Source organism: Geodermatophilus sp. SYSU D00708, from assembly GCF_054050115.1.
Window position 1 is genome coordinate 56,291 of sequence record NZ_JBJGYS010000011.1, and the last position, 83,224, is coordinate 139,514.

The following is an 83,224-nucleotide window of genomic DNA, read 5'->3' on the forward strand; positions in this document are numbered from 1 at the left end:
ACGCCGACAAGCTCAAGAAGTAGAAGGACCACCCTTCCCCCCACGCCTCGAACCTCGGCGTGGAGGGAAGGGTGGCCGTTCCAGCACGACACGTCGGCCGGGCCCCGGAGGGGGCCCGGCCGACGCGCGTTCCGCCCCCCGTCACCCGGAGTTCGGCTCATCACGTGACGAAAGACCTGGCGGGGAGCCGTTCAAGCGCGGGATGCTGCATGCCGATCATCCAGGACGGGACGTCCGGAACGGCCGGGCGGCGTACGGGAGAAGACCGTGGACGCGACGACGGGGACCAGGTGGGACGGCGCCGACTGGAGTTGGCCGCCGTCGGCCGGCCTCCCGTACGCCGGCCACCAGCAGTACGCCACGGAGCGCTGGGCTCCGGCGTCGACCGTGCGCCACCCGTGGGTGCGGGTCGGCCGCTGGACGCTGCTGTACCGCCGGGCCGCCTGAACCCGACTCCCACGCGCCGGACCCGTGACAGGGCCCCGCGCGGGATCGCCCGCCGGTGCCGCGACACGCGGCCGTTAGAGTGACCCTGACCCGTCGCCGTGTCCTCCCCGGGCCGGCGACACCCGCACCGCCCGTCGGTGGACCCCGAGGAGTGTCGTGGCGACCCTGCAGGTCGAGTTGGTGGCCGTCGAGCGGCTGATCTGGTCCGGCGAGGCCAACATGGTCATCGCGCGTACCACGGAGGGTGAGCTCGGCGTCCTGCCCGGACACGCGCCGCTGCTGGGCCAGCTCGCCGAGGGCGGCGTCGTGACGATCCGCACCTCCCAGGGCGAGGACCTCGTCGTCGCCGCCCACGGTGGCTTCCTGTCGGTCACCGACCGCGGTGTGTCGATCCTGGCCGAGACCGCGGAGATCTCCTCCGAGATCGACGTCGAGCGGGCCCGGGAGGCGCTGCGCCGCGCCCAGGACGCCGGTGACGACGCTGAGGCAGTGGCCGCCGCCCGCCGTGCCCAGTCCCGGCTGCGGGCCGCCGGACAGGACGCCTGAGCCCCACCCGGACCGTTCCCCGATGCGCCGGCAGCCAGGATGACCACCGCACTCGTCGTCCTGGCCGTCGCGCTCGTCGTCGGGCTCGTCGTCGCCTTCCTGCTGCGGCGGCGCTTCCTGCTCTCCGGCCTCGGCGCGGTCACCATGTGGCTGCGTCCGGCCGGCTCCACCCGCTGGTCGGTCGGGGTGGCCTGGTACGGCGGCGACGCGCTGCTCTGGTACCGCGCGCTGTCGCTCTCGCCGCGCCCGCAGCAGCGGCTGTGTCGCGCGGAGTTCCAGGTCGAGGGACGGCGCCGGGCCACGCCCGAGGACGTCGCGCTGCCCCCGGACGTCGTCGTCCTGTCCTGCGCCACCGCCGCCGGGCCCCGCGAGCTGGCCATGGACCCGGCGACGGTGACCGGCTTCCTGTCCTGGGTGGAGTCCGCGCCGCCGGTGCGGTAGCCGCGCTCAGCCCTCGGTCGGCTCCTGCTGGGCCGCGGTCCGCTGGGCGTGCGCGCCGCTGTGCGCGCCGGGCTCCCAGAGCACGTCACCACCGGGGTTGGCCACCCGGGCGAGGATGAACAGCAGGTCCGACAGCCGGTTCAGGTAGCGCGCGGTCTCCGCGTTCGTCCGGTCGCCGTCGGCGGCCAGCAGGGCCCACACGCTGCGCTCGGCCCGTCGGACGACGACCCGCGCCTGGTGCAGCAGCGCGGCCAGCGGGGTGCCGCCGGGGAGGATGAAGCTGGCCAGCTTGGCCAGCGCCGCGTTGTGGGTGTCGCACGCCGCCTCGAGCCGCTCGGTGTAGGCGGCGGTGACCCGCAGCGGCGGGAACTGCGGGTCCGGGGTGATCGGCGTGGAGAGGTCGGCGCCGACGTCGAACAGGTCGTTCTGCACGCTGCGCAGCAGGCCGGCCATCTCCGGCTCGGGAGAGCCGAGCGCCAGCGCGAGGCCGAGCACGCTGTTGGCCTCGTCCACGTCGGCGTAGGCGGCCAGCCGGGGGTCGGTCTTGGCCACCCGGCTCATGTCGCCGAGGTGGGTCTGCCCGGCGTCACCGGTCTTCGTGTAGATGCGGGTCAGCCGGACGCTCATACCCCGAGCCTAGGAGGTCGCGGAGCGGCCGCGTGGCGTCGCCGTAGGGTGGTGCGGTGGAGTGCTTCGAGGTCACCGGCGGCACGGCCCTGACCGGACGGGTGCGGGTCACCGGCGCCAAGAACAGCGCCCTGAAGCTGATGGCCGCCGCGCTGCTGGCGGCGGGCCGGACCACCATCGAGGAGGTCCCCGACATCCTCGACGTCGCGATCATGAGCGAGGTGCTGCGCCGCCTCGGCTGCGACGTGAGCTACGAGCGCCACGAGCACGGCGGGGGCGGCCGGGTGGTGGTCGACGTCCCGGACGCGCCGGGCACGGAGACCGACTACGACCTGGTGCGCAAGATGCGCGCCTCGATCAGCGTGCTGGGCCCGCTGGTGGCGAGGTGCGGCTCGGCGCGGGTGGCGCTGCCCGGCGGTGACGCGATCGGGTCGCGCGGCCTGGACATGCACATCTCCGGGCTCGAGCGGCTGGGCGCGACGATCGAGAGCGAGCACGGCTTCCTCGTCGCCACGGCCCCGCGGCTGACCGGCACCTCCATCTGGCTGGACTTCCCGTCGGTGGGAGCGACCGAGAACCTGGTCATGGCCGCGGTGCTCGCCGAGGGCACGACGGTCATCGACAACGCCGCCCGCGAGCCCGAGATCGCCGACCTGTGCGCGATGCTCACCGCGATGGGCGCCACCATCGACGGAGCCGGCACCTCGACGATCACCGTCGAGGGGGTCACCGACCTCAAGCCGGTCACCTACACGACCGTGCCCGACCGGATCGTCGCGGGCACGTGGGCGATCGGCGCGGTGATGACCCGCGGAGACGTCGTCGTCGAGCGGGCGGTGGCCGAGCACCTCACCGTGGCCCTGGACAAGCTCACCGACGCCGGCGCCCAGATCGAGGTGCTGCCCGAGGGCCTGCGCGTGGCCATGGCCGAGCGGCCGCGCGGGGTCGACGTCGTCACGCTGCCCTACCCGGGCTTCCCGACCGACCTGCAGCCGATGGCGGTCGCGCTGGCGGCGGTCTCCACCGGGACCGCGCTGATCACCGAGAACGTGTTCGAGGGCCGCTTCATGTTCGTCAACGAGCTGGTGCGCCTGGGCGCGTCGGTGCGCATCGACGGACACCACGCCGTCGTCCGGGGGCGGGAGCGGCTGTCCAGCGCCCCGGTGCTGGCCACCGACATCCGCGCCGGGGCCGGGCTGGTGCTCGCCGGGCTGGTCTCCGACGGCGTCACCGAGGTGCAGGACGTGCACCACGTCGACCGCGGCTACCCCGACTTCGTGCAGCACCTGCGCGGCCTGGGGGCGGGGATCGAGCGGGTCACCCGCCCCGACTGAGAAGGGACCCTCGTGCCCTCGGGCTCAAGGACCGGGGAACGAGGTGGCCAGCGCTCGCGCCCGGTCGGCGTCCTCGGGGAAGACGAGCACCTCGACGCGGTGCGGTGCGGGGGAGCGGATCGTGGAGCGGATGCCCGCGTCGGACAGCACCGCCCGCAACGCGAGGGCCGACTCGCGGCGGGACAGCGTGGCGACCCGCGTCAGCAGCCCGTCGTCGGCCGGCGGACGGCGGCGCTCGTCGGGCCCGAAGGCCCAGCGCAGGAACAGCGCGAGCAGCGCCAGGACGGCGAAGGCGATGGTCGGCCCGACCAGGTAGTGCAGGTTGCTCCCCGCCCCGATCGGCATGGCCACCCCCTCCGCGTGCCCTGTGAGTGTGCCACCGGGAAGTCCGGCCGCGGGCCTGCTACTGACGAGTAGCGGCCCTTACACTCCGCTGGCATGCCCTTCCCTTCAGCGCCGGAGGACCGGGACCGCCCCTGGGTCATGCGGACCTACGCGGGGCACTCCTCGCCGGCCGAGTCGAACGCCCTGTACCGGCGGAACCTGGCCAAGGGGCAGACCGGGCTGTCGGTCGCGTTCGACCTGCCGACGCAGACCGGCTACGACCCCGACGACGAGCTGTCGGCCGGGGAGGTCGGCAAGGTCGGCGTCCCGATCACGCACCTCGGCGACATGCGGGCGCTCTTCGACGGCATCCCGCTCGACGGGATGAACACCTCGATGACGATCAACGCCACGGCGATGTGGCTGCTGGCGCTCTACCAGGCCGTCGCGGAGGAGCAGGGGATCGACGTCTCGGCGCTGGCCGGCACGACGCAGAACGACATCATCAAGGAGTACCTGTCGCGGGGGACCTACGTCTTCCCGCCCGGGCCCTCGATGCGGCTGGTCACCGACGTCGTCGCCTACACCGTGACGGCGATGCCGACGTGGAACCCGACCAACATCTGCAGCTACCACCTGCAGGAGGCCGGCGCGACGCCGGTGCAGGAGATCGCCTACGCGCTGTCCACCGCGATCGCCGTCCTGGACTCGGTGCGCGACTCCGGCCAGGTGCCGCAGGAGCGTTTCGGCGAGGTGGTCGCACGGATCTCCTTCTTCGTGAACGCGGGCGTCCGCTTCGTCGAGGAGATGTGCAAGATGCGGGCGTTCACCGAGCTCTGGGACGAGCTGACCCGGGAGCGCTACGGCGTCCAGGACCCGCGGCACCGCCGCTTCCGGTACGGCGTGCAGGTCAACTCGCTGGGCCTGACCGAGGCGCAACCGGAGAACAATGTGCCGCGGATCGTGCTGGAGATGCTCGCGGTCACCCTGTCGCGGGACGCGCGCGCCCGGGCGGTGCAGCTGCCGGCGTGGAACGAGGCGCTCGGCCTGCCCCGTCCGTGGGACCAGCAGTGGTCGCTGCGGCTGCAGCAGGTGCTCGCCCACGAGACCGACCTGCTCGAGTACGACGACCTGTTCACCGGGTCGGTGGTGGTCGAGGCGAAGGTCGCCGAGCTGGTGGCGGGCGCCCGGGCGGAGATGGCCCGGGTGGCGGAGATGGGCGGGGCGGTGGCCGCGGTCGAGTCCGGCTACATGAAGGGGCAGCTGGTCGCGTCGCTGGCCGAGCGGCGGCGGCGGATCGAGAGCGGCGAGGACGTCGTCGTCGGCGTCAACCGGTTCGAGTCCACCGAGCCCAACCCGCTGCTGGCCGACCTCGACGCCGCGATCCAGGTGGTCGACCCGGCGGTGGAGGCGGCGGCCTGCGCGTCGGTGCAGCGGTGGCGCGCCGAGCGGGACCCGGAGCCGGTGCGCCGGGCGCTGGAGCGGCTGCGCGCGGCGGCCGGGACCGACGAGAACCTCGTGCCCGCGACCCTCGAGTGCGCCCGCGTCGGCGTGACGACGGGGGAGTGGGCGGGGGTGCTGCGCGAGGTGTTCGGCGAGTACCGGGCGCCCACCGGTGTCGCGGCGGCCCCCGGCGGGGCGGCGGACGCGACGCTGACCGGCGTCCGGGAGCGGGTCCGCGCCACCGGGGAGGAGCTCGGCGGCCGGCTGCGGTTCCTCGTCGGCAAGCCGGGCCTGGACGGACACTCCAACGGCGCCGAGCAGATCGCCGTCCGCGCCCGGGACGCCGGCTTCGAGGTCGTCTACCAGGGCATCCGGCTGACCCCCGCGCAGATCGTCGCGGCCGCCGTCGAGGAGGACGTCGACGTCGTCGGCCTGTCGGTGCTGTCGGGCTCCCACCTGCAGGTCGTGCCCGCGGTGCTGCGCGGCCTGCGCGAGGCCGGGCTCGACGACGTCCCGGTGGTGGTCGGCGGGATCATCCCGGACAGCGACGCCCGCCGGCTGCGCGAGCAGGGCGTCGCCCGGGTCTTCACGCCCAAGGACGTCGGCCTCACCGAGATCATGGGTGAGGTCGTCGACGTCGTCCGCGAGGCGCACGGCCTCGACCAGCCGGCCCCCGCGAACGCCTGAGCGGAGTGCCACAGCGCGGCAGACGCGTCCCTCCCACTCCGCTCAGCGGGACGGCGGGCCGAAGCGGACGTCGTCCACGCCGGGGGAGAAGAGCACGCTGACCGGGGCACCGGCCATCCCGGGCAGCCCTGCGGCGGCCAGCGGGTCGCCGGTGACCCCCGTGAGCTCGGCCGACCGCAGCGGCCACGGCCGGTGCCTGACCGGCAGGTACACCGTGCGGCCCGCCATCCGGGTGTGCAGGCCCCAGCGGGCGGTCAGGGAGGCCGCCAGCGGGTCGGGCTCGACCGGGGCGCCGATGCGCAGGCCGATCCGCAGCCGCCGGCCGACGGCGACCGCGTACCGGTCGCCGTCCCGCCGCACGCGGGTCCGTGACCAGACGTAGGGCAGCCGGGGCACGGCCCGGGCCCCCAGCACGGCGAGCAGCCGCGCGGCGTCCATGCGCAGGAAGATCACGCCGCGGCGGCCGTGCTCGTCGACCGAGTAGAGCCGCACGTTGACCTCGTCGAACGAGCCGGCCCACGGCAGCGCCGGGCCGGCCGCGACCGCGGTCCGTGAGATCCGCAGCGCGACCACGCCGACGTGGGTCGTCCCGTCCAGGACGTCGGGTCGGGTGCCCGGCGGCAGCAGCGGCGCGGCCACGGCGGGGTCGAGCGGCCAGTGCAGGAACGCCACGTCCCGCCAGACCTGCCGCAGCAGCACCGGCCGGACGTCGTCCGGCGGCGGAGCCTGCTGCGGGGGCACGTCGCCTCAGCCCAGGCGGACGACGTCGCCCTCGGTCGCGCTGCGCCGGGCGGCGTCGAGCACGGCGGCGGTGGCGACGGCGTCCTGCGGGTCGACCGGCACCGGCCCCCGACCGCGGACGGCGGCGGCGAAGGTCGGGTAGAAGGTGTCCCAGCGCCCGCGGTGGGTCGGCACCTGCTCGCCGTCGTCCCCCCGGCGCAGCCGCCCCCACCGCTCCTCCGGCTCGGCGCCCCAGCGCTCCCTGAGGGTCGCCGGGGTCTCCCCGGCCAGGAGCAGCGCCTCCTGCCCGTCCATCGGGCCGCCGACGGTGTAGGCCCCCTCGGTGCCGGCGACCCGGAACCGGTCGCCGGGCGCGCCCTGGCTCCAGCTGCCCCACAGGTGGGAGCGGGCGCCGCCGGCGTGGGTCAGGGCGACGAAGACGTCGTCGTCCAGGCCGGTGTCGCGCAGCCGCCACTCGGCGTAGACGGAGGTGACCGGCCCGAGCAGCACCAGTGCCTGGTCGACCAGGTGGGCGCCGAAGTCCAGCAGCGTGCCGCCGCCGGCCGCGGGCGGGCCGGGCTCGGGGTCGAACCGCTCGAACCGCGACTCGAAGCGGGTCACCGTGCCCAGCCGCCCCTCGGCGACCAGCTCCCGGACGGTGAGGAAGTCGGAGTCCCAGCGGCGGTTCTGGTACGGCGCGAGCGGGAGCCGTCTCGCCGCGGCGAGGTCGACCGCGCGCCGGGCGGCCGCGGCGTCCAGCGCGAACGGCTTGTCGCACACCACGGCGAGGTCCAGCCCCAGCGCCTGCTCGGTCAGCGGGGTGTGCGTGTCGGCCGGTGTCGAGATCGCGACCGCCTCCGCGCCGGCCCCGGCCAGCTCCTCCAGCGAGGCGAACGTCCGCAGGCCGGGGTGCTCGGCGGCCACCTGGGCCCGCCGCTCGGGGGACGTCGTCACCACGCCGAGGAAGTCGCACTCCGCGGCGGCGGCCAGCAGGGGCGCGTGGAAGTACCGGCCGCCGAAGCCGTACCCCACCAGTCCGAACCGCACGGGATCCATGCGGTGATCATGCCCTCCGCCCGTCCCCGCCGAAGTTCCGAGACCGCCCGTACCGCTGCGGGCACACTTGGTCACCGACACCCGCTACGGTGCCGCGCGTGCAGAGCCCTCGCCCCGCCGTCGCCGACCCCGACCGGCTCGCCGCGCTGGCCAGTTACCGGCTCGGCGGGCACGCCGGCGACGCGGACCTCGACGCCGTCGTGGCCTACATGGCCCGCGCCCTGGACGCGCCCATCGCGGTGATCAACCTGGTCGGTCCCGACCTGCAGTGCTTCCCCGCCGAGATCGGCGTCGGCGCACCGTTCTCGCACGTCCCCGACGAGCTGTCGTTCTGCGCCTACGTGGTGGCGGCGCGCGAACCGCTGGAGGTGTCCGACGCGCTCGCCCACCCGGTCTTCGCCGACAACCCCGCGGTGGCCGCCGGCGCGATCCGCTCCTACCTCGGGGTCCCCCTCATCGACGAGGACGGCTTCGTCCTCGGCTCGCTGGGCGTCTTCGACGACGACGTCCGCACCTTCCGCGGCGACGACCTGGACACCCTCGAGATCCAGGTCCGCCTCGTGCGCAGCGTCCTATCGCTGCGGCGCCAGGTCGCGGCGCACCGCTGGGACGCCCGCCTGCTCGCCGCGCAGGGCCGGGTGCTCGAGGCCGTGGCCACCGGGGCACCGCTGGAGGACGTCCTCGACCTGCTCTCCGCCGCCGTCCGCGAGCTCTCGCCGGACGCCGACGCCGACCAGCAGCGGGCCCTGACCGAGACCGTCGACCGGCTGACCACGGTGGCGACCGACGCCGACGGCTGGCGCCGGGCGCTGACCCGCGTGGCGCGGCAGGACCCGCTGACCGGCCTGGCCAACCGCGCCCACCTCCTCGACGTCGGTCGGGCGGCGCTCACCTGTGGCGGAGCGGTCCTGTTCGTCGACGTCGACCGCTTCAAGGAGGTCAACGACCGGGGCGGTCACGCCGTGGGCGACCAGCTCCTGGTGCGGCTCGCCGACCGCCTGCGGGCGCACCTGGAGGACGTGCCGGACGCGGTCGTGGGCCGCCTGGGCGGGGACGAGTTCGCCGCCGTCCTGCCCGGCCTGGACCGCGCGACGGCCGAGACGGTGGGCAGGCGGCTGGTCGCCGCGCTCGTGGACGAGGTCGTCGTCGGACGGCGCAGCGTGCGGGTCTCGGCGAGCATCGGGCTGGCCATGGCCGAGCCGGGCACGCCGTTCGAGGTCGTCCTGCAGCAGGCCGACCTGGCGATGTACGGCGCCAAGGAGGGCGGCCGCGGGCGGCTCTCGAGCCGGGTCCTGGACGCCGAGGTCGGCTAGCGTCGGGCCATGACTGCAGAGGGTGCGCCCCGGGTCGTGCGCGACGGGGACGTCGTCACCATCACGATGTGCCGGCCGGCCCGGCGCAACGCCCTCTCCCGGGAGCACCTCGGCCAGCTGCTCGCCGCCGTGACCGAGGTGGGGGAGAGCGACGCGGCCGGCATCGTGCTCGCCGCCGAGGGGCCGGTGTTCAGCGCCGGCCACGACTTCGCCGACGTCGTGGGCCGGCCGGTGACCGAGGTGCGCAGCCTGCTGCAGCTGTGCACCGAGCTGATGCAGACCATCCAGGCGGTGCCGCAGGTGGTGCTCGCGCGGGTGCACGCGCTGGCCACCGCGGCCGGCTGCCAGCTGGTCGCCTCCTGCGACCTCGCCGTCGCCGCGGAGTCGGCCGGCTTCGCCGCCCCGGGCGGCAAGGGCGGCTGGTTCTGCCACACGCCGATGGTGGCGATCGCCCGCAACGTGGGCCGCAAGCGGGCGATGGAGCTGGCGCTCACCGGGGACGTCATCGACGCCGCCACCGCGCTGGACTGGGGCCTGGTCAACCGGGTGGTCCCGGACGCCGACCTCGACGCGGCCGTGGCCGACCTGATGGCGCGCGCCACCCGCGGCTCACGGGCGAGCAAGGCCTGGGGCAAGCAGACGATGTACGCCCAGCTCGACCGCCCCGAGCGGGACGCCTACGCGACCGCCGTCGAGGTCATGGCCTCGGCCAGCCAGCTGCCCGGCGCCGTCGAGGGGATGAGCTCCTTCCTGGAGAAGCGCCGGCCGGTCTGGCCCGACTGAGCCCCCGCCGGCCCCGACCCGCCGGACGATCATGAAGCGTGGGAGGTGAATCGCCGCCGCGGTCCGGCGCGTCGTCTCCCGAGGTCCATGATCGCGGGGTGGGGCGGATGGCGGAGGGCGGGTGAGAGTGCCCACACCGGGGATGGTCGCGACGGCGGGACGCCTTGACCTCTGCGTGCGCAACGTGTGGGGCCTGACCCGGCGGCGCGCGCTCGACTTCGGGCGGGTGACGGCCGACGGCTGAGTGCGCACGCCGCGCCCCGTCGTCCCACCCCGAACTCCCCGGAAGGCCCCTCCCGTGCTCGCTCGTCTCCGCCGCGTCCCCTTCGCGGCGCAGGTCCTCCTCGGCCTCGTGCTCGGCATCGCCCTCGGCCTCGTCGCCCGCGACCTCGGCCCCGTCGCCGACGGCACCCCGAACTGGCTGACCAGCACCCTCCAGACCATCGGCGACACCTTCGTGACGCTGCTCAAGGTCCTCGTCCCGCCGCTGATCGTCACCGCGGTGATCGTCAGCATCGCCAACCTCAAGCAGGTCTCCAACGCCGCCCGGCTGGCCGGGCAGACCCTGCTGTGGTTCGCCGTCACGGCGCTGATCGCCGTCTCCATCGGCATCGGCCTGGGCCTGCTCACCGAGCCCGGCCGCAACAGCTCCGTCGACGCCGCCGCCCAGACCGACCCCGGCACGACCGGCTCGTGGTGGGACTTCCTCAACGGCCTCGTGCCCGGCAACATCCTCGGCCTGCAGGCCGCCCCGCACGACGACGGGACGGTCGGGCTGTCGTTCAACGTGCTGCAGCTGATCGTGCTGGCCGTGGCGATCGGCGTAGCCGCGCTCAAGGTCGGCGAGCCCGCCGAGCCGTTCCTCGCGCTGACCCGCTCGGCCCTCGCGATCGTGCAGAAGGTGCTGTGGTGGGTCATCCTGCTCGCCCCGATCGGCACCGTCGGCCTGATCGGCAAGGCCGTGGCCACCTACGGCTGGGAGTCCCTCGGCTCGCTGGGCGTCTTCGCCGGCTCGGTCTACATCGGCCTGGCGCTCGTGCTGTTCGTCGTCTACCCGGTGCTGCTGCGGCTGCACGGCCTCTCGCCGCTGCGCTTCTTCGCCGGTGCCTGGCCGGCGATCCAGCTGGCCTTCGTCTCGCGCTCCTCGATCGGCACGCTGCCGGTGACCGAGCGGGTGGCCGAGCAGAACCTCGGGGTGCCGCGGTCCTACGCCTCCTTCGCCGTCCCGCTGGGCGCGACGACGAAGATGGACGGCTGCGCGGCGATCTACCCGGCGCTGGCCGCGATCTTCGTGGCCCAGTTCTTCGGCGTGGACCTGTCCATCACCGACTACCTGCTGATCGCCCTGGTGTCGGTCGTCGGCTCGGCCGCCACCGCCGGGGTCACCGGCGCGGTGGTCATGCTGACCCTGACCCTGTCCACGCTGGGCCTGCCGCTGGCCGGCGTCGGCCTGCTGCTGGCGATCGACCCGATCCTGGACATGGGCCGCACCGCGGTGAACGTCGCCGGCCAGGCCCTGGTCCCGACGATCGTCGCCCAGCGCGAGGGCATCCTCGACGTCGAGCGGTACCGGTCGACGTCGACGGTGGACCCGCTGGCCCGCGTCGACGAGCGGGCGGGTGTGGACGCCGACCTGCGCGAGCCCGCCACCGTCTGACGTCGGTTCCCGCGGAAACCGACGCGGTGGTCCCCGCGGCACCGTCGCGGGGGTCTCCCGGAGACCGACGCTTGCGGCCCGGTCCTCTCCCCGCGAGAGGGCCGGGCCGTCGGCGTCCCTACTGCTGGTGCAGGTCGGCGCAGCCGGTCTCGTGCGGCAGCAGCGGGCGGAGGGTGAGCGCCCACCGGCCGCCGTCCTCCGCCGTCCACGGCGTCAGGGCGTTGGCCCCGGCGGCGGCCTCGAGGACGGCGGTGGCCTGGGCTCCGCGGGCGACCACGCAGGAGAGCCCCAGCCGCTCCTCCAGCGGCTCGCCGGGCAGCGCCGGCCCGGGCCAGGCGACCTCCGGCTGCACCAGCTCCGGCTCCGGGCCGGGCGTCCACTCCCGGACCACGGCGGCCATCGCGTCCGGCCGGTAGGACTCCGGCCCCGCGGCACCCAACGGGCCCGCCGGCGAGGTGAGCACGTCGACCAGCCCCATCAGCTCGCCGCGCGTGGTGCGCTGCTCGGGGGTGAGGCCGCCGTCGTCGGGCAGCTCGAACAGCGCCTGCACCTCCCGCACGTAGGTGCCCTCCTCGGTGACGAGGGTGAACCGGGTCGCGGGGGCGTCGGCGACCGGCGGGCTGCCCAGGTCGCCGGTCCCGGTCACCCCGGCGGCGACGGCCCGGTCGACGACGGTCTGCACGTCGTCGGGGTCCAGCTGCCACACGAGCAGGTTCGGCAGGGCGGGGGAGGGATAGATGGCGATCTGCGGCCCCTGGGCGACGACCCGGCCGTCGGAGTAGACGGTGACCAGCGGCAGGCGGCCGGCCAGCATCTCCGGCGTCACGAAACCGCCGACGTACTCCACCTGCAGGACCAGCCGGCCCGGGCCCTCGGCCGGCGACGTCGGCGCCGCGCCCACGCCGCCGCCGGCGCGCTGGGCGCACGCGGACAGCAGCAGGACCAGCACCAGGGCGGCGGCAGGACGCAGGGCTCTCGTCACGGCGTCAGGATGCCCCCGGCGCGCGTCGCTGCCCGCCGTCCCGGGGCCGTCGTTAGCGGTTCGGTACCGTCGGACCCCGTGCGCCTGGTCATCGCCCGCTGCTCGGTCGACTACATCGGGCGGCTGACCGCCCACCTGCCGATGGCACCCCGCCTCCTGCTGGTCAAGGCGGACGGCTCGGTCTCCGTGCACGCCGACGACCGCGCCTACAAGCCGCTCAACTGGATGACCCCACCTTGCTCGTTCAAGGAGGACCTGACCGACGGGTCGGGCTCCTGGACGATCACCAACAAGGCCGGCGAGCAGCTGATCATCACCATCGAGTCCGTCGAGCACGACTCGTCGCACGAGCTCGGCGTCGACCCGGGGCTGCAGAAGGACGGCGTGGAGGCCGAGCTGCAGCGGCTGCTGGCCCTGCACGTGGAGACCTTCGGGGCGGGCTGGTCGCTGGTCCGCCGCGAGTACCCGACCGCCATCGGCCCGGTGGACCTCCTCTGCCGCGACGCCGCGGGAGGCACCGTCGCGGTGGAGGTCAAGCGGCGCGGGGAGATCGACGGCGTGGAACAGCTGACCCGCTACCTGGAGCTGCTCAACCGCGACCCGCTGCTGGCGCCGGTCCGCGGGGTGTTCGCCGCGCAGGAGATCAAGCCGCAGGCCCGGGTGCTGGCCGGCGACCGCGGCATCGACTGCGTGACGGTCGACTACGCCGTCCTCAAGGGCACCGACGACCCCTCCGAGCGCCTGTTCTAGCGGTTACCCATCGGTAGGCCGCCGTCCCGGAGGCCGTGCCCGAGTGGGAGACTCGCCCCGATTCCGGACGACGGTGCCCCGGGGCACCGGCTCTCGAGGGAGATGGCAGCGTGGCCAGGGAACTGAACGAGATCGGTGTCGTCGGGCTGGGCACGATGGGCGCCGGCATCGCGGAGGTGCTGGCCCGGGCCGGCCTGTCGGTGACCGCGGTGGACGTCGACGACGCGGCGGTCGCCCGCGGGCGCGAGCACCTGGCGCACTCCACCGGGCGCGCGGTGCAGCGCGGCAAGCTCGACGAGGCCGAGCGCGACGCGATCCTCGAGCGGATCCGCTTCACCACGTCGCTGGAGGACCTCGCTCAGGCCGAGCTCGTCGTCGAGGCCGTCCCCGAGCGGATGGAGCTCAAGCGCGAGATCTTCGCCGCGCTGGACGAGATCTGCCCGCCGGACACCATCCTCGCGACCAACACCTCGAGCCTGTCGGTCACCGAGATCTCGGTGGCCACCGGCCGGCCGAGCAAGGTCATCGGCATGCACTTCTTCAACCCGGCGCCGGTCATGAAGCTGGTCGAGGTGGTGCGCACCGTCGTCACCGAGCCGTCGGTGGTCGAGGACGTCGAGGCGCTGGCCACCCGGCTGGGCAAGGTCGACGTCACCATCGGCGACAAGGCCGGGTTCATCGCCAACGCGCTGTTGTTCGGCTACCTCAACCACGCGGTCTCGATGTACGAGAACCACTACGCCAGCCGCGAGGACATCGACGCGGCCATGCGGCTGGGCTGCGGCCTGCCGATGGGCCCGCTGGCGCTGATGGACCTCATCGGCATCGACACCGCCTACGAGATCCTCGACACGATGTACAAGCAGTCGCGCAACCGGCTGCACGCGCCGACCCCGGTCATCAAGCAGATGATGACCGCGGGGCTGCTGGGCAGGAAGACCGGCCGCGGCTTCTACACCTACGCCGACCGCGACTCCGCCCAGGTCGTCCCCGACGCCCTGACCCCGGCCGAGGGCGGGGCCGCCGAGGGCGCCCGATCGGTGCACCGGGTCGGTGTCGTGGGCTCGGGCACGATGGCGACCGGCATCGTCGAGGTCGTGGCCAAGGCCGGCTACGAGGTCGTCTTCGTCGCCCGCACCCTGGACAAGGCCGAGGGAGTGCAGGCCGCGCTGGGCCGGTCGCTGGACAAGCAGGTGGTCCGCGGCCGGCTGGAGGAGACCGCCCGCGACGAGGCGCTGGGACGGGTCACCGCGAGCACCTCGCTCGACGACCTCGCCGACGTCGACCTGGTCATCGAGGCCGTCGTGGAGCACCTCGGCGTCAAGCAGGCGCTGTTCGCCAACCTCGGCGAGATCTGCAAGCCCGGCGCCGTGCTGGCCACGACGACGTCGAGCCTGCCGGTGATCGAGTGTGCGCAGGCGAGCGGCCGCCCGGCCGACGTCGTGGGCCTGCACTTCTTCAACCCTGCCCCGGTCATGAAGCTGGTGGAGGTGGTCTCGACCATCGCGACCGCGCCGGACGTCGCGGCGACCGCCCACGCCGTCGCGCGCGCGCTCGGCAAGCACCCGGTGTCCTGCACCGACCGCGCCGGGTTCATCGTCAACGCGCTGCTGTTCCCGTACCTCAACGACGCGGTGAAGATGCTCGAGGCGCACTACGCGACGGCCGACGACATCGACGCGGCGATGAAGGTCGGCTGCGGCTACCCGATGGGCCCCTTCGAGCTGCTCGACGTGGTCGGTCTCGACGTCGCCCTCGCCATCGAGCGGGAGCTCTACGTCGAGTTCCGCGAGCCCGGCTTCGCGCCGGCGCCGCTGCTCGAGCACCTGGTCACCGCCGGGTACCTGGGCCGCAAGACCGGCCGCGGGTTCCGCGACCACGTCGCCCGCTGAGTCGGTGGCCCGCAGGAGCGGACGCGGCGGGTCGCGGTCTCCCGGCCGCGACCCCGTCCGCCGTTCCGACCCCGTCGAGGAGGCGGCGGACGGCGACTGGGTGGTGCGCTCGCTGACCGGCTCGGCGACCGGCAAGACCTACCGCTGCCCCGGCTGCGACCAGGAGATCCGTCCCGGCACGCCGCACCTGGTGACCTGGCCGGCCTACGCCCGCGACTCCGACCTCGACCCCTGGGACACCGAGTCGGCGGCCGACCGCCGCCGGCACTGGCACACCGCCTGCTGGCGGGCGCGCGGCCGCCGTCGGTAGGAGGAGGCCCCACCCTTCGCACGCTCTGGACGGGGCCTCACGTCGCCCGAGCGAAGACGACGACGTTGTCGGTGTAGCTCCGGCGGGAGCGGTCGAAGTCGCCGCCGCAGGTGACCAGCCGCAGCTCCGCCCGCGGCGTGGGCGCGTACACCGCCTCGGTCGGGAAGTCGGCCTTGGGGGAGCGGCTCACCCCGGTGACGGTGAAGCGCACCGCCGTCCCGTCGGCGCGGTCGACCGCCACCTCGTCGCCGGGGCGCAGGTCGGGCAGCCGCCAGAAGACCGCAGGCCCGGTGCGCGAGTCCACGTGCCCGGCCAGCACCGCCGGGCCGACGTCCCCGGGGGCCGGCCCGCCGGGGAACCAGCCGGCCCGGTCGAACGCGGCCGGGGGCACCAGGGCGCCGTCGGCGTCCACCCCGAGACGCACGAGGGCGGTGTCCACCCCGATCGCCGGGATGCGCAGGCGGACCGGCTCGGCCGCGGGGTCGGCGACCGCCGCGGCGACGACCGGGGTGGGCGGAGCGGGGTCCGGCCCGGCGGGGGAGAGCAGCGCGACCGCGCCGGCGACGAGCGCGGTGGCGGCCAGCAGCCGGCGGACGGCGGACAGCACGCTCACCGGCGCTGCGCCCGCGGCCACAGCAGCACGCCCGCCACGACGAGCGCGCCGGCGGCCAGCACGGCCAGGCCCGGCGAGGTGCCCGCCGTCCCGCCCGCGCCGGTCTCCACGCCACCGGTGGGGACGACGGCGGCGCCGGCGGCGTCGAGGACCGTCCGCACCTCCAGCCCGCCCTCCGGCCGGTCGAGGACCAGCACCGTGTACACCGAGCCCGCCGCCAGGTCGGCCGGGACGGCGGCCGGCGCACCGCCGGCGGCCACCTGCAGGGTCGTGGGACCGCCGGGCACGGGGACCGGAGCCCCCGCGGCGGCGAACGCCAGGCCCGTCGCCAGGGCGGTGCCGTCGGCGGTGGTGACGTCGAGCGAGGGCACGCTCTGCGCGGCGTCCACCACGCGGACGCGGGCGGAACCGGTCGGCGGGGCCGACAGGTCGTCGTCGAGGACGGTCAGCCGCAGGTCGGCGAAGCCGCCCACCGCGGCCACCGTGCGGGCGCCTCCGGCGGGCACCTCCACCGTGGTGGACAGCAGCGGCGGGGCGGCCGGGTCGCCGCCGGCGGTGCGGACGCTGACCGCGTAGGTCCCCGCGGCCAGCTCCCGGTGGTCGGAGAGGTCGCCGTAGCCGACGTCGGTCACGGCGGTCCCGGCGCCCGGCCGCCCCCGCGGGTCGACGGCGAGGTCGACCGCGGGCGTGTCCGGCGACAGGTGCGCCACCCGCAGCAGGCCGGTGTCCTCCGCCGCCGCGGGAGCGGCACTCGGCGCGAGGCCGGCAGCGAGCACGGCGAGGAGCACGACCACCAGCAGGCGGGCGGTCGCACTCCTCCGGCCGGTCCTCGACGGCGCGGGCCGCCGGGGACCCGGCCCCGCGCCGCTCAGCGCCGGCTGGGGGTGACCGGCTGGCTGCCGGTGTCGGCGCCGTCGGGCTTGACGGCGGGCTGCACCAGCGTCGGCGGGTCGGTCCGCGGCGTGTCCGCGGCGGCGCTGGCGGACGCGGCGGTGCTGCCGGACGGCACCGGCTGGATCAGCTGGGTCTGCTGCGGCGACGGGGAGCCGGACTGCCCGGAGGCCGGCTGCTGGGCCGGGCCCTGCTGACCGGGCGCCGGGGGCTGCGCGGCCGGGGGACGGGTCGGCTGGCGGGCCGCGGCCGCCTCCCCGCTGCCGGCGTGCGGGGGCTCGCCCGGGCGCACCGCCGGCTGCGGGGCGGTGGTGGGCCGGACGGCGGGCTGCTGCCCGGTCAGCGGGCCGACCGCGGGCTGCTGCGCGGTCGGCGGGCCCACCGGCTCGGGAGCGGTGCTGCGCGGTGCCTGCGGCTGGGCCGGACCCGCCGGGGCCTGCGCCTGGGACGGTGCCTGGGGCGCGCCGGTCTGCGGTCCGCCGGCCTGGGGCGCGGGCTGGCGGGGACCGGGCTGCGGTCGGTCCTGCGCGGGGACCGGCGGCCGCTGGCCGGTGGGGGCCTCGGGCCTGCGGTCGCCGAGGTCGGGCAGCTTCTCCAGCACCCGGCGGGCCTCGACCAGCCGGCCGGTGAGCTCGTCGCGCACCGCGCGGATCGCCGCCGCGGTGGCCTCCGCCTCGCCGACCACCTGGGCGGCGTGCTTCTCGGCCGCGGCGATGCGCTGGCGGGCGGCCTCGGCGGAGGTGCGGTCGCGCTCCTCGTCGATCCGCGCCGCCTCCTGCCGGCGGGCCCGCTGGGCGATCTCGAAGTCCTCCTCGACCTTGGTCCGCCGCGCCTGCGACTCGGCGTCGAGCCGGGCCACCTTCTCCTGGGCCTTGCTGACCAGCTCGTCGGCGCGGATCTGGGCCTTGGTGGCGATCTGCTCGGCGTTGTGGCGGGCCTCGGCGATCATCCGCTCCACCTCGGCCTGGCCGGCGGCGTGCCGCTCGTGCATGGCCCGCTCCTCGGCGGCGGTCTGCTCCCGCACCGCCTGGGCGTCCTGCTCGGCGGCCCGCCGGATGTCGGCGGCCTCCTCCTCGGCCAGCCGCAGCATGTGCGAGATGCGCTCGCTCATGTTCTCGAACGTGGGCGGGCCCGCCGAGGCCGCCTTGCGCCGCAGCGCGTCGATCTCCCCGTGCAGGGCCTGCAGCTGACCGGCGAGGTCGGCGGACCGGTTCATCGCGGCGTCGCGGTCGGCGAGCGCCACGCGGATGTCGGCCTCGAGCCGCTCGATCGTCTCGGCCACCTGGTGCCGGTCGTAGCCCCGCAGCACCACGTCGAACGAGTGCTGGGCCTCACGCATGGGCAGCAGGTCGCGGCGGGGATCGTCCATGCGTTCATCCTCGCAGAGTCGGGGGACCGGGGTCGGTCGGGCAGCGCTTCCCTGAAGCGTGCCAGTCCCGCCTGGGAACGCGCTACGTCCCCGGGGCGGGGCCCTGCGGGAGGTCCTCCCTCACACGCCGCGGAAGCGGTTGATCGCGGTCAGGTGCCGCTCCCGCTTGGCGGCGTCCCGCACGCCGAGGCCCTCCTCGGGGGCGAGGGTGAGGACGCCGACCTTGCCCTGGTGCAGGTTGCGGTGGACGTCGCAGGCGGCCTGGCCGACCTCCTCCATCGGGTAGACCTTCGACAGCGTCGGGTGGATCAGCCCCCGGTCGATGAGCCGGTTGGCCTCCCAGGCCTCGCGGTAGTTGGCGAAGTGCGAGCCGATGACCCGCTTGAGGTTCATCCACAGGTAGCGGTTGTCGTACTGGTGCAGGTAGCCGCTGGTGGAGGCGCAGGTGACGACGGTGCCGCCCTTCTTGGCGACGTAGACCGACGCGCCGAAGGTCTCCCGGCCCGGGTGCTCGAAGACGATGTCGGGGTCGTCGCCCCCGGTCAGCTCGCGGATCCGCTTGCCGAGCCGCTGCCACTCCTTCGGGTCCTGGGTGTCCTCGTCCTTCCAGAACCGGTAACCCTCGGCGCAGCGGTCGATGACCAGCTCGGCGCCCATCGAGTGCACGATCGCGGCCTTCTCCGGGCTGGAGACGACGCAGACCGGGATCGCGCCGCCGTTGAGCGCCATCTGGGTGGCGTAGGAGCCCAGGCCGCCCGAGGCGCCCCAGATGAGGACGACGTCGCCCTGCTTCATGCCCGCGCCGTGGGGGGAGACCAGCTGCCGGTAGGCGGTGGAGTTGACCAGGCCGGGGGCCGCGGCCTCCTCCCAGGTGAGGTGGGCCGGTTTGGGCATCAGCTGGTTGCTCTTGACCAGGGCGAGCTCGGCCAGGCCGCCGAAGTTGGTCTCGAAGCCCCAGATCCGCTGCTGCGGGTCGAGCATCGTGTCGTCGTGGCCGGCCGGGTCTTCCAGCTCCACCGACAGGCAGTGGGCGACCACCTCGTCGCCGGGGGACCACTTGTGCACGCCCGGCCCGACCCGCAGGACGACGCCGGCCAGGTCCGAGCCGACCACGTGGTAGGGCAGGTCGTGCCGCTTGGCCAGGTCGTGCAACCGGCCGTAGCGCTCGAGGAACCCGAAGGTGGAGACCGGCTCGAAGATCGACGTCCAGACGGTGTTGTAGTTCACCGACGAGGCCATCACCGCCACGAGGGCCTCGCCCGGGCCCAGCTCCGGGGTCGGCACCTCCTCGACGTGCAGGGACTTGCGGGGGTCCTTCTCCCGGGCGGGCAGGCCCGCGAACAGGTCCTGCTCGTCCTTGCGGACCAGCACCGCCCGGTAGGACTCGGGCACCGGCAGCCCGGCCAGGGCCTCGGGGTGGTCGGCGAGGATGGCGTCCCTGATCTCGATCACGTGCGTCTCCCGGGGCTTCGTCGGCTCGGAAACGGTGCGATGGCGCGAGACGTTACTGCTCAGTAGCCACGGCGGCAGCCCGCTGGCCGGACGGGTTCAGTGACCGCCCGCGGCGGGCTGGACGAGCTCGACGAGGACCCCGCCGGCGTCCTTGGGGTGCACGAAGTTGACCCGGCTGTCGGCGGTCCCGCGCTTGGGGGTGTCGTAGAGCAGGCGCAGGCCGCGCTCGCGCAGCGTCGCGCTGACGGCCTCGACGTCGTCCACCCGGAAGGCCAGCTGCTGCAGGCCGGGGCCGGACCGGCCGATGAACTTGGCGATCGTCGACTCCGGGGTGAGCGGCGCCAGGAGCTGGATGCGGGTGTCGCCGCCCCCGACGGCCAGCATCGCCTCGCGCACGCCCTGCTCCTCGTTGACCTCCTCGTGCACCGACTGCACACCGAAGGCCTGGGCGTAGAAGGCGATCGCCTCGTCGAGGTCCGGGACGGCGATCCCCACGTGGTCGATGGTGGTGAACAGCCCGGCGGGCAGGCCGGTGCGGTCGGCGGCGGTCATTGACGGATCCTCCCGGACAGACGTCTGAGACGACAGTTCCATGTGACGGGAGTCACATGCTCTCGCGACACGGTCTCCGGCGGTGCGCGCGGGCCTATCCTGGGCGGCAGCCCGAGGCCGCGGCACCCCGCGGCCAGCTCGAACCCCGGCCGCCCGCGGAGGCGGCCCGGCACTGGAGGCCTCCATGACCCGATCGGTCATCGTCAGCGGCGCGCGGACCCCGATGGGCCGGCTGCTGGGCTCACTCAAGGACTTCTCCGGGGCCGACCTCGGCGGGATCGCGATCAAGGCCGCCCTGGAGCGGGCCGGGATCTCCGGCGACCAGGTCGACTACGTGATCATGGGTCAGGTGCTGCAGGCCGGGGCGGGGCAGAACCCGGCCCGTCCCGCGGCGGTGGCCGGTGGCATCCCGATGTCGGTGCCGTCGTTCACGCTGAACAAGGTGTGCCTGTCCGGCATCGACGCGATCGCCCTGGCCGACCAGCTGATCCGGGCCGGCGAGTTCGACGTCGTCGTGGCCGGCGGCATGGAGTCGATGACCCAGGCGCCGCACCTGCTGGCCAACTCCCGCACCGGGGTCAAGTACGGCGACACCAAGCTGATCGACTCGATGGCCCACGACGGCCTCTCCGACACCTTCGACCAGGTCGCCATGGGCGAGCTGACCGAGCAGGCCAACGCCCGCTACGGGCTGACCCGCGAGGAGCAGGACGCGTTCGCCGCGGCCAGCCACCAGAAGGCCGCCGCCGCGCAGAAGAACGGCCTGTTCGACGACGAGATCACCCCGGTGCTGATCCCGCAGCGCAAGGGTGACCCGATCGAGTTCCGCGAGGACGAGGGCATCCGCCCCGACACCACCGCCGACAGCCTGGGCAGGCTCAAGCCGGCCTTCGCCAAGGACGGTACGATCACCGCCGGGTCGGCCTCGCAGATCTCCGACGGCGCCTGCGCGGTCGTGGTCATGTCCGCGGAGAAGGCCGCCGAGCTGGGCCTGACCCCGCTGGCGGAGATCGGCGCGCACGGCGTCGTCGCCGGCCCCGACGCCACGCTGCAGAGCCAGCCGTCGGCGGCGATCGCCAAGGCCTGCGCCCGCGAGGGCATCGACCCGGCCGATCTGGACCTGATCGAGATCAACGAGGCCTTCGCCGCCGTCGGCATCGCCTCGACCCGGGAGCTGGGCGTCGACCCCGAGAAGGTCAACGTCAACGGCGGCGCGATCGCTCTGGGCCACCCGATCGGCATGAGCGGTGCCCGGATCACCCTGCACCTGGCCCTCGAGCTCGGCCGCCGCGGCGGCGGCGTGGGCGCGGCCGCCCTGTGCGGCGGCGGCGGCCAGGGCGACGCGCTCATCCTGCGCGTGCCCGCCCGGGCGTGACGGACGCGCCCGAGACGACCCCCGTCCCACCGCCCGGCCCCGCCTCCCCCCAGGGGAGGCGGGGCCGGCGTGCTGTCGACGTGCCGGAGCTGGTGGCCGGGGCGCGGGACGGCGACGCCCGGTCGGTGGCACGGCTGATCTCGCTGGTCGAGGACGGCGGCCCGCTGGTGCGCGAGGTCGCCGCGGCCCTGGCGCCGTACGGCGGCTCGGCCCAGGTGATCGGCCTGACCGGGCCGCCCGGGGTCGGCAAGTCGACGACGACGGCCGCGCTGGTCGCGGCCCACCGGCGGGCGGGCAGGCGGGTCGGGGTCCTCGCGGTCGACCCGTCGTCCCCCTTCTCCGGGGGCGCCCTGCTCGGCGACCGGGTCCGCATGCAGTCGCACGCGCAGGACGCCGGCGTCTACATCCGGTCCATGGCCACCCGTGGGCACCTGGGCGGGCTGGCGTGGGCCACCCCGCAGGCGCTGCGGGTGCTCGACGCCGCCGGGTGCGACGTCGTGCTCGTCGAGACCGTGGGGGTCGGGCAGTCGGAGCTCGACGTCGCCGCGCTGGCCGACACCACCCTGGTGCTCCTCGCCCCGGGCGCGGGGGACGCGGTCCAGGCGGCCAAGGCCGGGGTCCTCGAGGTCGCCGACGTGTTCGTCGTCAACAAGGCCGACCGGGACGGCGCCGACCAGACGGTGCGGGACCTGCGGGCCGTGCTGGCCCTGAGCCGGCACGACGCCGCCGGTGCGTGGCGGCCGCCGATCTGCCGGACCGTGGCCGTGCGGGAGTCCGACAACGGCGTCGACGCGCTGCTGGCCGCCGTCGAGGAGCACCGGACGTGGCTGGCGACCTCGGGCGAGGGCCACCGGCGTCGCGTCGGGCGGGCGGCGCGGGAGATCGAGGCGGTCGCGCTGACCGGCCTGCGAGAGCGGATGGCGGCGGTGCGCGGGTCGGCAGCCCTCGGCGTCCTGGCCGAGCGGGTGCTCGCGGGGGAGACCGATCCGTACCGGGCCGCGGACGAGCTGACCGCGCGGCTCTGACCTGCCGCGGGCACGATGGCGGGGTGAACGGGAAGCCGGACGCCGTCGTCGTCGGAGCAGGGCCGAACGGGCTGGCCGCCGCCCTCCGGCTGGCCGCCGCCGGCCTGCGGGTGCAGGTCGTGGAGCAGGCCCAGCGGCCCGGCGGTGGCATGCGCACCGAGGAGCTGATCAAGCCCGGCTACCGCCACGACGTCTGCTCGACGGTGCAGCCCATGGCCGCGGCGTCCCCCTTCTTCCGCGAGTTCGACCCGGTCAGCCGCGGTGTGCGGCTGCTGCACCCGGAGGTCTGCTTCGCCCACCCGCTCGACGGCGGCCGGGCCGCACTGTCGTTCCGCTCGCTCGAGGAGACCGCCGCGCGGCTGGGGACCGAGGACGGCCGGTCCTACCGGGGGCTGATGGGCCCGCTCGTCGACCACGGCGACGACGTCATCGACTTCTTCCTCGCCAGCCAGCTGCGCCGGCTGCCCACGCACAGCGTCGGGGCGATCACCAAGTTCGGGCTCAACGCGCTGCCCAACGTCCGGTGGCTGGCCCGCCGGTACTTCGACACCGACGAGGGGCAGGCGCTCATCGCCGGCGCTGCCGCGCACGGCATGCTCGACCTCTCCCGGCCGCTGACCGCGGGCCTGGGCATGGTGCTCGGCATGCTGGCCCACCACGTCGGCTGGCCGCTGATCGAGGGCGGGTCGCAGAGCCTGGCCGACGCCATGGTCACCGCGCTCGAGCAGCAGGGCGGCGAGATGGTGACCGGCCACCTGGTCACCGACCTGCGCGAGTTCGACGGCGTTCCGGCCGTGCTGCTGGACACCACGCCCGGCGCCTTCGTGGCGATGGCCGGCGACCGGGTGCACCCCGGCTACCGGAAGTGGGTGGCCCGGTACAAGCACGGGCCGGGGGTGTTCAAGGTCGACTGGATCCTGTCCGAGCCGGTGCCGTGGACGAACCCCGACGTGCGGCGGGCCGGGACCATCCACATCGCCGGCACCCTTGCCGAGACGATGGCGGGGGAAGCCGCGCCGGCGGCCGGCCGGCCCAGCGAGCACCCCTACGTGCTCGCCGTCCAGCCGACCGTGGTGGACCCGACCCGCGCCCCCGACGGCGGGCACGTGTTCTGGGCCTACGTGCACGTGCCGCACGGGTCCGACGTCGACATGACCGAGGCGATCGAGGCGCAGGTGGAGCGATTCGCCCCCGGCTTCCGCGACACGATCGTCGACCGGGCGACGAAGGACGCCGTCCAGATGGAGGAGTGGAACCCCAACCACGTCGGCGGGGACATCTCCAACGGCGAGGCCTCGCTGCCGCAGATGCTGGCCCGGCCGGTGCCGCGGTGGAACACCTACAAGACGCCGATCCCGGGGACCTACCTGGCCTCGGCCGCGACCCCGCCCGGTCCCGCGGTGCACGGCATGTGCGGGGACAACGCTGCCCGGGTGGCGCTCAAGGAGGTCTTCGGCGTGCGGCACGTGCCGCCGCTGCGCCCCGCCCCGCCCGCCGTCTGACCGGGGACGGCGGCACCGAGCGACGAGTGGCGAGCGGTCGTGGTCGCCTGACAGGCGGAGCCACGACCGCTCGCCACTCGGCCGAGCCCTGTGGACGACCTGGCCCGAGCACCGGCTGGCCGTCTAGTACGACGGGCTCTGGCACGCCGAACCGGGCCAGTTCGCGCCGACCGGCGCCGGCTCAACCGGCTCAACCGGCTCACCGCCGCAGGCTGGCGGGTCGTCTTCGTGACGGCGGAGGACCTGCGCCGGCCCGGGCAGTTGGTTGCCCGGATCACCGCCGCGTCGGCCGGATGACGCCGAGTGGCGAGTCGTCGTGGCTCCACTCAGCGAGTGGGGACGACTGCTCGCCACTCGGGAGCTCCTGTGGGCGGCCCGGTAGCGTCGCGGGCATGGTCCGACCGCTGGGGTTGCCCTTCGATCCCATCCAGCGCGCCGGGGAGACGTGGGAGCAGCGCTTCGGCCCGGCCGCGACGATGCGCGCCGCCACGTCGGTGTTCCGGGTGCAGCAGATCCTGCTCGCCCGCTTCGACGAGGCGCTGCGGCCGCACGGGCTGACCTTCGCGCGCTACGAGGTGCTGGTGCTGCTCACCTTCAGCCGCACCGGAGAGCTCCCGCTCAAGGTGATCGGCAGCCGGCTGATGGTCCACCCGACCAGCGTCACGAACGCGATCGACCGGCTGGTGTCGGCCGGCTACGTCGACCGCCGTCCCAACCCCGCCGACGGTCGCGGCGTGCTGGCCGGCATCACCGACCGCGGCCGGGCCGTCGTGGACGAGGCCACCGCGGCCCTCACCGCCCTCGACTTCGGGCTCGGTGACCTGCCCGAGGCCGAGCTCGACACGCTGTTCGACATCCTCAAGCGGGTCCGGCTCGGCGCCGGCGACGTCGCGGACGTCGAACCCGCCGTCCCCTGAGGCCGGGGGCCGACACCCCGCGCAGGTCGGTGGGATGATCGAGGTCATGCAGCCTTCCCGCCCCGGACGTCCCGACCCCCGCGCGCAGGCGCAGCAGGCGCAGTTGGCCGCCTCCCTCGCCGGCGCGGTCGACCTCGCCGCGGTCAAGGCCCGCTCCGAGGCGGCGGCCCGCGCGCAGGCCGCCCCGCCGCCGAGCGCCACCGCCCCGGCCGGAGCCCCCGGCGCGGCCGTCGTCGACGTCACCGAGGCGACCTTCCAGACCGAGGTGCTCGACCGCTCCTTCCAGGTCCCGGTCGTGCTGGACCTGTGGGCCGAGTGGTGCGGGCCGTGCAAGCAGCTCTCACCGGTGCTCGAGCGGCTGGCCGCCGAGGGGGGCGGGTCCTGGGTGCTGGCCAAGGTCGACGTGGACGCCAACCCCGCGCTGGCCCAGGGCCTGCGGGTGCAGGGCATCCCCGCGGTCAAGGCCGTCTGGCAGGGCCAGCTGGTCGCGGAGTTCACCGGCGCCATCCCCGAGGAGCAGGCCCGCGAGTTCGTCACCGAGCTGGTCCGCGCGACCACCGGCGGCGCCGTCCCGGGGGCCGGTCCCGAGGGCGCGGAGGCGGACGACCCGCGGCTGGACGCCGCCGAGGCCGCCCTGGAGCGCGGCGACCTGGCCGCCGCCGAGGCCGCCTACCAGGCGATCGTCGACGCCGAGCCCGACCACCCGGTCGCGGGTCTCGCGCTGCGCCAGGTGCAGCTGTTCCGCCGCGCCGACGAGGCCGGGCCCGACGCGTTGGCCGCCGCCGACGCCGCGCCCGACGACGTCACCGCGCAGACCCGGGCCGCGGACTTCCTGCTCGGCACCGGCGATGTCGAGGGCGCCTTCGGCCGGCTGCTCGACGTCGTCCGCCGGACCGCCGGCGAGGACCGGGACCAGGCGCGCAAGCACCTGGTGGAGCTCTTCGGCATCGTCGGCGACCAGGACCCCCGCGTCGCCGACGCCCGCCGGCAGCTCACCCTCGCCCTCTACTAGCAGGATCCCCCGTGCCCGCACTGCGGGACCCCGCACAGGGGCCGAGGGACCCGGGCCTCACACCCCGACGTCGCAGGCCCGGGCGCCCTCGATGAACCCGTTCCGGAACAGGTCGACCAGCTGGAAACCGGAGACGTCGAGGTCGCCCAGGACCTGCGGGTCGTTGCCGTACTCGAGCAGGAACTGCACGCTCTCGTCGAGGTCGCCCGGGGAGATGACGACGTCGGTCAGCTCGCCGTTGTAGACCTGCGCGCTGTACCAGCCGGCCAGGCAGACCGCCGACCGCAACGCCTCCTCGCCCTCCGCCGGCAGCCCCAGCTGGTCGCGGGCGGCCAGGCCGTAGGGGATCGCCACGGCCGTGGGGACGGCGTAGTCGCCCAGCTCCTCGTAGGCCGGCCCGGTGAGGTCCTGCTCGTCGTAGCCGACCACCCCGCCGTCGGTGCCCGCGTTCCCGGGCGGGCAGTACACGAGGTCGACGTCGGCGGCGGCGCAGGAGGGCGCCGAGCCGTCGAAGGCCTGCAGCTCGGGGGCGGTGAACTGCTCGTCGAACACCTCGGTGGCGGCGCGCTCCCAGAACTCCGGCAGCGAGCTCTCCAGGATCGAGACGATGGTGGGGTAGGGCGCGTTGCCGCCCGAGGCGAAGTCCTGGTCGCTGGTGAACTCGCCCTGCGTGAAGACGCGGTCGGGGCCGAACCGGTCGCGGCAGGCGGTCGGCCCGTCGTCGAACCCCTCCTGGAAGGCCGCCACCCGGTCGAAGTACGAGCCGTGCGCCTGCTCCTCACCCTGGCCGGTCCCGACCGGGTCGCGCAGCAGCAGGTAGCCGCGCAGCAGCTCGTCGAGCTCGGGCGCCCGGATCCGGGAGTGCGCGGCCTCGCCCCCGGCCACCCACGCGGTCCAGGCGCCGGCGAAGCAGTCGGCCTGCGTCTCGGTCGCGATGGAGGCCCGGGGGTACCCCACCCGCGCCTGGACGGCGTGCCCGAACTCGTGGGCCATCACCAGGGCGGGGATGAAGCGCCCGTAGCCGTCGGCGAGCTCGCCCAGGAAGGAGCGGTCGTAGGTGATCGAGTCCGAGTTCGGGGTGTTCGGCGCCTGGCAGTAGAAGGCGTTGTCCTCGACCTCGCGCGGGTCCGCACCGCAGCCGACGCCCTGCGGGTACGCCGCCGGGTCGACGTCGTCGGGGTCGACGCTGAAGTAGCCCCCGGTCAGGGGCTCGAACCGGGTGCCGAACACGTCGGGGAACTGGTCGGCCCAGAAGTCCTCGAGGTCGGCGAGGGCGTTGCGCGCCAGCAGGTCGATCGGCCCGTCGGTGGCGCCGATGACGCCCACCTCGCCCGGGTCGACGTCGTCCGGCAGGGGCTGGGCCGCGGACGGCCGGCCCAGCACCACCACCGAGCAGCCGGACAGGACGAGGAGCGCAGCCGCGGCGAGCAGGGCCAGGGCCGCCCGGGGCGATCGGAGGACAGGCATGGTCCCGGCATCGTCCCATCGCGGCGGCCCCAGCGCAGGGCTCCTGCCGACGGAGGCAGCGGGTCGGACGCCGGGGTCGCGGGCGGCGCCGCCCGGCAGCTCCCCGCGCTCGCGGGGCGCGGGGAGCTGCGGCGGACCGCCCGTCAGCCCTCGTGCAGGAACCAGACGGTGCCCAGCGGCGGGGCCGACACCGTCGCCGAGTACGGCTGCCCGTGCCACGGGTCCTCGACCGCCTCGACGCCGCCCATGTTGCCGATGCCCGAGCCGCCGTAGCCCTCGGCGTCGGTGTTGACCACCTCGCGCCAGTACCCGGGGCGGGGCAGCCCGATCCGGTACCCGTGGTGCGGGACGCCGGAGAAGTTCACCACGCAGGCCAGGGCCTGGCCGGTGCCGCTGCCGGTGTCCGGGCTGCCGTAGCGCAGGAAGGACAGCACGTTGTTCGCCGAGTCGTTGGCGTCGATCCACTGGAAACCGGCGGGGTCGACGTCCTGGGACCACAGCGCCGGCAGCTCCCGGTACCGCGCGTTGAGGTCGGTGACCAGCGACAGCACGCCGCGGTGCGCGGGGTCGTCGAGGTGCCACCAGTCCAGCGAGCGGCTCTCGGCCCACTCGGAGTCCTGCGCGAACTCCGAGCCCATGAACAGCAGCTGCTTGCCCGGGTGCGCCCACATGTAGGCCAGGTAGGCGCGCAGGTTGGCCAGCTGCTGCCACCGGTCGCCGGGCATCTTCCGCAGCAGCGAGCCCTTGCCGTACACGACCTCGTCGTGGCTGATCGGCAGCACGTAGTTCTCGGAGTAGGCGTAGATCATCGAGAACGTCAGCTGGCCGTGGTGGTAGCTGCGGTGCACCGGCTGCTTGGTCATGTAGCCCAGCGAGTCGTGCATCCAGCCCATGTTCCACTTGAACCCGAAGCCCAGGCCGCCGAGGTGGGTGGGCCGGGTGACGCCGGGCCAGGCGGTCGACTCCTCGGCGATGGTGACCACGCCGGGGACCTCCCGGTAGACCGTCGCGTTGGTCTCCTGCAGGAACGCGACCGCCTCCAGGTTTTCCCGGCCGCCGTGCACGTTGGGCACCCACTCGGTGCGGGAGTAGTCCAGGTAGAGCATCGAGGCCACCGCGTCCACGCGCAGGCCGTCGACGTGGAACTCCTTGCACCAGAACAGGGCGTTGGCGACGAGGAAGTTGCGCACCTCGGAGCGGCCGAAGTCGAAGACGTAGGTGCCCCAGTCCTGCTGCTCACCCCGCCGCGGGTCGCCGTGCTCGTACAGCGGCGTGCCGTCGAAGCGCGCCAGCGCCCAGTCGTCCTTGGGGAAGTGCGCCGGGACCCAGTCGACGATGACCCCGATGCCGGCCTGGTGGGCCCGGTCGACGAAGTAGCGGAAGTCGTCGGGGCTGCCGTACCGCGACGTGGGGGCGTAGTAGGAGGTCACCTGGTAGCCCCACGAGCCGCCGAAGGGGTGCTCGGCGACCGGCATGAGCTCGATGTGGGTGAAGCCGGCGGAGACCACGTAGTCGACGAGCTCGTCGGCGAGCTCCCGGTAGGACAGGCCCTGCCGCCAGGAGCCGGCGTGCACCTCGTAGATGCTCATCGGCCGCTCGTGCCAGTTGGCCCGGGCCCGGTCGGCGAGCCACTCCTCGTCGTTCCACTCGTGCGTGGACTCGGTGACGACCGAGGCGTTGAGCGGCGGCACCTCGGTGGCGAAGGCCAGCGGGTCGGACTTGTGCCGCCAGACGCCGTCCCGGCCGAGCACGTGGTAGCGGTAGCGGGTGCCGACCGCGACGCCGGGGATGAAGATCTCCCACACCCCGGAGGAGCCCAGCGACCGCAGCGGGTAGGCGCGGGCCTCCCAGTAGTCGAAGTCCCCGGTGACCCGCACGCCCTGAGCGTTGGGCGCCCAGACCGCGAACGAGACGCCCTGCACCTGCCCGCGGGGGGTGTCGTAGCGGCGGACGTGCGCGCCGAGCACCTCCCACAGCCGCTCGTGCCGGCCCTCGCGGATGAGGTGCTGGTCGAGCTCGCCGACCGTGGGCAGCCAGCGGTAGGGGTCGTCGACGACGAAGGTGTTGCTGCCGCCCTCGCCGTCGGAGTAGGTGACGTCGATCCGGTAGTCCCCGGGCTGCTTGGGCAGGGTCGCCTCGAAGATGCCGCCGGGGTGGATCTGGTGGGCGTCGTAGCGGGCGCCGTCCTCGTCGACGACCTCGACCGACACGGCGTCGGGCCGCAGCGTGCGGACCACCCACTCGCTCCCGGACGGGTGGGCGCCCAGCACGCTGTGCGGGGCGTAGGACCACCCGTCCACGATGGCCCGCAGTTGCTCCTCGCTCACCTGCTGCACCGACGGCTGCCCGCCCTCGCCGATCGTGGTGCCCTCGGCGACCACGTCGGCCAGCGAGGCCTCGGCGCTGGTGACCTCGCCGGCGGGAGTGGAGGCCGGCGCGCCCGTCCCGTCGGGGACCGGACCGGGAACGGCGCTGCCGGCTGCGCCCGTGCCGTGCGCGTTCGCGGTGTCGCCGTCGTCCGGCGCCTGCGGCGTGCTGGGCTCGTCGGGGGAGGGGCTGGGCGGCTCGGGCTGGGGAGCGGGCGCGCCGGTGGGGTCGCCCGGCTCGGCGATCGGCGCGGGCGCCACCACCGGTGTCGCGGTGCCGCCCTGCGCGGCCACGACGTCGGCCTGCGCCGCCTTCTTGCGCGGGGCTCGCTTGGTCGCCTTCTTCGCCGGGGCGGCCGCGCCGTCCTCGGTCGCGGCGGCGTCGCCGACCGCTGCCGCCGCGGTCTTCTTCGCCGCGGTCTTGGCCGCCGTCTTCTTGGCGGCCGGGGCCTTCTTCGCCGCGGGCGCCGTCTTGGCCGCGGCCCGCTTGCGGGCCGGCGCGTTCACCACCGGCTCGGTCTCGGCGGCCTCGGCCTGCGCGGTCTTCTCCTCGACGGCGGCCTGCAACTCGTCCTTGGTGGCGGGGGGCCGCGCGCCGGAGTCGATGGTCGGCTCGGTGGCGCCGGTCGCCTGGTCCTCGGTCGTCCCGTCAGGGGATGTCATCGCGTCGCCGTCCTCTTCGGTGCCGGTTGCGTCGGTGGTCGTGGCCCCTCTGCAGGGTCCCGCCGCGAGCCTGCGAGCGGTGGGGGGCAGAGGGGTCCTTTCGCTAGCCCGCGGCGGTGAGCCGGGACAGCGACTGCAGCGGGATCATCAGCCAGTGCGGGCGGTTGCGCGCCTCGTAGACGCACTCGTAGACGGCCTTGTCCGCCTCGAGGGCCCGCAGCAGAGGGGAGTCGCCGCAGGGGTCCAGGCCGCTCGCCGCCGAGTACCCGGCGCAGAACGCGCTTCGGTTGCGCTCTGCCCACTCCTGCGCACGGTATGCGCGCTGGGGGTCCCCGGGTTGCTCGACGAGCATGTGACGTGCGGCGTAGTCGAAGCTGCGCAGCATCCCCGCGACGTCGCGCATCGGGCTGTCGAGCTCGCGGCGGGCCGCCAGCGGCCGGGCCGGCTCGCCCTCGAAGTCGAGCACGATCCACCCGGTGGCGGTGCGCAGCACCTGGCCGAGGTGCAGGTCGCCGTGCACCCGCTGCCGGACGACGGGTTCGACGGCGCCCGCGACGGCGGCGTACACCGCGCGCAGCCCCTCGGCGTGCTCGCTCAGTTGCGGGACGACGGCGATGGCCGCCTCCAGGCGCGCGGTCATCTGCTCGGCGACGGTGGCGAACCAGGCCGGGTCGGCCGGCTCGGTCGGCAGCACCTTGGCCAGGTCGGCGTGCACCGAGGCGGTCGCTGCGCCGAGCCGCTCGCTGTCGGCGGCGAAGTCCCCGCCCACCTCGTCGGCGTGCAGGTCGCCCTCGGAGAACAGGTCCCGCACGCTGGCGGTGGCCAGCCGCCACCCGTCGCTGGCGTTGGGCACGAACGTCTGCAGCATCGCGACCGTGGCCGGCTCGGCCGACGGGTCGGGGTCGTCGATCTCGATGTGCCCCAGCAGCGGCGCGATGTGCGGGTTCTGCGTCTTGCGCAGCGCGTCGTGGATCTCGACGTCCGGGTTGAGCCCGGGCTCCAGCCGGCGGAACAGCTTGAAGATCGCCTCCTGGCCGTAGACCAGCGACGTGTTGCTCTGCTCGGTGGAGAGGATGTCGCCGGGCAGGCCCTCGGGGATGTAGGCGACCCCCGCCGGGTGGAAGTGCATCGGCCCGATGGTCGAGGCGTTGACCAGGTGGATCAGCCACGGCGTGGTGGCCTCCCGGTCGCGCATGGCGTCGTAGGCGTAGTTCTCCCGGTCCTTGCCGGGCACCGCGCCGACGAACGCCGAGCTGAGCTCCTCGGCCGGGTGCTGCCGCCAGGACAGCGGGACGAGGTAGGTCTCGACGGCGCCGTCGGTGTAGGTGACCCGCACCCGGTGCACCGACAGGACCGGGTCGGCCTGGTCGAGGAGGAACCCCTCCTCGGAGACCTCGGCCCACTCCCGGCCCTTGCCGCCGAACCATCGCTGGTGCGGCATCCAGTCGCGGAGCAGGTCGGTCAGCGCGCTCATCGGGGTCCTCCGGGGCTCGGGGGCACGTCGTCGCCGGTGCGGGTGTCGCTGTCGCCGGGGATCTGCTCCGCGGCGGTGACCACGCCGCCGGCCAGCAGGTCCTCCGCCACGGTGCTCGAGGCGGTGCTCTCCCAGTCCTCCGCCTCCTCGGGCGCCGGCTCGACCGGACGGGCCAGCTCGAACCAGTAGAAGCCGTGCCCGGCGAGGGTGAGCATGTAGGGCAGGACGCCGATCTGCGGGAACTCCACCCGGCCGGTGAGCTCCACGGGGGTGAAGCCCTCGAACTGGCGCAGGTCCAGCTCCACCGGCTGCGGGAAGCGGGACAGGTTGTTCACGCAGAGCACGATGTCGTCGCCGAACCGGCGGACGAACGACAGCACCGTCGGGTTGCGCGAGCCGACCTCCTCGTAGCTGCCGAGGCCGAAGGTCGGGTGCTCCTTGCGGACCCGGATCATCTGCCGGATCCAGTGCAGCATCGAGTTGGTGTTGCGCAGCTGGGACTCGACGTTGGTGACCTGGTAGCCGTACACCGGGTCCTGGTTGAGCGGCAGGTACATCCGCTGCGGGTCGGCGGTGGAGAAGCCGCCGTTGCGGTCCGGCGTCCACTGCATCGGGGTGCGGACGCCGTCGCGGTCACCGAGCCAGATGTTGTCGCCCATGGCGATCTCGTCGCCGTAGTAGAGGACCGGCGAGCCCGGCAGGGACAGCAGCAGCGCGTTGAACAGCTCGAGGGTGTCCATGTCGTTGTCCAGCAGCGGCGCCAGCCGGCGGCGGATGCCGATGTTGGCCTTCATGCGGGGGTCCTTGGCGTACTCCGCCCACATGTAGTCGCGCTCCTCGTCGGTGACCATCTCGAGGGTCAGCTCGTCGTGGTTGCGCAGGAAGATGCCCCACTGGCAGTTCTCCGGGATGTCCGGCGTCTGGGCCATGATCTCCGAGATCGGGAAGCGCTGCTCTCGCCGGACCCCCATGAACAAGCGCGGCATGACCGGGAAGTGGAAGGCCATCTGGCACTCGTCGCCGTTCTCGCCGAAGTACTCGACGACGTCGGCGGGCCACTGGTTGGCCTCGCAGAGCAGCACCCGGTCGGGGTAGTCGACGTCGACCACCTTGCGGACCTGCTTGAGGAACTCGTGGGTCCTCGGCAGGTTCTCGCAGTTGGTGCCCTCCTCCTCGAACAGGTAGGGGACGGCGTCGAGCCGGAAGCCGTCGATGCCCAGGTCCAGCCAGAACCGCAGGGCGTCGACGATCGCCTCCTGCACCCGCGGGTTCTCGAAGTTGAGGTCGGGCTGGTGGGAGAAGAACCGGTGCCAGAAGTACTGCTTGCGGACCGGGTCGAAGGTCCAGTTGGAGCTCTCGGTGTCGACGAAGATGATCCGCGCGTCGGCGTAACCGGTGTCGTCGTCGGACCACACGTAGAAGTCGCCGTACGGCCCGTCGGGGTCGCTGCGGCTGGCCTGGAACCAGGGGTGCTGGTCCGAGGTGTGGTTCATGACGAAGTCGATGATCACGCGGATGCCGCGGGCGTGGGCGGCGGCGAGGAACTCCTTGAAGTCCTCGATGTCGCCGAACTCGGGCAGGACGGCGGTGTAGTCGCTGACGTCGTACCCGCCGTCGCGCAGCGGCGAGGCGAAGAACGGGGGCAGCCACAGGCAGTCGACGCCGAGCCACTGCAGGTAGTCCAGCTTGTCCATCATGCCGCGCAGGTCGCCGACGCCGTCGGCGTTGCTGTCGGCGAAGCCGCGGACGAGCACCTCGTAGAAGACGGCGCGCTTGTACCACTCGGGGTCGGTGCCGGGTGCCGGCAGCGCCGACGTGGTGGCCTCGGGGCGCTCGTCGGGGAGGCCAGGGACGGGAACGGTCATCGCGGGGGATCGCCCTCGATCTCGTGCGTGGGTGGATGGGTCGCGGCCCGCCGGCAGGGGCCCGCCGCGAGCCGGCGAGTGGGTGAGGACCTCGTCCTACCCATCCTCAGCCGGCTCAGGCGGGGCCCGGGGCGGGGCCTCATCAGGACACCGGCGGCGGGACCTGCACGTGCCGGTGGTGGGTGATCGAGAAGACGTGCGCCGGCTCGCGGTGCGGGTCGAGCTCGACGTAGTTGAACTGGCCCCAGTCGTACGTGGCGCCGGTCAGCTCGTCGGTCACGGTGAACCGCTCGTGCCAGTCCAGGCCGAGGACCGGCAGGTCCAGGGCCGTCGTCCCGATCTGGGTGTTGTGGCTGTCCAGCGCCACGACCACCAGGACGGCGTCCTGAGAGCCGGGGTCGGTCTTGGTGAAGCAGATCAGGTTCGGGTTGTCGACGGCGTGGAACCGCAGCGTGCGCAGCTGCTGCAGGGCCGGGTGGGCGCGGCGGATCTCGTTGAGCCGGCGCAGGTAGGGCGCGAGGCTGCGCCCGGAGGCCTCGGCGCCGGCGTAGTCCCGGGGCCGGAGCACGTACTTCTCGCTGTCGAGGTACTCCTCGCTGCCCGGGCGGACGGCGACGTGCTCGAACAGCTCGTACCCGGAGTAGACGCCCCAGGTCGGGCTCATCATCGCGGCGAGCACGGCGCGGATCTTGAACATCGGCGGGCCGCCGTACTGCAGCGACGCGTGCAGGATGTCCGGGGTGTTCACGAAGAAGTTCGGCCGCATGTAGTGGCAGTTGGCGGCCAGCTCGCGGCCGTAGTCCTCGATCTCCCCGCGCTCGGTGCGCCAGGTGAAGTACGTGTAGGACTGCGTGAACCCCAGCCGGGCCAGCTGGTGCATCATCGCCGGCCGGGTGAACGCCTCGGCCAGGAAGAGGACGTCGGGGTCGGTCTCCTTGATCGTCCAGATCAGCCAGTGCCAGAAGTTCAGCGGCTTGGTGTGCGGGTTGTCGACCCGGAAGACCCGCACCCCGGCGTCCATCCAGACGCGCACGACCCGCAGCACCTCGGCGTAGATGCCCTCGGGGTCGTTGTCGAAGTTGACCGGGTAGATGTCCTGGTACTTCTTCGGCGGGTTCTCCGCGTAGGCGATGGTGCCGTCGGGCTTGGTGGTGAACCACTCCGGGTGGCTGCGCACCCAGGGGTGGTCCGGTGCCGCCTGCAGCGCCAGGTCGAGGGCGACCTCCATGCCCAGCTCGCCGGTGCGCCGGACGAAGTCCCGGAAGTCGTCCATCGTGCCCAGCGCCGGGTGGACGGCGTCGTGCCCGCCCTCGGCGCTGCCGATGGCCCACGGGGAGCCGACGTCGTCCGGGCCCACCTCGTTCGGGTTCCCGCCGGGGAACAGCGGGGTGTTCGGGCCCTTGCGGTTGACCGTGCCGATCGGGTGGATCGGCGGCAGGTAGACGACGTCGAAGCCCATCTCGGCGACCGCCGGCAGCCGGTCGGCGGCGGTGGCGAACGTGCCGTGGGTGGGCCGGTCCCCGACGACCGGGCCGGTGGAGCGGGGGAAGAACTCGTACCAGGAGCCGAACAGCGCCCGCTGCCGGTCCACCCACACCTCGTACCGGGGCCCCTGGGTGACCAGTTCCCGGACCGGGTGCTCGTACAGGTACTCCTGCACGGCGTGGGCCAGCGCGGGGCCGACCCGCGCTGGGACGTCGAGCGAGGTGTCCCGCAGCGCGGCCGTGGCGTCGGTCAGCCGCTGCTTCCACTCGCCGTCGGCCTCGGCGGTCACCCGCTCCAGCAGCCGGGCGCCCTCCTCGAGGTCGTTGGCGAGCTCCTCGGCTCCCTGGCCGGCGGCGATCTTCACCTCGACCGCGTGGTGCCAGGTGGCCAGCGGGTCGCTCCACGCCTCGACCCGGAACGACCACCGCCCCTCCCGGTCGGGGACGACGGTGGTGATCCAGCGGTCGGGCTCCGGCCCGAACCGGACCATCCGCTGCAGCGGCTGCACGTCGCCGTCCGCGCCCGGTGGCGTCCAGACGACGTTGGCCGCGACGGCGTCGTGGCCCTCGCGGAAGACGGTGGCGGTGATCGGCAGGTGCTCACCGACCACGGCGCGGGCCGAGAAGGACCCGCACGACACGACGGGGGCGACATCGGTGATGCCGAGACGGAGGTCAGCGCGGCCAGTCATCCCGGCCACGCTATCGATCTCCGCGCGAGGGGGCACGTCGACCGCGGAGCGCCCCTCGGGCCCGGCTCGCCTCCGCCGGGTGACCTCCCGGCGGCACCGGGTGCCGAGGGCGTGACCTGGTTAGTCTCGGGCGGTGCGCGCTCTCCGCCGGTTCACCGTCCGGGCCTCGCTCCCCGAGGAGCTGATGCCGCTCTCCCAGCTGGTGACCAACCTGCGCTGGTCCTGGCACCCCGAGACCCGCGACCTGTTCGAGGCCCTCGACCCGCACCTGTGGCAGACCTGCAAGGGAGACCCGGTCAAGGTACTCGGCGAGGTCTCCGCCGAGCGGCTGGCCACGCTCGCCCGGGACCGCCGGTTCCTGCGCCGGCTCCAGGACGTCGTCGACGACCTGGAGGACTACCTGTCGGCGCCGCACTGGTACCAGACGCTGGGCGCCGGCGCCCCGGCCTCCATCGCCTACTTCTCCGCGGAGTTCGGCATCACCGAGGTGCTGCCGCAGTACTCCGGCGGCCTGGGGATCCTCGCCGGCGACCACCTCAAGGCCGCCTCCGACCTCGGGGTCCCGCTCATCGGCCTCGGTCTGCTGTACCGGGCCGGGTACTTCGAGCAGTCGCTGTCGCCCGACGGCTGGCAGCTGGAGCACTATCCGTCGCTGGACCCGCACGGCCTGCCGGTGAAGCTGCTGCGCCAGCCCGACGGGTCGGCGGTGGTCATCACCGTGCCGCTGCCCGAGGGGCGCACGCTGCACGCGCACGTCTGGCGGGCCCAGGTCGGCCGCGTCTCGCTGCTGCTGCTCGACAGCGACATCGAGGAGAACACGCCGTCGGAGCGGGTGGTCACCGACCGCCTCTACGGCGGTGACGAGGACCACCGGCTGCGCCAGGAGATGCTGCTGGGCATCGGCGGTGTGCGGGCGCTGCGCGCCTACTGCCAGCTCACCGGCACCCCGGCGCCGGAGGTCTTCCACGCCAACGAGGGCCACGCCGGGTTCCAGGGTGTCGAGCGCATCCGCGAGCTCACCGAGTCGCACGGGCTGTCGTTCACCGAGGCGCTGCAGGCGGTGCGCGCCGGCACGGTGTTCACCACGCACACGCCCGTGCCGGCCGGGATCGACCGCTTCCCGCGGGCGCTGATCGAGCGCTACTTCGCCGGCTTCGGCGTCCCCCTGGACCAGCTGATCCCGCTGGGCGCCGAGCAGGACCCGAGCAAGTTCAACATGGCCCACATGGGCCTGCGGCTGGGCCAGCGGGCCAACGGCGTCAGCCGGCTGCACGGGCACGTCAGCCGCTCGATGTTCCGCGACCTGTGGCCGGGCTTCGACGAGGACGACGTCCCGATCAGCTCGATCACCAACGGGGTGCACGCCCCGACCTGGACCGCGCGCGAGCTGGTCGAGCTGGGCACGCAGACGAGCACCCAGGGCGACCCGGTCGAGGTCGAGGGGTCGGTCCACTTCGACGGCGTCGACCGCATCCCGGCCGGCGACCTGTGGAGCACCCGGCGGCTGCTGCGCGGCCGGCTGGTCGACGAGGTGCGCCGCCGGCTGCGGGCGACCGCGCTGTCCCGCGGCGCCGCGGAGTCGGAGGTGGGCTGGACCGACACCGCCTTCGACCCCGACGTCCTCACCATCGGCTTCGCCCGCCGGGTGCCCTCCTACAAGCGGCTCACGCTCATGCTCCGCGACCCGGAGCGGCTCAGGGCGCTGCTGCTCGACGAGCAGCGGCCGATCCAGCTGGTCATCGCCGGCAAGAGCCACCCGGCCGACGACGGCGGCAAGCAGCTGATCCAGCAGATGGTGAAGTTCGCCGACGACCCGGCCATCCGGCACCGGATCGCCTTCCTCCCCGGCTACGACATCGGCATGGCCCGCTACCTCTACTGGGGCTGCGACGTGTGGCTGAACAACCCGCTGCGCCCACTGGAGGCCTGCGGCACCTCCGGCATGAAGGCCGCGCTCAACGGCGGCCTGAACCTCTCCATCCGCGACGGCTGGTGGGACGAGTGGTTCGACGGGCAGAACGGCTGGGCGATCCCCACCGCCGACGGCGTCGTCGACCACGACCGGCGCGACGAGATCGAGGCGCGGGCCATCTACGACCTGCTCAGCACGCAGGTGCTGCCGCGCTTCTACGAGACCGACCGCGACGGCGTCCCCACCCGCTGGGTGGAGATGGTGCGGCACACCCTCCGCGAGACCGGGCCCAAGGTGCTGGCGACCCGCATGGTGCGCGACTACGTCCAGCAGCTCTACGTGCCGGCGGCCGGCTCCGCCCGCGGGATGGCCGAGTCCGGCTACGGCGTGGCCCGCGAGCAGGCGAGCTGGCGGGCGCACGTGCAGGAGAACTGGGGCACGGTGCGGGTCGCCCACGTCGAGGCGACCGGCGCCGGCGACACCCCTGAGATCGGGTCGACGCTGGCGCTGCGGGCGGAGGTGGAGCTGCCCGGCCTCACGCCCGCGGACGTGGAGGTGCAGGCGGCCTACGGCCGGGTCGACGACTCCGACGGGCTGCACGAGGTCACGACGCTGCCGATGAAGCACGAGACCACCGAGGGCACCCGGCACTGGTTCACCGCCACGCTGCCGCTGGAGCGCACCGGCGCCTTCGGCTACACGGTGCGGGTGCTGCCCGCCTCCGGTCACCTGGCCGACCCGGCCGAGCTCGGGCTGGTCGCGACCGCCTGAGCGCGGACCCAGCAGGGGGCCGCGTCCCGGGGGCGACTCCGGGCACAGCCGTCACGCCGGTCGCACCGGTCCCGGGGGCATCGTGCCCGTCCGGCGTGGCGGCGTTCCCGGTCCGCCCGCGCGTGCCTGAGGTCATTAGGCTTGCGCCATGCCCGACCGCTGTGAAGTCCTGCCCGGAGACTCCGTCGTCGCCCGACGGGGAGGCGGTCTGCTCTGGGTCGACGCACCGGGGGCACCGGCCCTCGTCGCCGCGCTGCACGCCTGCCTGGGGGTCTCCGGCCCCGGCGCCGAGCGGGTGCTCGGTGCGGTGGCGAGCCAGGTGGCCGCGCTGGGCGGAGGGTCGGCGTCCTTCGCCCTGGTCCTGGTCGACACCGCCGTCGGCGGCACCGGCACGGGCGTGGCGCTGTACTCCGGCAAGGGCCAGCCGGCCGTGGACGGCGTCCCGGTGTCGGGCTCCTCGGTCGACGGCTGCACCCTGGCCAGCGGCTTCCACCTCGGCTCCACCCTCTACGTCGGCCCCGGCCAGCCGGTCCCGTCGATGCCACCGGGCGTGGCCTACGACCTCGTCGAGGGCACCGTGCCCGGCTCCGGCGCGATGCTGCAGCTGGCCGCGGTCGCCCACCCCTCGACGGCCGCCGTCCCGCAGTCGAGCCCCTCGATGTTCTCCGCCGGCTCCGACTCCGGGTTCGGCAGCAGCGCGTCCTCCGGCTCCGCCGCGTCCTCCGGTTTCGGTGCCACCGCGGCCCCCGCGCGGCAGGACGACGAGGGCGGCGAGGCGACCGCCTTCTGGAAGCCCGAGCCCGCCGCGGCGCCGATCCTGCGCTTCGACGACGGCCTGGTCGTGACCGTCGACGAGGACCTCGTCCTCGGCCGCCGGCCCGACAACCACGAGCTGGTGACCGCCGGGTCGGCCCGGCCGGTGCCGATCGCCGACACGCAGAACGTGCTCTCCTCGGCGCACGCCGCGATCCAGCGCAGCGGCCGCGAGGTGTCGCTGGTCGACCTCGGCTCGCTCAACGGCACCCACGTCGCCGGCCCCGAGGCCACCGAGTGGACCCAGCTGGAGCCCGGCGTCGCCCACCCGCTGTCCGACGGCGACCGCCTGCTCCTGGGCTGGACGGTCATCACCTTCGAGCAGCAGCCCGACTGAGGAAGGCCCCCTGTGGGGGCCGGTCGAGAGCCCCTGGTCTGCGCGGACCGGGGGCTCTCGTGCGTCCGACCCCGGACGTCACCATCGCCGGGGTTGCTCGTGCAGTGCGGGCCCTGCAGGACCGGCACTGCACGAGGAACGCCCGCAACGGCGGGCGCCGCAGCGTCGAGCCGCGTCAGGGGCGGCGCAGCACCCGCAGCAGCCACACGGTGCGCGGCGGCATCTCCAGCGGCCCGGGGGCGACCACGGCCGGCCGCGGCGGCGCCCCGGTCGGGTACTCCGTCGAGACGACGAACTCGTAGCCGTCGGCCCACGGCGGGCCGGGCAGGTGCACGGTCACCGGGTCCGGGCCCGCGTGCAGCTGCACCAGGTAGGAGGCGTCCTGCACCGGGCGGCCGCGCTGGTCGCGGTGGCGGATGCCGCGACCGTCGAGGTACATGCCGATCGTCTGCAGCCCGACGTCGAACCAGTCCGCGGTGCTCAGCTGGTGCCCGGCGGGGTGGAACCACGCGAGGTCGCGGGTGCCGCCGGTGCCCGGGATCTCGTGGCCCTCGAAGAACGCCTCCTGGCGCAGCACGGGGGAGGACCGCCGCAGCGCCACCAGCCGGGAGACGAAGGCGAGCAGGTCCTCGTCGACGGACTTCCAGTCGATCCAGGAGACCTCGTTGTCCTGGCAGTAGGCGTTGTTGTTGCCCTCCTGCGTCCGGCCGATCTCGTCTCCGGCGGTCAGCATCGGCACGCCGGTCGACAGCAGCAGGGTGGTCAGGTGGTTGCGCACCTGCCGGGCCCGCAGCGCGGTGACCTCCGGGTCGTCGGTGGGGCCCTCCACGCCGCAGTTCCAGTTGCGGTTGTGGCTCTCGCCGTCCCGGTTGTCCTCGCCGTTGGCCTCGTTGCGCTTGCGCTGGTAGGTGACCAGGTCGGCAAGGGTGAAGCCGTCGTGCGCGGTGACGAAGTTGATGCTGGCGAAGGGCCGCCGCCCGTCGGAGCGGTACAGGTCCGAGGAGCCGGTCAGCCGGTAGGCGAGGTCGCGGACGCCGACGTGCGCCCCGGACCACACGTCCCGGACGGTGTCGCGGTACTTGCCGTTCCACTCGGTCCACAGCGGCGGGAAGTTGCCCACCTGGTAGCCGCCCTCGCCGACGTCCCACGGCTCGGCGATCAGCTTCACCTGGCTGACCACCGGGTCCTGGTGGACGACGTCGAAGAAGGCCGACAGCCGGTCGACGTCGTGCATCGAGCGGGCCAGCGCCGCGGCGAGGTCGAACCGGAAGCCGTCGACGTGCATCTCGGTGACCCAGTAGCGCAGCGAGTCCATCAGCAGCGCCAGCACCGGGGGACGGCGGACGTCGAGGGTGTTGCCGCAGCCGGTGTAGTCCGTGTAGCGGGACGGGTCGCCGCCGTCGAGCCGGTAGTAGCCGCCGTTGTCGATCCCCTTGAACGACAGTGTCGGCCCGGTGTGGTCGCCCTCGGCGGTGTGGTTGTAGACCACGTCGAGGATGACCTCGATGCCCGCGGCGTGCAGCGTCTTGACCATCGCCTTGAACTCGGTGACCTGCTGGCCGGCGGTGCCCGAGGAGCTGTAGGCCGCGTGCGGGGCGAAGTACCCGAGGGTGTTGTAGCCCCAGTAGTTGGTCAGGCCGCGGCGCAGCAGGTGCGGTTCGCTGACGAAGTGGTGCACCGGCAGCAGCTCGACCGCGGTGACCCCGAGGGCCTGCAGGTGCTCGGTGAACGCGGGGTGGGCCAGGCCCGCGTACGTGCCGCGCAGCGCGGGCGGCACCTGGGGACAGCTCATGGTCGCGCCCTTGACGTGCACCTCGTAGATCACCGTGTCCGCCCACGGGGTGCCCGGCCGCCGGTCGCCGTCCCACGGGAACGGGTCGTGCACCACCACGCCGCGGGGCACGTGCGGAGCGGAGTCGTGGGGGTCGGGCAGGGCGGTGTCGAACGCGGCGTCGGTGTAGCCGAACAGCGCCGGGTGCAGGGTCAGGTCGCCGTCCACGGCCCGGGCGTAGGGGTCCAGCAGCAGCTTGGCCGGGTTGTGGCGCAGCCCCGAGCCGGGGTCGTAGCCGCCGTGCACCCGGTAGCCGTAGCGCTGGCCCGGGCCGATCCCGGGCAGCCGCGCGTGCCACACCTGGTGGGTGGTCTCCTGCAGCCGGTGGCGGTGCTCGGCGCCGTCGTCGTCGAACAGGCACAGGTCGACCGCCTGCGCGCCGGCCGACCACAGGGCGAAGTTGGTGCCGGTCCCGTCCCAGGCGGCGCCCAGGGGGCTGGGGGAGCCGGGCCAGACCTCGAGTTCGTCCGGGCTGCTGCGCACGGGGTCGATCCTGACAGCACGCGGGCCGGTCGGGTGGCACGTCGGTGGGGTCGGGCGGGTTGGTTGGATGGAGGTGTGTCGAGCGAGCCGGTCGTCGAGATCCGCGGTGTGGACGTCGTCCGGGGGCAGACCCACCTGCTCCGCGGGGTCGACTGGACGGTGCACGAGGACGAGCGCTGGGTGGTGCTCGGCCCCAACGGCGCGGGCAAGACGACGCTGCTGCAGCTGGCCGCGGCGCACATGCACCCCACGCGCGGCACGGTCACGCTGCTGGGCGAGACGCTCGGTGCGGTCGACGTCTTCGAGCTGCGGCCGCGGATCGGGCTGACCAGCGCCGCGCTGGCCAACCGCATCGAGCCCTCCGAGCGCACCGGCGACGTGGTGCTCTCCGCCGGGTACGCGGTGGTCGGCCGGTGGCGGGAGCGCTACGACGTCCACGACCTGACCCGCGCGGCGATGCTGATGCAGCAGTGGGGCGTCACGCCGATGGCCCATCGGCCGTTCGGGACGCTGAGCGAGGGGGAGCGCAAGCGGGTGCAGATCGCCCGCGCGCTCATGCCCGACCCCGAGCTGCTGCTGCTCGACGAGCCCGGCGCCGGCCTCGACCTCGGCGGCCGCGAGGACCTGGTCAGCCGCCTGTCGGACCTGGCCCGCTACCTCTACGCCCCGGCGCAGGTGCTGGTCACCCACCACGTCGAGGAGATCCCACCGGGCTACACCCACGCGCTGCTGCTGCGGGGCGGCCAGGTGGTCGCCCGCGGGCCGGTCGAGCAGGTGCTCACCCGGGAGGCGCTGTCGGAGACCTTCGGGCTGGCGCTGCAGGTCCAGCGGGCCGACGGTCGCTGGACCGCCCGCCGCGCCGCCTGATGAGGGTCCCCCTCCTGCCCGCCCCCCGCAGGGTCGGGGTGGCGGCCTGGAGGGGGCCGTGGGGCGGACCCAGGGTGCTCGTCGCGGCGCTGCTCGCGGCGGGCCTGGCGGTGCAGCTGGCTCCGCTGGTGGCCTTCCCGACGGTCCTGAGCCAGGACGGCCCGGCACACGTCGCCGGGGCCTGGGCACTGGTGCACCGCGGGGACGACGGTGCCGTGGGCGCGGCGCTGCAGGAGCACTACCGGGTCGACCTCACCCCCGTGCCCAACATGGCCGCCACGCTGCTCCTGGCGGGCCTGCTGCAGGTCGTCGGGCCGGACGCCGCCGAGCGGCTGCTCGTGGCGGGGATCGTCGCCGGCCTGGTCGCTGCGCTGGCCTACGCCGTGCGCGGGGTGTCCCCGCGCGCCGGCTGGCTGGCGGTGGTGGCGCTGCTGTTCGGCAGCAGCCACCTGCTGGCCTACGGCTTCTACAACTTCACGCTCGGCGTCATCGGCGCGCTGCTCGTCCTGGGCGTCGCCCTCCGCCGGCGGTCCGGGTGGTCCCCGCGCGCGGTGGCGGCCCTCGCGGTCCTGTCCGTGCTGACCTGGAGCGCGCACCTGCTGCCGTGGGTCGTGGGCGTCGGCGGCGTCCTCCTGCTGGCGCTGGCCCGGACCGGCGCGGACGTGCGCGGCGGGACGCCGGGGCTGCCCGCCGTCCGCCGGCACCTGGCCCCGGCCGGTCTCGCCGTCCTGCCCGGCGTGCTGCTCACCGCTGCCTACCTCGCCACGGGCGACGGGCCGCCGGCCACGCCGGAGGGGGAGCCCTCCACGGAGCGGCTGGAGGCGCTGCTGCGGGGGGAGCGGCCGTTCCTGACCGGCTGGGGGGTCGACGGCGTCCCCGACCTCGCCCGCGCCGCCGCGCTCGCCGCGATGGTCGCGCTGCTCGTGCTCGCGGCGCTGGCGCTGCGCCGTCCGGCGCCCGACGAGACCGGCCGCGGGGCCGACCGCGCGGCCCTGGCGGTGCTGCTGGTCGGCGCCGTCCTCGCCGTCTGCCTGACGCCGGAGCGGCTGGGCCCCGACTTCGGCTTCCTCGTCGGCCGGCTGGCCTGGTTCCCGCCGCTGCTGCTGGTCCTCTGGGCGGCGACGCGGCCACCCTCCCGGGTGCTGGCCGCCGTCCTCGCCGCCGTGCTGGCGGTGTCGGCGTCGGCCGGCGCGCTGGCGCGGGTGCCGGCGCAGGCCGTGGCGGCCGACGAGGTGGCGGAGCTGCTGTCGGTGGCCGGGACCATCGAGCCCGGGTCCACCCTCGTCGTCCTGCAGTACAGCCGCTCGGCGGCGGCCCCGGAGCGGGGCACCCCCGACCCGCTCCGCCACGAGTCGAGCCGGCTGGCCGTGCGCAGCGGCTCGGTCGACGTGGGCCACTACGAGGCCGCCGAGGCGTACTTCCAGGTCGAGTTCCCGGCCGGCTCCTCGCTGCGCAGCCGGCTGGACCCCTCGCTGCACGGCCTGGAGCGCCTCCCGCCGGCCGTCGACCTGCCCGCCGTCCGCGGTGATCTGGACTACGTCGTGGTGCTGGGGCTGGACCGGGCCTCGGCCGAGGCCCGAGGATCGCAGCGGACCCGGGACGTCGAGGCCGAGCTCGCCGCCCACTACCGGCCCGTCGCGACCTCCTCGCCGACCGGGCTGGTGACGGTGTGGCGGGCCGGCGGCGACGGGTCCGGGACGGGTGCAGGCGGGGCCGGCTGAGCTGGTTTCTCTCCGCATCGGTTCCGGGTAGGGCGGGGCGGTCGCTGCCGGGAGAGCTGGTGGGCGCAGCCCCGCGGGGGCAGGGAACGAGGCGGAGGACGCGTGCGCGGACCACAGGCGGACACCGGACCACACACCGTCGTCGTCGGGGCAGGCCCGGCCGGCCTGACGGCCGCGCACGAGCTCACGACCCGGGGCCTGCCGGTCACCGTGCTCGAGGCGGACACCGTCGTCGGGGGCATCAGCCGCACCGTGGAGCGGGACGGCTGGCGCTTCGACATCGGGGGGCACCGCTTCTTCACGAAGGTGCCGGCCGTCGAGCGGTGGTGGCACGAGATGCTCGAGGACGACGAGTTCCTCTCCCGCCCCCGGCTGTCGCGGATCCACTACGCGGGCCGGCTGTTCGACTACCCGCTGCGGCCGCTCAACGCCCTGCGCGGCCTCGGCCCGGTGGAGGCGGTCCGCTGCCTGGCCTCCTACGTGGCGGCGCGGCTGCGGCCCCCGCGCGACCAGAGCCACTTCGAGGGCTGGGTGTCGGCGCGCTTCGGGCGGCGGCTCTACGGGATCTTCTTCAAGACCTACACCGAGAAGGTGTGGGGGATCCCGGCCACCGAGATCCAGGCGGACTGGGCCGCGCAGCGGATCAAGGACCTGGACCTGTGGCGGGCGGTGCTGCACGCGCTGCGGCCGACCTCCGGGCAGCAGATCACCACGCTCATCGACCGCTTCCAGTACCCCCGCACCGGCCCGGGCCTCATGTGGGAGCGGACGCTGGAGCGGGTGCGGGAGGCCGGCGGTCGGGTGCAGCTCGGCGCCCGCTGCACCACCGTCCACCGGAACGAGCGGGGCGTGGTGGCGGTCAGCACCCGCTCGGAGGCGCCCGGCCCGCACGCCGCGGAGCCCGACGAGCGGATCCCGGTCGACCACCTCATCTCCTCCATGCCGCTGCCCGAGCTGGTCCTCGCGATGGACCCGCCCGCGCCGCCGCACGTCCGGGAGGCCGCCGAGGGGCTGTCGCACCGCGACTTCCTCACCGTCGCCCTCGTCGTGCCCCAGGAGGCCGGCTTCCCCGACAACTGGATCTACATCCACTCCCCGGAGGTCCGGGTGGGCCGGATCCAGAACTTCGGCAGCTGGTCGCCGTTCCTCGTCAAGGACGGGCGGACCTGCCTCGGGCTGGAGTACTTCGTCGACGAGGGCGACGAGCTCTGGGACAGCGACGACGAGACGCTGGTCGCGCTCGGCACGCGGGAGCTGGCCCAGCTCGGCCTGGTGGCCGCCGACCGGGTGGAGCGCGGCTTCGTGGTGCGGATGCCCAAGGCGTACCCGGTCTACGACGCGGGCTACGACGAGCGGGTCGAGGTCATCCGGGCCTGGCTGGCCGAGGCGGTCCCCAACGTGCACCCCGTCGGGCGCAACGGCATGCACAAGTACAACAACCAGGACCACTCGATGGTGACGGCGATGCTGACCGTCGAGAACATCGTCGACGGAGCCGCGCACGACGTGTGGGCGGTCAACGTCGAGGAGGACTACCACGAGGGTGGTGCGGCGTCGCAGTCCTCCGCCGGGCAGGGGAGCGTGTCGGCCGGGACCGGCCGGGCGGCTCCCGTCCTGCCCCGCCGCCGGCCGCGTGCCGCCTAGTCCGCCTTCCGCAGGGGTGTCGCCCGCCGCGCCACAGCAGGCCGCGCCGGGCGACCGGGGCGAGGTCCGCCCGGAGCCGGCGCGGGTGCGTCTCCGGCGGGGGGCGCGGTCCCGGACGCCGGTGCTCCCGACGCTGCTGGCCGCCCTGGTGGCCGCCGCCGTCCTGGTCGGCGCCGGCGCCCGTTTCGTGGCCCCGTCGGACCTGTGGCTCGACGAGGCGCAGAGCGTCGCGATCGCGCGCCTGCCGCTCCCGGAGCTGTTCACCGCGCTGCGGGAGGACGGCTCGCCCCCGCTGTACTACCTGCTGCTGCACGGCTGGATCGCGCTGTTCGGCCAGGGCGCGGGCGCGGTCCGCAGCCTGTCGGCGCTCATCGGCCTGCTGACGCTGCCGCTCGCGTGGGTCGCCGCGCGGCGGATGGCCGGTCGGCGGGTAGCGGTCGCCCTGGTGGTGCTGCTGGCGACCTCGCCGTTCGTCATCCGCTACGCGGCGGAGACCCGCATGTACGCGCTGCTGGTGCTGCTCGCCGTGCTGGGCGGGCTCGCCGCGCACACCGTCGTCCGCCGTCCCGGGCCGTGGCCGGTCGTGGGGCTGGGGCTGGTCACCGGCGCCCTGCTGCTCACCCACGTCTGGGCGTTCCACCTGGTCGCCGCGACCGGGCTGCTGGCCCTGGCCGCGCTGCGCGCGCGGCCGCACCCCGCGCTGCGGGTGCTGGCCGGCCTCGCCCTGGGCGGACTGCTGTACCTCCCGTGGCTGCCGACCCTGCTGTTCCAGCTGGCCCACACCGGCACGCCGTGGGCGCAGGCGCCGGGGCTGTCCGCCCTGCCGATCGCGCTGGAGGCGTGGCGAGGGGGCTTCGAGGTGCGCGCCCACGTCCTGGGGACGGCGATGGTGCTGCTCGCCGCGCTCGGGGCGCTCGCCGTCGGCACCGGCCGCGCGGGGAGCCCCACCGTGGTGCTGTCGCTGCGCCCCCGGCCGTCCCGCGCCGCGCTGCTGGTCCTGTCGCTCGGCACGCTGGTCATCGCCGGTCTGGTCAGCCAGGCCACCGGCACCGCCGTGCACGCCCGGTACACCAGCGTGGCGCTGGTGCCGTTCCTGGCGCTGGTCGCCCTCGGCCTGGCCGCCCTGCCGACCGCCCGCGCCCGGCTGGGTGGGCTGGTCCTGGTGGCCGCGCTCGGCCTGGCCACGGCGCTGCCGCACCTGACCGACTCCCGGACCCAGGCCGGCCAGGTGGCCCGCGCCCTGGCCGACGCCCGGCCCGGGGACGTCGTCGTCTTCTGCCCCGACCAGCTCGGCCCGTCGGTGGCCCGCCTGGTGCCGCCGGAGCGGGGGCTGGACCTGGTCGTCTACCCGGACCTGCGCCCGGCCGACCGGGTCGACTGGACCGACTACGTCGACCGGGTGCGGGGGACCCCGTCGGCGACCGTCGCCGCGGCGGTGCTCGACCGCGCCGGAGGAGCGGGGATCTGGGTGGTCACCGGCCGGGGGTTCCGCGTGCCCTCCGCACAGCGGTGCGGGGACCTGGTCGACGCCCTGGCCGCCGTCCGGGGGGAGCCGGAGCGGCTGGTCTCACCCGACGTGTCGGTGCCGGAGAACATGCGGCTGCAGCACCTCGCGCCGGCACCGGGGGGCTGAGCGGGCGGCCCCTCCGACCCGCTGGCTAGGGTTCGGCGACGACGTCGTCCCAGCCCGCCGGAGGACCGCCATGGCAGCGCCGGAGTTCGTGACCCTGCAGGTGACCGAGGGGGTGGGCACCATCCGCCTCGACCGACCGAAGATGAACGCGATCGACGAGCAGTTGCACCGGGAGGTGCGCGCCGCGGCCATGGAGGCGGGCGAGCGCGACGACGTCCGGGCGGTGGTGCTCTACGGCGGGGAGCGAGTCTTCGCCGCCGGCGCCGACATCAAGGCCATGGCGCGGCTGGACGGGGCCGGCATGACCGCCTGGGGCCGGGAGCTCACCAACTCCTTCACCGCGGTGCAGCACATCCCCAAGCCCGTCATCGCCGCCATCACCGGCTACGCCCTCGGCGGCGGGTACGAGCTGGCGCTCTGTGCCGACTTCCGCGTGATGGGAGCCAGTGCGAAGGTCGGCCAGCCGGAGATCCTGCTCGGCGTCATCCCCGGCGCGGGCGGGACGCAGCGGCTGGCCCGCCTGGTCGGGCCGGCCAAGGCCAAGGACCTGGTGTTCACCGGCCGGCACGTCGGCGCGGAGGAGGCCCTGGAGCTGGGGCTGGCCGACGCCGTCGTCCCCGACGAGGAGGTCTACGACACCGCGGTGGCGATGGCGCGCAAGTTCGCCGCCGGCCCGCCGCTGGCCCTCGCGGCGGCCAAGCGGGCCATCGAGGAGGGCCTGGACCGGCCGCTGGAGCAGGGGCTGGCCCTGGAGACCGAGCTGTTCGCCGGGCTGTTCGACACCGAGGACCAGAAGACCGGGATGCGCTCGTTCCTGGAGAACGGGCCGGGCAAGGCGACGTTCCGCGGTCGCTGACCGGCCCCGGGCGTTCCCCGGACGGTTCCCCGCCGTCGGCGTCGGCCACCCCGCGCGGACACCCTGGTTCTGGAACCATCCCGGCAGACCGTCCGCGGCGCCCCGCCGGGGTGCCGCGGTCCCGACCTGGAGGAGACACGTGCAGCGCAGCGCCCTGAGGAGACCCTCGCCCGTGCGGACGGCGGCGGCCGCGGCCGTCGCGGTCCTCGCACTGGCCGGATGCGGGGGCGGGGACGACGGCTCCGGCGGCGGGGGCGGCGGCACCGAGGCGGCCGCCGCCACCTCGCTGGCCGACTTCGGGGACCTCGACGCCCTCGTGGCGGCGGCCCAGGCCGAGGGCCAGCTCAACGTCATCGCGCTACCGCCGGACTGGGCCAACTACGGGGAGGTGATCGCCGCCTTCGAGGACGAGTACGGCATCACCGTCAACAGCGCGCTGCCCGACGGCTCGAGCCAGGACGAGCTCAACGCGGTGACCAGCCAGCGGGGGCAGGACCGCGCCCCCGACGTCCTGGACCTGGGCACCGCCTTCGCCCGCCAGGCCCAGGCGCAGGACCTGCTCGCGCCCTACCAGGTGCAGACCTGGGACGAGATCCCCGAGGACCAGAAGGACCCCGAGGGCCACTGGTACAACGACTACGGCGGCTACGTCTCCATCGGCTGCAACGCCTCGGTCATCGACCAGTGCCCGGCCAGCTTCGCCGAGCTGCTCGACCCGCGGTACGCCGGCCAGGTCGCGCTCAACGGCAACCCGACCCAGGCGGCGGCGGCCTTCGCCGGGGTCTGGGCGGCGTCCCTGGCCAACGGCGGCAGCCTCGACGACATCGGTCCGGGCATCGACTTCTTCCGGCAGGTGAAGGACGCCGGCAACTTCAACCCGGTGGAGATCACCCCGGCGACGATCCTCAGCGGCGAGACCCCGCTGTCCATCGACTGGGACTACAACAACGCCGCGCTGACCGACGACCTCGCCGACCAGGGCGCCGAGTGGCAGGTCGCCGTCCCGAGCGACGGCCTGTTCGGCGGCTACTACAGCCAGGCGATCAGCAAGTTCGCCCCGCACCCGGCCGCCGCGCGGCTGTGGCAGGAGTTCCTCTACAGCGACCAGGGGCAGAACCTCTGGCTGAACGGCGGCGCCCGGCCGGTGCGGCTGCCGGCCATGCAGGAGGCGGGCACGGCTGACGCCGACGCGCTGGCGGCCCTGCCGCCGGTCGAGGGCACCGCGGACTTCCCGACCCAGGAGCAGGAGACCGCCGCCCAGCAGGTGGTCGCCGAGCGGTGGAACGCGGAGATCTCCGGCTGAGCACCACGACGAGCACCCCGGTCCGGGACGGCGACCCCGCGGTCGCCGCCCCGGACCGCGCGCGAGTGCGGGGCGGCGGACGGGCCCGGCTGCTGACCTGGCTCGGCGCGGTGCCCTTCTTCCTCTACGTCGCGGTCTTCCTCGTGCTGCCGATCGGCGTCCTCGCGGTGGAGGCGTTCCGGGTGACCGACCCGGTCACCTTCGAGGAGAGCTGGTCGGCGGCGAACCTCGGCGCGATCACCGAGGGCGCCTACCGGCGGGCCTACGTCGGCAGCCTGGAGCTGTCGGGGGTCACCGCCGTCCTGGGCGCCGTCCTCGGCCTGGCGCTGGCCGTCGCGGTGCTGCGCGCCCGTCGGGGCCGGCTGCTGCGCCGGCTGGTGCTCACCGCCTCGGGGGTGCTGGCCAACTTCGGCGGCATCCCGCTGGCCTTCGCCTTCATCGCCACCGTCGGCAACGCCGGCGTGGTCACCGCGCTGCTGACCGACACGCTCGGCTGGTCGGGCTTCTCGCTGTACTCGATGGCCGGGCTGGCGCTGGTCTACCTGTACTTCCTGGTGCCGCTCATGGTCCTGACGATCACCCCGGCGCTGGAGGCGCTGCGCCCGCAGTGGCGGGAGGCGGCCGACAACCTCGGCGCGAGCGGCTGGCAGTACTGGCGCTACGTCGGCGGCCCGGTGCTGGCCCCGCCGGTCATCGGGGCGACGATGCTGCTGTTCGCCTCGGCGTTCGCCGCCTACGCCACCGCCCGCGCGCTCGTGGGCAGCAGCATCCCGCTGGTCACCCTGCAGATCGCCGACGCGCTGTCGAGCAACGTCGTCGTCGGCTCGGAGAACCTCGGCAAGGCCCTGGCCCTGGGCATGGTCGTGCTCATCGGCCTGGTCATGGCCTTCTACGCCTGGGTGCAGCGGCGCACCCAGCGGTGGCTGTCGTGACGTCGCTGACGACGGCCGGGGTCGCCGGGGCCGGCGGGGTCGCGCCCGACGCGCCGCTCCGGGCCGGCCGGCGCGGGACGGGGGCGTGGCGCTGGGCCGTGCTCGCGCTCGCCGCCCTCTACTTCCTGGTGCCGATCGCGGCGTCGGTCTGGTTCACGCTCCGCGACCGCGGCGCGGGCGGCCTGACGGCGGAGAACTACACGAGCATCCCGACGGCGGAGGGGTTCGGCGAGACCTTCGGGCGCTCGCTGGCCATCGCTGTCCTCACCGTGCTGCTGTCGCTGCTGCTGATGGTGCCGACGGTCGTCCTCGTCGAGCTGCGGCTGCCGAGGCTGCGGACGACGGTGGAGCTGCTCACCCTGCTGCCGCTGGTGCTGCCGCCGATCGCGCTGGTCGTCGGGGTGCGCAGCGTGCTGGCCTGGGCACCGGACCACTTCTTCGGCACCCCCCTGGCCGAGGCGTTCTTCGCCCTGCAGCGCCCCGAGCTGCCGTGGATCCTCGTCCTCGTCTACGTCGTCCTGGCGCTGCCGTTCGTCTACCGGGCGCTGGACGCCGGCCTGCGCGGCACCGACCTGCGCACCCTGACCGAGGCCGCGCGCAGCCTCGGCGCCTCCTGGCCCCGGGTCCTGGTCTCGGTGGTGCTGCCGGTGCTGCGGACCTCGGTGCTCAACGCGTCGTTCCTGACCCTGGCCCTGGTGCTGGGGGAGTTCACCATCGCCCAGATCCTCGGCTTCCGGACGTTCCCCACGTGGATCCTGGAGATCTCCGGGTCGCGGCCGCAGCTGTCGGTCGCCGTCTCGGTGCTGTCGCTGGCGATCACCTGGGTGCTGCTGCTGCTGATCTCCGCGCTGGACCGCCGGCGGACGGGGAAGGAGTCCGCATGACCACCACTCCGTTGCCGGCGGCCCGGGTCGCCGCGGCCCCGGCCGACCTGCGCGAGCGCCCGGGGGTGGCCGTGCGTCTGGCGGGCGTGACCCGCCGCTACGGCTCGGTCCTGGCCCTCGACGGGCTCGACCTCGACATCGCCGGGGGCGAGCTGCTGGCGCTGCTCGGGCCGTCCGGGTGCGGCAAGACGACGGCGCTGCGGGCCATCGCCGGGTTCGAGCGGCCCGACGCCGGGCGGGTGCTGCTCGGCGGGCGGGACGTCACCGACGTGCCGGCGAGCAAGCGGGACATGGGGATGGTGTTCCAGGCCTACAGCCTGTTCCCCAACCTGACCGTGGCCGACAACGTGGCGTTCGGGCTGCGCGTCCGCCGGCGGGGGAGGGCCGAGCAGCGCCGGCGCGCCGCGGAGCTGCTCGAGCTGGTCGGGCTGGCCGACCGCAGCGGCCACTACCCGCACCAGCTCTCCGGGGGGCAGCAGCAGCGGGTCGCGCTGGCCCGTGCGCTCGCCGTCGCCCCCCAGGTGCTGCTCCTCGACGAGCCGCTGTCGGCGCTGGACGCCCAGGTCCGCGTGCAGCTGCGCGAGGAGATCCGCCGGATCCAGCTGGAGCTGGGCATCACGACCGTCTTCGTCACCCACGACCAGGCCGAGGCGCTGTCGGTGGCCGACCGGGTCGGCGTGCTGCGCCGGGGCCGGCTGGAGCAGGTCGCCTCGCCCGACGAGCTCTACGAGCGCCCGGCGACCGCCTTCGTCGCCGAGTTCGTCGGCACCATGAACCGGCTGCCCGCGGAGCCGGCCGGGCGGGAGGTGACGCTGCTCGGCGTCCGTCGTCCGGTCGCCGGGTCGCTGCCCCCGGCCGGTCCGGTGGTCGCCCTCGTGCGGCCCGAGTCGCTCGCGGTCACCGCCGACCCCGACGGCGCCGGCCGGGTGGTCACCCGGACCTTCTCGGGTGCGGTCACCCGGCTGGCGGTCGCGCTGCCCGGCGACGTCGAGGTGGCCGTGGACGTCGCCAGCGCCGACAGCGCCGACCTGCTACCCGGCGCCGCGGTGACCGTCACCCCCGCGGAGCGGCCGGTCCTGGTCGTGCCCGCGGAGCCCGCGCGCGAGCCCCGCTGACCGACGTGACCGGGGTCACCCGGACCCGGCCGGGCCGCCCCGTTACCCAGCGGTAACCTCCACTATCGAGCAGGCGGGCGCCGACCCGCGACGCCGACCCCAGCGCGGAGGTACGTCTGACGATGGACATCGTCGTTCTGGTCAAGCAGGTCCCCGACTCCGGGAGCGAGCGCACCCTGGACGCGGCGGACAACACCGTCGCCCGGGGGAGCGCGGACAACGTCGTCAACGAGATCGACGAGTACGCCCTCGAGGAGGCCCTGCAGCTCAAGGAGGCCCACGGCGGTGAGGTCACGGTCCTGACCGTCGGGCCGGACTCGGCCGCCGACGCGATCCGCAAGGCGCTGTCGATGGGCGCGGACAAGGCCGTGCACGTCTCCGACGAGGCCATCCACGGCTCGTGCGCGGTGCAGACCTCGTCGGTGCTCGCCGCGGCGCTGTCCCAGCTCTCCTACGACATCGTGCTGTGCGGCGCGGAGTCGACCGACGGCCAGATGTCGGTGATGCCGGCGCTGCTGTCCGAGCGGCTGGGCATCCCGCAGCTGTCGGGCGCCCGCAAGCTCACCGTCGAGGGCGGGGTCGCGAAGGTCGAGCGGCAGACCGACGGCGGCTACTGGGCGCTGGAGGCGCCGCTGCCGGCCATCGTGTCCACCTGGGACACCATCAACGAGCCGCGCTACCCCTCCTTCAAGGGGATCATGGCCGCGAAGAAGAAGCCGGTGGAGAAGAAGACGCTGGCCGACCTGGGGGTCGACCCCGGCACGGTCGGCCTGGCCACCGCGACGAGCCAGGTGCTCGACTTCGCCGGCCGGCCGCCGAAGGGCGCCGGGGTGAAGGTCACCGACGAGGGCGACGGCGCGCAGCAGCTGGTCGACTTCCTCGCCGGCCAGAAGATCGTCTGACCCGGACCGATTCGAAGGAGAGAGGCAATCCCCATGGCTGAGGTCCTGGTCCTCGTCGAGCTCAACCCCACCGGCGACGGCGTCCGCAAGACCACGCTGGAGGCGCTGACCGCCGCCCGCGCACTGGGTGAGCCCTCCGCGGTCGTCGTCGGCGCGCCCGGCGCGGCGGCCGCCGCGAAGGCGCAGCTGGCCGAGTACGGCGCGGCGAAGGTCTACGTCGCCGAGTCGCCGGAGGTCGAGGAGTTCCTCGTCGCGCCCAAGGCCGAGGTGCTCGCGCAGCTGGTGACCTCGACGTCCCCGGCCGCGGTGGTCGTCCCCTCCTCGCAGGAGGGCAAGGAGGTCGCCGCCCGGGTCGCGGTCAAGACCGGCAGCGGCTTCCTCACCGACGTCACCGAGATCGCCGCCGACGGCACCGCGACCCAGGTCGCCTTCGCCGGCGCGACGATCGTGCACTCGCGCGTCACCACCGGGACGCCGATCTACACCGTGCGCGGCAACTCGGTCACCCCCGAGCCCGCCCCGGCCGCCGCGGCCGAGGAGCAGGTGCCCGTGCAGCTCTCCGACGCCGCGAAGGCCACCCGGGTCGTCGACCGCGTGGTCGAGCAGAAGTCCTCCCGGCCGGAGCTGACCGAGGCCTCGATCGTCGTCTCCGGCGGCCGCGGCGTGGCCTCGGCGGAGAACTTCTCCATCATCGAGGCGCTCGCCGACTCCCTCGGCGCGGCCGTCGGCGCCTCCCGCGCGGCGGTGGACTCCGGCTTCTACCCGCACACCTTCCAGGTCGGGCAGACCGGCAAGACCGTCTCGCCGCAGCTCTACATCGCCGTCGGCATCTCCGGCGCGATCCAGCACCGGGCCGGCATGCAGACCTCGAAGACGATCGTCGCGGTCAACAAGGACCCCGAGGCCCCGATCTTCGAGCTGGCCGACTTCGGCGTGGTCGGCGACCTCAACACCGTCGTCCCGCAGGCCACCGAGCTGATCACCGCGCGCCGCGGCTGAGCGGCCGCAGTCCGCGATCGGGCGTCGACCCCTCCCGGGGTCGGCGCCCGACGTGTGTGCGGGGGCCGGGAAGCCGTGGCCGCGGGTGACCGTTGGCGGGGAGGTGGACGTGGCGGAGAGCGGAGCCGGGCTGTTCGACCGTCGGCACCGGTTGCCGACGGCCGGGCTGCTCCTGCTGGTCACCCTCGTCGCGTTCGAGGCCATGGCCGTCGGGACGGCGATGCCGACGGTGGTCGCCGAGCTCGACGGGCTGGCCTGGTACGGCTGGCCGTTCACCGCCTACCTGGTGGCCTCGGTCGTCGGGATGGTGGTGGGCGGCGAGCTCGGCGACCGGCGCGGCCCCCGGACGGCGCTGGTCGCCGGCGTCGCCGTGTTCGGCGCCGGGCTGCTCGCCGCTGGCCTGGCCGGGACCATGGCGCTGCTGGTGGCCGCCCGCGCCGTGCAGGGTCTCGGCGGCGGGCTGATCGCGGTCTCGCTCTACGTCGTCGCGGGGCAGGCCTACGAGTCCGCACTGCGGCCCCGGCTGTTCGGCGCCATCTCGGCGGCCTGGGTGCTCCCGGCGCTGGTCGGTCCGCTGGTCGCCGGGCTGGTCACCACGCACGCCAGTTGGCGGTGGGTGTTCCTCGGCCTGCTGCCGCTGGTCGCGGTGAGCCTGCTGCTGGTGCTGCCGGCGCTGCGGGACCTCGCCTCGCCGGGGGACGTGGCCGCGCCGGGGGACGTGGCCGCGCCGGGGGACGTGGCCGCGCCGGGGGCCGTGGCCGCGCCGGGGGACGTCGCCGCGCCGGGGGCGTCGGGCACCCCCGGTGGGCGGGCCCGCACGGCCTGGGCGGCGCTGGCCGGGGTCGGGATCGGCGCGCTCCAGGTCGCCGGCCAGCGGCTGGACCTCGCCGCCGTGGCGCTGGCCGTCGTCGGGCTGGTCGCGCTCGCCCTCGGGCTGCGGCGGCTGCTGCCCGCCGGCGTCGTCCGCGCGCGGCCCGGGCTGCCGGCCGTCGTCGGCGCCCGCGGCCTGCTGGCCGGGGCGTTCTTCGGGATGGACGTGCTGCTGCCGCTCGCCCTCACCCAGCTGCACGGCTTCAGCCCCACCGCCGCCGGCCTGCCGCTGACCGCCGGTGCGGTCGGCTGGGCGACCGCGTCGCAGCTGCAGGGCCGCCACCCCGCGGTGTCCCGGGGCCGGCTGCTGCGCGCCGGCTTCGCGCTGCTGGCCGTGGGCGTCGGCGCCAGCGCGCTGGTCGCCGTCCCGGGGGTCGGCGGGTGGCCGGCCTACCTGACCTGGGCGGTCGCCGGGTTCGGCATGGGGCTGGGCATGCCCAGCGTCGGTGTGCTGCTGCTCGCGCAGTCGCCGGAGCACCGCCGGGGCGCGGACTCGGCGGCGTTCCAGATCGCCGACGTCACCGGGTCGGCCCTGTGCGTCGGGCTGGTCGGGGTGCTCGTCGCCGCGGCCACCGCGGCGCTGCTGCCGCTGCCGGGCGCGGTGGGCGTGGCCGCGGCGGCCCTCACCGGGCTGGCCGTCGTCGGCGCGGTCGTGGCCCCGCGGGCGGCCGCCCCGGCCGGGGAGGCCGCCGCCGCCCCCGCGACTACTCTTGCTGCGTCATGACCTACCTCGACCACGCGGCGACCACGCCGGTGCTGCCCGAGGTGCTCGCTGCGATGACCGAGCAGCTGGGCCGCGTGGGCAACGCCTCCTCGCTGCACGCCAGCGGCCGTGCCGCGCGGCGCGCCGCCGAGCAGTCCCGGGAGCGGCTGGCCGAGGCCCTGGGCGCCCGGCCGTCGGAGGTGCTCTTCACCGGCGGCGGCACCGAGAGCGACAACCTCGCCGTCAAGGGGCTGTTCTGGGCCCGCCGCGACGCCGACTCCCGCCGCCGCCGGATCGTGGTCAGCCCGGCCGAGCACCACGCCGTCCTCGACAGCGTCGAGTGGCTGGCCAAGCACGACGGCGCCGACGTCACCTGGCTGCCGGTCGAGCCCACCGGCCGGGTGTCCCCGGAGGCGCTGGCCGCGGCGCTCGGCGACGGCGAGGACGTCGCGGTGGCCAGCGTCATGTGGGCCAACAACGAGATCGGCACGGTGAGCGACCTGGCCGCGCTCGCCGAGGTCGCGCACGCGGTCGGCGTGCCGCTGCACACCGACGCCGTGCAGGCCGTCGGGCAGGTGCCGGTCGACTTCGGGGCCAGCGGCGTCGACGCGCTGACCATGACCGGGCACAAGCTGGGCGGTCCGATGGGCGCCGGCGTGCTGCTGCTGCGCCGCGACGCCGAGTGCACCCCGCTGATGCACGGGGGCGGGCAGGAGCGCGACGTGCGGTCGGGGACCCTCGACGTCGCCGCCATCGTCGGGCTGCAGGTGGCCACGACGACCGCCGTCGGAACGCGCGCGGAGCGGGCCGTGCGGCTGGCGGCGCTGCGCGACCGGCTGGTGGCCGGGGTGATGGCGCAGGTGCCCGACGTGCAGCTCAACGGCGCCCCGCTGGACGACGCCGTCGCGGGCGGGCCGGGCCGGCTGCCGGGCAACGCCCACCTGTCCTTCCCGGGCGCGGAGGGCGACGCGCTGCTCATGTTGCTCGACGCCCGCGGGGTGGAGTGCTCCACCGGGTCGGCCTGCAGCGCCGGCGTCGCGCGGCCCAGCCACGTGCTGCTGGCCGTGGGCGCCGACACCGACCGGGCCCGCAGCTCGCTGCGCTTCTCCTTCGGGCACACGTCGACCGACGCCGACGTCGACGCGGTGCTCGAGGTGATCGGGCCGGTGGTGGAGCGGGCGCGCCGGGCCGGCCTGGGGCGAGGGGACCGCTAGTGCGCCTGCTCGCCGCTATGAGCGGCGGCGTGGACTCGGCGGTCGCGGCGGCCCTGGCCGTGGACGCCGGGCACGACGTCACCGGGGTGCACCTGGCGCTCTCGCCGGACCGGCAGATGCTGCGCAGCGGAGCCCGTGGCTGCTGCAGCGTCGAGGACGCGCACGACGCCCGGCGGGTCGCCGACGAGCTCGGCATCCCGTTCTACGTCTGGGACCTCGCCGAGCGGTTCGCCGAGGACGTCGTCGAGGACTTCGTCGCCGAGTACGCCGCCGGTCGCACGCCCAACCCGTGCCTGCGCTGCAACGAGAAGATCAAGTTCGCCGCGGTGCTCGACCGGGCGCGGGCGCTGGGCTTCGACGCCGTCGTCACCGGGCACCACGCGCGGCTGGCCGGCGGTGAGCTGCGGCGGTCGGTCGACGCCGGCAAGGACCAGTCCTACGTGCTCGCCGTCCTCACGGCCGAGCAGCTGGCCGGCGCGGTCTTCCCGCTCGGGTCGATGACCAAGCAGCGGGTCCGGGAGATCGCCGCCGAACGCGGTTTCGCCGTCGCGACCAAGGCCGACTCGCACGACATCTGCTTCATCCCGGACGGCGACACGCGCGGCTTCCTCGCCCGGCGGCTGGGGGAGCAGGCCGGCCCGGTCGTCGACGCGGCCACCGGCGCCACGGTGGGGCAGCACGCCGGCACGCACGGCTTCACCGTCGGGCAGCGGCGGGGGCTCGGCGTGGCCGTGGGGGACTCCCGGCCGCGGTACGTGCTCGGCATCGAGCCGGTGACCCGCACGGTCACCATCGGCACCGCCGACCTCACCGGGGTCACCGAGGTGCGCACGGCGGCCCCGACCTGGACCGGCCGGGCGCCGGACCTGCCGTTCCGCGCCGAGGTGCAGCTGCGCGCCCACGGCACGCCGGTGCCGTGCGAGGCGAGCGCGGGGGAGGACGGCGGCCTGCGGCTGCGGCTGGACGCCGAGCAGCGCGGCGTGGCGCCGGGGCAGTCCGCGGTGCTGTACCTGCCCGACGCCGACCGGGGCGACCTGGTGCTGGGCCAGGGCACGGTGGTCGCCACCGCGCGCGCCGTCCCCGCCTGACGGAGGCCCCCGGCCCCGCCGCTCGGTGCAGGACCCCGTCCTGCCCACCCCTCACGCGCTCGGGGCGGTGCCCGGGACGGGGCCGGGACCCTGCCGGGCGCCGGGCCCCTGCCGGCGCCGCGCGACTAGCGTCGACGTCGTGGCCTCGCCGATCGACCCCGTCTCGCCCAGCGACCCCACCGCCGACGACACAGCGACCCCGACCACGTGGGGCCCCGCCACCGGCGTCGGCTCCCTGCCCTTCCCCGACCCCGCCGAGGCGCTGCGGGTCGTCACCGGGGAGCTCCCGGAGTTCCCGCACCTGCCGGAGCTGCCCGGCCGCGGCGCCGGTGCCGACCTGGTGGGGCGCAGCGCCGCGCTGCTGGTCGACCTCGCCGTCGAGCTGACCCCGGCGGGATGGCGGCTGGTGCCGCGTCCGGGGATCGACCTGCGCAGGGCGCAGGAGTTCCTCGCCCGCGACCTCGACGCCCTGCACGACGTCGCCGAGGGCCACGACGGCCCGTTCAAGGTGCAGGCCGCCGGGCCGTGGACGCTCGCCGCCGCGCTGGAGCGGACCCGGGGTGACCGCGCCGTCGTCGACCCGGGCGCCCGCCGCGACCTCGCGCAGTCGCTCGCCGAGGGCCTGGCCGCCCACGTGGCCGCCGTCGCCGCCCGGGTGCCGCGGGCCCGCGTCGTGGTGCAGCTGGACGAGCCCTCGGTGCCCGCCGTGCTGCAGGGCGCGCTGCCCACCGTCAGCGGCTTCGGCAGGCTGCCCGCCGTCGCGCCCCCGGTGGTCGAGCAGGAGCTGGCCGCCGTCGTCGCGGCGCTGCCGGTGCCCGTCGTCGTGCACTGCTGCGCGAACCGCGCGCCGCTGCAGCTGTTCCGCGACGCCGGTGCCGCGGGGGTGTCCTTCGACCTGGGCCTGGTGCAGGACCTCGACGCCGTCGGCACCGCCGTCGACGCGGGCACCCACCTGCTGCCCGGCGTCGTCCCGGGCACCGACACGACCCTGCCGGCGCCGAAGGCGACCGCCTCCCGGGTGCAGGCCTGGTGGCGTGAGCTCGGCTTCCCGGCCGAGCAGTTGCACACCGTGGTCACGCTCACGCCCGCGTGCGGGCTGGCCGGCGCGACGCCCTCCTACGCCCGGACGGCGATGACCCACGTGCGCGAGGCGGCCCGCTACCTGCTGCCGGAGTGACGCACACGCCCGGGGGAACGACGGGACGGCTGTCGGAGCTGCCGGATACCGTCTCGCCGTGACCACGGAAGCCGAGCTGGACGAGTCGGTCGACGCCCCGGAGGTGGCCGTCGCCGCCGAGCGGGAGGACCTCACCGAGGTCCCCGACGAGGCGCGCACCCGCCACCGCGACCTCTCCGAGGAGCTCGACCGGTACGCGTTCGCCTACTACGTGCAGGACGCGCCGCTGGTCAGCGACGGCCAGTACGACGAGCGGATGGCCGAGCTCAAGGCCATCGAGGCCGAGCACCCGGCCCTGGTCACCCCCGACTCGCCGAGCCAGAAGGTCAACGGCGGGTTCACCGCGACCTTCGCCCCGGTCCAGCACCTGGAGCGGATGCAGAGCCTGGACAACGCGTTCAGCAGCGACGAGCTGTCGGCGTGGGCCGCCCGCGTCGATCGCGAGGTGGGCACGGCGGCCCGCTACCTGTGCGAGCTGAAGGTGGACGGCCTGGCGGTGGCGCTGCTCTACGAGCGGGGCCGGCTGGTGCGCGCCGCCACCCGGGGCGACGGCGTCACCGGCGAGGACGTCACCGCCAACGTCCGCACGATGCAGGACGTCCCGCAGCAGCTGGCGGGGGAGGACGTGCCCGAGCTGCTCGAGGTCCGGGGCGAGATCTACTTCCCGGTCGCTGCCTTCGCCGACCTCAACGCCGCGATCGTGGAGCAGGGCAAGGCGCCGTTCGCCAACCCGCGCAACGCCGCCGCGGGTTCCCTGCGGCAGAAGGACGCCCGCATCACCGCGAGCCGCCCGCTGCGGATGGTCGTGCACGGGCTGGGCGCCCGCCACGGCCTGGCCCCCGAGTACCAGTCGGCCGCCTACGAGCGGCTGCGGGAGCTCGGGCTGCCGGTGAGCTCCCGGTACGAGGTGGTCGACGACCTCGAGGGCGTGTGGGCCTACATCGAGCGCTACCGGGAGCAGCGGCACTCGGTGGAGCACGAGATCGACGGCGTCGTCGTCAAGGTCGACCAGATCGCCCTGCAGCGCCGGCTCGGGTCGACGTCCCGCGCGCCGCGGTGGGCGATCGCCTTCAAGTACCCGCCGGAGGAGGCGACCACCAAGCTGCTCGACATCCGGGTCAACGTCGGGCGGACCGGGCGGGTGACGCCGTTCGCGTTCATGGAGCCGGTCAAGGTCGCCGGGTCGACGGTGCAGCTGGCCACGCTGCACAACGCGAGCGAGGTCAAGCGCAAGGGCGTGCTGATCGGCGACACCGTCGTCATCCGCAAGGCCGGCGACGTGATCCCCGAGGTCCTCGGGCCGGTGGTGGCTGCGCGCACCGGCGAGGAGCGCGAGTTCGTCATGCCGACGCACTGCCCGGAGTGCGGCACCGAGCTGCGGCCCGAGAAGGAGGGCGACGCCGACATCCGCTGCCCCAACGCCCGCTCCTGCCCGGCGCAGCTGCGGGAGCGGGTGTTCCACGTCGCCGGGCGGGGTGCGTTCGACATCGAGGTGCTCGGCTACGAGGCGGCGATCGCGCTGCTGGACAGCCACCTGCTGCAGGACGAGGGCGACGTCTTCACCCTCGACGAGGAGAAGCTGGAGAGGACGGCGTTCTTCACGAAGAAGGACGGCACGCTCTCGGCCAACGGGCGCAAGCTGCTGGCCAACCTGCAGACCCGCAAGGACGTCCCGCTGTGGCGGGTGCTGGTGGCGCTGTCGATCCGGCACGTCGGGCCGACCGCCGCTCAGGCGCTGGCCCGAGACTTCCGCTCGCTGGACCGGATCGCCGAGGCCTCCGAGGAAAAGCTCGCCGCCGCCGACGGGGTCGGCCCGACGATCGCGCAGTCGGTGCGCGACTGGTTCGCCGTCGACTGGCACCGCGAGGTGGTCGAGAAGTGGCGCGCGGCCGGTGTCCGGATGGCCGACGAGGGCGAGGCGGCCGGGCCCGGGCCGCTGACCGGGATCACCGTCGTCGTCACCGGGTCCCTGCGCGACTACAGCCGCGACCAGGCGATCGCGGCGATCCAGGAGCGCGGTGGCAAGGTCACCGGCTCGGTGAGCAAGAAGACCGGCTTCGTCGTCGTGGGCGCCGACGCGGGGAGCAAGTACGACAAGGCGGTGCAGGTGAAGGCGCCGATCCTGGACGACGACGGCTTCCAGGTGCTGCTCGACGAGGGGCCCGACGCCGCTCGTGCGGTGGCCACGATCGGCGACGGCAGCGAGCCCGCGGGGGCCTGACCGCCGGCCGAGCGGCGGTGTCCTCACCGATGACCCTCCTGCTGGGGCCCGCCGCGAGCCTGCGAGTGGCGGGGGGCAGGAGGGTCCTTCTTCAGGCCGGCGGCAGGTGCGCCACGCTGGCCGCGATCCCGGTGAGGTGCACCAGGCGGAGCAACTCCGACCGTCGGTAGGCGGGTCCGCCCGACCGTCCGAGCACCACCGCCGTCGCCGGGCCGCCGAACGGGACGGCCATCATCTCGATGGCCATCTCCTGCCACCGCTCGGGCAGCCAGTCGTCCTCGCTGGGCAGCAGCCGCGGGGCGGGCAGCGGCAGCCACGGCAAGGCCATCCCGTCGAAGGTCGGCGCGGCGTCGGAGGCGGCCAGCACCTCGCAGGCCGTCCCCGCGGCGTCGGCGTACAGCACCGCGGCCCAGCCGCTGTGGAAGACGCGGGGCAGTTCGGCGGCGAGCAGCTTGACCGCCAGGGTGGGTGGGGGATCGGTCGCGGCCCGGGCCAGCGACTCGAGCAGCTCCAGCTCGCGGTGGGTGTCCAGCGGCCCGGCGAACGGCCGCAGCGACTCCACCTGCACGCCGTCCACGGCCTGGGCGGCGGTGATCAGGCTGTCGGGGAGCCGGTCGGGCGGCAGGTCGACCACGATGTCGTCGACGGCCACGCCGCCGCCGCGCTCGAGCACGTCGACGGAGACGATGTCGATCCCGGCGGTGCCGAGCGCGGTGGCGACGGCGCCGAGGATGCCGGGACGGTCGGGGACGACCAGCCGCAGGAGATAGGACACGGTTCCTCCGTGGCGGGGGTGCGGGCCGATCTCCGTCGATCGCGGGCCCGGTCAGCTTCCCGCATCGACCGGCCGGTGGTCGAGAGGCCCCTCCGGCACGGAAGGACCCGACCGGCCCTCAGCGGCCCCACGTACAGTGGCGGGGTTGGATCCCGGTCCCCAAGCGGCCCGACGAGACGCCGCCGAAGTGGAGTTCCGCCAGAGCATGAGCACCCCCTCCCCGAAGGAACCCGCGGCTCCGCGGGACACCGCCGGCCTCGGGCGCGATGACGTCGCCCACCTGGCGCGGCTGTCCCGTCTGGCGCTGAGCGACGAGGAGCTCGACCACTTCGCCGGTCAGCTGAGCGCGGTGCTCGACGCGGTGGCCCAGGTCGGCAAGGCCGACGTCGAGGACGTCCCGCCGATGACCCACGCGGTGCCGCTGACCAACGTCACCCGGCCCGACGTCGTGACGCCGTGCCTGCCGCGGGACGTCGTCCTCGCCGAGGCGCCGGCCGCGGAGGACGACCGCTTCCGCGTGCCGCAGATCCTCGGGGAGGAGGGGTGACGATGGAGCTCACCACGGTCGACGCCGCCGAGCTCGGCCGCCGGCTGGCCGCCGGTGAGGTCAGCTCCGTCGAGCTGACCCGCGCCTACCTCGACCGGATCGCCGCCGAGGACGACGTCATCGGCGCCTACCTGCACGTCGACGCCGAGGCCGCGCTGGCCCGCGCCGGCGAGATCGACGCCGCCCGCGCCGCGGGGGAGGAGCTCGGCCCCCTGGCCGGCCTGCCCGTCGCGCTCAAGGACGTCTTCGTCACCGAGGGCGTGCCCACCACCAGCGGCTCGAAGATCCTCGAGGGCTGGCGGCCGCCGTACGACGCCACCGTGGCCGCGCGGCTCAAGGACGCCGGCACGGTGCTGCTGGGCAAGACCAACATGGACGAGTTCGCCATGGGCTCGTCCACCGAGAACTCCGCCTACCGGCCCACCCGCAACCCGTGGGACACCGACCGCATCCCCGGCGGCTCCTCCGGCGGCTCGTCGGCGGCGGTCGCCGGCGGCCTGGCCCCGTGGGCGCTCGGCACCGACACCGGTGGCTCGATCCGCCAGCCGGCCGCGGTCACCGGGCTGGTCGGGCACAAGCCGACCTACGGCTCGGTCTCGCGCTACGGGCTGATCGCCTTCTCCTCCAGCCTCGACCAGGCCGGGCCGATGGCGCGCACCGTCGTCGACGCCGCCGTCCTGCACGAGGCGATCGGCGGGCACGACGCGCGGGACTCCACGAGCATCGACGCCCCGGTGCCGGTGCTGGTGAAGGCCGCCCAGGAGGGTGCCCGCGGCGAGCTCGCCGGCCTGCGCGTCGGCGTCGTCCGGGAGCTCGGTGGCGAGGGGCACACCGACGGCTACGAGGCCGGGGTGCTCGACCGCGTCCGGGAGACCGTCACCCTGCTGGAGGGCATGGGTGCCGAGGTCCGCGAGGTCTCCTGCCCGTCGTTCGACCTTGCCCTGCCGGCGTACTACCTGATCGCGCCGAGCGAGGCGTCGTCCAACCTGGCCCGCTTCGACGGCATGCGCTTCGGGCTGCGGGTCGCCGACGACGGCCGGCACTCCCTCGAGGAGGTCATGTCGCTGACGCGCGACGAGGGCTTCGGCCCGGAGGTCAAGCGCCGGATCATCCTCGGCACCTACGCGCTGTCGGCCGGCTACTACGACGCCTACTACGGGCAGGCGCAGAAGGTCCGGACGCTGATCACCCGCGACTTCACCGCCGCCTTCGGCGACGTCGACGTCCTGGTCAGCCCCACCAGCCCGACGGTGGCGTGGCCGATCGGCGCCCGCGTCGACGACCCGCTGGCCATGTACGCCGCCGACCTGTGCACCCTGCCGGCCAGCCTGGCCGGGCTCCCGGCGATCTCGGTGCCGTGCGGACTGTCCGACGGCCTGCCGGTCGGCTTCCAGGTGATGGCCCCGGCGCTGGCCGACGACCGCTGCTACCGGGTCGCCGCCGCGGTCGAGGCCGCGCTGGACGCCGCCCGCGGGCACCGGCTCCTCGACGAGCTGGGACGGTGGACGGCGCAGGAGGCACGCAGGTGAGCGAGCGTGCGAGCTCACGAATGAGCGCAGCAACCACGTTCGCGCGGCCGACGAGCGCCAGCGAGGAGGACGCGTGAACGGGCCGCTCAAGGCCGCCTGGGCCCTCACCGCGTTCGTCGTCGTCGTGGGCCTGGTCGGCTGGATCGCGACCGGCGAGGCGTTCTTCGCCGTCTTCATCGTCCTGGGCCTGCTGACCGCCCTCGGTGCGTGGCTGAGCGGCCGCAGCACCGGCCCGAAGGAGGGCAACCGGAAGTGACCACCACCCAGACCGGGGAGCGCCTGGTCGACTACGACGAGGTCCTCACCCGCTACGAGCCGGTCATCGGCCTGGAGACCCACGTCGAGCTGGGCACCGCGTCGAAGATGTTCTGCGGCTGCGCGACCACCTTCGGCGCCGACCCGAACACGCAGACCTGTCCGGTGTGCCTGGGCCTGCCCGGCTCGCTGCCGGTGGCCAACGCGGCGGCGATCGAGGCGACCATCCGCATCGGGCTGGCCCTGGGCTGCCGGATCGCCGGCTGGTGCCGCTTCGCCCGGAAGAACTACTTCTACCCGGACATCCCGAAGGGCTTCCAGACCAGCCAGTACGACGAGCCGCTGTGCACCGCCGGGCACCTCGACGTCGAGGTGGACGGCGAGACCTACCGCGTGGAGATCGAGCGGGTGCACCTCGAGGAGGACACCGGCAAGAACCTGCACGTGGGTGGGGCCACGGGGCGGATCCACGGGGCCGACTACTCGCTGGTCGACTTCAACCGGGCCGGCATCCCGCTGGTCGAGATCGTCACGCGGCCCATCCCGGGCGCCGGCGCCAAGGCCCCCGAGGTCGCCCGCGCCTACGTCACCGAGCTGCGCGACATCATCCAGACCCTCGGCGCCTCCGACGTCCGCATGGAGCAGGGCAGCCTGCGCTGCGACGTGAACACCTCGCTGGCCCCGATCGGCAGCCTCGAGTGGGGGACCCGCACCGAGACCAAGAACGTCAACTCGCTGCGGTCGGTGGAGCGCGCGGTCCGCTACGAGATGCGCCGCCAGGCCGCCGTCCTGGACGGCGGCGGGCGGGTGCTGCAGGAGACCCGGCACTTCCACGAGGACACCGGCAGCACCTCGCCCGGGCGGAGCAAGGAGGAGGCCACCGACTACCGGTACTTCCCCGAGCCGGACCTGGTGCCGGTCGCCCCGGACGCCGAGTGGGTGGAGAAGCTCGCCGCCGGGTTGCCCGAGCTGCCCGCCGCGCGGCGCAAGCGGCTGCAGGAGGAGTGGGGTCTGTCGGCCACCGAGATGGCCTGGATCGCCAACGCCGGTGCGGTCGACCTGGTCGACGCCACCGTCGCCGCCGGTGCGACCCCGGCCGACGCCCGCAAGTGGTGGCTGGGCGAGCTGGCCCGGCGGGCCAACGACGCCGGCATCGAGCTCGCCGAGCTGGCCGTCACCCCGCGGCAGGTCGCCGAGCTCACCGCGCTGGTCGCGGCGGGCACGGTCAACGACCAGCTGGCCCGTCAGGCGCTGGACGGCGTGCTGGCCGGGGAGGGCGACCCGGGGCAGGTCGTCGAGGCCCGCGGCCTGGCGGTGATGGGGGAGTCCGACGAGCTCGTGGCCGCCGTCGACGCGGCGATCGCCGGGGCGCCGGACGTCGTCGCCAAGGTGCAGGGCGGCAAGGTGCAGGCGCTCGGGGCGCTGGTGGGCGCGGTCATGAAGGCCACCCGCGGCAAGGCCGACGCCGCGACGGTGAAGCGCATGCTCGAGGAGCGCCTGCTGTGACACTGCGGTCCTCCGGACCGCAGTGTCACAGCCTCACAAAGGGGAGTCGGAAGAGCCGCCGGGCGGGAGGATCCGCAGCACCTTGTCGTCGTCCTCGGCGGGCGTGCCGATCCCGTCGCGGTTGGACGTGGTGATCCACAGCGCGCCCTCGGCGTCGAGGACGACGGTCCGCAGCCGCCCGTACCGGTCGGTGAGGAACGCGGTCGGCTCCTCGACGGCGGTGCCGCTGGGGTCCAGTTCGACGGCGTGCACGCGCTTGCCGTCGAGCGCCCCGAGGAAGATCGTGCGGCCGGAGACCGCGCAGCCGCCCAGGCCGCCCTCGGCGGCCGGGATCTCGACGACGGGGCGGGCGCTGCCGGGCCGGTCCTCGGGCCAGCCGTAGTCGGCGTCCTCGGTGAGCGCGTTCAGCTCGTCGGGTCCCTCGGCCGCGTCGTCGGTGGCGAAGAGGGTCTCGTCCCCGCCGAGGCACAGCGCCGTCACGTCCCGGTGGCCCTGGCTGAAGACCGGGCCGTCGGCGGCGATCGGCTGGCCGAACACGTCGACGTGCAGCACCTTGCCCGCCAGCGAGGCGGGGTCCTGGGCCAGGCCCGCGTTGCCGGTGTCGCCGGTGCCCACGTAGAGCGTGCCGTCGAGGCCGAACAGCAGCCCACCGCCGTTGTGCGTCTCGCCGCGCGGGATGCCGGTGAGCACCGGGTTGGGCGTGCCGCCGATCGGGAAGCGGACCACGCGGTTGTCGGTCGCGGTGGAGACGTAGGCGTAGAGCAGGCCGTCCTCGGCGAAGGTCGGGGAGAGGGCCAGGCCGAGCAGTCCGCCGTCGCCGGCGGTGTCGATGCCGCCGACGGTCATGAGCTCCTCGGCGGGGGAGCGGTCCGGGAAGACGCGCAGCAGCCGCCCGGTCTCGCGCTCCCCGACGACGGCGCTGCCGTCGGGCAGCACGACCAGGCCGGTGGGGACGGTCAACCCCGAGGCCACGACGTTGGGGTCGCCGCCCTCCTCGCCGGAGTTCGGCTCGGCGGGGTCGCCGGGCGAGGGCGGCTGGGTCGACTCGGTCGGCGGCCCGACCTGCGGCGGGGGACCCTCCGGCAGCGGCCGGAACGGGCCCGACGGCTCGTAGCCGCCGCTGCCGCACCCGGCCAGGACGACGCTCAGCAGGGCCGCGCCGACGAGACCGGCCACCCGTCTGCTGCGCTGACCCACACCAGAACAGTACGTGCGGCGGCTGGGCCCGTCCCGGGCCCGCCGCCCCTGGTGGTCGTCCTCCGTGCAGGGTCCCGCCGCGAGCCTGCGAGCTCTGGGGGCAAGGGGGCCCTCCTAGGGTCGGGGGCCGTGACCTCCCAGACCGCCGCTCCCCACATCGTCGGCCCGGAGGAGACGCTGCACGTGCTCGTCCCCTCCTCGGCCCTTGCCGCCGCCGTGGAGGAGGTGTCGCCGCGGGTCCGCGCCCACCGGGTGACCCCGGCGGACGGCCCGCCGACCGGGGAGGCGGCGCAGGCGCAGGTGTGGGTCCCCGGCGGCGGGACCGGCGTCCCCGACGGCTTCCTGGCCGCGCTGCCGCGCCTGCGGCTGGTGCAGCTGCTCAGCGCCGGCGCGGAGCGCTTCGCCGGCCGGCTGCCCGAGGGCGTCGTCCTCTGCAACGCCCGCGGCGCGCACACGCCGTCCACGGCGGAGTGGGTGGTCACCGCGATCCTGGCCGCCCAGCGCGGCATCCCGGAGTTCGTCCGCGCGCAGGACGCCGGCCGCTGGGCCCCGCGGGCACACGGCACCGTCGTCGGCGCGCGGGTGCTGGTGGTCGGCGCCGGGGACATCGGCCGCACCGTCGGCCGGGTGCTGGCCGGGTTCGACGCCGAGCCGACCTACGTGGCCCGCACCGCCCGGGAGGGCGTGCACGGCACCGACGAGCTGCCGCGGCTGCTGCCCGAGGCCGACGTCGTGGTGGTGCTCGTACCGGTGACCGAGGAGACCACCGGCCTGGTCGACGCCGCGTTCCTCGCCGCCATGCGGGACGGCGCGCTGCTGGTCAACGCCGCCCGCGGGGTGGTCGTGGACACCGCTGCGCTGCTGGCGGAGCTGCGGTCGGGGCGGCTGCGGGCGGCCCTCGACGTCACCGACCCCGAGCCCCTGCCGGACGGCCACCCGCTGTGGTCGGCTCCGGGCCTGCTGCTCACCCCGCACGTCGCGGGCAACGTGCCGGGGACCAACGAGCGCGCCGCGGCCGCGGTCACCGACCAGCTCGCGCGGGTGCTGGCCGGCGAGCCGCTGGCGAACGTCGTCGCGGCGTACTAGCGGATCAGTCGGTCCCGGACTCCATCGCGGCGCGGTCGAGCAGCTCGTCCTCGGCGGAGACCGCGCCGCGGGAGGCGATCGCCTCGGCGCCGCCCTCGCGCAGCGGGCCGACCAGCGCCGCGTGCGAGCTGTCCACCATGCCGATCGCCGCGTACTGCTCGAGCTTGGCGCGGGAGTCGGCGATGTCCAGGTTGCGCATGGTCAGCTGGCCGATCCGGTCCACCGGCCCGAAGGCGGAGTCCTCGGTCCGCTCCATGGACAGCTTGTCCGGGTGGTAGCTGAACGCCGGGCCTGCGGTGTCGAGGACCGAGTAGTCCTCGCCGCGCCGCAGCCGCAGGGTGACCTCGCCGGTGACCGCCGTCCCGACCCAGCGCTGCAGCGACTCCCGCAGCATCAGCGCCTGGGGGTCCAGCCAGCGGCCCTCGTAGAGCAGCCGGCCCAGTCGCCGTCCCTCGCTGTGGTACGTGGCGAGGGTGTCCTCGTTGTGGATGGCGTTGACCAGCCGTTCGTAGGCCGTGTGCAGCAGCGCCATGCCCGGCGCCTCGTAGATGCCCCGGCTCTTGGCCTCGATGATGCGGTTCTCGATCTGGTCGGACATGCCCAGGCCGTGCCGGCCGCCGATGGCGTTGGCCTCGAGCACCAGGTCGACCGGGGAGGCGAACTCCTTGCCGTTGATCGTCACCGGCCGGCCCTGCGCGAAGCCGATCGTGACGTCCTCCGGGGCGATGTCGACGTCGGGGTCCCAGAACCGCACGCCCATGATTGGCTCGACGGTCTCGATGCCGGTGTCGAGGTGCTCGAGGGTCTTGGCCTCGTGGGTGGCGCCCCAGATGTTGGCGTCGGTGGAGTAGGCCTTCTCCGCGCTGTCCCGGTAGGGCAGGCCGTGGGCGACCAGCCACTCCGACATCTCCTTGCGGCCGCCGAGTTCGCCCACGAAGTCGGCGTCCAGCCAGGGCTTGTAGATCCGCAGGGACGGGTTGGCCAGCAGGCCGTAGCGGTAGAACCGCTCGATGTCGTTGCCCTTGAAGGTGGAGCCGTCACCCCAGATCTGGACGTCGTCCTCGAGCATGGCCCGGACCAGCAGGGTGCCGGTGACCGCCCGGCCGAGCGGGGTGGTGTTGAAGTACGCGCGGCCGCCGGAGCGGATGTGGAACGCCCCGCAGGTCAGCGCGGCCAGGCCCTCCTCGACCAGCGCCGCCCGGCAGTCGACCAGCCGGGCGACCTCCGCGCCGTAGGCGGTGGCGCGGCCGGGCACCGAGCCGATGTCGGGCTCGTCGTACTGGCCGATGTCCGCGGTGTAGGTGCACGGCACCGCCCCCTTGTCGCGCATCCACGCGACCGCTACGGAGGTGTCGAGGCCGCCGGAGAAGGCGATCCCGACGCGCTCGCCGACGGGCAGGGACGTGAGCACCTTGGACACGGGTAAGAGTATGCACGGCCGTGAATGGTCATGCAAAAAGCCCCCGGCTCAGGCGGGATCCGGGATCCGTCCGCCGGACAGCGCGGCCAGCCGGGGCAGGTCGGCGGCCCGCAGGACCGGCAGGCGCACCTGCGTGCCGCGGGTGGTCACGAGCCACAGCTCGCCGCGGTCGGCGACCCGGATGCCCGCCAGCTCCGCCCAGGGCACCCGGCGCCGGCCGGCGAGGGAGCGCACCGTGATGCCGTCGTCCCCGACGTCGACGCCGACGCGGAGCACCCACAGCGCCACGAGGAGGGGCACCAGCAGGAACACCGGCGTCCAGGGCGCGGCGAAGGCGAGCGGGACGGCGCAGATGAAGAGGAAGGCGACCGGGAGCATCGCCGTCCGGCTCATCCGCAACCGGGCGGGAGCGACCACGGCTGCTCATCCTCCCAGACGGTCGGCGCCGGCCAGCCGGGTCAGCTTCTCCGCAGCATCACTACCCTCGGCGGCGGTGTAGACGACCATCTGCAGGCCCGGCGCGTCCGCGGGGGTCAGCTGGTGGTGCTCGAGCAGCAGCGTGCCGACGACCGGGTGCTCGAAGCGCCGCTCCGAGGAGCTGAAGCGGTCGACGTCGTGACTGGCCCAGCCGGCCCGGAAGTGCGGGCTGGCCGCCTCCAGCCGGGCGACGAGGTCCACGACCTCCCGGTCGGCCAGCCGCGGCCCGACCTCGGCGCGGAACTGGGTGAGGAACCGGCGGCTGTCGGTGGTCCAGTCGCCGAGCAGCTCGCGCACGGCCGGGTCGGTGAAGACCAGCCAGAGCAGGTTGCGGTCGGCCGGCGGGACGGCGGCGACGCCGGGGTAGAGCCGCTGGTAGGCGAGGTTCCAGCCGACGATCGACCAGCTCGGCGTGATGACGTAGGCGGGGGAGGGGCCGAGGGCGTCCAGCAGCCGCTGCACGTGGGCGGGCATGCCCTCCGGGTCGGTCGCCGGGGGGGTGCCGCCGTGCCCGGCCAGGCGCCGGACGTACTCGTGTTCGGCCGGCGACATCCGCAGCGTGCGGGCGAGCGCGTCGACGACCTGCCGGGAGGGGCGGATGTCGCGGCCCTGCTCCAGCCACGTGTACCAGGTGTGGCTCACCCCCGACAGTAGCGCGACCTCCTCGCGCCGCAGCCCCGGGGTGCGACGGGCCCCGCCGGTGGGCAGGCCGGCGTCGCGGGGGTCGACCTGGCGACGGCGGGAGCGGAGGAACTCGGCCAGCTCACGGCGGGCGGACGGCGGCACGGTGCCTCCCGGGGCGGCTCGGTGGTGGTGTCGGTACCAGTATCGGCGCTCTCTCGGCGCGGGTCCGTGACCGGCCTACGCTCTGCGGACGTGAGCATCGGCGAGGACCTCATCCCCGGACACGAGTCCCACAGCGGGACGCACAGCCCCTTGAAGCCGCGCAGCTACGAGGTGACCGACGGCATCGCCAAGGCCCCGGCGCGGGCGATGCTCCGCGCCGTCGGCATGGGCGACGACGACTGGGACAAGCCGCAGATCGGCGTCGCGTCGTCCTGGAACGAGATCACCCCCTGCAACCTCTCTCTGGACCGGCTGGCCAAGCGGGCCAAGGAGGGCGTGCACGCCGCCGGCGGCTACCCGCTGGAGTTCGGCACGATCTCGGTCTCCGACGGCATCTCGATGGGCCACGAGGGCATGCGCGCCTCGCTGGTCTCCCGCGAGGTCATCGCCGACTCGGTGGAGACCGTCATGTTCGCCGAGCGGCTCGACGGCTCGGTGCTGCTGGCCGGCTGCGACAAGTCCCTGCCCGGCATGCTCATGGCCGCCGCGCGCCTGGACCTGGCCAGCGTCTTCGTCTACTCCGGCTCGATCCTGCCGGGCCGGCTCGGCGACCGGGACAACCTGACGATCATCGACGTCTTCGAGGGCGTCGGCGCCTGCGCCCGCGGCCTGATCACCCGCGAGGAGCTCGACGCCATCGAGAAGGCGGCCTGCCCCGGCGAGGGCTCCTGCGGCGGCATGTACACCGCCAACACGATGGCCAGCGTCGCCGAGGCCCTGGGGATGGCCCTCCCCGGCAGCGCCGCGCCGCCCGCCCCCGACAGCCGCCGCGACGCCGTCGCGGTCGCCTCCGGCGAGGCCGTGGTCAACCTGCTGCGCCGGGGCATCACCGCCCGCCAGATCATGACCAGGAAGGCCTTCGAGAACGCGATCACCGTGGTCATGGCGCTCGGCGGCTCGACCAACGCCGTCCTGCACCTGCTGGCCATCGCGCACGAGGCGCAGGTCGACCTCACCCTCGACGACTTCAACCGGATCGGCGACCGCACCCCGCACCTGGCCGACGTGAAGCCCTTCGGCCGGTTCGTCATGACCGACATCGACCGCGTCGGCGGCGTCCCGGTCGTGCTGCGCGCGCTGCTCGACGCCGGTCTGCTGCACGGCGACGTGCTCACCGTCACGGGCAAGACCATGGCCGAGAACCTCGCGGAGATCGCCCCGCCGGACCTCGACGGCACGATCGTCCACGCGATGGACAACCCGATCCACAAGACCGGCGGGCTGACGATCCTGCGCGGCTCGCTCTCCCCGGACGGCGCGGTCGTGAAGTCCGCGGGCTTCGACGCCGACGTCTTCGAGGGCACCGCCCGCGTCTTCGACGGCGAGCAGGGCGCCATGGACGCCGTCACCGACGGCACGCTGAAGGCCGGCGACGTCGTCGTCATCCGGTACGAGGGCCCTCGGGGCGGCCCGGGCATGCGCGAGATGCTCGCCGTCACCGGCGCCATCAAGGGCGCGGGCCTGGGCAAGGACGTCCTGCTGCTCACCGACGGCCGGTTCTCCGGGGGGACGACGGGTCTGTGCGTCGGCCACGTCGCGCCCGAGGCCACCGACGGCGGCCCGATCGCGCTGGTGCAGGACGGCGACCGGATCCGGCTGGACCTGACCACCCGCACGCTGGACCTGCTGGTGGACGACGACGAGCTGGACCGGCGCCGCGCCGCGTCGACCCCGCTGCCCCCGCGCTACACCACCGGGGTGCTCGGCAAGTACGCCAAGCTGGTCGGGTCGGCCGCGCAGGGCGCCATCTGCGGCTGAACCACCCGCTGAACGCGCTGGTCGGGGCGGCCCCCCCGTTGGGGTGAGGCCCGCCCCGCTGCGCTGTTGCGGCCCGGAACACGTGCCGAGACAGCAGGTGTGGACAGGCTGAGGTGGGTGCTCCTCGGGAGCGCCGTGCTGGCGGCGATCGCCTGCGCGGTGTCCGCCGGATCATCCGGCGCCCGGTTCGTCGGGGACGTCGCGGTCACCGTCATGGGGATCGTCACCTCCGTCGTGACGTGGTGCGCAGGACGGCGCCACCAGTCAGGTGCGCGCGGCTGGCGTCTGCTCGCCGTCACGCCGCTGCTGCCCGTCGTCGGCTTCTTCACCGTGCTGGCGATGGAGCCCGTCGACCCGATGGAGCGGGTGCTGCTCCGGTGGCTGCCGACCGTGCCCGGCTACGTGGTCTTCGTCATCGGCACCCTGACCCTCGTCGACCGCGGCCGGTTGTGCCGCGGTGCCCGGTCCGGCGTCGAGCTGGCCCTCTTCGGCACCGCGTGCCTGCTCGTCGTGCAGCTGTTCGTGCTCGGCCCGCACCGCAGCTGGCTGGACCTGGGCCTCGCCGAGGCCGCGGTGCTGGCGGCCGCCGCCGTGGTCACCGCCGGCACGATGACGGCGACGCTGGTGCTGCTGGGGGCCATCGAGAGCCACCGCCAGCGGATGGCGCTGCTGCTGCTGGCCGGCGCCGTCGCGGCGACCACCGGCCGCGCCCTGGGCACGTCCGCCATGCTCTCCGGCGCGGTCGGCGTGACCGGCGTCAGCCGCTTCCTCGTCGTCGTCGGACTGTTCCTGGTCGCCGCCGCCGCGACGGCCGACCCCGGAGCCCGGGGCGCCGACGCACGGCCCGGACCGGCCCGCAGCGGCCGCTCCACCCACGTGGGCCAGCTGCTGCCGCACCTGGCGATGCTCGCCGCACTGCTCGGGCTGGTCACCGCCGGCGCCGTGGGCGGGCGCCCCAGCCCGGTCATGATCGGCGGTGTCGTGCTGTGCGCGGGCCTGTCCGTCGTCCACCGGTGGGTGACCGCCCGCGACGAGCAGCGCATGGGGGCCCGGCTGCGGCGCAGCGAGGCGTACTTCCGCTCCCTGGTCTCGGCCAGCGGCGACGCCGTGGTCATCCTCGACCGGGACCTGCGGGTCACCTGGGCCTCCCCGGCGCTGGCGACCGTGCTCGGCGACACCGGGCGCCCCGCCGGCGGGCGGGACCTGCTCGAGCTGGTGCACCCCGAGGACGCCGTCGCGGTGGCCCGGGCGCTGCAGCCCGAGGGCGCGCCGTCGGGCGGGCTGCTCACGCTGCGGATGCGGCACGCCGACGGGTCCTGGCGGTACCTGGAGGCCGGGGTCTCCGACCTGCGCGCCGACGCCGCCGTGGGCGCGGTGGTGCTGCACTGCCGGGACACCACCGAGCGCGTCGAGCGGGAGCACGACCTGGAGCAGGTCGCCTTCACCGACCCGGTCACGGGGCTGCTCAACCGGGCCGGCTGCGCGCGGGTGGCCGAGGAGCGACTGGCCGTCGCGGGTGCCCCCGAGGCGCCGTGCACCAGCGTGCTCCTCATCGAGCTGGCGGGCCTGGACGAGGTCCGCGAGGACGCCGGCCGCGACGTGGTCAGCGACGTCCTGGTCGAGGTCGGTCGCCGGCTGCGGGCCACCGTGCGCGCCTCCGACGTGGTCGCCCGGCTCGGGGTGGGGCAGTTCGCCGTCCTCGTCGAGGGCCTGCCGCACGCCGTCGACCTGCTCGCCGACCGCTGCCTGTCGCTCATCGAGCAGCCCGTCGACACCCCGGCGGGGATCTTCGACCTCAGCGCCAGCGTGGGCATCGTCGAGATCGGGCCCGGTCAGTCGGTCGCCGACCTGCTGGCGCGCGCCGACCTCGCCGTCCGTGCGGCCGCGGCGTCCGGCCCGGGCAGCGCGCTGCGCTACCGGCCCGCGCTCGGCAGCGCGGCCGACCGCCGCGCCCGGCTGCGCGACGACCTGCCCGGCGCGTGGACGCGCGGCGAGTTCTCCGTGCTCTTCCAGCCGGTCGTCTGCCTCGTGGACCAGCGGGTCACCGGCGTGGAGGCGCTGCTGCGCTGGCGGCACCCCGAGCTGGGGGAGGTCCCGCCGGCGGAGTTCGTGCCGATCGCCGAACGCGCCGGGGCCATCGGCGACCTGCAGCGCTGGGCGCTCGAGCACGCCGCGACCGTGGTGGCCGGCCTCCCGGAGACCGGGGCCCCGCTGCGCCTGGGCGTCAACATCTCCGCCTCCCACGTCGCGTCCCGGACCCTGGTCGGTGACGTCGCCGCGGTGCTGCACGCCACCGGCCTGGCGCCGGAGCGGTTGGTCCTGGAGATCACCGAGGCCACCGTGCTGGCCGAGGGCGAGCACGTGGCCGTCGACATCGAGGCGCTGCGGCTCATGGGCGTGCACGTCGCCCTGGACGACTTCGGCGCCGGCCGCTCGTCGCTGGCCGACCTGACCAGGCTGCCCATCGACGTGCTCAAGCTCGACCGCTCCCTGGTCGCTCGGGTCGACCGGGACCCGAAGAGCCGGGCCCTGTGCGAGTCGGTGGTCACCGTCGGCCGGGCGCTGGGCCTCGACGTGGTGGCCGAGGGCGTGGAGACCCCCGCCCAGCTCGGCGCGCTGCGCGGCCTCGGCTGCGGCTTCGCGCAGGGCTTCCTGCTCGCCCGCCCGCTGCGGCTGGCCGACCTCGCCGACCTGCTCACCGATCGCGCCGGCCAGTTGTGGCCGGGGCTGGTCGGCTCCCGGTGATGCCGACCGCAGCCGCGCCGTCCCGCCACGGCGGACCGGCCCGGGCCTCGACACCGGTCGTCGCCCTGCTGGGCGTCCTGAGCGCGGTCACCGCCGTCCTGGAGGTGACCGGCTCCCCGCTCGTCGCCCGGCTCGTGCCGGCCTGCCTCGCGGTGGGGTCCGCCGTGGCCGCGGTCGCCGTCGACCGGGCCGCCGCCCGGCTGCCCGGGCGGTCGGGCCGGCCGTGGCGCGGCCTCGCCCTCGCCGCCGCGCTGCTGGCCGTCGGGCAGTGCCTGGCCGTCCTGCGCGCCGCGAGCGACCTGTCCTCCGGCAGCGTGGAGGACGTCCCCACGCTCCTCGCGGTGCCCGTGGCGATGACCGCCGCCGCCTGGCTGCTCCCGCCGCGCCGGGGCCGGCGGCTGGGTTCGCGGGTGCTGATCGACGGCGCGGTCGTCACCGTCGCGGTCGCGGTGCTGGTGCACGTGCTCCTGGGCCGGCGGCTGGCCGGCGTGCAGGGCGCGGCCGACGGGCTGATCTCACTGGGCTACCCGACAATCGGCGCCCTGCTCTGCGGCATCGGGCTGGTCACCGTGACCGCGGTGACCGGACCCCGGCGGCAGGCGGCCACCTGGCTGCTGGTGTCCTTCACCGCGATGGCCGTGGTCGCCGTGGGCGGCGCCCTCGGCCGCACGTCCGGCGGCACGGGGTACGCCGTGGTCACCGAGCTCGCCTGGCTGGCCATGCTCGCCGCCGGCGTGCGCGGCGTGGCCGCCGACCCGGGCGAGCCGGCCACCCCCGACGACGACCCGCTGACGCTGCCGGTGCGCGGAATCGCGGTCGCCTACGCCGCGGCCTTCGGCGTGCTGCTCATGCTCCTGGCCGGCGAGCTCGCCGGGCGGACCACGCCCGTGGTGGAGGCCGCCGGGGGAGCGCTGCTGGTCGTCCTGACCGCCGTCCGCACCGTCCTGCTCACCCGGGACGGGCACCGGCTCACCTCGCGACTGCAGCGCGCCGAGGGCTACTTCCGCGCGCTGGTGCACAGCGGCGACGCCGTCACCGTCGTCCTGGACCCCACCGGGCGGATCGGCTGGGCCTCCGGGCCGGTCGTGGCGCAGCTGGGCTGGTCCGAGGCCGAGCTCGCCGGCACCGCGCTGGCCGACCTGCTGCACCCCGACGACCGCGACCTCGTCGACCGGGTCCGGGCCGCGGTCGGCAACCGGACCGGCGCGGACGGGCTGCCCGCGACGGTGCGGCTGCGGACCCGGGACGGCGCCTGGCGGGACGTCGAGGTCTCCGGCGCCGCGCGGGCGGGGGCGGGCAGCCGCAGCCGCGACGGGCTGGTGCTGCACCTGCGCGACGTCACCGACCGGCGCAGCACCCAGCGCGAGCTCGAGCGGCTCGCCTACACCGACTTCCTCACCGGCCTGCCCAACCGGGCCCGGTTCATGGCCGCGCTCGACGCGACGCGGAACGCCGCCGAGCCGGGCTGCGTGCTGCTGGTCGACCTCGACGGGTTCAAGGCGGTCAACGACGTCGCCGGCCACGACGCGGGGGACCGGCTGCTGTGCGAGGTCGCCGACCAGTTGCGCACCGCCGCCCGGGAGGAGGACCTCGTCGCCCGCCTGGGCGGTGACGAGTTCGCCGTCCTGGTGCGCGCCGGCCGAGCCGAGGCCACGGCGCTGGCCGAGCGGCTGGTCGAGGTGCTCGACCGGGATCACCGGCCGGTGGCCCCCGACGGCAGCGCCGGCAGCGGGCCGGTCTTCGCCGTCTCCGGCAGCGTCGGCGTGGCCGAGCTGCGGCCGGAGGACGACGCCGCCGAGTCGGTGCGCCGCGCCGACCTGGCGCTGCGCATGGCCAAGGCCGCCGGCAAGAACTGCGTCCGGACCTCGGGGGAGGCCCTGGATCGCGTGGTCGACCGGCGCGCCCGGCTGGCGCGCGACCTGCCCGGTGCAATCGCCGGCGGCGGCCTGTCGCTGGTCTTCCAGCCGGTGGTCGGGGTGCGGGAGCGGCGGGTCCTCGGGCTGGAGGCCCTGGTGCGCTGGCAGCACCCGGAGTTCGGCGCCGTCCCGCCGGACGAGTTCGTCGCCCTCGCCGAGGACGACGGCCTGGTCGTGCCGCTGCAGCGCTGGGTGCTCGGCGCCGCCATGGCCGCCCTCGCGCCGCTGCTGTCCCGCGGCCTGGACCTGCAGCTGGGCGTGAACGTGTCCGTCCGGCACCTGCAGGCCGGCTGCCTCGTGCCCGACGTCACCCGCGCGCTCGCCGAGTCCGGGGTGCCCGCGAACCGGCTGATGCTCGAGATCACCGAGTCGGTGCTCCTCGGCGCGGAGGACCGGGTGGACGGCGACCTGACCGCGCTGCGGGAGATGGGCTGCGTGATCTCGCTGGACGACTTCGGCAAGGGCCACTCCACGCTCGCGCGGCTGGCCCGCCTGCCGGTCGACGTGCTCAAGATGGACCGCGCCTTCGTGGCCCACATCGAGGACGACCCGCGCACCGCCGCGCTCGTCGGCAGCGTCGTGGACCTCGGCCGGACCCTGGGCATGGACGTCGTCGCCGAGGGGGTCGAGACGTCCGGCCAGCTCGCCACGCTGACCGCGCTCGGCTGCGGTTTCCTCCAGGGCCACCTGCTCGGCCGCCCGGTGCCCGCCGAGGTGCTGCCCGACCTGCTCGAGGCGTTCGACCCGGCGGTCCTCGGCGAGACCGGTGTCCCGTCCCACTTGTGAGGACGCAGGTGTCCACACAGTGGGACGAGATGGTTGACGGGTCGCCCCTCCGAGGCGCACAGTGAGCGGGTGCGCCCGGCCAGCCTGCTCCTCGTAGTCGCCTAGCGCGTCGGTCGCCCGACCGACGCGCTACACCCCTCTGTGCCTGCGGCACGAGGGGTTTTTCGTTTGCGGGCCCCCTGACCGTCCCGGACAGCGGCCGGCCCGCGCCCGCAGGCAGCCGGCCGCACACGCACGGCCCCCGAACCGACGTCCCCCCGACCGGGACACTGCCAGGAGACGCCATGAACAGCACCACCCCGGGCGAGTCCGCCAGCCGCGAGGCGGCCGCGTCGCTCACCGGTGTCGAGACGACCGCCCGCTCGGTCGCGGCGGCCGCCCCCGAGCCGCTCACCGGCATCACCGGGGCCCAGAGCCTCGTCCGGTCTCTCGAGGCGGTCGGCGTGGAGGTCGTCTTCGGGATCCCGGGCGGGGCGATCCTGCCCGCCTACGACCCGCTGTTCGACTCCTCGGTCCGGCACGTGCTGGTGCGGCACGAGCAGGGCGCCGGGCACGCGGCCACCGGGTACGCCCAGGCCACCGGCCGGGTCGGCGTCTGCATGGCCACCTCCGGCCCTGGGGCGACCAACCTGGTGACCCCGCTCGCCGACGCGCACATGGACTCGGTCCCGGTCGTCGCGATCACCGGTCAGGTGCCCAGCGCCGCGATCGGCACCGACGCCTTCCAGGAGGCCGACATCCGCGGCATCACGATGCCGATCACCAAGCACAACTTCCTGGTGACCGACGCCGACGAGATCCCGCAGAAGATCGCCGAGGCGTTCCACCTGGCCGCCACCGGCCGGCCGGGCCCGGTCCTGGTCGACATCTCCAAGGACGCCCTGCAGGCGACCACGGACTTCGCGTGGCCGCCGCGGCTGGACCTGCCCGGCTACAAGCCGACCACCCGTCCGCACGGCAAGCAGGTCCGCGAGGCCGCCGCGCTGATCGCCAAGGCCCGCCGCCCGGTCCTCTACGTCGGCGGCGGCGTGCTCAAGGCGCAGGCCAGCGCGGAGCTCGCCGAGCTCGCCGAGCTGACCGGCGCCCCGGTCGTCACCACGCTCATGGCCCGCGGCGCCTTCCCCGACAGCAGCCCGCAGCACCTGGGCATGCCCGGCATGCACGGCACCGTCGCCGCGGTCACCGCCCTGCAGAAGTCCGACCTCATCGTCGCCCTCGGGGCCCGCTTCGACGACCGGGTCACCGGCCAGCTGTCCTCCTTCGCGCCCGACGCGCTCGTCGTCCACGCCGACATCGACCCGGCCGAGATCGGCAAGAACCGCAAGGCCGACGTCCCGATCGTCGGCGACGCGCGGGAGACGATCGCCGAGCTGGTCACCGCCCTGCGCGCCGAGCACGAGGCCGGGCACACCCCCGACCTGGCGGCCTGGTGGGCCCAGCTCGACGCGTGGCGACAGACCTACCCGCTGGGCTACGACTGGCCCGAGGACGGCGCGCTGTCCCCGCAGTACGTCATCGAGCGTCTGGGCGCCATCGCCGGGCCGGACGCGATCTACGCCGCCGGTGTCGGCCAGCACCAGATGTGGGCTGCGCAGTTCATCCGGTACGAGAAGCCGGGCACCTGGCTCAACAGCGGCGGCCTGGGGACGATGGGCTACGCCGTCCCGGCCGCGATGGGCGCCAAGTACGGCCGCCCGGACACCACCGTGTGGGCGATCGACGGCGACGGCTGCTTCCAGATGACCAACCAGGAGCTGGCCACCTGCGCGATCGAGGGCATCCCCGTCAAGATCGCGATCATCAACAACGGCAACCTCGGGATGGTCCGCCAGTGGCAGACCCTCTTCTACGAGGGCCGCTACTCGAACACCAAGCTGCACGCGCTCAACGAGGACGGCACCCCCAAGCCGGTGCGCATCCCCGACTTCGTCCTCCTGGCCGAGGCGATGGGCTGCGTCGGGCTGCGCTGCGAGAGCAAGGACGACGTCGACGCGGTGATCGAGAAGGCGATGGCGATCGACGACGCCCCGGTGGTCATCGACTTCGTGGTCGGCCACGACGCCCAGGTGTGGCCGATGGTCGCCGCGGGTGCCAGCAACGACGACATCATGGCCGCGCGCGACGTCCGCCCGGTCTTCGGCGACGGCCAGGTGTAAGGACCCCCGTTCCCCCCACCACTCGCTCCGCTCGCGGCGGGGCCCTGAACGGGGGCCGCCGCTGGTGACGATCCGCTTCGAAAGGAACGTTGGGTAGCAATGACCCGCCATACGTTGTCGGTCCTCGTCGAGAACAAGTCCGGCGTCCTCGCCCGCGTCTCGGCGCTGTTCAGCCGGCGCGGCTTCAACATCGAGTCCCTGGCCGTCGGGCCGACGGAGAACCCCGAGCTCTCCCGGATGACGATCGTCGTCGACGCCGACACCGCGCCGCTGGAGCAGATCACCAAGCAGCTGAACAAGCTGATCGAGGTGATCAAGATCGTCGAGCTCGAGTCCACCGCGGCCGTCCAGCGCGAGCTGCTGCTGGTCAAGGTCCGCGCGCCGATGGCCGACCGCACCCAGGTGCTGCAGACCGCCGAGCTCTTCCGGGCCCGCGTGGTCGACGTCAACACCGACACCGTGACCCTGGAGGCCACCGGCACGCCGGACAAGCTCCAGGCCCTGCTCGCCGTCCTCGCCCCCCTGGGCATCAAGGAGATGGCGCAGTCGGGCACCGTGGCCCTGGGCCGGGGTCCGCGCTCCATGTCCGGCGCCGGTACGTTGCGCCCGGTCGAGCGCACCGCCTAGCACACTGATCGGCCCTCCTGCAGGGTCCCGCTGCGAGCTTGCGAGTAGCGGGGGCAGGAGGGTCCTTACTCGAAGGGAACCGCACAGCACATGGCCGCCGAGATCTTCTACGACGACGACGCCGACCTGTCGATCATCCAGGGGCGCACCGTCGCCGTCCTGGGCTACGGCAGCCAGGGCCACGCGCACGCGCTGTCGCTGCGTGACTCGGGCGTCGACGTCCGCGTCGGGCTGCCCGAGGGCAGCAAGAGCCGTGCCAAGGCCGAGGCCGAGGGCCTGCGCGTCGTCACGCCCGCCGAGGCGGCCGCCGAGGCCGACCTGATCATGATCCTCGCCCCCGACCACGTGCAGCGGAACCTGTACAAGGAGTCGGTGGAGCCCAACCTGCAGGACGGCGACGCGCTGTTCTTCGGTCACGGCTTCAACATCCGGTTCGGCTACATCAAGCCCCCGGCCGGCGTCGACGTCGCGATGGTCGCCCCCAAGGGCCCCGGCCACCTGGTCCGCCGCGAGTTCGAGAACGGCAAGGGCGTGCCCTGCCTGGTCGCCGTCGAGCAGGACGCCAGCGGGCAGGCGCTGCAGCTGGCGCTGTCCTACGCCAAGGCCATCGGCGGCGCGCGGGCCGGCGTCATCAAGACGACCTTCGCCGAGGAGACCGAGACCGACCTGTTCGGCGAGCAGGCCGTGCTCTGCGGCGGCATGTCGGCGCTCGTGGCCGCGGGCTTCGAGACCCTCATCGAGGCCGGGTACCAGCCGGAGATCGCCTACTTCGAGTGCCTCCACGAGCTCAAGCTGATCGTCGACCTCATGTACGAGGGCGGCATCGCCAAGCAGCGCTGGTCGGTGTCGGACACCGCGGAGTACGGCGACTACACGACCGGCCCGAAGATCGTCGACGAGCACGTCAAGGCGACGATGAAGGAGGTCCTCGCCGCGATCAAGGACGGCTCGTGGGCCGCGGCGTTCATCGCCGACCAGGACGCCGGCGCGCCGGACTTCAAGCGGCGCCGCGCCGAGGCCGAGGCGCACCCGATCGAGGAGACCGGCCGCAAGCTGCGCGGGCTGATGAGCTGGGTCTCGGCGTCCGACGACTACACCGGGACCGCCGCCCGCAACTGAACAAGGACCACCCTTCCCCCCACGCCTCGCAGGCTCGGCGCGGGTCCCTGAAGGGTGGCCGCTCCAGTACGTCACCAAGGGGCCCCCCCCGGCCCGCGCGGGGCCCCGGCCCCCCCCACGATGGGCGCCTACAGGCGCCGCGCGGCGGGCCACTAAATGGCGGTCGCCGCGC

At 74.7% G+C, this 83,224-nt stretch carries 68 protein-coding genes (1 of these 68 only partly in view); 47 read left to right on the forward strand and 21 right to left on the reverse strand.

The features are described from left to right. The 4 genes from atpD to ACI79D_RS11405 form a co-directional block, all read left to right on the forward strand. On the forward strand, window positions 1–23 hold the 3' portion of the coding sequence (atpD, locus tag ACI79D_RS11390; protein WP_456918517.1) for a F0F1 ATP synthase subunit beta. 1,411 nt of this gene lie to the left of the window's left edge; the window shows 23 of its 1,434 coding nt (coding positions 1,412–1,434); its start codon lies off the left edge, out of view; the stop codon is at window positions 21–23. A 244-nt stretch (window positions 24–267) separates the two neighbouring features. Then, window positions 268–447, forward strand: coding sequence for a hypothetical protein (locus tag ACI79D_RS11395; RefSeq protein ID WP_456918518.1), 180 nt, complete (start codon window positions 268–270; stop codon window positions 445–447). Window positions 448–603: 156 nt separating this feature from the next. Next, window positions 604–993 (forward strand): F0F1 ATP synthase subunit epsilon, encoded by a 390-nt coding sequence (locus tag ACI79D_RS11400; RefSeq protein ID WP_456918519.1) that lies wholly within the window; start codon window positions 604–606, stop codon window positions 991–993. A 39-nt stretch (window positions 994–1,032) separates the two neighbouring features. Further along, a complete protein-coding gene (locus ACI79D_RS11405) occupies window positions 1,033–1,434 on the forward strand; it encodes a DUF2550 domain-containing protein (RefSeq protein WP_456918520.1) in 402 nt (133 codons plus the stop codon). 6 nt (window positions 1,435–1,440) lie between these two features. Here ACI79D_RS11405 and ACI79D_RS11410 read toward each other — a convergent pair whose 3' ends face one another. Then, window positions 1,441–2,061 (reverse strand): cob(I)yrinic acid a,c-diamide adenosyltransferase, encoded by a 621-nt coding sequence (locus tag ACI79D_RS11410; protein ID WP_456918521.1) that lies wholly within the window; start codon window positions 2,059–2,061, stop codon window positions 1,441–1,443. A gap of 56 nt (window positions 2,062–2,117) precedes the next feature. On the opposite strand from ACI79D_RS11410, the gene murA reads away from it, so the two are divergent. Beyond that, complete coding sequence (murA, locus tag ACI79D_RS11415) at window positions 2,118–3,395, forward strand: UDP-N-acetylglucosamine 1-carboxyvinyltransferase (protein ID WP_456918522.1); 1,278 nt, start codon at window positions 2,118–2,120, stop codon at window positions 3,393–3,395. Between the two features lie 24 nt (window positions 3,396–3,419). On the opposite strand, the gene ACI79D_RS11420 is transcribed toward murA, so the two are convergent. Next, window positions 3,420–3,740: a hypothetical protein gene (locus ACI79D_RS11420; protein WP_456918523.1), complete on the reverse strand. Its 321-nt coding sequence runs from the start codon at window positions 3,738–3,740 to the stop codon at window positions 3,420–3,422. A 93-nt stretch (window positions 3,741–3,833) separates the two neighbouring features. Here ACI79D_RS11420 and ACI79D_RS11425 point away from each other — a divergent pair, with 93 nt between their 5' ends. Beyond that, window positions 3,834–5,849 carry a protein meaA gene (locus ACI79D_RS11425; RefSeq protein WP_456918524.1) on the forward strand — a complete coding sequence of 672 codons (2,016 nt, stop codon included), beginning with the start codon at window positions 3,834–3,836 and terminating at the stop codon, window positions 5,847–5,849. 42 nt (window positions 5,850–5,891) lie between these two features. Here the strand turns inward: ACI79D_RS11425 and ACI79D_RS11430 are convergent, their stop codons facing one another. Together ACI79D_RS11430 and ACI79D_RS11435 are read right to left on the reverse strand one after the other, a co-directional pair. Next, on the reverse strand, window positions 5,892–6,590 hold the full coding sequence (locus ACI79D_RS11430) for a YqjF family protein (protein WP_456918525.1): 699 nt from the start codon (window positions 6,588–6,590) through the stop codon (window positions 5,892–5,894). Window positions 6,591–6,596: 6 nt separating this feature from the next. Next, the gene (locus ACI79D_RS11435) at window positions 6,597–7,625 is read right to left on the reverse strand and encodes a Gfo/Idh/MocA family protein (protein ID WP_456918526.1); all 1,029 of its coding nucleotides are present in this window, start codon (window positions 7,623–7,625) and stop codon (window positions 6,597–6,599) included. Between the two features lie 98 nt (window positions 7,626–7,723). On the opposite strand from ACI79D_RS11435, the gene ACI79D_RS11440 reads away from it, so the two are divergent. From ACI79D_RS11440 to ACI79D_RS11455, 4 genes are all read left to right on the forward strand, one after another. Further along, window positions 7,724–8,938, forward strand: a complete 1,215-nt coding sequence (locus ACI79D_RS11440) for a diguanylate cyclase domain-containing protein (RefSeq protein ID WP_456918527.1) — start codon at window positions 7,724–7,726, stop codon at window positions 8,936–8,938. 9 nt (window positions 8,939–8,947) lie between these two features. Beyond that, window positions 8,948–9,721, forward strand: coding sequence for an enoyl-CoA hydratase-related protein (locus tag ACI79D_RS11445; RefSeq protein WP_456918528.1), 774 nt, complete (start codon window positions 8,948–8,950; stop codon window positions 9,719–9,721). Window positions 9,722–9,842: 121 nt separating this feature from the next. Then, entirely contained in the window at window positions 9,843–9,965 is a 123-nt protein-coding gene (locus ACI79D_RS11450) for a hypothetical protein (RefSeq protein WP_456918529.1), read from the forward strand. A 54-nt stretch (window positions 9,966–10,019) separates the two neighbouring features. Then, on the forward strand, window positions 10,020–11,378 hold the full coding sequence (locus ACI79D_RS11455) for a dicarboxylate/amino acid:cation symporter (RefSeq protein WP_456918530.1): 1,359 nt from the start codon (window positions 10,020–10,022) through the stop codon (window positions 11,376–11,378). 118 nt (window positions 11,379–11,496) lie between these two features. Here ACI79D_RS11455 and ACI79D_RS11460 read toward each other — a convergent pair whose 3' ends face one another. After that, entirely contained in the window at window positions 11,497–12,360 is an 864-nt protein-coding gene (locus ACI79D_RS11460; protein WP_456918531.1) for a hypothetical protein, read from the reverse strand. A 78-nt stretch (window positions 12,361–12,438) separates the two neighbouring features. On the opposite strand from ACI79D_RS11460, the gene nucS reads away from it, so the two are divergent. From nucS to ACI79D_RS11475, 3 genes are all read left to right on the forward strand, one after another. Continuing rightward, the gene (gene nucS / locus ACI79D_RS11465; protein ID WP_456918532.1) at window positions 12,439–13,110 is read left to right on the forward strand and encodes an endonuclease NucS; all 672 of its coding nucleotides are present in this window, start codon (window positions 12,439–12,441) and stop codon (window positions 13,108–13,110) included. A 110-nt stretch (window positions 13,111–13,220) separates the two neighbouring features. Further along, window positions 13,221–15,002, forward strand: a complete 1,782-nt coding sequence (locus ACI79D_RS11470; RefSeq protein WP_456918533.1) for a 3-hydroxyacyl-CoA dehydrogenase family protein — start codon at window positions 13,221–13,223, stop codon at window positions 15,000–15,002. A 4-nt stretch (window positions 15,003–15,006) separates the two neighbouring features. Further along, window positions 15,007–15,312 carry a hypothetical protein gene (locus ACI79D_RS11475; protein ID WP_456918534.1) on the forward strand — a complete coding sequence of 102 codons (306 nt, stop codon included), beginning with the start codon at window positions 15,007–15,009 and terminating at the stop codon, window positions 15,310–15,312. Window positions 15,313–15,349: 37 nt separating this feature from the next. Here the strand turns inward: ACI79D_RS11475 and ACI79D_RS11480 are convergent, their stop codons facing one another. From ACI79D_RS11480 to mce, 5 genes are all read right to left on the reverse strand, one after another. After that, a complete protein-coding gene (locus ACI79D_RS11480; protein ID WP_456918535.1) occupies window positions 15,350–15,925 on the reverse strand; it encodes a class F sortase in 576 nt (191 codons plus the stop codon). Continuing rightward, complete coding sequence (locus ACI79D_RS11485; RefSeq protein WP_456918536.1) at window positions 15,922–16,713, reverse strand: DUF4397 domain-containing protein; 792 nt, start codon at window positions 16,711–16,713, stop codon at window positions 15,922–15,924. Before ACI79D_RS11485 ends, ACI79D_RS11480 begins: the two co-directional genes overlap by 4 nt. 80 nt (window positions 16,714–16,793) lie before the next feature. Beyond that, window positions 16,794–18,185 carry a hypothetical protein gene (locus ACI79D_RS11490; protein ID WP_456918537.1) on the reverse strand — a complete coding sequence of 464 codons (1,392 nt, stop codon included), beginning with the start codon at window positions 18,183–18,185 and terminating at the stop codon, window positions 16,794–16,796. 120 nt (window positions 18,186–18,305) lie between these two features. Continuing rightward, complete coding sequence (ccrA, locus tag ACI79D_RS11495) at window positions 18,306–19,637, reverse strand: crotonyl-CoA carboxylase/reductase (RefSeq protein WP_456918538.1); 1,332 nt, start codon at window positions 19,635–19,637, stop codon at window positions 18,306–18,308. Window positions 19,638–19,733: 96 nt separating this feature from the next. After that, the gene (gene mce / locus ACI79D_RS11500) at window positions 19,734–20,189 is read right to left on the reverse strand and encodes a methylmalonyl-CoA epimerase (RefSeq protein WP_456918539.1); all 456 of its coding nucleotides are present in this window, start codon (window positions 20,187–20,189) and stop codon (window positions 19,734–19,736) included. 184 nt (window positions 20,190–20,373) lie between these two features. Here mce and ACI79D_RS11505 point away from each other — a divergent pair, with 184 nt between their 5' ends. The 5 genes from ACI79D_RS11505 (at window position 20,374) to ACI79D_RS11525 (ending at window position 26,020) form a co-directional block, all read left to right on the forward strand. After that, on the forward strand, window positions 20,374–21,564 hold the full coding sequence (locus ACI79D_RS11505) for an acetyl-CoA C-acetyltransferase (protein WP_456918540.1): 1,191 nt from the start codon (window positions 20,374–20,376) through the stop codon (window positions 21,562–21,564). Between the two features lie 80 nt (window positions 21,565–21,644). Beyond that, on the forward strand, window positions 21,645–22,589 hold the full coding sequence (gene meaB / locus ACI79D_RS11510; protein WP_456918541.1) for a methylmalonyl Co-A mutase-associated GTPase MeaB: 945 nt from the start codon (window positions 21,645–21,647) through the stop codon (window positions 22,587–22,589). 23 nt (window positions 22,590–22,612) lie between these two features. Further along, window positions 22,613–24,091 (forward strand): phytoene desaturase family protein, encoded by a 1,479-nt coding sequence (locus tag ACI79D_RS11515; protein ID WP_456918542.1) that lies wholly within the window; start codon window positions 22,613–22,615, stop codon window positions 24,089–24,091. Window positions 24,092–24,483: 392 nt separating this feature from the next. Next, window positions 24,484–25,008, forward strand: coding sequence for a MarR family winged helix-turn-helix transcriptional regulator (locus ACI79D_RS11520; RefSeq protein ID WP_456918543.1), 525 nt, complete (start codon window positions 24,484–24,486; stop codon window positions 25,006–25,008). A 46-nt stretch (window positions 25,009–25,054) separates the two neighbouring features. Next, window positions 25,055–26,020 (forward strand): tetratricopeptide repeat protein, encoded by a 966-nt coding sequence (locus ACI79D_RS11525; RefSeq protein ID WP_456918544.1) that lies wholly within the window; start codon window positions 25,055–25,057, stop codon window positions 26,018–26,020. Between the two features lie 57 nt (window positions 26,021–26,077). Here the strand turns inward: ACI79D_RS11525 and ACI79D_RS11530 are convergent, their stop codons facing one another. From ACI79D_RS11530 to ACI79D_RS11550, 5 genes are all read right to left on the reverse strand, one after another. Next, the gene (locus ACI79D_RS11530) at window positions 26,078–27,487 is read right to left on the reverse strand and encodes a neutral zinc metallopeptidase (protein WP_456918545.1); all 1,410 of its coding nucleotides are present in this window, start codon (window positions 27,485–27,487) and stop codon (window positions 26,078–26,080) included. Between the two features lie 143 nt (window positions 27,488–27,630). Continuing rightward, window positions 27,631–30,516: a 1,4-alpha-glucan branching protein GlgB gene (gene glgB / locus ACI79D_RS11535; RefSeq protein ID WP_456918546.1), complete on the reverse strand. Its 2,886-nt coding sequence runs from the start codon at window positions 30,514–30,516 to the stop codon at window positions 27,631–27,633. 103 nt (window positions 30,517–30,619) lie between these two features. Beyond that, window positions 30,620–31,990 (reverse strand): maltokinase N-terminal cap-like domain-containing protein, encoded by a 1,371-nt coding sequence (locus ACI79D_RS11540; protein WP_456918547.1) that lies wholly within the window; start codon window positions 31,988–31,990, stop codon window positions 30,620–30,622. Continuing rightward, window positions 31,987–33,855 carry a maltose alpha-D-glucosyltransferase gene (gene treS / locus ACI79D_RS11545; RefSeq protein ID WP_456918548.1) on the reverse strand — a complete coding sequence of 623 codons (1,869 nt, stop codon included), beginning with the start codon at window positions 33,853–33,855 and terminating at the stop codon, window positions 31,987–31,989. The genes ACI79D_RS11540 and treS overlap by 4 nt, the downstream gene beginning before the upstream one ends. A 142-nt stretch (window positions 33,856–33,997) precedes the next feature. Next, window positions 33,998–36,031 carry an alpha-1,4-glucan--maltose-1-phosphate maltosyltransferase gene (locus ACI79D_RS11550; protein ID WP_456918549.1) on the reverse strand — a complete coding sequence of 678 codons (2,034 nt, stop codon included), beginning with the start codon at window positions 36,029–36,031 and terminating at the stop codon, window positions 33,998–34,000. Between the two features lie 133 nt (window positions 36,032–36,164). On the opposite strand from ACI79D_RS11550, the gene glgP reads away from it, so the two are divergent. Together glgP and ACI79D_RS11560 are read left to right on the forward strand one after the other, a co-directional pair. Next, window positions 36,165–38,714, forward strand: coding sequence for an alpha-glucan family phosphorylase (gene glgP / locus ACI79D_RS11555; RefSeq protein ID WP_456918550.1), 2,550 nt, complete (start codon window positions 36,165–36,167; stop codon window positions 38,712–38,714). Window positions 38,715–38,862: 148 nt separating this feature from the next. Further along, window positions 38,863–39,864: an FHA domain-containing protein gene (locus tag ACI79D_RS11560; RefSeq protein WP_456918551.1), complete on the forward strand. Its 1,002-nt coding sequence runs from the start codon at window positions 38,863–38,865 to the stop codon at window positions 39,862–39,864. 175 nt (window positions 39,865–40,039) lie between these two features. On the opposite strand, the gene glgX is transcribed toward ACI79D_RS11560, so the two are convergent. After that, window positions 40,040–42,178 (reverse strand): glycogen debranching protein GlgX, encoded by a 2,139-nt coding sequence (gene glgX / locus ACI79D_RS11565; protein ID WP_456918552.1) that lies wholly within the window; start codon window positions 42,176–42,178, stop codon window positions 40,040–40,042. Window positions 42,179–42,253: 75 nt separating this feature from the next. Here glgX and ACI79D_RS11570 point away from each other — a divergent pair, with 75 nt between their 5' ends. The 16 genes from ACI79D_RS11570 (at window position 42,254) to ligA (ending at window position 62,307) form a co-directional block, all read left to right on the forward strand. After that, a complete protein-coding gene (locus tag ACI79D_RS11570; protein WP_456918553.1) occupies window positions 42,254–43,045 on the forward strand; it encodes an ABC transporter ATP-binding protein in 792 nt (263 codons plus the stop codon). Between the two features lie 74 nt (window positions 43,046–43,119). Continuing rightward, window positions 43,120–44,766: a hypothetical protein gene (locus ACI79D_RS11575; protein ID WP_456918554.1), complete on the forward strand. Its 1,647-nt coding sequence runs from the start codon at window positions 43,120–43,122 to the stop codon at window positions 44,764–44,766. 102 nt (window positions 44,767–44,868) lie between these two features. Continuing rightward, the gene (locus tag ACI79D_RS11580; RefSeq protein WP_456918555.1) at window positions 44,869–46,410 is read left to right on the forward strand and encodes an NAD(P)/FAD-dependent oxidoreductase; all 1,542 of its coding nucleotides are present in this window, start codon (window positions 44,869–44,871) and stop codon (window positions 46,408–46,410) included. 121 nt (window positions 46,411–46,531) lie between these two features. Next, window positions 46,532–48,043, forward strand: coding sequence for a glycosyltransferase family 39 protein (locus ACI79D_RS11585; RefSeq protein ID WP_456918556.1), 1,512 nt, complete (start codon window positions 46,532–46,534; stop codon window positions 48,041–48,043). 70 nt (window positions 48,044–48,113) lie between these two features. Continuing rightward, on the forward strand, window positions 48,114–48,899 hold the full coding sequence (locus ACI79D_RS11590) for an enoyl-CoA hydratase/isomerase family protein (RefSeq protein ID WP_456918557.1): 786 nt from the start codon (window positions 48,114–48,116) through the stop codon (window positions 48,897–48,899). 172 nt (window positions 48,900–49,071) lie between these two features. Continuing rightward, window positions 49,072–50,202: an extracellular solute-binding protein gene (locus tag ACI79D_RS11595; protein WP_456918558.1), complete on the forward strand. Its 1,131-nt coding sequence runs from the start codon at window positions 49,072–49,074 to the stop codon at window positions 50,200–50,202. After that, window positions 50,178–51,134 carry an ABC transporter permease gene (locus ACI79D_RS11600; RefSeq protein WP_456918559.1) on the forward strand — a complete coding sequence of 319 codons (957 nt, stop codon included), beginning with the start codon at window positions 50,178–50,180 and terminating at the stop codon, window positions 51,132–51,134. The genes ACI79D_RS11595 and ACI79D_RS11600 overlap by 25 nt, the downstream gene beginning before the upstream one ends. Continuing rightward, entirely contained in the window at window positions 51,131–52,018 is an 888-nt protein-coding gene (locus ACI79D_RS11605) for an ABC transporter permease subunit (protein WP_456918560.1), read from the forward strand. The genes ACI79D_RS11600 and ACI79D_RS11605 overlap by 4 nt, the downstream gene beginning before the upstream one ends. Beyond that, complete coding sequence (locus tag ACI79D_RS11610) at window positions 52,015–53,133, forward strand: ABC transporter ATP-binding protein (protein ID WP_456918561.1); 1,119 nt, start codon at window positions 52,015–52,017, stop codon at window positions 53,131–53,133. Before ACI79D_RS11605 ends, ACI79D_RS11610 begins: the two co-directional genes overlap by 4 nt. 122 nt (window positions 53,134–53,255) lie before the next feature. Further along, window positions 53,256–54,035 (forward strand): electron transfer flavoprotein subunit beta/FixA family protein, encoded by a 780-nt coding sequence (locus ACI79D_RS11615; RefSeq protein WP_456918562.1) that lies wholly within the window; start codon window positions 53,256–53,258, stop codon window positions 54,033–54,035. A gap of 33 nt (window positions 54,036–54,068) precedes the next feature. Then, window positions 54,069–55,034: an electron transfer flavoprotein subunit alpha/FixB family protein gene (locus tag ACI79D_RS11620; RefSeq protein WP_456918563.1), complete on the forward strand. Its 966-nt coding sequence runs from the start codon at window positions 54,069–54,071 to the stop codon at window positions 55,032–55,034. Between the two features lie 109 nt (window positions 55,035–55,143). Then, window positions 55,144–56,628, forward strand: coding sequence for an MFS transporter (locus ACI79D_RS11625; RefSeq protein WP_456918564.1), 1,485 nt, complete (start codon window positions 55,144–55,146; stop codon window positions 56,626–56,628). After that, window positions 56,625–57,821, forward strand: a complete 1,197-nt coding sequence (locus ACI79D_RS11630) for a cysteine desulfurase family protein (RefSeq protein ID WP_456918565.1) — start codon at window positions 56,625–56,627, stop codon at window positions 57,819–57,821. Before ACI79D_RS11625 ends, ACI79D_RS11630 begins: the two co-directional genes overlap by 4 nt. After that, window positions 57,821–58,909, forward strand: a complete 1,089-nt coding sequence (gene mnmA, locus ACI79D_RS11635; protein WP_456918566.1) for a tRNA 2-thiouridine(34) synthase MnmA — start codon at window positions 57,821–57,823, stop codon at window positions 58,907–58,909. The genes ACI79D_RS11630 and mnmA overlap by 1 nt, the downstream gene beginning before the upstream one ends. A 139-nt stretch (window positions 58,910–59,048) precedes the next feature. Then, the gene (locus tag ACI79D_RS11640) at window positions 59,049–60,086 is read left to right on the forward strand and encodes a methionine synthase (protein WP_456918567.1); all 1,038 of its coding nucleotides are present in this window, start codon (window positions 59,049–59,051) and stop codon (window positions 60,084–60,086) included. Between the two features lie 58 nt (window positions 60,087–60,144). Further along, window positions 60,145–62,307, forward strand: coding sequence for an NAD-dependent DNA ligase LigA (gene ligA / locus ACI79D_RS11645; protein WP_456918568.1), 2,163 nt, complete (start codon window positions 60,145–60,147; stop codon window positions 62,305–62,307). A gap of 91 nt (window positions 62,308–62,398) precedes the next feature. On the opposite strand, the gene ACI79D_RS11650 is transcribed toward ligA, so the two are convergent. Next, window positions 62,399–63,082 (reverse strand): ACT domain-containing protein, encoded by a 684-nt coding sequence (locus tag ACI79D_RS11650; protein WP_456918569.1) that lies wholly within the window; start codon window positions 63,080–63,082, stop codon window positions 62,399–62,401. A 205-nt stretch (window positions 63,083–63,287) separates the two neighbouring features. Here ACI79D_RS11650 and gatC point away from each other — a divergent pair, with 205 nt between their 5' ends. The 4 genes from gatC (at window position 63,288) to gatB (ending at window position 66,919) form a co-directional block, all read left to right on the forward strand. Beyond that, window positions 63,288–63,629: an Asp-tRNA(Asn)/Glu-tRNA(Gln) amidotransferase subunit GatC gene (gene gatC / locus ACI79D_RS11655; RefSeq protein WP_456918570.1), complete on the forward strand. Its 342-nt coding sequence runs from the start codon at window positions 63,288–63,290 to the stop codon at window positions 63,627–63,629. A gap of 2 nt (window positions 63,630–63,631) precedes the next feature. Beyond that, window positions 63,632–65,158 (forward strand): Asp-tRNA(Asn)/Glu-tRNA(Gln) amidotransferase subunit GatA, encoded by a 1,527-nt coding sequence (gene gatA, locus ACI79D_RS11660; RefSeq protein ID WP_456918571.1) that lies wholly within the window; start codon window positions 63,632–63,634, stop codon window positions 65,156–65,158. Window positions 65,159–65,231: 73 nt separating this feature from the next. Then, the gene (locus tag ACI79D_RS11665; protein WP_456918572.1) at window positions 65,232–65,414 is read left to right on the forward strand and encodes a hypothetical protein; all 183 of its coding nucleotides are present in this window, start codon (window positions 65,232–65,234) and stop codon (window positions 65,412–65,414) included. Continuing rightward, the gene (gene gatB, locus ACI79D_RS11670) at window positions 65,411–66,919 is read left to right on the forward strand and encodes an Asp-tRNA(Asn)/Glu-tRNA(Gln) amidotransferase subunit GatB (RefSeq protein WP_456918573.1); all 1,509 of its coding nucleotides are present in this window, start codon (window positions 65,411–65,413) and stop codon (window positions 66,917–66,919) included. Before ACI79D_RS11665 ends, gatB begins: the two co-directional genes overlap by 4 nt. Window positions 66,920–66,952: 33 nt before the next feature. Here the strand turns inward: gatB and ACI79D_RS11675 are convergent, their stop codons facing one another. Beyond that, window positions 66,953–68,095, reverse strand: a complete 1,143-nt coding sequence (locus tag ACI79D_RS11675) for a PQQ-dependent sugar dehydrogenase (RefSeq protein WP_456918574.1) — start codon at window positions 68,093–68,095, stop codon at window positions 66,953–66,955. A 150-nt stretch (window positions 68,096–68,245) separates the two neighbouring features. On the opposite strand from ACI79D_RS11675, the gene ACI79D_RS11680 reads away from it, so the two are divergent. Continuing rightward, window positions 68,246–69,202 carry a 2-hydroxyacid dehydrogenase gene (locus tag ACI79D_RS11680; protein ID WP_456918575.1) on the forward strand — a complete coding sequence of 319 codons (957 nt, stop codon included), beginning with the start codon at window positions 68,246–68,248 and terminating at the stop codon, window positions 69,200–69,202. 4 nt (window positions 69,203–69,206) lie between these two features. Here ACI79D_RS11680 and argG read toward each other — a convergent pair whose 3' ends face one another. Genes argG through ACI79D_RS11695 form a run of 3 tightly spaced genes read right to left on the reverse strand, consistent with a single transcriptional unit; the run spans window position 69,207 to window position 71,885 of the window. Then, a complete protein-coding gene (argG, locus tag ACI79D_RS11685; protein WP_456918576.1) occupies window positions 69,207–70,622 on the reverse strand; it encodes an argininosuccinate synthase in 1,416 nt (471 codons plus the stop codon). Between the two features lie 48 nt (window positions 70,623–70,670). Next, window positions 70,671–71,039 (reverse strand): PH domain-containing protein, encoded by a 369-nt coding sequence (locus ACI79D_RS11690; RefSeq protein WP_456918577.1) that lies wholly within the window; start codon window positions 71,037–71,039, stop codon window positions 70,671–70,673. A 6-nt stretch (window positions 71,040–71,045) separates the two neighbouring features. After that, entirely contained in the window at window positions 71,046–71,885 is an 840-nt protein-coding gene (locus ACI79D_RS11695) for a helix-turn-helix transcriptional regulator (protein ID WP_456918578.1), read from the reverse strand. A 90-nt stretch (window positions 71,886–71,975) separates the two neighbouring features. Between ACI79D_RS11695 and ilvD the strand changes: the two genes are divergently transcribed. The 6 genes from ilvD (at window position 71,976) to ilvC (ending at window position 83,052) form a co-directional block, all read left to right on the forward strand. Continuing rightward, the gene (gene ilvD / locus ACI79D_RS11700; protein WP_456918579.1) at window positions 71,976–73,703 is read left to right on the forward strand and encodes a dihydroxy-acid dehydratase; all 1,728 of its coding nucleotides are present in this window, start codon (window positions 71,976–71,978) and stop codon (window positions 73,701–73,703) included. A 117-nt stretch (window positions 73,704–73,820) separates the two neighbouring features. Further along, window positions 73,821–76,448 carry a putative bifunctional diguanylate cyclase/phosphodiesterase gene (locus ACI79D_RS11705; RefSeq protein ID WP_456918580.1) on the forward strand — a complete coding sequence of 876 codons (2,628 nt, stop codon included), beginning with the start codon at window positions 73,821–73,823 and terminating at the stop codon, window positions 76,446–76,448. Then, window positions 76,448–79,150: a putative bifunctional diguanylate cyclase/phosphodiesterase gene (locus ACI79D_RS11710; RefSeq protein WP_456918581.1), complete on the forward strand. Its 2,703-nt coding sequence runs from the start codon at window positions 76,448–76,450 to the stop codon at window positions 79,148–79,150. Before ACI79D_RS11705 ends, ACI79D_RS11710 begins: the two co-directional genes overlap by 1 nt. Before the next feature lie 284 nt (window positions 79,151–79,434). After that, the gene (locus ACI79D_RS11715) at window positions 79,435–81,306 is read left to right on the forward strand and encodes an acetolactate synthase large subunit (protein WP_456918582.1); all 1,872 of its coding nucleotides are present in this window, start codon (window positions 79,435–79,437) and stop codon (window positions 81,304–81,306) included. A gap of 99 nt (window positions 81,307–81,405) precedes the next feature. Continuing rightward, window positions 81,406–81,933 carry an acetolactate synthase small subunit gene (ilvN, locus tag ACI79D_RS11720; protein ID WP_456918583.1) on the forward strand — a complete coding sequence of 176 codons (528 nt, stop codon included), beginning with the start codon at window positions 81,406–81,408 and terminating at the stop codon, window positions 81,931–81,933. A 90-nt stretch (window positions 81,934–82,023) separates the two neighbouring features. Next, window positions 82,024–83,052 carry a ketol-acid reductoisomerase gene (gene ilvC, locus ACI79D_RS11725; protein WP_456918584.1) on the forward strand — a complete coding sequence of 343 codons (1,029 nt, stop codon included), beginning with the start codon at window positions 82,024–82,026 and terminating at the stop codon, window positions 83,050–83,052. Window positions 83,053–83,224 lie beyond the last annotated feature (172 nt).

Coding starts and splice junctions, on each gene's coding strand:
- ACI79D_RS11405 (WP_456918520.1), top strand. CDS start 1,033: ATGACCACCGCACTCGTCGTCCTGGCCGTCGCGCTCGTCGTCGGGCTC.
- ACI79D_RS11410 (WP_456918521.1), bottom strand. CDS start 2,061: ATGAGCGTCCGGCTGACCCGCATCTACACGAAGACCGGTGACGCCGGG.
- ACI79D_RS11420 (WP_456918523.1), bottom strand. CDS start 3,740: ATGCCGATCGGGGCGGGGAGCAACCTGCACTACCTGGTCGGGCCGACC.
- ACI79D_RS11425 (WP_456918524.1), top strand. CDS start 3,834: ATGCCCTTCCCTTCAGCGCCGGAGGACCGGGACCGCCCCTGGGTCATG.
- ACI79D_RS11435 (WP_456918526.1), bottom strand. CDS start 7,625: ATGGATCCCGTGCGGTTCGGACTGGTGGGGTACGGCTTCGGCGGCCGG.
- ACI79D_RS11445 (WP_456918528.1), top strand. CDS start 8,948: ATGACTGCAGAGGGTGCGCCCCGGGTCGTGCGCGACGGGGACGTCGTC.
- ACI79D_RS11490 (WP_456918537.1), bottom strand. CDS start 18,185: ATGGACGATCCCCGCCGCGACCTGCTGCCCATGCGTGAGGCCCAGCAC.
- mce (WP_456918539.1), bottom strand. CDS start 20,189: ATGACCGCCGCCGACCGCACCGGCCTGCCCGCCGGGCTGTTCACCACC.
- ACI79D_RS11505 (WP_456918540.1), top strand. CDS start 20,374: ATGACCCGATCGGTCATCGTCAGCGGCGCGCGGACCCCGATGGGCCGG.
- ACI79D_RS11520 (WP_456918543.1), top strand. CDS start 24,484: ATGGTCCGACCGCTGGGGTTGCCCTTCGATCCCATCCAGCGCGCCGGG.
- ACI79D_RS11525 (WP_456918544.1), top strand. CDS start 25,055: ATGCAGCCTTCCCGCCCCGGACGTCCCGACCCCCGCGCGCAGGCGCAG.
- ACI79D_RS11530 (WP_456918545.1), bottom strand. CDS start 27,487: ATGCCTGTCCTCCGATCGCCCCGGGCGGCCCTGGCCCTGCTCGCCGCG.
- glgB (WP_456918546.1), bottom strand. CDS start 30,516: ATGACATCCCCTGACGGGACGACCGAGGACCAGGCGACCGGCGCCACC.
- ACI79D_RS11540 (WP_456918547.1), bottom strand. CDS start 31,990: ATGAGCGCGCTGACCGACCTGCTCCGCGACTGGATGCCGCACCAGCGA.
- treS (WP_456918548.1), bottom strand. CDS start 33,855: ATGACCGTTCCCGTCCCTGGCCTCCCCGACGAGCGCCCCGAGGCCACC.
- ACI79D_RS11550 (WP_456918549.1), bottom strand. CDS start 36,031: ATGACTGGCCGCGCTGACCTCCGTCTCGGCATCACCGATGTCGCCCCC.
- ACI79D_RS11560 (WP_456918551.1), top strand. CDS start 38,863: ATGCCCGACCGCTGTGAAGTCCTGCCCGGAGACTCCGTCGTCGCCCGA.
- ACI79D_RS11590 (WP_456918557.1), top strand. CDS start 48,114: ATGGCAGCGCCGGAGTTCGTGACCCTGCAGGTGACCGAGGGGGTGGGC.
- ACI79D_RS11610 (WP_456918561.1), top strand. CDS start 52,015: ATGACCACCACTCCGTTGCCGGCGGCCCGGGTCGCCGCGGCCCCGGCC.
- ACI79D_RS11615 (WP_456918562.1), top strand. CDS start 53,256: ATGGACATCGTCGTTCTGGTCAAGCAGGTCCCCGACTCCGGGAGCGAG.
- ACI79D_RS11620 (WP_456918563.1), top strand. CDS start 54,069: ATGGCTGAGGTCCTGGTCCTCGTCGAGCTCAACCCCACCGGCGACGGC.
- ACI79D_RS11630 (WP_456918565.1), top strand. CDS start 56,625: ATGACCTACCTCGACCACGCGGCGACCACGCCGGTGCTGCCCGAGGTG.
- gatC (WP_456918570.1), top strand. CDS start 63,288: ATGAGCACCCCCTCCCCGAAGGAACCCGCGGCTCCGCGGGACACCGCC.
- gatA (WP_456918571.1), top strand. CDS start 63,632: ATGGAGCTCACCACGGTCGACGCCGCCGAGCTCGGCCGCCGGCTGGCC.
- ACI79D_RS11710 (WP_456918581.1), top strand. CDS start 76,448: ATGCCGACCGCAGCCGCGCCGTCCCGCCACGGCGGACCGGCCCGGGCC.
- ACI79D_RS11715 (WP_456918582.1), top strand. CDS start 79,435: ATGAACAGCACCACCCCGGGCGAGTCCGCCAGCCGCGAGGCGGCCGCG.
- ilvN (WP_456918583.1), top strand. CDS start 81,406: ATGACCCGCCATACGTTGTCGGTCCTCGTCGAGAACAAGTCCGGCGTC.
- ilvC (WP_456918584.1), top strand. CDS start 82,024: ATGGCCGCCGAGATCTTCTACGACGACGACGCCGACCTGTCGATCATC.